Origin of the sequence: Flavobacterium omnivorum, assembly GCF_900099915.1 — a bacterium.
In the GTDB taxonomy this organism is placed as follows: domain Bacteria; phylum Bacteroidota; class Bacteroidia; order Flavobacteriales; family Flavobacteriaceae; genus Flavobacterium; species Flavobacterium omnivorum.
Genome location: NZ_FNDB01000016.1, coordinates 1 through 85,226, shown reverse-complemented (window position 1 = coordinate 85,226; position 85,226 = coordinate 1). Strand labels below are relative to the sequence as shown.

The following is an 85,226-nucleotide window of genomic DNA, read 5'->3' as shown; positions in this document are numbered from 1 at the left end:
CATATGAAAATGCAGTAGCAGAAAGAATAAATGGAATATTAAAACAGGAATTCATGATTGATAAATACAACCTAGATTTAAAAATCATGAAACAAATTGTAAAAGAATCAATCAGTATATACAATGAATTAAGACCTCATTATTCTAATTTCATGCTGACTCCAAACAAAATGCATATACAAAGTCAAATTAAAATGAGGACATATAAAACAAAAAACACTTGCAAAAAAGTTTTTGCAAGTGTTTAATTAAATATTTTTATCTAATAATCTGTATCGGTTATTCAGGACAAGACATCTCTATTTTTTAAATCTAATGTTATTCTGGTATTTGTTGACTCAAACAATGCAATGTTCCAAAACCCCAAATGAAATCGGTACAGCTAATTCCGATGATTTCTCGATCCGGAAAACATTCTGAAAGGATGTTCAATGCTTTTCGGTCATTACTGTCGTTAAAAGTTGGGACTAAAACGCAATTGTTCAAAATCAGGAAATTAGCGTAACTCGCAGGCAAACGCAATCCGTCAAACTCCAAACGTTTTGGCATTGGTAAAGCTACAATTATAGGCGGTTTACCATTTTCCAATTTGGCGTTTTGCAAGCGTTTTAAATTGTCTTGCAATGGTTTGTAATTATTATCCGCTGGATCTGTTTCTACAATTGTCACAATAGTATCCTCGTTTACAAATCGGCATAAATCATCGATATGTCCATGCGTATCATCGCCTTCAATTCCGTCACCTAACCAAATCACATTGGTAATTCCAAGGTATTCCTTGAAAACCGCTTCGTAATCCGCTTTGGTGAAATTTGGATTCCGAACCTGAATATCAGGATGCATTAAGCATTCTTCCGAAGTTAATAAGGTACCGCGTCCATTGGTGTCAATCGCACCACCTTCAACAATCACCGGTTTACCTTTGTACATGACTTGAGTCACAGGAATATTCAGAAATTCGCCCACTTTTGCAGGAACAAATTTGTCTAATTGTATGTTTTTATATTTCGCCCACCCATTAAAATTAAAGTTTAAAGCTTCTCTTTCGGTTCCGTTTTTAATGATTATCGGACCTGAATCACGCATCCAACTTCTATTGGTTTTATGTATGATGTAGGAAATATTTGCCAGCGCAACATGAGCCGTTTCCAGCATCGTATTTACTTTTTCTTTTTGGTTTTCATCGGCAACCACTAAAAAGACTTGTTCGAAAGTCGCTACCTTTTTAATGAATTCTACAAAAGCCCATTGAACCGCTTCATATTTTCCCGGCCAGTCTTTTCCATTATGAGGAAAACAAAGTAAAATTCCTTGTTGCTTTTCCCATTCTGCAGGGAATCTTCTATTATTTGTAGTCATACAGCGTTTCTAATTTTAAAGACTGCAAATATAAACATTCAGTAGGATTTTAAAATAGTTCGCAACCATTCATTTCGGACATTACATAAATTTATAAGAATAGTTTTGGTAATGATTATATAATATTGAGTTAATTTTTGTTGAGCTTCAGCTAGTTATTTTTGAATAAATTTAAAAATATACTTATGAGAAAATACGGTATTACACTATTAGCGGCAATTTTGGTATTGTCAAGTTGCGAAAATGACTCTAATAAAGAGGAATCTCCTGAGTTGGTTGTCAATGAAAATGCTGCCACTTTTAAAGAAATTGGTTCGATAACAATTGGTGGCGCCGGAGCTGCTGAAATTAGTGCGTATGATGATGTTTCTAAAAAATTATTTACCGTAAACAACAGTAATACGAATAGAATTGATGTTATAGATTTGTCTAATCCATCCAGTCCGGTTTTTGTAACAAGTATCGATTTAACACCATTTAATGGAACTTCAAATAGTGTGGCTACCTATAATGGAAAGTTAGCAGTAGCATTAGAAGCAAAACCAAATAAGCAAGATGCAGGAAAAGTGGTCGTTTTTAATACGGCTAATTACAGTGTCATTAAAGAAATTACGGTTGGCGCTTTGCCAGATATGATTACTTTCTCTCCTGACGGAAATTGTATCATGACTGCTAATGAAGGAGAACCAAATGATTCTTATTCGATAGATCCGGACGGTTCTGTTTCTATTATTGCGATCAACAATAATTATGCGGTTACGACTTTAAATTTCGGAAGTTTTAGCAGTCAATTGAGTACGTTGAAAACAAAAGGATTCAGAATAGCAAGTCCAACAAATAATTTTGCTTCTGATATTGAACCGGAATACATCACGATTTCTGCAGATTCTAAAACTGCTTGGGTGACTTTACAAGAAAATAACGGAGTGGCTAAAATTGATTTGGCAACCAAAACGATCACGAATATTTTTCCGTTAGGGTATAAAGACTATAATCTTGCCGAAAATGCTATCGATATCAGCGATAAAGACGGTGGCGTTTTGGCAAATGTATGGAAAGTCAAAGGAATGTTTCAACCGGACGCTATCACTAATTTTGAAATCAATAAAATTCCTTATTTTGTTACTGCAAATGAAGGTGATGCTAGAGAATATTCAGCTTTTGTAGATGTAAAAAGAATCAGCAGTTCGTCTGTTATTTTAGATCCAATTGTATTTCCTAATGCTGCAACTTTAAAAGCTGAAACAAGTATGGGAAGATTGAATATCAATACCAAAATGGGTGATACAGACGGCGATGGTGATTTTGACGAATTGGTTTCTTTTGGAGCACGTTCTTTTTCCATTTGGAATGGAAATACAGGAGAATTAGTATTCGACAGTAAAAATGAATTAGACAAAATAGCACAAGAATTAGGTATTTATGATGATGCCAGAAGTGATGATAAATCAGTAGAGCCAGAATCCGTTGTGGTGACTAAAATGGGCGATAAAACGATTCTTTTTGTGGGATTGGAACGAGTAGACGCCGTTATGGTCTATGATGTTTCGAATCCAGTTGCACCAAAATTTTTACAGACTTTTAAAACAGGTGATGCTCCAGAAGGATTGCTATTTATTCCAGCTTCAAAAAGTCCTACCAAAAGAAGTTTAGTCGCGGTCAGTAGTGAAGGCGACGGTGTCGTTAAAATATTTCAACCCGATTTGAATTAGATTTAGAAGTTTACTTTAAATAAAAATCCCTGCTAAGAATTATTTCTAAGCAGGGATTTTTAATTGTCGAAAGATACGTTAGTCAATCGCTCTTTTAGTAATATCTCCAAAAGCGTCAATTCTTCGATCTCTAAAAAATGGCCAGTTCTGACGTACATTTTCTTGTAAGTCTAAATCTACTTCGGCAATCAGGATTTCCTCTTTGTCGTGTGAGGCTTGCGCCAAAATTTCGCCTTGTGGTCCCGCAATAAACGAAGATCCCCAAAACTGGATTCCCGCCGTATCAGGTAAGTATTGCTCTAAACCAATTCTGTTTGCTGCTGCAACATAAACGCCATTCGCAACGGCGTGGCCTTTCATTACACTCATCCAAGCACCATGTTGGTTTACTCCATATTCCTCTTTTTCTTGTGGATGCCATCCAATTGCTGTTGGGTAAAACAACACTTCTGCACCTTGTAAAGCCGTCAAACGAGCAGCTTCCGGATACCATTGATCCCAACAAATTAAAGTTCCAACTTTTCCTTTTTTAGTTGGAATCGTTTTGAACCCTAAATCACCAGGTGTGAAATAGAATTTTTCGTAAAAATGAGGATCATCTGGAATGTGCATTTTTCGGTACAATCCCGCTTCTGATCCATCAGTATCTATGATGTATGCGCTGTTATGGTAGATTCCAGCCATTCTTTTTTCAAAGAAAGGAACAATGATTACAACTCCTAATTCTTTTGCCAAAGCGCTAAAAGCAATAAAAGAAGTACTGTACAATGGTTCTGCCAAAGCAAAATTATCTACATCTTCACTTTGACAAAAATAATGACTGCTATACAATTCCGGTAAAGAGATTACTTCCGCACCTTGACTCGCAGCATCACGCACCCAACTAATACACTTTTTCAAGTTATTTTCGGCGACATCGTTAAGGTTCAATTGAATAACTGCGATCTTATATTTTTTATTTGGCATACTCTAATTTTTAGACTGCAAAAATAGTGAATTTTATAAAGAGTAGAAAATGGTAAAATTGAAAATGAATTGAAAAATAAGTAGTTGTTATTTTACGATGGTAATTTCAAGTTTTATCTTTCTCAAAAGAATGTTAATAAGTACTAATCTAAAGTTAAACAGTAAATTAGTTTCGGGTAAGCTACTTGATTTGCGTACTTTTAGGTATGGAAAATATATTAGTAGTAGGTGCAAATGGCACCACAGGAAAAAAGATAGTGGCTATTTTAAATGTATCCAACAATTTTCACCCCATAGCCATGGTCAGAAAAGAAGAGCAACAAGCTTATTTTAAAGCTCAAAACATTGAAACTGTTCTGGGTGACTTAAAAGGAGATATTTCTTCTGTTTTTAATCGACCGATTGATAAAGTAGTGTTCGCTGCTGGCTCTGCCGGGAAAAATGTCCTTGGAGTAGATCAAGAAGGAGCAAAAAAACTAATTGATGCCTCCAAAAAAGCAAATATTAAGAAGTTTGTGATGTTGAGTTCGATGGGAGCTGACAAACCGGAAGCAGCGACTCAATTGCAAGAATATTTAAAAGCAAAGCACAACGCCGATGAATATTTAAAAACAAGTGGTTTAGATTTTAGTATTGTTAGACCTGGTTCTCTAACTAATGAAGCTGCTTTAAATACCATTGAGCTGCAAGAAAAGTTAAATAAACGAGGCGAAATTAGTCGGGATGATGTGGCGCAAACTTTGGTACAAACATTAGATGATACCGTAGCTAGCAACGCGACTTTTGAAATTATTAAAGGAGAAACTTCAATAGGCAAAGCACTTGAGAAAGTGAGTTAGATTATCTAATCTTGAGTAAATATTTATACCATTATAGTTACAAGTGGTTATTCAATTTGGACAAGTATTTGGTGTTTAACGCATGCTGTGACAACTTATTTTTTATTACTTTTTAGTACTTCTTTCATAATATAAATTTTGGATTTGGAGAAGCGCTAAATCACGAATAGTTCGTTATCAAATGGTTATGACAAATTTATTTAAAAGAGAAGGCGATTTAGTTTAAGGAATCAAATCAGAAAAAGTGCTACTTTATCTTATAGTCGTTGATGATTATTTTAATTCCTTCCGCGTATGTTGTTACTTTAAAATCGGGAAATGTCGTTTTAAATTTTGAAGACTCAAAGATGTTATCAATCGCATAACGAGGTAGTAATTCCTGTGTTTCTTTAAGGTTTTTGTCAAAAAATGAACCAATTTTTAAGACGAGCCAAGGCAACACCTTGTATTTTACTTGTCGTCCTAATTGATGTTCTATTTCGGCAATAAATTGCTTGTAGGTTAGCCTATTGTCATCGCAAGGTAAGTGCCAGGTTTGCCCGTAAGCAGTAGTCGTATTACCAATTAGTGCCATGGCTTTGCTTGCATCTGGAGTAAAGATAAGAGTTCGTAAGACATTCTCTTTTAAGAACACTTTGGGCTCTTTGCCTTTTTTGAGATTTTCGAAAATTAAACTGTTGGTCAGTCCCTTGGTTTTATTGGGACCATAAAACTCCGGAGCTCTACAAATTACGGCCTCAATTTCCTTGTTTGCAATGGCCTTCAAAAGCAGTTCAACTGCTATTTTCTTTCCCTTTCCTTTTTCTCCATTTGAGATTAAAGGAGTATTTTCTGTTTGGATTTTGCTGTCTTGCGGATAGGCATAGGTGTTGTCAAAATAGACAAGTTTGCAATGATTCTTTCTACAGGCGTTGATTACATTTTGCATTACGATAACCCAATCTCGAAGCCAAATCTGGGAATCGTACGGCAGCCCCACGGTAAGGTATGCTATTTCAGTATTTTCAAGCGCTTTTACAACACTTTCTGAATCCATTAGGTCTGCCCTAAAAAGTTCATCTTTTGGATCTACTTTTTGGGGATTGCGACCCACTAATTTAATGTGAGGCGTATAATTTTTTCGGAGCTCACGGGCCAATCCTTCTCCTATTATTCCGTTTGCTCCTAATATGGTTTGCATTTTATATTTATTTCTTGTGTCTTGTTTGCACGCTAAGATAAGAATAATAGTTTGGGAATATTTTAAAAAAAGCAGCAGCAATAACTACATATAATGAAGTGATAAGTTTAAATAATGGGAATTCAATTCAAAAGAGAAACAAAAGTCACTATTTTTGTTTCTTAGAATCATTTAAATACAGGATTATGAAAACTATTTATAAAGCAGCTGTACTTATTTTTACAGTCCTTTTTAGCAGCACTGCCGTATTTGCTCAGACAAAGGATGAAAAGGCAAATTTAATTGTGCAAGAAATGCTTACGGCGATGGGCGGTATCAAAAACTACAATGCGACCCATTTCATTCAATGGGATTTTGTGAACAGAAAAATATTTTGGGACAAATGGACGGGAGATGTTCGCATCGAGAACCCAGCAGCAAAGCAAGTGGTTTTACTAAACATAAACACCTTAAAAGGCAAGGCCTATGAGAATGGACTACTAGTGAATGATGATACCAAGACCCAAGAGCTACTAGTAAAAGCTAAAAACTGGTGGATCAATGATTCGTATTGGTTGGTGATGCCTTGGAAATTACAAGATCCAGGAGTACAACTAAAGTATATAAAAACTGACCAATTACCAGATGGTAAAACGATAGATATTTTGCAACTTACTTTTAATGCAGTTGGTGTAACCCCTGAAAATAAATACTGGCTGTATGTAGATAAAAAAGAGCATTTAATTACGCAATGGGCCTACTATAAAAACTTTAATGATACCGAACCAAAGTTCTTAAAACCTTGGAATAATTATCAAAAAACGGGTACTATTTTACTGTCTTTTGACAGGCCTAATGAAGATGTAGGACCAAAAAATGTAATTGTTAAATCAAATTTTGATGCCTCTATTTTTACAGAACTATAAAAAAGACCTTTTGTAATTAATTTTTGCAAATACACAAAAAAACCAGTCTATATCAGGCTGGTTTTTTTGTGTTATTGATTATTGATATTCCTATCTAACTCCTACAGGTCTTAATTCAAGAATATTTTTAGTGTTTCAATAAAGATATATAAGTTTAGCCCAAAATAAAATAAAGCAGGAGATGAAGCCCATAAACCGTCTTTAATTTTTAGTCTTACAATTACACCTAAAAACATCAATAAAGCTAGACCTCCGGAGGAGAGCAGTAAAATAGAGTCGTACAGCAAGCCAATTAGTAAACCTAAAGCTCCCACAATCTCTAAAACTGCAGTAAGCGTTCCAAATTTACTCAATCCAAAGCGGACAAATTCACTTTTCATTTTTGGATTTGTAAAATAAGCGATTCCATAGACTAAGAAAGAGAGACTCGAAAAAAGAATTAAAACTACTAGTAAACGCATTAGGCAATTAAATTAAGGGTTACGGCAGCAATATACAGACTTAGTAGCATCAGAAACAAAGATGGTATGCGCTTTTGCCAAGGATTATTCACTTTAAAGTGAAAATATTGTGCGCTCAACATCAAGAAAGCCATTAAAAGTGCTGGAATTAGCACGAGCGAAGGATACCAGATACCAGTTATAAGTAATGTTGCCAGTGCTATTTTCGTCGCTCCAACAAATGTTCGTGTAAAATCACTTAATCCATATTGCTTAAATTCTTTTACAATATTATCAAAACGGAATACCCATACAATAATAACAGAAATAGCAACAATGAGTTGTGCAATCACGGATAAATTTATCATTTTAGTTTTTTTTAATTTTCTTACTCTTTTGGCTTTTCAGTTACTGCCCCGTTATTTTATAGTGAGTTCTGGTCTTCACTTGTATACTTCTTGTTTAATTCGGTTTCAAAATTAATTTATAATTTTATGTTGGCTTTAAACTATTGTAACGGCTACGAAATTAGGATAAACTAGTACTTAAATCCGAACACTGTGAGATGGTCTGTGCTTGGTAATCGCTAATTTTAGTTAATCGAAAAACAGGATTCGGAATGGTAATGTTTCTGAGTCACAACTTAAACCAAAACGACGGTTGCCTATTCATCTTTGCTATTTAATTAGTTTTAATTTTTTTAATGCTTCTTTGGTCGAATTTAAGCGAATAATTGAAAATTCTTCCATATCTGTTTCTTGCTTTTCCACATTTGTAGCGAAAAAATAAACAGAATTATTCGTTTCTAAATACCCAACCAACCAGCCATTATTCATTTCATTTCTCATTCCCCAGCCCGTTTTTCCGCTTAAAATATAATTTTCCGTTTTCTCAAGCTGCATTATGTCTCTCATTATATTTTCGGTTCTTTTTGAAATCGGTAATTGGGAGAAATATAATCTTTCTAAAAAGTCAATTTGTTGCATCTGAGAAAATTTCGATTTTCCTTCTAGCCAAAAATTATCAATTGTTAAAGTATCGAAAATCATTCCATCATAATTTAATTTTTTCAAGTACGATTTCATTCTTTTTACACCTATCTTTCTCGCGATTTCTTGATAACAAGGAACACAAGAAACTTGAAATGCTTTTTTGAAATTCAAATCTTCTTCCCATTTTTTAAATCTACGCTTATCTCCGTTCCATTTAAAAATTGTAGAATCGTTTTTAATTATTCCAGATTCTAAAGCAATAATTGAATTTGGAATTTTGAAAGTTGATGCTGGAATTACTCCTGTTTTTGACCATTCAAAGTCGTTAGAATAATACGTTTTATTTTTTACATCATAAATTAAAATGGAACCTTTTACTTTTAAACTATCTAAAATATTTCCAAATTCGGACTTTACGATTTCTTTTGGTTTTAAATTTTTAGTTTGGCAATTTCCAATAAAGTTTCCAAATAATATTAGATTAAAAAGGACGAATAGCTTTCTCATTTTAGTTTATTTTTCCTTAGGTTGTCTGTTATGCTAAAATAACAAACAACTTATTTACAGCTATAAAGTATCAGACTTATCTGCCTTATTATGTTTGTAAAAGTCGGATTAATTTCAGACTAAATTCTTGAACGAATATATAAATAATTCTTTATAAATCATTAAATGAATTTAATTTAATGAAGAGTTTTGGTATACTTTGTAGTTTGAATCAGTTGTTTTAAATCTGTTATTTTTTTAATATTCTATTTAGCTAGGAGGTAGCGTTCACACTTAAATGTAAGGCGTAATTGAAATGGGCAACAAAGCGTTAATCTAGTTAGGTTTTAAAATACGGATGCAATTGTTCTAATGAAAATTTGATGGTATTGATAGACCTGATAGTAACGGCATCCTTTATGTCCTTTCTTTAAGGATATAAAGATAGAGTGAATAGCAGGAGCGGTATTGTTCTGGAAAGATAGCTTTCTGCTCCAAAAACACAGAGCAATATTATCTTTAATTAATTGGTTGTTAATAGTTAATGTATTTAATTTATAGTGTGTAGTTTGATTTTTTGTTGGGTTTTACAGACCCACAATTAAAGGCAAATCCTCTTAAAAAAATACCGTATTTAGAATAATTTTTTTGATTGTATTGTGTTCACTGATTTAATTTTTATAAAGTATTGAAAGTATTGTCAATTGAAAATAGTGATAAAGTCTTAGGCTATTCATAAAAATAGAATTTAGATTGAAACAAGTGTGTTGTAATGGGTTTATTGTAACGTAATATGGACAATTGCGTGTGTATTGCTATCTTTTTTACTTATAAGATATGGATTATGAAATAAAACAAAATAATATGAATTGAAATCCTTACATGTTCCAAAAAAAATAGATACTTTTGCCCAATAATTAACGAATTTTATTACATGAGGAATCTTTATCTTCTAACACATATCTTTTTTTTATTAGTGGCTGTTTCGGTTTTTGCAAATAGTAAAACAGGTTATAAAAGCCATGACAAAAAAATAGACTCTCCAAATCATAAAATTGAATTAGTAGCGCCTGTTGTTACTTTTGTTTATAATAACGATAGCAGTTGTTCTGGTACTCCAATAACATTTACTTCGAGTATAAGTGGAGATGCTCCTTATACTTACCAATGGGATTTTGGAGATGGAGGTGTATCTGCTGTTGCTAATCCCACTCATGCTTTCACAGCTGTTGGTTGTGGAACTCAAAATTTCAATGTAAAACTAATTGTTACTGATCGCAACGGAGTAAGCACGTCTCTTACAAAAGTTGTTTTGGTAAAGCAAAAGCCAGATTTGAAATTTGTAAATTTAAATCCGTCCTCCGGTACAGGTGCTCCTTTCGAAAAATGTGGGGATAATAATTCGGATCCTAGATATACAATTAATGTAGGTAATTCTTCTAGTTCATTTTCATGTATTGCCTCCTATAATATAGAATGGGGAGATGGGACTGTTGAAACAAATGTAACCTTTCCCAGAATGCATACCTATATGCGTTTAGGATCATTTAATATGGTTATAACAGCTATAGGTGCTAACGGCTGTACTAATGCAATCACGTATGTAGTTAAAAACTCAAATAATCCAATAGGAGCACTCATAGCTCCTGGAAATACGACTAATTTTTGTATTCCAGTTGCTCCAATGGATTTTGCTATAGGTTCGTGGGCACTCAATCCTTCAGATACGAATTATTCCGTTAATTATGGAGATGGCACCACTCGAAATTATACTCAAGCCCAACTGGAAGCCTCTGTTTATTATAATAGTATTAATCCGTCTGCCTCCCAAAACTTCCCTATTCCGCATACTTTTACACGCTTCAACTGTCCATCTGGCAACACCGTTGGACTAACCATAACAACTTCCTGCGGCAGTACTTTCCTAACTGCTGGTCCTATTGTTATTTTAGATGTTCCTGTTGTAGATTTTAGCGTTACTAGTATTGCTTGTGCCAATACGTCAGTTTTTTTTAATAATAATACGATTGCAGGATATACTAATGACTGTAGCACTTTTAATGTGTACACTTGGAATTTTGGTGATGGAACTCCAGTTTCAAGACAGGTCAATCCTAGTCATGTATACACAACACCGGGGATTTACACGATTTCATTGTTTGCAGAAACACCTTGTGGTATAGGAAGAACAGTTACCAGAACAATTTGTGTAGAACCTATTTTACAACCGACTTTTACTTTTGCAAGAGCGTGTGCAGGAACAGATGTACAAATCACCAATACCACAGATACGCGACAAAGTTGTGGAACAGAAAGTTATTATTGGGAAATCACTAATTATTTTGAAGGCTTTTGTGGTAAAAGACCTGAGCAATGGTTTTTTACAAATGGTACCGGTTCCTTTTCAAAAAATCCAGTAATTAATTTTGTTACGCCTGGGACGTATTATCTTAGATTAAGAAGCCGAAATTCCTGTGGAATCGACCAATATAAAACGGAAATAATTGAGGTTAAGAAAAAGCCAGTTACTACCTTAAATCCCATATCAGATTTTTGTAATTCGGCAACAATTAATCCAGTAGGTACAGTTGAAGAAAGTTGTGCTCCAACTTCTGAACTGACCTATCTATGGAGTTTTCCTGGTGGAACGCCATCGTCCTCGACCTTGCTCAATCCAGGATCAATTAATTATGCTGTAAGTGGAAATTATCAAGCTATTTTTAGTGTTTCTAATAGCTGTGGTACGACAACTCAAACGAGAAATTTCTCCGTAAACACGGTATTGTCTCCTATCATATCAGCAAAATCAGCCGAAATTTGTAGCAGTGGATCATTTCTGATTCGGCCTACTACTAATAGCACTGATAATGTTCCATCCAACACTACCTATACTTGGTCAAACCCTATTGTTAATCCTTCAGGTTCAGTTAGTGGTGTATTTTCACAATCATCACCTACAACGAGCATTGGTCAAACTTTAATCAACAGTACGAATAATCCAGCAACAGTAACGTATACCGTTTCACCGATAGCAGGGAGCTGTTCTGGGCCTAATTTTACGGTTACAGTAACGGTCAATCCATTGATAAATGTGGCTGAAACTATTAAAAACGCAACTTGTTTTGGATCTGATGATGGCGCTATCAATATTGCTGTAGCTGGCGGTATCCCTTTTGTAACAGGGCCATCCTATCTTTTTTCATGGACTGGGCCTAATGGCTTTACTAGCACGAATCAAGCTATTTCTGGTCTGAAACCAGGTATTTATAATTTAAGAGTTATTGACAATGGTACTTGTCCTTTTACAAGAAGTTATACGGTTAGAGAACCAGATAAATTTAGTTTTTCTGGATTTAAAAATGATATATCTTGTTTTGGATTAAATGATGGAAAGGTTTCATTAACAACTACAGGTGGAACTATGCCTTATGCTTTTGTATGGACTAGAAATGGAAACCCGCTTGCCACAACTGAGGATCTTACTAATTTGTCTCCAGGAACGTACAAAGTAACCATTACGGAAGCGAACAATTGTGACACCTTGTCCGAAATTTTTACAATTATTGAGCCACCTTTGTTAGAGGTAAAACTTGCTAGTCAAATGAATATTTTGTGCTATGGTGATTTTACTGGTGAAATTAATATAGTTACAACAGGCGGTAGAGCAACAGAAGTTTCACCTGGTGATTTTAATTATAGATACAATTGGTCGGGACCAAACGGATACAGCAGTATAAATCAGAATTTACGCAATCTAGCAGCCGGAACTTATAATTTAACAGTTACAGATAATTCTGGCTGTACAGATAACTTGCAAGTGATTTTACTTCAAAATAATGAAATACGGTTAGAGTTTTCAAAAACAGAGATAGCTTGTTATAACGATGCAAATGCTTCGATTACGATTACCAATATTACAGGAGGAATTCCATTTACAACAGGCAATCCATACCAAATAAAATGGAGTAATTTAGGTACAGGACTTGTTCAAAATAATTTATCGGCGGGTACATATACCATCACAATTACTGACGCATTAAACTGTGAAAAAGATTTTAATATAACCATTGACAATGCGCCGGTTTTTACGATAAATCCAATTGTAAAGCAGATTTCATGTTTTGGAGCAAAAGACGCTTACATTCGATTGAATCTCATGGGAGGGAAAGCGCCTGTTACTTTAGTTTGGGAGGATGATCCGAACGCTGGTATAGATCGAAATAACATAGGACCCGGAAAATATACCGTAACCATTACAGATGGTAAATTTTGCAAAATTAAAGAAACTTTCCTCATTGTAGAACCGTTACTACTAGAATTACGAGCTGATGTTTCGAATCCTTTAAGTTGTTTGGACGCGAATACTGGAGCAATCAATTTGGTTGTAACTGGCGGTGCGCCTCCATTTACATATTCTTGGTCCAATGGCGCTGCAACCGAGGATTTACAGAATCTCCCACCCGAAAATTACACCGTAACGGTAACGGATGCCAATGGTTGTAAAAAATCGGAATCTTGGAAGATAATTCGATTCGAACAATTGACACCTACCATTGAAGTGCGTACTGATTTTGATTGCGCTACAAAATATGTGAAAGAAACATTTATAGGAAATGTCAAAGGCGGTGTTCCTCCTTACCAATTAAGCTGGTCTGACGGTGTAGTTACCGGAGTGAACAATGAAATAATGAACACAAATAATAATGGCTTGATTATTTTCACTGTCACGGATAGCTTTGGTTGCACTGCAAATAGTACCTATAATGTAGCTACACCAGTTCTAGGGATAGCTAATTTCGAAACTAGTTCGTACGGAAATGATGTTTATAGTTTGTATTCAATTTTTGATCCGATACTATTCACCAACCTAGCCACGGGAGATTTTACAAAAATTTCATGGGATTTTGGTGATGGTAATTTTTCCGACGAGGAAAATCCTAAACATATTTATACTAGAGTAGGAACTTACACTATTAAGCAAACGGTTACGTATCCTTTTGGCTGTCAATACATGCATACTGCTACAGTGAATGTTGAAAAGGGGTACAGCCTAATAATGCCAAATGCATTTACGCCTAATAATGACGGCACAAACGATTCATTTGCTCCTGTATTCTTGGGTTTTATAGAAATGACTTTAGAGGTATATGACTCTTGGGGAAGTGTCATATATAGCGAAACTGGGCAAACTATAAAAGGATGGAACGGGAAGGTTAATGATTTAGATGCCGAAAATGGGAATTACTTTTTTAAGCTTAGCGCCAAAACATTTTACAACCACACCATAATCGAAGATGGTGCTTTCACATTAATTAAATAAAAGTAACGAATCCACTAATGAAAATTAAACTATTTATTATACTTATTTCGTGTTTCTTTTACTCCACATTAAGAGCGCAAGATCCCGTTTTTACGCAATATTTTCTAATTCCTGAAACCTTAAATCCAGGTTTTTCAGGCTTCATGGAAACCACCTACACCGGTATAATCCATCGAGAACAGTGGCCGGATTTAGATTTAAAAATTACTACAGACTATGCTTTTATCAATACTTGGAACGAAAGTATGAATAGTGGTTTTGGTATCAGTGTTTTAAATCAAAGAGAAAATGTTACTAATTATAATTTTTCGCAAGTCAATGCGAATTATGCATACCGAGTAAGAATTAGTGATGATTGGGAATTTAGACCTGCCATAGAAGTTGGGTTTGGACTTAAATCATTTGCATTTCAAAATTTACTATTGGAAGATCAGATAAATATTAGATCAGGGATTATAAATACCAGCTCTATCGATCCACTTTTGTTAAACGATAAAGTTAGCTTTTTTGATGCTACAGCAGGGATGGTTTTTAATACCGAAAACATGTGGATTGGCTTGTCTATGAAGCACTTGAATAAACCAAATATCTCCTTCACTCAAGATGGAAATATTCCTTTGAACACCTTTTTCTCTTTAAGCACTGGATATGAATTTTTATTGGCTAATTATATCGATGTGCAATTCTTTCCGTATGCAACTAAAATGTTTGTAACTGCTAATTATATGCAACAAGCTCGTTATAATCGTTTGGATATAGGAACATCTATCTTATTCGAGAAAATGTTTTTTGGCGCTACTGCTGTAACGAACCCTGCTAAAAATGGAATCAATAGCCATTTGCTAACATCGGTTAACCTTTTTACTGGCTTGCAATACGATCATCTGCGATTAGGAATCTCCTATGATTTAAATACTTCTAAAATTGGAAAAACGGGTGGTATTTATGAATTATCGTTAACATATCAGTTTAACCTAGATAAAAAATGTTTTGGCTGTCCCAACTATACAGGCAGGTAAAGTAAAAGCGAATTAAAGTATTTCTTAAAAAAAAAACACCAGCTGTTAGACTGATGTTTAGATACTGTTTACAAAGTACTGCGCTTCGCAAAACGGGTTTGTTTTGTGTGACTTACTTTTTACTAAAAATCTTTTTGAACAAGTTTACGAACCCCAAAACAAGGAGTCCAATTACGAGCCCGATTATAAATTCAGTTATAATAGAAGGTATTTGAGGTAAAATATGATGTAAAAAATCGATGTTATGTATAAATATACCTCCTGCTACTAATAATAGGGCAATAGTACCTATAACCGATAAACTTTTGATCACTTTAGGTAACGCTTGAACCATTAAATTTCCTATCGTTTTAGTAAAACTGTTCTCCTTGGAGCTAACTTGCATTAGTTTTAAACCGACTTCATCCATTCGTACAATAAGCGCTACAATTCCATAAACTCCTACAGTTGCTATTATCGCAATGATGGAAACTACCACTATTTGAGATGAAATGGGTTTGCCAATGACAGTTCCTAACGCTATAATTACTATTTCTACGGACAAAATAAAATCAGTTACGATGGCTGACTTTATTTTTTCTTTTTCGAATGCTAAAATTTGCTCTTCTGTTAATGGCTCTAATGAAATTTCAGGTTTCAAATGGGCATTTGGAAAGAAGAATTCGTATATTTTTTCAGCGCCTTCATAAGCTAAATAAAGTCCGCCAAGGACTAAGATTATAATTACGGCAATAGGTAAAAATGCACTTAGAAGAAAGGCAATGGGCAAAATGATTACTTTATTAAGAAATGAGCCTTTCGCTATTGCCCAAAGAACGGGTAGTTCTCTAGAGGAGATGAATCCCGAAGCTTTCTCTGCATTTACTGCTAAATCATCTCCTAGAATTCCAGCTGTTTTTTTTGCTGCGATCTTACTCATAACTGCAACATCATCCATCATTGCAGCGATATCATCTAATAATGCGAAAAAACCTGATGCCATGTTGATTGTTTTAGTAACTGCGGTGAACTATTTTTTTATGGAAAAAATTTTGTTCTAGCGCTTTGCTTGTTTATTCCTGCGAATCTAAAACTTTTTTTAATTACTCTATTTATAAAATGGAGAAATTTTAGTTTCGGTTCACTGAAAACCTTTCTTTTTGAATCGTTCTGTTTTTAGTTCTTTTGAAATAAAAATAATTATGTAGTTCAAACACATTTTTAAAGCCAAATTAAACTGGATTTTTCTAAAAATCATGAGTCGACCTATTCTAAAAGTCATTCCATATCAATTGCTAGCGAGGCTGTTTCTATGTTTCGGCTTGTAAAGCTTTCAAAGGCGATCCTAATTTGTACGATCCTGAAGATCTTTTATTAATTAGTGTAGTTTCCTGTCACATGAGGTCTTACTTATATGTTTGCGGCCAAAACGGTATTGATGTCGTTTCCTACACAGACGAAGCGGAGGCGACGCAGGAGGTTTCCGCTGATGGTAGCGGACGGTTTATTGCCATTCAACTGAATCCGAAAGTTTGTATCAGCAACGAAGAAAAAATGGAAGAGGCTCTTAAGTTGCACAAAAAAGCAAACCAACTCTGTTTTGTAACCAATTCTTGTAATTTTCCAATTCTGCATTTTCCAACTTTTGAATTTATCCATTAATTGTAACGCGTTTTTTTGAAGTTTTTTGGGCTTATTAAAAAATAGTAATTGAATTAGTCGGTTTTTTCCAAAAGAAGTTGGCCATAAAAAAAACCAGTATTTCGACTGGTTTTAATAAGCTTAAATGTTTCTAGATTTTTAAGAAACTAATTCCGTTTGATTTCTAAATACTAATTTTCCATCAAAGGCATCAATCAAAACGATGCTTTCCGTGGTTATTTTACCGGACAGAATTTCCTTTGATAATTCATTGAGCACCTCTCTTTGAATGACTCTTTTCACTGGTCTGGCGCCAAATTGCGGATCATATCCTTTCTCTGATAAATAAGCAATAGCTTCTGGAGTGGCGTCCATAGTAATGCCTTGAAGGGCGAGCATTTTAGTAACACTTTTTAGTTGTAAGCCTACAATTTGGGCAATGTTTTCTGTGGTCAATGGCGTGAACATCACAATTTCGTCAATACGATTGATGAATTCCGGTCGCACCGTTTGTTTCAATAATGCCAGAACTTCTATTTTTGCAACTTCGGTTGCGGCTTCGACACTTCCTTTTAGGTTTTCGAATTTTTCCTGAATAATTTGACTTCCCATATTCGAGGTCATGATGATAATCGTGTTTTTAAAATCAGCTAAACGCCCTTTGTTATCTGTCAAACGTCCTTCATCCAAAACTTGCAACAAGATGTTGAACGTGTCCGGATGCGCTTTTTCAATTTCATCCAATAAAATTACGGAATACGGTTTTCTTCGAACGGCTTCGGTCAATTGTCCGCCTTCATCATAACCTACATATCCAGGAGGCGCACCAACCAAGCGGCTTACGCTGTGGCGTTCTTGGTATTCACTCATGTCAATACGGGTCATCGCATTTTCATCATCAAATAAATATTCGGCTAATGCTTTTGCTAATTCGGTTTTTCCGACACCTGTTGTTCCGAGGAATAGGAAAGTTCCAACTGGTTTCTTCATATCTTGTAAACCGGCACGGCTTCTACGTACGGCGTCACTCACTGCCTCAATCGCTTCTTCCTGCCCTACGACTCTATGATGCAGTTCGTCTTCCAGTTTTAATAATTTTTCTCGTTCGCCCTGAAGCATTTTCATCACTGGAATTCCAGTCCATTTGGCTACAACTTCAGCAATATCCTCGCGGGTCACTTCTTCTTTTATCAACGAAGTTCCCGATTGGTTTTCTTGTAATTCCTTGAGCAAAATAGCTAAACGTTCTTGGGCTTCTTTGATTTTACCGTAACGAATTTCGGCTACTTTTCCATAATCGCCTTCACGTTCGGCACGTTCGGCTTCGTATTTGAAGTCTTCAATCTCCGTTTTTACGGCTTGAATATTGTCGACAACATCTTTCTCTGATTTCCATTTGGCGTAGATTTCATTTCGGTCTTCTTTAAGGTTGGCCAAATCCATTCCTAAAATTTTGAGTTTGCTTTCGTCTTTTTCTCGTTTAATGGCTTCAATTTCAATTTCCAATTGCATGATTTTTCGATCCAAAACATCTAATTCTTCGGGTTTTGAATTGATTTCCATACGTAGTTTTGAAGCAGCTTCATCCATCAAATCGATGGCTTTGTCCGGAAGAAAGCGGTTCGTAATATACCGTTGCGATAATTCGACAGCCGCAATAATAGCATCGTCTTTGATTTGGACTTTATGATGCGTTTCGTATTTTTCTTTGATTCCACGCAAAATCGAAATCGCACTTTCGGTATCCGGTTCTTCAACCATTATTTTCTGGAAACGTCTTTCAAGTGCTTTGTCTTTTTCAAAATATTTTTGATACTCGTCCAAAGTGGTTGCTCCAATGGCGCGAAGTTCTCCACGAGCCAACGCTGGTTTCAGAATATTAGCCGCATCCATTGCGCCTTCGCCACCTCCGGCACCCACAAGCGTGTGAATTTCGTCAATAAATAAAACAATATCACCTTCGGCAGAAGTCACTTCTTTTACCACAGATTTCAAGCGCTCTTCAAATTCTCCTTTGTATTTTGCACCGGCAATCAATGCTCCCATATCAAGAGAATACACGATTTTATCTTTCAGATTGTCTGGAACATCTCCATCTACAATTCGGTGTGCTAATCCTTCAGCTATAGCAGTTTTTCCCACGCCGGGTTCTCCAACAAGCATTGGGTTGTTTTTAGTTCTGCGCGTTAGAATTTGCAACACTCTGCGAATTTCCTCGTCACGACCAATAACTGGATCCAGTTTTCCAGATCGTGCCAGTTCGTTTAGATTTTTTGCGTATTTATTTAATGAATTATAGGTTTCCTCGGCAGATGCCGAAGTTACTCTTTCGCCTTTTCGCAATTCCTCTATGGCGGCTTTCAATCCTTTTCCGGTTATGCCTTGATCTTTTAATATTTGGGCTGCTTTGGTTTTAGAATCAAAAATGGCCAAAATCAAATGCTCCACAGAAACGAATTCGTCATTCATTTTTTTAGCGATAATTTCGGCTTCGTTTAGTGTCGTGTTTGCGGTTCGGGAAAGCATTATTTCGCCACCGGAAACTTTCGGGAAACTCTGAATTGTGCTATCCAATATTTGAAGAAACAATGGCACATTTACGTTCAATTTTTTCAAAATAAAAGGTGCCACATTTTCATCCACTTCAAAAATGGCCTTGAAAATATGCTCGTTTTCTATTTGTTGTTGCCCGTGGCTTTGCGCCAATTGTTGTGAAAGCTGGATCGCTTCCTGCGATTTGATAGTGAATTTATTTATGTTCATGATGTTATATTGTTTTGTGGTTATTTGACTAACTTTGCGAATCAATATTCAATTTATATTCCAATACAATAATAAAGACAAATTGACAGAAATTTCATGATTTTTATCATGTTTGAAAGTCAAAATGTCTTAAAACAAGACAATTATGAGTTTTTTTAAAAATATGTTCAATAGTTCAGAAGAAAAAGATTCAAACGAGAGCAAAATCAACTGGAATGAACTAACCGATTTAGGGCAACTAAATGAAATTATAGCTGCGTCGAATGAAAAACCGGTAGCCATTTTTAAACACAGTACCCGATGCAGCGTAAGTAGGATGGCGCTGAAACAGTTTGAAAATGAGTTTAATAGCTCAGATAAAGTTACACCTTATTTTTTAGATTTAATAGTGCATCGTGATATTTCTAATGAAATTGCAACTCGTTTTGGAGTGACGCATCAATCGCCACAATTGATATTAATTAAAGAAGGCAATGCTATTTATAATGTTTCGCACAGTGATATTGATGCGGAGGAGTTAGGGACGAAAGTCTAGTAAAAAGTTTTTTTTTAAAATAATTCACCGCAAATTCACTAATTTAATGTAGCCATTAGTTAGCGAATTTGCGGTTTTATTTTGTGGACAAACCGATGAGATCATTAGTAAGCGTTGATCATTTTTTCTTTTATTTCGGCCAAACAAAGGTTGTTGATACTTCCTTCGTGTGTGTGTTTGGTTTCTTTTGGGGATTGAAAAGTACCATTTTCCAGTTGTTCTGCAACGGCTTTATACGCATCTCTAAAGGGCATTCCTGCAACTACCATTTCGTTTAAGGTATCAACCGTAAACAAATAATTGTATTTTGGATCCGCAAGAATATTGTCTTTTACCTTAATATCTTTAATCGCAAAAATAGCAATGTCTAAACAGGCTTTCAGGTTTTGAATTGCTGGAAACAATCCTTCTTTCAACAATTGCAAATCCCTGTGGTATCCACTTGGAAGATTGTTGGTGATTAAAGTGATTTCGTAAGGCAGCGCTTGGATTTTGTTACATTTCGCGCGAATCAACTCAAAAACGTCTGGGTTTTTTTTGTGCGGCATGATGCTCGAACCAGTTGTAAGATGCGAAGGCAAAGTGATGAAATCAAAATTCTGACTCATGTATAAACAAACATCCATCGAGAATTTCGCCAAAGTTGCTGCCACGCTGCTCATAGCAAAAGCGACTGTCTTTTCTGATTTTCCACGGCTCATTTGAGCGGCAACCGAATTGAATTTTAAAGTTTCAAAACCTAATTCCTGTGTGGTGAATGTTCTGTTGATAGGAAATGAACTTCCGTAACCTGCGGCTGATCCTAATGGGTTTTGGTCTACAATTTTTAAGGCTGCATTTAACATCGTTATATCATCAATCAAGGTTTCAGCGTAAGCCGAAAACCACATTCCGAAAGAAGACGGCATTGCAATTTGAAGATGGGTATATCCTGGTAACAATACATTCTGGTGCTTTTCTGCTGATTCCATTAGTAAATCAAAAAGGCTTTTTACTTGCTCTTTCAGCTCTTTAACGACATCTTTCAGATATAAATTAACGTCTACCAAAATTTGGTCGTTACGAGAACGGGCGGTATGGATTTTTTTTCCGGCATCTCCCAATTTTACGGTCAGTAAATATTCAATTTTGGAATGCACGTCTTCAAAGCTGTCTTCGATTTCGAAATTACCGTTTTCAGCATCTTTTATTATTTCTTCCAAAGCCAAAACCAAAGAAACGGTTTCGGAGTCTGTTAAAAGACCAATTTGTCCCAACATTTTTGCATGTGCAATAGAACCTAATGCATCATATTTTGCCAGAACTAAATCCAGTTCTCTGTCGTTTCCAACGGTGAAATGTTCGATTTGCTTATCGGTTGGTATTCCTTTTTCCCAAAGTTTCATATATGGATTATTAGATTTTTAGACTGTTAGATTTTTAGCCCCGATAGCAGTGGAAATCCTTTTATTTTTTTCTTTAAAAAATAAAAGATTGCAACGTATAGCGGGATTAACTCCTGAAAATAATCAGGATAAATCCAAATTATTTTATTGTTTGAAAAAATCAGTTAGTATTTTGATATACAATTGAATTCCTTCTTCTATTTCTTTTATAAATATAAATTCATCTGCTGAGTGTGACCGCAGGGTTTCGCCAGGTCCTAATTTCAAGGATTGACAACTTAAAACTGATTGATCCGAAAGGGTAGGCGAGCCATACGTGGTTCTTCCCAGTGCGATTCCCGCTTGTATCAATCCGTGAGCAACCGGAATCGATGATGCGTTTAAATGCATCGAACGCGGATTGACTTCTGCAGTCAAATGTTTTCTTACGGTATCTAAAATTTCCTGATTGTTATAGCAATCATTCACTCTGATGTCGACAACCAAATGACATTCTGCAGGAACTACGTTGTGTTGTTTTCCGGCTGTGACTTGTGTTACGGTCATTTTTACGGGACCTAAAACCTCCGATGTTTTTTCGAATTGATAGCTGTTAAACCATTCGATCACGGGTATCGCATTATAAATAGGATTGTCCGGATTGTTGTGTGCGGCGTGACTGGCTGTGCCTTTTACGATGACATCGAGTACTAATAAACCTTTTTCGGCTACAGCCAGTTGCATTAATGTTGGTTCTCCCACAATGGCACATTCCAGTTCCGGTAAATGTTTCAATACGCTGTTTAATCCATTTTTTCCGCTGCTTTCTTCTTCGGCTGAAGCGACCATAACAATATTATAAAGTAGATTTTCATTCGAATAAAAATGTACAAAAGTGGCTAAAAGCGAAACCAGACAACCTCCTGCATCATTGCTTCCCAATCCAAATAATTTACCATCTTTTACGATAGCTTCAAATGGATCATTGGTATAGCCTTGGTTTGGTTTTACGGTATCGTGGTGCGAATTCAGTAAAAGCGTTGGTTTGGACTTATCAAAATGTTTATTGAAAGCCCAAATATTATTATTCTCTCTTTCGAAAGGGATACTATTTTGTTTAAACCAATTTTCGATTAAAAGAGCTGTTTGGTCTTCTTCACTTGAAAATGAAGGCGTTTCAATCAGTTTTTTTAATAGCGCAATGGCTTCTTGTGTAAGGATTTCTATACTCTTCATAGTGTAATTGTAGTGTACAATGCGGTCTTGTCTTGCAACATGCGGTGATGACCAATTTTTATTTTTTGAACTCCTTTAGATAAACTATTGAAACAGTTGTCTAATTTAGGAATCATGCCCGAATGTATCGATTTTTCGGCTTTTAATTTGGAATATAATTCTTGACTGATGTTCTCAATTACGGAAGAATCGTCTTCGGCATCGAATAAAACGCCCGGCTTTTCGAAACAATAATTCAAAGTGACATCGAAAACTTCCGATAAAGCAATTGCTAATTCACTAGCAATTGTATCTGCATTCGTGTTTAATAATTGTCCCTTTCCATCGTGTGTGATAGCGCAAAAGACGGGAACAATACCATTTGAAAGCAACGTTTCCAATAATTGCGTGTTCACTTTTTTCACATCGCCCACAAAGCCATAATTGATGGTTGGGTGGTTTCTTTTATCGGATTGAATTAAATTTCCATCAGCACCGGAAAAACCCATTGCATTGGTATTTTTAGCTTGTAATTGGGCAACAATATTTTTATTGATTTGACCTGCATAAATCATCACAACTACATCAAGCATAGCGGCATCGGTGATGCGTCTTCCATCAATCATTTGAGGTGCTAAACCTATGCTTTCAGCCATTTTAGTAGCTGATTTTCCGCCACCATGAACGAGTACTTTATTTCCTTCAATCTTAGAAAAATCAGATAAAAATTGTGATAATTCTGTTGGATTATCAATAATGTTTCCTCCGATTTTTATTAGCGTTACTGGTTTTTTATTTTCCATTTTCCAATATTTTTTGCAACACTAATTGTGCGGCATAAGTTCTATTGTTGGCTTGTTCGATAACAATTGAATTTTCGCTGTCAATCACTTCATCAGTAACAATTACATTACGTCTTACCGGTAAGCAGTGCATGAATTTAGCATTGTTTGTTAGTTTCATTTTATCGGCAGTTACAGTCCAATTTGGGTCGGAATTTGTAATCTGACCATATTCCTTGTAATTACTCCAGTTTTTGGCGTAGATAAAATCAGCATTTTCGAAAGCTTTATTCTGGTCGTATTCAATCTTAGAATCTTTCGTGATTTCAGGATTCAATTCGTAGCCCTCAGGATGCGTAATAACAAAATCAGCATCTTGTAACTGCATCATTTCCACAAAGGAATTTGGAACTGCTTGAGGTAACGCTTTAGGGTGTGGTGCCCAAGTCAAAACCACTTTGGGTCTGTGCTTTGTTTTGTGTTCCGCCATAGTTATTGCATCGGCTAGTGATTGTAATGGATGCCCTGTAGCACTTTCCATATTCACGACTGGAACAGTGGCGTATTTCAAAAATCCGGAAAGTACGATTTCGGCATTGTCTTTTTCTTTATCTACCAATCCGGCAAAAGCCCTGATAGCAACAATATCGCAATATTGGGAAACTACCGCAGCGGCTTCTTTGATATGTTCCGAAGCACCCGAGTTCATGATGGCTCCATCTTCAAATTCAAGTGTCCAACCTTCACTGGTAAAATTCATTACCATGACGTTCAGTCCTAAATTAAGAGCTGCTTTTTGCGTACTCAAACGCGTTCTCAAACTCGAATTGAAAAACAACATTCCTAAGGTTTTGTTTTTACCCAGTTTTTTGTTTTTAAGTGGTTTTTTCTTGATTTTTAAGGCTTGTTTCACCCATTTGTCTAGCGAATCTATGTTTTGTATGGAGATGTAGTTCATTGTAGTTATGAATTATGAATTAGGAATTGTCCAAAAATCTAACAATCCACTATTCGAATTAAATTATTTTAGTAAAAGGTATTTCGTTTTTTAGAGCTTTCAAAATAAAATTGTCTTCCAATCCATTGACAATCCAAGTTTCAATATTGGCTGCTTTGGCTATTGCCGAGGCTTCTATTTTAGATTGCATTCCGCCGGTTCCGTGCGAGGATTTCGAATCGCCAATCTCTTTTTCTAACACTTTTAAATCGGTTACCAAAGAAATGGTTTTAGGAACGGCATCATGGATGGATGCTTTGGTGTAAATCCCGTTTGTATTGGTAGCAATAATAAGAATGTCAACATTTAATAAAACGGCAGTTAAAGCAGCTAATTTATCATTATCACCAAACCGAATCTCATCCGTTGCCACAGTATCATTTTCATTGATAATTGGAATATAGCTGTTTTTGACCAACACATTGATGGTGTTCACGATATTTACTTTGGATTGTTCTTTTTCGAAATCAGAATACGAAAGCAAACATTGTGAAATCAGCAATCCTAAATCACTGAAGTTTTCATGATAAATCCGCATTAAATGGGGTTGACCAATAGAAGCCAATGCTTGTTTTACAAAAACATCTTTGTCTTGATTTTCCAGTTTTACAAATTGTTTGGCAGCAGCAATAGCACCGGAGCTTACAATAATAAACTCGTAATCGTCTTGTAAAGCGGCTATTTGCATGCCAATGTCTTCAATCTTTCCTCTCGAAATGTGATTGGTTTCTTTGGTTAATGTATTACTTCCTAACTTTAATAAAATTCTTTTTTTACCTGATTTGTCCATTTCCGTAAATATACCACTTATTAGTAACTAAATGTTGCAAACCAATTGGTCCGCGTTGGTGTAATTTGTCTGTGCTAATCGCCAATTCTCCTCCTAAACCAAATTGTCCTCCATCAGTAAATCGCGTAGAGGCGTTTTGGTAAACGGCTGCCGTATCTACATTTTCCATGAATTCCTGAGCAATTGCATCATTTTTTGTGATTATCGAAGCCGAATGTCCGCCACAATATTTATTTATTTTGTCAATCGCTTCTTGGTCTGAATTGGTTGTTCCTATGACAATTTTATAATCTAAAAACTCTTCGTACCAAATTAAATCGGATTCAATCTGAGGAACGTTTGCTACTTTTGAAATACTTTCATCTCCCAAAACAGTAACGTTTCTTTGTTGCAGTTCGGCAATTATTGTCTTTGCAAAAGCTTCCCAATTTTCAATATTTGTATCAATTAATACTTTATCTAAAGCATTGCAAACAGATATGTTTGAGGTCTTTCCATTTATTATGATGGCAAGTGCTTGGTCTAAATTAGCTTCAGCGTTTACGTAAACAAAATTATTTCCTCGACCACTTATAATGACTGGGCAGGTCGCGTGTTTTTTTACAAAAGCAATTAGGTTTTCACCACCACGAGGAACGATTAAATCTACTTTTTGTGTTGGTTTTTCTAAGAAAGCCTGAGTTTCTTCTCGATTGTAATTCAAGTATTCTACCCATTCTGTCGCAACATTGTTTGCTGCTAAGGCTTGGTGCCACAATTCAACAATTTTTAAGTTGGATTGCAAGGATTCTTTTCCGCCTTTCAATAAAATTTTATTTCCGGATTTAAAAGCGATTCCACCAGCTTCAACTGTAACGTCAGGTCTGGATTCATAAATAATCATTATGGTTCCAAAAGCTGCTGTTTTATTGATGATTTTCATTCCATTTTCGTGATCGAAATTAAAACGCTCCACACCAATAGGATCTTCTTGACTTGCTAATTGTTGCAGGGATAAAATCATCCCGTCAATTTTGGCATCATCAACCAATAAACGTTTTTCCGTTGCTAAATCATCTCCAGAATAATTATTGATATCCTGTTGATTCACCGTTTTAAGGTTAGCTCTTTCTTCTTCAAGAAGTTCGGCCATGTGACTTAAAACTGCGTTTCGCTTTTCTATTGGTAATAGGTGGTTCATTGCTTTTGGTTTATTGTTTTAGTAGAAAAATCTAAACATGTAAGTCATGTAAGTTTTTAGTTCTTGGTCAATTTTAATGTATTGGAAATAAACTTTGAAAAGAATACTTAAGTGCTATTGACTCATTTTTTCTTAAACTTAAATGACTTATATGTTAAAAAATTATTTCAATTCTGCCAATGCTTCTTTTAAAGCTATAATAAAGGTGTCAATCGCTTCCTTCTTGATTGTCAAAGGAGGAAGAATTCTTAATAAGTTTTTATTATTAGCATTTCCTGTGAAAATATGTTTGTCAATAATCATTTTTTTACGAAGTGTACTTACGTCAAAATCAAATTCTACACCCAGCATTAATCCTCTTCCTTTTACTTTAATAACTTCAGGAACTTGTTTGATTGCTTCTAAAAAATAGGCGTAAACGTCATTTACGTTATCCATTAATTTTTCGCTTTCAATCACATCCAAAACAGCAATTCCGGCAGCACAAGCCAAATGGTTTCCACCAAAAGTAGTTCCCAATAATCCGTAACTCGCTGTAAATATTGGAGAAATCAAGATTCCGCCAATAGGAAATCCGTTACCCATTCCTTTCGCCAGACAAATAATATCTGCTTTGATGTTATGGTGTTGGTGTGCAAAAAACTTTCCGCTTCTTCCGTATCCGGATTGCACTTCGTCCAAAATCAATACAACATCATAAGCGGCACATAGTTTTTCTAATGCCTGAAAAAATTCAGTTGTTCCTTGGTCTAAGCCCCCAACTCCTTGAATTCCTTCAATTATAACAGAAGAAACATCTCCTTTTTTTAGTTCGTTTTCTACCAACTCGATATTATTTAATGGCAAAAAAGTAACAATTTGCTGCGCATTAATTGGCGCAACAATTTTTTTGTTATCTGTAACCGCAACTGCCGCCGAGGTTCTTCCGTGAAAGGAATTATCAAAAGCAATGACACGCGATTTATTGTTGTGAAATGAAGCCAGTTTCAAAGCATTTTCATTTGCTTCAGCTCCAGAACTGCACAAGAATAAAGTATAGTCTTCCAATCCGGATAATTTTCCTAATTTTTCTGCTAATTCTACTTGTAATGGATTCTGAATCGCATTCGAATAAAAACCAATGTTATCCAATTGATTTTTTAATTTGGCAACATAATCCGGTTGTGTGTGTCCAATGGAAATTACTCCATGACCACCATATAAATCTAAATATTCCACTCCTTTTTCATCTGTAATAGTACAATCTAGTGCTTTTACAGGAGTGATGTTGTATAATGGGTAAACGTCAAATAAGTTCATTTTCTTTTTTTGTTTAAATGGTTTAAGGTTTAAAGTTTCAAGTTACGAGTGCAACCTTAAACTTTAAACTTGAAACAAATTTTTAAAATCCGGATGGTTTCAAATGCAATCCTGTGGTTTCATCCAATCCAAACATTAAATTCATGTTTTGAATGGCTTGTCCTGAGGCTCCTTTTGTTAAATTATCAATTACTGAAGTAATCAATAACCGGTTTCCTTTTTTCATTAAACTAATAATACACTTGTTCGTTTGAATCACTTGTTTCATGTTGATTCCGGTAGTCGTGACCGTTACGAAAGGTTGGTCTTTGTAAAAAGCCTCATATTTCGCGACAATATCTTCCAGACTTTCTTCGATTGTTGTGTATAATGTGGCGAAAATTCCTCTGGCAAAATCACCTCTGTTGGGTAAAAAAATCAATTCATTTGTATAATCCGCTTGCAATTGGTTTACACTTTGGTTTATTTCGCCCAAATGTTGGTGTTCGAAAGCTTTGTAATGCGACATGTTGTTTGATCTCCAACTGAAATGTGTCGTTTCCGAAGGTGTAACTCCAGCTCCTGTGCTTCCGGTTGTGGCATTGATATGAACGTCAGTTGTAAGTATTCTGGCTTTCGCCAAAGGCAATAAAGCTAGTTGGATCGCTGTCGCAAAACAACCTGGATTTGCTATGAATTGAGCGTTTTTAATTGCTGCTTTATTCAATTCGGGCAAACCGTAAACGAAAATTTTGCTGTCAAAATCGTTGTCTTTTGTCAATCTGAAATCATTTCCTAAATCGATGATTTTGGTATGACCTGCAAATTGATTTTGCTCTAAAAACGATTTTGATTTTCCATGACCTAAGCACAAGAAAACAACATTCACATTTGGATTTACAGTGTTGGTAAAATTCATTTCGATATCGCCCATCAAATCATGATGTGCAACATGAAGTGGTTTTCCGGCGTTTGTAGTGCTGTAAACAAAATCAAGCGTTGCATGGGGATGAAACATCAATATTCTGATCAGTTCCCCAGCGGTATAACCGGAGCCGCCAATTATTCCAACATTAATCATGTGTCAATTTATTTACAGATGAGAATATGTTTTGGGCATTTCCCAAAATCTTGATAAATCCTTTGGCATCGTCAGATGTCCAAGCGTTGTTCATTTCTCCATATTGTCCAAAACTGGTGTTCATTAAATCATTTTCAGATTCAATTCCGTCCAATGTAAAGTGATATGGTTTTAAAGAAACGATAACGGTTCCATTTACAGTTGTTTGAGTGTCTTCTAGAAAAGCCTCGATGTTTCTCATTACAGGATCCAAGAATTGTCCTTCATGAAACAACATTCCGTACCAGTTTCCTAGTTGTTCTTTCCAGTATTGCTGCCATTTACCCAGCGTATGTTTCTCTAATAAATGGTGTGCTTTGATGATGATTATAGGCGCAGCAGCTTCAAAACCAACTCTTCCTTTAATTCCGATTATAGTATCACCTACGTGCGTGTCTCTGCCTATAGCATATGCGCTGGCTAACTTTTCTAATGCTACGATATTTTTTGTTGGTGCATCTATTGTGCCGTTGATGCCAACTAATTGTCCTTTTTCAAATTGCAGTGTGACTTTCTCTTCTCCTGTCTTTTGCAATTGAGAAGGGTAGGCTTCACTTGGCAATGATTGGTTTGAGGTCAATGTTTCTTTACCACCCACACTAGTTCCCCACAATCCTTTATTAATGGAATATTGTGCTTTTTCCCATGAATAATGAACTCCGTGTTTAGCTAGATAGTCCACTTCTTCTTGTCTTGATAATTTTAAATCACGAATAGGAGTGATGATTTCAATTTCGGGAGCAATGGTTTGAAAAATTAAATCAAAACGGATTTGGTCATTTCCTGCACCCGTGCTTCCGTGAGCAATTGCATCAGCACCAACAGATTTTGCATATTTAATCGCTTCGATAGCTTGAAAAGCACGCTCTGCACTTACGGATAACGGATAGGTATTGTTTTTTAATACATTTCCGTAAATCAAATATTTAATGGCTTTGTCATAATATTTATCTACAATGGTAAGATTTGCATGTTGAGCACTTCCTAATTCGTAGGCTCTTTCTTCGATAGCGGCTAGTTCAGCTTCATCAAATCCGCCTGTATTTATAAGAACAGTATGAACTTGGTATCCTTTTTCATTCTTCAAATATTTCAGGCAATAAGAGGTATCTAATCCTCCACTATAAGCTAATACTACTTTTTTCATGATTATTGGTTTTTCCTCCCCCCAGCCCCCTCCGAAGGAGGGGGAGCCATTACGCAATGGGAGTGTTTTAATTTATATTTTTTTGTTTTTTATTTTTTTCTCCTTGGCTCCCTCCCCTTTGGGGAGGGCCGGGGAGGGGATTACTTTTCTAAGAAAATAGCTTGTTTAATTTTTTTCAAACGATTCCAAATCCGCACATTAAACGGATGTTTGGGAGGGTCTTTCTGTTTTTCTTTGGGATCATATAACATGCCGGTACACAAACACATTTTGTTTTCTTTGCTTTTTAGGATTTCATAATTGGTGCAGGTTTGACAACCTTTCCAAAAACTTGGATCATTCGTCAATTCTGAAAAAGGGACGGGCTTATAGCCTAAATCAGAATTGATTTTCATTACCGCTAAACCAGTTGTGATTCCAAATACTTTAGCTTCTGGATATTTCTCTAAGGAATAATCAAAAACAAAGGATTTTATTTTTTTGGCTAAACCTAAATTTCGGTAATCTGGATGCACAATCAGTCCTGAATGGGCCACAAATTTGCCGTGTTGCCAACTTTCGATATAACAAAAACCGGCAAATTTTCCATTATCTAAGGCGATAACAGCATCTTTGGTTTCCATCTTTTTTTTGATGTATTCTGGAGTTCTTTTAGCAATTCCAGTACCTCTTAAAAGAGCGGATAATTCTATAGTTTCGCATATTTCCTGCGAATATTTATAATGTTCTTCCTGAGTTGTTGTGATAGAAATATTCATTTCAAGAGCTGAATTTTGAGTTAAACAAAGAGTAATAGGTTTGTTTTTGAAATAAATTTTCAGCAAAAGTTAGTACAATAGACCTACAATCTATTGCAGAACAACGAATTGAATAACAATACGATGGTGAAAAAATAATAGTATTTTTTGGATGGATAGCTCCAATAATAAATAGGGATGATTTCAAAACAAGAAAAAATAAAAAATGAATAAAAATATATCAGAACACTTGAGGAAACTATACTAATAGCATCCGTACTTCGGGAGAAGTACTAGGTCTGTTTGTCCGTGAGATAGGAGTTATATTTAAATTGTTGTTATTCATTGTGCCAAAAGTACACTATTTTTTATAACTCAAGACCTATTTTTCTTTTTCTAACAAAATTTTAATGGATTGTTGATTTAATGTAGAACAAAAAACTCCTTGATCAATTGATTTATCAAGGAGTTAGTTAAAAGGATATTTATTTTTGGAGACTAATTTCTAAACTGGTTTTGACTTATAATGTCTTTAATTTTAGCTTTCAAGTCTTCTCCTGTATCATAAACCATCTGTTCGCTATTAGGAAAGGGAACTCGATTTCTGTCAAAATAAGAGTAGTAATTGTCGTCAGAAGCGCGTCGGTCTCCTTTGTAAGTTGCGTAAATATTCTCAAAAATGAACTCGCTAATGATTGGAAAAGAGTGTAACAATTGATTGCTTCTTAAATTCAAATAGTCAATCTTAGCGGTAATTTGGCACAATTTAAATTGTCTGTATTCATAAATTCTGGCCGTTACGGTTTTAAGATTATCCACCATAACTACTTTTCCTTTTTCGTCAACGACTTCTTTTCCATTCGCGTCAATCAGTTTTTTGACACCATCTTTCATGATGCGTTCTTTCACAAATTCCCTTTCTTTAATTTGCTCTGGGGAAATATAAATTTGTCTAAAATTGATTACCATTCCATAATCATAGCTGATTCCTTTTTGTTTGTTGCTGTGGTAAACAGTCCATTTGTCATTTAATCCTAAGGTGCTAAAATCCAATAAGTCATTTTTAAGTCGAACCGGAATAATCATGTTGGTTTCATTTTTGGTATAGACCGAAACATAATCAGAACCTTTAAATTGTGCTTCCTGCAGTAGTTGTATTACGTTTTTGAAATTTGGATTTATTTGGTTCAAATACTCCAGGTCATTATACGCCTTTCTGAAATTCATCTTGTCCGTAGTTGCCATTAATTTTTTAGCATTGGCATATAAATACCCTGATAATGCATTTTTGCTATCTATAATTTGATCGTTGTAATTGTCAAACGGAAAAATAGCGTTTCTGCCTTCTCTAAATAGCTTTAGCGGAAGCAACGGTTTGATGGTTTCCTGCCGTTGATTCAATTGTAAATACGTAGTATACATTTTCTCCAATTGCGCAGGATTGGCATCTTTAGCAAGTAAATTTATGGAATTCAAATCCCGTTCTTTTGCTTTGGCGAAAGCCTCTTCTAGCAAATAGACATAGTCTTGTTTGCCTTTTTTATCTTTATTAGTACGCAAATTAGAAACTGCATTTTCGATGGCCTGATCATAATTTCCAGAACTTAATAAGTTTTGGACTTGCTTGACACCGCATGCTGAAACAAAGATAAACAAGAATAATAACAGCGTAATTTTTTTCATGAGCAATCCTTTTAGCAAGTTTGTACCAATTTGTATCTATCAAAAGTGGTTCAAAAATAAGAAAATTATTAGAGGTTCATAATTTTAATAGTCAAAATATAATGAGAAGGATTCTAATTTTAATGGAGCTAATTCCAGCTATTCGTTGCAAGTTTATTGGCATCAGGCTGTTTTTGTAAGCCCTAAAAGGAGCTTCCTTTGGTCGCTCTTTTAGAACAACAAAAAACTAGCCTTCGGCTGCATAAATCTTTTCACTGCTATCTGGGCTCTGGGGTTATGTATTATGTACTACATTTGGATTGTTGCAAGCGAATTATCGAGAAATACAAAATAAATACTGCATGTTTGAAAACCCTTTATTTTTAATTCCATTTATGACGGGACTGATTTTTACAGTAGTGGGTTTTATTATGCTGAAATTGCCACCAAAGAAAATAAATTTTCTGTATGGTTACCGATCGGCAAACGCAATGAAAAGTCAAGAAAGATGGGATTTTGCTCAAAATTATTCCTCAAAAGAAATGATTAAGTTGGGTTTACTATTGATTGCTTGCTGCATTTTTAGTTTCGTAACAAACTTTAATCCTACTACAAATAGGAATAGTGGTTTTAGTCTTTTGACTGTAATGGTAATTGCGCTTTTGTTGCGAGTGGAAAGAGCGATCAAGAACAAATTTGGCACCCAATAATGACCAGATTCAATTGATTTTAGCAGGTTGTTTTGGCGTATCGTTTAAAATATAAAACTCCAAAAGTGTAAGCTTTTGGAGTTTTATTTATAGTTTATTAGCATTTCATTTTCTAACGAATGGAGGCAGTAGTTTGCTGGAAACTTCTCCAAAACCAATTCTTACGTGTCCGTTTTGACAAAAACCTTTCATAATAACAGTGTCATTGTCATTGATAAACTTACGTTCTGTCCCATCATTTAATTTTATTGGGTTTTTTCCGCCCCATGTAAGTTCTAGCATGGAGCCAAAACTATCTGCAGTAGGTCCTGAAATAGTGCCTGAACCCATCATATCACCTGAATTTACACGACAACCATTAGAAGTATGATGTGCTAATTGCTGGCTCATTGTCCAGTACATGTATTTAAAATTTGAACGTGAAATCACTGTCGGTTCTGCTTTTTCAGGTTGAATGGCTACTTCTAAATTAATATCAAAAGAATGCTTTCCTTTTTGTTGCAAATAGGGCAGTGGAGTTGGTTCTTGTTTTGGTCCTTTAGTTCTAAAAGGTTCCAAGGCATCCATTGTCACAATCCAGGGAGAAATTGAACTTGCAAAACTCTTAGCTAAGAACGGTCCTAGTGGCACATATTCCCATTTTTGAATATCGCGCGCACTCCAGTCATTCAGTAACACCATTCCAAAAATATAATCTTCCGCTTCTGTAACGGCTATATTTTCGCCCATTATATTGACATCAGTAGTTATAAAAGCGGTTTCCAATTCGAAATCCACTAAACGAGAAGAGCCAAAAACTGGTGTAGTTTCGCCATTTGGTAAGGTTTGTCCCATGGGGCGGTGAACCGGAATACCAGATGGAACTATAGTAGAACTTCTACCGTGGTATCCCACAGGAATGTGAAGCCAGTTAGGTAGCAATGCATTTTCTGGATCACGAAACATTTTCCCTACATTAGTTGCGTGTTCTTTACTGGAGTAAAAGTCAGTGTAATCGCCTATCAATACAGGCAACTGCATTTCAACATCCTCTAAATTGAAAATGATAATGTCTTTGTCTTTTGTATTACCTTGTAATTTAGGATTGGTTACATCAAAAATTTCTGCAATTCGGTTTCGAACCAAACGCCATGTTTTTTGACCATCAGAAATAAAGTCATTCAAAGTGTCTTGCATGAACATATCATCGGTCAGTTCAATACCTTCAAAATAATGTAATTGTTGCAAAGCGCCTAAATCAATGGCGAAATCTCCTATTCTAGTTCCTACGGTTACGACGTTTTCTTTTGTAAGAAAAACACCAAACGGAATGTTTTGAATGGGAAAATCACTGTTCGGATCTACTTCAAGCCATGATTTTCTATTGGTATCGTTAGCTGTTATCGGCATATTTTGTTAATTAATTTGTTAAAAAATTACTCGTCAAATATATTATAATCTAACTATTAACCAAACGTTTTTTTGTATTTTTGCATCAAATTAACGAAAATCAAAAAAATGCAACGCGACGAACAAATTTTTGACCTTATCCTGGAAGAACAAGAAAGACAAATTCACGGATTAGAACTTATTGCCTCAGAAAACTTCGTAAGTGACGAAGTAATGGAAGCGGCAGGTTCAGTTTTAACGAACAAATATGCTGAAGGATATCCTGGCAAAAGATACTACGGCGGTTGCGAAGTAGTTGACGTTGTGGAGCAAATTGCAATTGACAGAGCCAAAGAATTATTTGGAGCTGCTTATGCTAATGTGCAGCCTCACTCTGGTTCTCAAGCTAACACAGCGGTTTACCACGCGTGTATTAAACCGGGAGACAAAATTTTAGGTTTTGATTTGTCTCATGGCGGACACTTAACTCACGGTTCTCCAGTGAACTTTTCAGGCCGTTTGTACACTCCTACTTTTTACGGAGTAGACAAGGAAACGGGAAGATTAAATTATGATAAAATTCAAGAAATAGCAACAAAAGAACAACCAAAATTGATTATTGCAGGTGCTTCGGCATACTCTCGTGATATGGATTTTGAGCGCTTCAGAGTAATTGCTGATAGTGTAGGTGCCATTTTATTGGCTGATATTTCACATCCAGCGGGACTAATTGCCAAAGGTTTGATGAATGATCCATTGCCTCATTGCCACATTGTAACTACTACAACACACAAAACATTACGTGGACCTCGTGGAGGTTTAATCTTGATGGGTAAAGATTTTGAAAATCCATTTGGTTTAACAACTCCAAAAGGAGAAATCAGAATGATGTCTTCTTTATTGGATTTAGCTGTTTTCCCTGGAAATCAAGGAGGTCCTTTGATGCACATTATTGCTGCAAAAGCGGTAGCTTTTGGTGAAGCATTGAAAGACGAATTTTTTACGTATGCTTTACAATTACAAAAAAATGCTAACGCTATGGCGGATGCTTTTGTAAAAAGAGGATACGAAATCATTTCTGGTGGAACTGATAATCACATGATGCTGATTGACTTGAGAAACAAAAATATTTCTGGAAAAGATGCTGAAAATGCATTAGTAAGAGCAGAAATTACCGTTAATAAAAATATGGTTCCCTTTGATGATAAATCTCCATTTGTGACTTCAGGAATTCGTGTAGGAACAGCAGCGATTACCACTCGAGGTCTAGTTGAAGAGGATATGGAAACTATTGTTGCTCTTATCGACAGAGTATTATTGGACCACACTAACGAAGAGGTTATCGAAGCAGTAGCCAATGAAGTAAACGAAATGATGAGCGAAAGAGCTATTTTCGTATATTAATTTTTTTAGTTTCAAGTTTAAGGTTTAAGGTTTAAAGTTTTGGAATCAACAGTTATTAAATACTAATGGGTATTTAAATAATGTAATGGTTTCTAAATTTTAATTTTAAACCTTTTTCTTTAAACCTTAAACTTTTTCAAACTTTAAACAAATTTTGTAATGTCTGTATTAAGATTAAAATTACCTACGGATCCTAGATGGGTTAATATTGTAGAAAAAAATATCGAAGAGATCTTAACAGATCACGCTTGGTGTGAACAGAAAGCTGCTACAAATGCCATAACGATTATAACAAACAATTCAGAGCATCAAGATTTAGTAAAAGATTTATTGGCTTTAGCCAAAGAAGAAATTGATCATTTTGAGCAAGTACACAACATAATCATCAAACGTGGATTGAAATTAGGACGCGAGCGCAAAGACGATTATGTGAATGAATTGTATTTGTACATGAAAAAAAGTGGTACAGGAAGTAGAGTTTCGGCCTTAGTGGAACGGTTATTGTTTTCAGCGATGATAGAAGCTAGAAGTTGTGAACGCTTTAAAGTGCTTTCAGAAAATATTCAAGATGAGGAATTAGCTGTATTTTATAGAGATTTAATGGAAAGTGAAGCAGGACATTATACCACTTTTATTACTTATGCTCGGAAATATGGAGTAGGAATTGATGTAGAAAAACGCTGGAGAGAGTGGCTGGAATTTGAGGAATCGGTTATTGAAAATTATGGTAAAAATGAAACGATTCATGGGTAAGTAAGATAAGTTTAATTTTTATTAGTCAATTTATAATACTCCTAATCTTAAATTGTGCTTCACTTGCTGGCTTAATTGTGACTTTCTTTTACTAATATATATTAATAGGTATAGATTCGTGATTTTTGGTCTACTTTTATAAAATTTAATTAATGTTCAATAACTTATTCACTTAATGAGGCTCAATTATAATTATGATGGAAATATTGCTTGCAAAAGAATATTAGAAGATCACTTAGATAAATTAAAGATAGAATACCATATTTTAGGCTTAAGTCAAATTGAGATTAATGATGATGTATCGTTAGAGACTTTCGAAAAACTACAGCTGGAACTCGATCAATATGCCATTCATATTATAAATAATCCAAAAGCACAATTGATACAAACCATTAAAGATATCATTGTCGAAATTATTTATGAAAAAGATAAATTTCCAAGTACGACGATTTCGCAGTATTTATCTGAAAAGCTAGATTTACGATACGGATACATCACCACTGTTTTTTCGGACTATACTTACACATCAGTCGAGAATTTCATTATAATTCAAAAGATTGAAAGAGCCAAAAAATTAATTTTAGCTGAGAAATTAAGTTTAACAGAGATTTCTTATGAATTGAATTATAGTAGCGTCGCCTATTTATCAACACAATTCAAAAAAGTAACTGGATTAACGCCTTCCATGTTTAAAAGAATAGTGGATAAAAAAAGACTTTTATCAAAGAAAAAGATTAAATAGAATATTCCAAACCCATAATTTTATGATTAATAAAATAGATAGAATTCATATTTTGATTGCAGATGATGACGATGAGGATATTCAACTTTTTAATGAAGCTTTAGACGAACTAAAAATGGACTCTAAACTGACTTCGTTTAAAGATGGTAAAGTTTTAATGGATTATCTAGAAAATCTTGAAAATAAGTTACCTAATATTTTATTCTTGGATTTGAACATGCCTTGTAAAACAGGACATGAATGTCTTAGAGAAATAAGATCTAATTCGCGGTTTATAGATGTTTCGATTGCTATCTATTCTACTTCTTCATCAGATAAAGATATTGAAGACAGTTTTGTACAAGGTGCTAATATTTATATTAAAAAACCTAACGATTTTTCGAAACTCAAAAAGGTAATCAAAGACGTGGTAAATATGGATTGGCAGTATCAGTCTTCAGGTTTAAGCAAAGAAACCTTTTTTTATAGTTTGTAAATACCAACAAATCAAAATTTTAGATTATTTTAAAATTGGCAATGATTCAAAATGGGCTAGACTATGCAGAAACTTCATAAAATATTTTTATAGATAGTAAATTTTATCAAATTCCACTTAATTCTTATAACTGTTTTTGGTTCATATTATTTATAAAACTAATTGGAGTAGTTCTCTATTTTTAGAAGAGAATTAGCGTCAAAAACGAGCACTTTTTTAAAATAAGTGTAAAAACTGAAACGCAAGGATTATATAATAAGCAGCAACGTCATCTTTGTGGCGTGTAAATTCAACGATTGAAATGTGATTTTTAAATGGTTAAATTTAAAATTGAACTAGCAACTTGTAGTCGAATTGTCGACCATCACTTATGTTTTTAAAAACCAAAGGAAAACCAAATGCAGTTGCAAAATTTTATACTTTTACAATAAAAGCAAAGCTGCTTTAAACTTAATTAATTCGTTACTTCTATTACAATGTTATCACTATCTGAAGCTACTTTTACTGATTTTAAAACGATTCAAGACATCGCAACTAAAACTTGGCCTGTCACCTATGGTAGTATTTTATCAAAGGAACAGATTCATTATATGCTTGATTTATTCTATTCTGAAAAAACTTTGCTCGAAAATTTAAATCAAAAAGGACATCATTTTCTCTTGGTGAAAGAAGCTGGAATTTGTCTTGGATTTGCATCTTATGAGCACCGTTATTTAAATCAAGAAGTAACAAGGCTCCATAAAATTTACTTGCTTCCAGAAGCTCAAGGAAAAGGAGCAGGGAAGTTCTTGCTTGATGCAACCGAAAATCTAGCAAGACAAAATCATTCGGTTGCTATTTCGTTAAACGTCAATAAATTCAATACAGCACTCTCTTTTTATAAAAAAATGGGATTTGAGATTGTAGGCGAGGAAGATATTGAGTTAGGGTATGGCGGCTATAAAATGGAAGACTATAAAATGGGAAAAGTGCTGTAGATTAACGTTTTCTTACTCCTACGCATTTATTTTTTGGATGTAATTAAGTACCTAAAAAATCCACTTAAAAATAGATAATTTCGTATATTTATAGCAATCATAGGTCATAATCTATCAAGTTAAATTAGAAACGAAATGAGTTTTAAATTACGACTACTATTTTACGTACTAGCTTTCAGTTTTGTTTCTTGTTCCAATGAAGATACAGGAAAAATTAAGCCAACTATTGGAGAAGTGACTGAAAGTGTTTATGCATCCGGCGTTATTAAAGCGGATGGTCAGTATATCGTTTATTCTACTGTAAACGGAACATTATTAAAAGTAAATGTTGTTGCCGGTCAATCTATTAGCAAAGGACAACGACTATTTGAGTTGGAAAATGATAAAGCGGAATTGAACACTGAAAATGCACGACTGGCTTACCAATTAAGCTTGGAAACCAGCCGCTACATTCAGGACAAAATTGCTGAAATGGAAATGAAAGTTCAGTCTGCTAAAGACAAATTAACCTTAGACGAATCCATTTACCGCCGAAATAAAAATGTCATAAACCAAGGTGGGATTTCAGAAGTTGATTTTGAAAGAATCGAATTAGCGTTTAAAAGTTCGAAAATCAATTATGAATCGACTAAAAAACAATTGACGCAACTTAGAGCTCAATTGAAAAATGATCAAAGTAAAAATGCGATTAACTTACAACTCAATCAAAAATCTCAAAATGATTTCAGTATAAAGAGTGCGTTCTCTGGACAGTTATTTGATGTTTTGGTAAAAGAAGGGTCTTTAGTTACACCTCAAATTGCCTTAGCAATAATAGGTCAAGCCAATTCTTTTTTGTTGGAGTTAGAAGTTGACGAAAATGATATGGTTCGCATACAAACAGGTCAGAAAGTTCTTGTAACGATGGACAGTTACAAAGGAAAAGTTTTTGATGCAATTATTGGTAAAATTTATCCCATCATGGATGAGCGTTCCCGTACTTTTAAAATCGAAGCCCATTTCATGAAACCACCTTTAAAACTCTATCCAAATCTTACAGCAGAAGCTAATATTATTATTCAAACCAAGAAAAATACCATTACCATTCCAAAACTGTTCTTAATTGAAGGTAAATATGTTTTAGTAAATAAAGATGAAAAAAGAGTAGTAAAAACAGGCTTGAGCGATTATCAGAAAGTAGAAATAGTATCGGGATTAAATGCGGATGAAATCATTTACAAACCTCAATAATGAACTTTAAACTTATTTTAAATATTGCATTTCATTTGCTTCAAGCTCGTTTAAAGCAAACCATTGTTGCAGCAGTTGGAGTAACTTTTAGCATTGCTATGTTTATCGCTTTAGTAAGTTTTATGAATGGGCTCAATGATTTATTAGATGGATTAATGCTCAACAGAACGCCACATGTGCTGTTGTACAATGAAATAAAGCCTTCTGAAAATCAACCTATTTTTTTGTCAAAAGAATTCAAGAACAATACCAATTTTATCCGTTCTATAAAGCCAAAAGATATTGGTAAGTCGATCTACAACAGCAAAACAATTATATCTGTTTTAAAAAAAGATATCCGGGTTATCGATGTTGCTCCAAAAGTGACTTCGCCTGTTTTTTTTAATTCTGGAACAATTGAAATCAGTGGTGTAATTAACGGCATTGATGTGCTTTCTGAAGAAAAATTATTTAAAATAAGTGATTATATAGTAGACGGCAATGTGACTGATTTGCTTCAGAACAATAGTATTATTATCGGAAAGGGTTTGTCTGATAAAATGTTACTTTCCAAGGGTGATATAATTAAAATTACCACCTCCAAAGGAAATCTAGCTTCGCTAAAAATCGTTGGTATTTCTGAAATTGGAATTGCGGAGATTGATAATGTAATGAGTTATACCTCATTGGCTACAGCTCAAAAAATAGTGGGAGAATCTACGAATTACATCACGGATATTCAGATAAATTTATACGATATGGCTTCTGCGCCTGCTGTCGCAAAAGAGTTTAGGAATACTTTCAATCTTGATACAATTGATTATCAAACAGCCAATTCTCAGTTTGAAACTGGAAGTACGGTGCGAAGTATTATTTCCTATGCCGTTGGTGTTGTTTTACTTATCGTTGCCGGTTTTGGAATTTATAATATTCTGAATATGATGATTTATGAAAAAATGGATAGTATTGCCATTTTAAAAGCTACAGGATTTTCTGGTAATGATGTGCAATGGATTTTTATTTCACTGTCTATAATTATTGGACTTGCTGGTGGCTTATTTGGTTTATTATTTGGCTATATTTTCTCTTCGATTATCGATATTATTCCATTTGAAACCGCTTCGCTACCTACCGTGAAAACATATCCTATTAATTACAATCCACTATATTATGGAATTGGGATTACTTTTGCTTTATTCACAACAACTATTGCTGGACTTTTTCCTGCGCTAAAAGCCAGTAAAATAGATCCAGTTGAAATTATCAGGGGAAAATAGAGATGGAAAATAATGTTATTTTAGAGACAAAAGGCTTGAGTAAATATTTTTACGATCCCGTAAAATTTCAGGTCTTAAAAGAAATTGAAATGCGCATCAATTATGGTGAATTTGTGTCGATAGTAGGCAAGTCTGGCTGTGGAAAATCGACTTTATTGTACTTGCTCTCCACAATGGATACAGCATACGAAGGTCAAATTTACATTCATAACGAACTTGTAACAGGAAAGACAGATAGAGCATTAGCCTTGATCCGAAATGAAAAAATAGGTTTTGTATTTCAGTTTCATTATTTATTGGCAGAATATAATGTTCTAAAAAATGTCATGCTTCCAGGGATGAAATTAGGTAAATATTCAGATCAAGAACTAGAAAATCGTGCAATGAAGCATTTAAAAACGCTCGATATGGAAGATCAAGCACTGAAAATGCCCATTCAGTTAAGCGGTGGTCAAAAGCAACGTGTGGCAATTGCTCGCGCATTGATTAATGATCCTTTGATAATAATGGGGGATGAGCCCACTGGGAATTTAGACAAGAAAAATAGTGACTTGGTTTTTGATATTTTTAATAGACTTACCCAGGAAGAAAAACAGACTTTATTAGTAGTTACCCATGACACTGATTTTGCTAATAGGACCACAAGAATTATTACCATGGAAGATGGAAAAATAATTTCTTAAACAGATTTATTTAACTATAATATCATGTTTGTATAACAATCCTTTCAGCCCTTCTATAGAAAAAATGGCTTTCTTTAACTTTGTTGTTTTGGGATTAATTGTATAATTATAGCTAGTTTTAAAATCAGCTTTGTTGGCAATTGCTTTTGCAAATTCGGAACGGTATAAATCGCAATTTTCAAAAAGAACTTCAGTTAAATCTGCTCCCATAAAATCCACCGCTATTAGACTACAATTGATAAAGGAGGTTCCTTTTAGTTTTAGCGTATAAAACTTGGAGAAATCCAAAGTACAATTGTTAAAGGCGATTTCAAAAATTAATTTATCGCACATCGAAAAATTAACGTCTTTGATTGTACAACGATTGAAAGTGACGGTTCTAAAAGCTACGTAATTAATTTTTGCATCGCTAAAAACACAGTCAGTAAAGGTGCAATCAATAAAAGTTACTGCTACGAAAACACAGTTGGAAAAATTACAATTGGTAAAGGTACAGCACTCAAATTCCTTAAAATTGACTTCTTCTTCGCTATAAGTAATCTTACTGTATTCAATATCTAGAAAATATGCTGGCATTTAGGAGTTTTAAATTCGAGTTTTTACGGAGAGAATTTGCAACAAAGTAACAAAATTCTAAATCGTCAATCTGGATAAATCTGCAGTATTATTTTAGGATATTAAACTCTCACGTAGTCTCCCTTCCAATGTTGAATCGCTTTTTTGATTTCTTTTCCGGAAAGGTTTTCATTGACTGCTCTTTGGATAAGTGCTATAAGCTCCTTGTCAGGAGCAAAACGTAAAGCAAATAAATGATCATCATTTAGTTGATGTTCAAAATCCTCTAATCTTTTGCCGGTTATAGAAAAATAACGGTACCTCATTTCCAAACGTACAATTCGATTTTGTAGCGTCAGTGCGTAATGTTGCCGTAGCATAAAGGCAAGGCAAAAAAGTACTACAAAAATAATGCTGATAAAAGCCCAGAGGAGTTGATCCTGAGTCGTAAAGGTAAAGTAGATGCTGGAAGCCAATAAAGTCATAATTATTGGATAATAGATAAAATGATGTGGTGGATAATACTTAATATGATTTTTATAGGATTGAGTTTCCATTTTATTTTTTTTTTAAAGGTACTCAAAACTAGCTATTTTTATAAACTTTAATGATTATAAACTAAAATTCGTTAGGATCATTAAGGACAAGTTCATTTGTGAAGGTATAGTTTTTAAGAGAATCCAAAGGGTCATTTACAAAGTACATTTTCATCATTCCTTTGTTTTTCACTTCAAATTCCCCTCTGTATTTGCAATCAAAATCATTTTTAATAATATTATATGTAAAAGCGGATATGTTTATTTTTCCTGCTTCTGAGTTAGATTCCATTCGGGAGGCGATATTCACAGTGTCACCCCAAATGTCATAGGAGAATTTTTTTATTCCGACCACTCCCGCTACTATTGGACCTGTATTGATTCCGATGCGAATTTCAAAACGAGTTTGGTTCTCTGAATTCACATTTTTTGAATCTTCTACAAATTGGACAATTTCCAGTGCTGCAAGTACTATTTTATAAGCATGATCTTTAGTAGGGAAGGGCAGTCCTCCGGCGCACATATAGGCATCACCAACGGTTTTAATCTTTTCTAGATTGTATTTTTCCATTATTGTGTCAAATTTTGAAAAATAAAAATCAATGCTTTCTACTAATTTCTCAGGAGCTAAATTTTCAGAGTACTTTGTAAAACCTTCAAAATCAGCAAATAAAACGGTAACAGAGTCAAACTTTTTAGCTTGAACTTTTCCGCTTCGTTTTAGTTCAAGCGCAGTTTCTTCCGGGAGAATATTCAAAAGTAATTGGTTAGAACGATTTTTTTCCTCTTCAATAATACCATTCGTTTTTTTGATAAATTTATATCGTCTATAAAAACCTATGGTAATAATTAAGATTAGCATTAAAGAGATTGCCGAAGCATAAATGATGTTTTGTTGTTTTTTGTCTTTTAATTTCTGAATTTGGGAATCTTTTTCGAGTAAGTCCACTTCAATTTGCTTTTGGGAAACCTCATAATTGGTCCTTATGTCCGCCATTTGCTGAACGGATTTTAAATTAGTGATACTATCCCGATAAGCAATATGATTTTTATAGAATTTAAGGGATTCTTTTGGGTTTTCGGCTTTTTGATAGAGTTCAGAAATTTTTAGATTCGAATTGCTAATTTGTTCCTTTAATCCATATTGTTCTGCCAGTTCCAGACTACGCTTCGCACTACGAAGCGCTGCAGGCCAATTATTCTGCATGAGGTAGATGTCAGACAGGTATAACAAATAGTCTGAAATGGCATAATAGTCTTTTAACTCTTCTAGCATATTCATGGCTTGTGTAATATAAGACTTAGCAAGCTCACTTTTGCCTATTTTGGCATATACCATTCCAATATTTCCCAAAGTGTATGCCGTGCCACTTGAATAATTAATCTTCTTAAAAATAACACCTGCCTCTTCAAAATAGGTTAAAGCTAAACCAAATTTATTGTTCTTCGAATATTCATCTCCAGCGTTCAATAATGCACTAGCTAGAGATATGGAATCATTGGACTTTCGTAGCAATTGTATGGACTTATTATAATAAATTTCGGCATTATTGGAGTTTCCCATTACGGAGTACACATCTGCTATTGCCATGTATGATATTCCTTCTCCATTGATCGACTTCGCTTTAATCGCTGCATTTCCCCCATTGAAAAAATCCTTTAAAGCTTCGTTTAAATTTCCTATTAGTCTATTTTTATTACCTTTTTGATAATATCCTCGATACAGATATAAGTTGTTTTTCTCTAATTTTGATAATGTAATTAATTCATCTGCGTACTGTATTGATAACTCTAAATTATTCACTTCATTAAATGATAAATTCCGAAGTAATTCTAATTTTTCCGTATTTACAAGTTCACTTGTTTGATAAATTTTCAAAAGGCTATCAGCCACTTTTTGATTCTGAGCCCGCATAATTAAGTTCAGAAAAAGTGAAAAAACAACCAGAAATAAGATTCTGACAAAAATTGAGAGATCTTTTGCAAGTATCATGGGTTTGCCGCTAATTTTGGATCGATTTGGAAAGATTTAAAGGTATTTCCATTGTCATAAATACTAAAATGAATACTGTATTTATCTATTTTGTTTAGCAAATTGGAATCATCTTTAACCTTAGCTGTTAAATTGCCTGACCTCCCGCCAGTCCCTTTAATTGTTGATGAATCAAAAAAATTGACATCACTAAAATTTGGTTCATAAACGATAGTGTCAATCGATACTGAAAAACCAGTATCGCTTGTCAAACCTATCCATCTCACCTCTTGGTTGATATATACATTAGACTTAAAGTCCTCTAAAGTCCCATTTGCAGAACTACCGGAGTTATCATCTGATAGCGAACATTTAGCATTTATATCAGCGGGAGAAGGGTTATTCATCGTGTAAAGACTATTCGCTTGAACAGTCAATGCAATTACTACTTTTTTGCCCATAATTAATATATTTATTAGTTAATAATATTAATTTAATTAGACCAATTTAGAATGAGGCAGAGCAGTTAAGATGTTGATTTTTAGTATTTTGGTCTATTTATTATATCAAATTTAGTTTATTTTTTGCAGATCTTAATCAATTTATTTTGTTATGATTTGCAGTGGAATGGAGAGAATGTAAAAAATATGAATCGAATTCTCACAGAAAGGAGTAGGATTAAATGGAATCAAAAGCAATACTATTTATTTAGAAAAGCTAAAAAACACAAATAATTAAATAAATATAAATTACAACTCTTTATTAACCAATTAATTAAGCTTATTTTGTAACTTTAGTAAAGCGAGTGGATTATAATTAAAATAAATCCTTATGATTACAGATCACAATTCAATCAACTGGAAAAAAATTTTTTATTTTAAAAATATTATTTTAAATTTAGTAGGAGTAGCCTTGATAACCCTAGCATTAAAGGGATTTATGATACCTAATAAATTTTTGGATGGCGGTATAATTGGTATTGCAATTTTAGTTCATGAAATTATCAAATGGCCTTTTGGGATTTTAGTATTAGTATTTAATATTCCTTTTTTATTTATCGGGAAGCAAATGCTGGGTAAAACTTTTGCTATTCAAAGTTTGCTTACTTTTTTATTGATTGCTTTAAGTATGACTTTTTTTAATGTTGCTCCTGTCACGTCAGACCCACTATTGATTGCTTTATTTGGTGGTTGTCTTATTGGTGTGGGCATGGGTTTGTGTATCCGTAGTGGTTCGACAGCCGATGGTGTAGAAATAATAGCATTACTGACAACTAAAAAAATTGGTCTTAATGTATCAGAGGTTATTTTCGCCATGAATACGTTATTGTTTCTCGCAGCTGCCTATTCTTTTGGTATTTCTACGGCACTGTATTCTATCGTAACTTATTTTTCAGCTGTAAAGTCTCTAGATTATATTTCTCACGGATTAGAGCAGTACACTTCATTACACATCATCTCTTCTAAAAGTGAATTAATAAAATCGTTAATCGTACAAAAGTTAGGGAAAGGAATTACTATTATCAAGGGCGAAAGAGGCTATTTACCCGATAATTTCGACATCAAAAAAGATTGTGATATCATTGTCACTGTAGTTACCCGACTCGAGCTTTTGCGAATCAAGGAGGAAATTAGTAAACTAGATCCCCATGCATTTATGTTTATTCAATATATTAAAGAGGCTAGCGGTGGAATTTTAAGGAACGGCAATAAACACAGCTAGTACTATAGTATGTTGTATCTGCAGCACTTGATCTCAAATTCAACAAAACGGATAGAAATTGGAATTATATAAAATCTTTAAATCGAGAGCTACAATATATTTCATAATTTTATAAAAAGTATTAAATATGATACCAACGAAAGGATACGCAGTAAAAGATTCTAAAACAGATTTAGCTCCTTGAAACTTTGAAAGACGTGAAGTAGGACCGCATGATGTTCAATTTGACATTCAATTTTGCGGTATTTGCCATAGTGATCTTCACCAAATAAAAGACGATTGGGGAGGGGCTATTTACCCGATGGTTAGTGGACATGAAATTGTAGGGAAAGTGATAAAAGTAGGCAGCCATGTCAAAAAGTTTAAAATTGGAGATTGGTCCGGAACAGGTTGCTTGGTAGATTCTTGTAGAGCATGTGAAAACTATCAGGAAGGATTAGAGCAGTTTTGTTTAAATGGAAGAACAGCAACCTATAATGCTTTAGGACAAGATGGAAAAACACCTACTTATGGTGGCTATTCAAACACGATTGTGGTACATGAGGATTTTGTGTTACGCGTTTCTGAAAAATTAGATTTAGCCGCTGTAGCACCGTTGCTTTGTGCTGGAATAACAACCTATTCTCCACTAAAGCATTGGAAAGTAGGAAAGGATCATAAATTAGCTTTTTTAGGACTAGGTGGGCTAGGACACATGGCTGGTAAATTTGGTGTGGCCTTCGGTGCTGAAGTTACCGTTTTGATTACGTCCCCCGAAAAAGAAGCAGATGCAAAAAAACTTGGTGCTCACAAGTTTATTGCGACCAAGGATGCAGAACAACTAAAAAGTGCCATTGGATATTTTGATTTTATTCTTGATACCGTTTCTGCACCACATGATTTGAATCTATATTTGTCGTTATTAAGAGTAAATGGTGTGCATATATGTGTGGGCGTATCACCAACACCTTATGAAATTCATGCTTTTAGCTTAATTGGTGGTAGAAAAAGTCTAGCTGGATCTTTGATTGGCGGTTAGCCTGAAACTCAGGAAATGCTTGATTACTGCGGTGAGAATGGAATTGTTTCAGAAATTGAAATGATTGATATCAAAAATATTAATGATGCTTACGATCGCATGATAAAAGGGGATTTGCGGTATCGCTTTGTAATTGATATGGCGACTTTATAATAGACAGTACTTATCTAACTAAATCCCTATCATTTTTAAATGATAGGGATTTTTTTATGCAGTATCCTTTAAATTCTTTAATACGAGTGAAAAGGTATAGAACTACTTAAACTGAATTTTTTTTTGCCAATATAGTAAAAAGTAATTTCCAAATCTGAAAGTGCATAATGGCTTAGTAATAACTGAATATTTATTTTTAAAAGGCATGCAGACAAGTAAGTTAGACAATAAAAGTCAGGGGCCAATTTTGATTAAGTAGTGCTATAAAAAAAACGCTGCAATTACTTGCAGCGTTTTAGTGGGGAGAGCAGGATTCGAACCTGCGAAGTTTACACAGCAGATTTACAGTCTGCCCTCGTTGGCCGCTTGAGTATCTCCCCAAGACTCAATAAGCATTGCTTATTGTGCTAACCGGGTGCAAATATAGAAACAGTTTTGAAGTTTCCAAACTAAATTTGCACTTAATTTCAGTATTATTTTTAATGTATTGGTATTGAATAAAATAAAAAAATCTCCACTAGGGAGATTTTTTTATTTTCTATCAAAGAAGTTGTTTATTTTGCTAAAAGTTCTACTATTTTAGCTCGAAGCGCATCACCTCTCAAATCTTTTGCGACTACATGTCCTGAAGCATCTAAAATAAAAGTAGCAGGAATAGATTCCACTTTGTATTGTGCTGCGATGGGTTCATCCCAAAATTTTAAATTTGAAACTTGGTTCCAAGTTAATTTATCTTTTGCAATGGCTTCTTTCCAAGCTTTGGCATCTTTATCTAAAGAAACACCAATAATGTTTAGCCCTTTGCTGTGTAATTCTTTATAAAGTGCTACAACATTTGGGTTTTCTTGACGGCATGGACCACACCAAGATGCCCAGAAATCAATTATTGTTACCTTACCTAAGCTTTCTTTTAAAGATATTATTTTTCCTTCCGGATTAGGAGCGGAAAAATCGGCTCTTCATTTACCGTCCGTTGTCGGGGCAGTTGCTCCAACAGCCGCAGGTGCTTTCATTTCAGCTAGTTTAGTTTTGATGGCTAAGCCTGGTTTTGTCTTTTTCAATGACTCCTCTAATCCGTTGTATAATTTTTCAGATTTTGCAACATCAGCCGTTGGGTCATTTAACATTCCTTGAATAATCAAAGCTGAAATAAATGATTTTGGATGCGTTTCAGCATAAGTAACATATTTTGCTTTTGAAGCTACGCCAACTTCTTCTTGAATCTTTGCAAATTCTTTCATCAAACCATTGATAACAACAGTATCTTTAGTTTGTTGTGCAGCATTCATAGCTTCCATGTTTTTATTTTGAAAATCCATTAGTTTCTTTTGAACTTTAGTGATTTCCTCATTGAAAGTAACATACTCATCATTATTGTAAGTTCCTGATACTTTCGATTTTTGAATACTATCTTTATTAATAGCAATAGTTACTTCGCCATTTTCTAAGATAAAAGGTATTTTAGCTTGTGCTCCTTCTAGTTGGATAGTGTAAAATGAAGGTTCAGTTATTGTTCCTTTCATTTCAAATTTCCCATTTTCAACTTTTACAGTATCTTTTGGTAACATCATTCCTGTTGCATCTTGTGTTTCTAAGATAATTGTTTTACCATTTTCAATTCCTGTTGCAGTTCCTGAAATGATGTACTCGTCTTTGCCAACTTTGCTACAAGAAATTAAAACAAAAGTTGCCGAAAGTAATAGAATTATTTTTTTCATTATTAATTAGTTAATTGAGTTAAGTCTGCAAAAGTATTTAAAAAATATAAAATATAATTCATTTTAGAACCTAAATTTTTGTTATAATTTATAATTAATTATGTATCATTTGAAATGAATTGAAAAGGTAGTTTTAGAAGCTATTAGTTGTTAGCTATAACTAATAGAACGGTTACCAATAATAGAAGTCATATCTTTTAATGCAGTTTTATAAAAAAATAATACCGAAAATTCGATCTGTTTTGGTATGATTTGTTCATTGTTAAATCGGTAAAAACAGCATTTTTTTAAAAGGATCATAAATAGTTATGCCTAAACATTTTAAAAGGAGTCCGTAGTATCAATCGAAGTAAAAATTCTTTAAAAAATTAATAGTAGAAAAAAAAGAAGTGCTTTGGAGTCAAAAAAAAAGCATCCTATTAAGGATGCTTTAAAATTTTATGTGGTAAAAAATTAATCTTGATTGATTGTTTTTCTCCAAGTAAACGAATTCAGAATGTGTCTTTTCGCAAATCTTCCAGGAGAATCAGCGTTGACCATTTTTACGTAAGTTGCTTTAGGAACACTTATGTATTCATAAACACTACCGTTTGAGAAATTGATGATTAATCTTCCTTCAACAAACTTATAGTCTGAAATTGTAGCTGTTGCTATTGTTTCAGTATATTCTGGTAAGTTTAATTTCAATGTTTCAGGATTGATGCTAACCAAAAAATGATAAGCTTCAATGATTTTTTTACTATTTTCTTCAGCAGCTTTCAATCCAGCTTCGTCGCCCTGAAATTTATCAGGATGTGCTTCTTTCATCGCATTACGATAAATCGTTTTCAAATCTTTTAGCTCTGCAGTTTTGTCTACATTTAGCAGTTTGCGGTATTCAACTATTTTTTTCATAAATAAGGTAACTACTTGTCTTTTACTATAAAATCAATATAATTTGATTTCAAAATCGACAAATTTTTTGCAAAGGTACACTTTTTTTTATTTTTTTGGTTTATGACCAACAAATTTTAAAAAAAAAGTCTTTTCTAAGGGTTGGATTTCAAAGCATTAAAACTCTAAAACAGGCTATTGTTGAGGCTTATTATTTGCTTTATCGAAATTTTTTGATTTTTTTGGATACTTATTGTGGCTGATATCGCTAGGATTTTCGATGATGGATTTTATAGTTATCCAATCTCCTACAGTATATTTTGTAGCCATTTGATAATCTAAAAGATATTGTCCACAAAAAAAGTTGTTATTTTCATCTTTTTCCATGATTCCGGTGTAAACCCCTTTTTGTAACATTCTTTCTTCAGAAGCTTTAGTCATAATAATTTTTTTAAAGTAAATCTTGTTGGCAAAGCTAATCAATTATACATTGTCTTGCTAGGATTTGCGCTTTCTGATTATCTTTGCTTGATGGAAAATTTTTTTCGCCCCAACCCAAATTCTTTTAAAAATACTTTTTGTGTATTTAGTGAAATGCCTAGAGAGACTGTCAATGGCATGAAACTGCAATTCGATAGTAAGTCGGGAAGTAAGTATTATTATACTAATTTAGGAATGTATCGTGTATCCAATCATTGGGGACGATTAGCAAATAGCAAATGGCGTTTAGAGCCACTAGACCCAGCAACTCCCTCTAAAATTAAATTGGGTTTCGCTCCTTGGGACCACTTTTATCCTGATAATGCTTTGGAAGAACTCTATTATCTAGAATTAAATTTCTCAAATATAACCGTTAATTATCAGCATAAAAACAATCCGGATTATGATAAAAAAGCAATTTTACGAACTAGTTATGAAACTTCCAAGCGGATCAAACAAGTTCGAAATTTACTTACTTTAACGTCATGGGCTCGATATTTTGATTGTGATGACATTGATCTTTTGAGACAACAAATTATCAATGAACTTATTTTTACTACTAAAACATTAGAAGAAATAAAAAAAGAATTTCACTGATGCTAGTTCTTACAGTATCATTTAATATTTTTCAGGAAGCATTATAACATGGTTTTTTTTAATCATTTGAAGCAATTAATACCAAATCATTTACAGTGATGGGTTTGGAGAGGTATCCTAAAATATTTTCATAAGATTTTGATTTGTTCTTATCTTCAATCGCAATCGAGGAACTGACAATATAGACGATGATTTCTTTATTCAAATTAGGCTTTACAAGTGCCATTGCTTCCATAAATTCCCATCCATCCATTATAGGCATATTGATATCCAATAAAATGATGTCCGGAAGATCACCATTAATTGCTGCAGCATGATGCAAGTTATCAATAGCATCTCTACCATTTTTGAAAGAGGAAATCGTCGAAAATAGCTCTGACCTTTGAATTATTTTGTTTACTATAATTTGGTAAATGGCATCATCGTCAACTATCCAGATTGCTTTTTTTGTCATTGAATAAAAATTTTAAAGGTAGTTCCAACATTGGGTTCGCTTTCCACAGTAATATTTCCTCCCATCGCATCAATTTGATTTTTGGTTATAAATAGTCCAATTCCTTTTGAATCAGAATTGTTCGTGAAGGTCTTGTACATTCCGAAAATTTTGTCAGCGTTTCTCACAAGATCAATACCTATGCCATTATCTGAAATTTGAAGGACTTTCATCTCGTTATCAACAGCTAAATTAATTTTTATACAAGGTTTACGGGAAGAATGTCTGTACCGAATTGAGTTTGAAATAATATTATACAGTATACTTTCCAGATAAGCGGGGTTATAATTAATAAAAGTATCCTGCGGTATATCAGATAAAATAGTTACTTCGTGACTGGTGATTTGTTCAGAAAGCACACTTTTAACATTTGTAATATAGTTTTCTAGATTCAAAGATTCAGATACTAATCCAATATTATTTCTAATATTTATGACTTCATTTAAGTGTTGCATGGTTTCGTTAAGAGAATCGGAAACAGTTTTTAATAGCTGTATCATTTGTTCTCTTTCTTCTTCAGATGAAGAGGATTCAATCAAAGAAACGATAGAGGCGATATTGCTGGTATGTGATCTTAAATTATGGGAAACAATATAGGAAAAATTCAATAATCTTTTATTTTGCTCGGTGAGCATAGTGTAGGAAGTGTTCAACTCTTTTTCCGCTTCTTTAGTTTTAGTTATATCAATCATAATACCACGTAAACTAACCGCTTTACCATTTTCTAAAACTACGTTTACGATGTCCCTGAGCCAAACAATAGAATGGTCTTTAGCGACCATTCGATATTCTAAATCATGGTTTAAATTTTTTTCCGTTTTCAATTTGCAATATTCCCGAACCTCTTCTTGGTCTTCCCAGTAGATATGATCCTGCCAAAATGTAGGTTCTGCAAGCCATTCGGCAGCAGTATATCCTAAAATATTTTCTACTTTTTTACTTATAAAATTAAACGAAAAGCTTTTAGCATCACATTCCCAAACTATTCCGTCTATCGTATTAATCAATGATTCTACTCTTTGTTTTGTGTCAAGGATAATTTTTTCAGTAGCCATTCTATCCGTAATGTCCTCTGTTGACACAATGATTCGTTCGAATGTTTTTGTGTAACTTCCAGCTAAATTCCATCTTAAATTGATGTTACGGAATTCTCCTTTGGCATTTTTTATTATCGTATCGATAATGAACTGCTTCTTGCCTTGAGTGATTGCGATTAAATTCTCAATAAAATCTTTTTTAGATCTTACGTTAAATAGTTCTGACTTCGCTTGAATTAAATCTTCTTTAGATTTGACCTTATATAATTTTAAACTGGCCTTATTTATATTAATTACTTTAATTAAGGAATGGCATTTCTCTACAACAAGTGGGTTAGCATAAAAAAAATCAGTTACTATATCTTTACTTTGATTTAATAATTTCAGTTCTTCTAAGTATTTTTTAACTTCAGAAAAATCTTCTTCTCTTAACGGCATAGGGGAGTCTTCAAACAAACTCTTAAATCGGGTTTCATTTTTTTTAATTAAATATTCAGCTTCTTTTTTTGTGGAAATATCCTCAACTATAGATATGTGTGTAGTTACTTTTTTATTTTTTTTTAATAGTGGAGAGACCGTTAAATTTATCCAAATAATAGTACCCTCCTTTGTAATGTACCGTTTTTCCATTGTGTACGATGCAATTTTTCCTTCTCGCAGTTTTTCAAGATTTAGTAAATCTTCTTCTAAATCTTTTGGATGGGTTACGGATTGAAAGTTATGCTCTTTCATTTCCTGCGGTGTGTATCCTAATAATTGGCAATATTGGTTGTTGATTTCAATAAAATTTCCTGTAAAGGAATCTATGTGCGCAATTCCTACCGCGGCTTGATCGAAAATAGCCCCGAATTTTATTTCAGAATTCAAAAGCTTAGTAGCCTGAATGCTCACTAATGATTGTAATTCTTCCGGTATTTTTAAAAGCGTAAAAATTAATAGCCCAAAAAGAGCCGCTATTATGATTCCAATGATTCCAGGAATTAAAATTTGAGAAGAAAGATAATTTTGATTTTTTGATATGATGTATAATTTCCAATCACCGTCCGGAATTTTTATTGAAACATTATAGTTTCTCGCAAAATCTCTTTTATTAGGTAAATAAAAAATTTCTTTCTGCTCTGTAGGGTCGTATTTTGAAAATTGAAAATAATATTTTGAATCATCTATATTGTTGATTCCCGATGATTTCAAAAGTGTTTCTAATTTGATAATTACCGCTGAAAACCCCCAAAATATATTATTTTCAAAAACTGGAAGCCTTCCGACTATTCCCATTCCGCCTTGCTTTAATTTTAAAGGCCCTGCAAAATACATTTTTTGAGTTGCAATTGATTTTAAAGCTTCCTCTTTAAGATAAGGATCTGCTAGAATATTCAAATTCATAGCTGCTTCATTCCCTTCCATGGGATAAATGTATTTAATAATTCCATTGGGAACTAACTGTACCGCATTAATATTAGCATTTGATGTCATTAGAGTTTTGCCAACACTGTCAAAGTTTTCAGGAATCCCTTTGCTATCGATAGTGAGTGCTAAAGTCAGTGTAGAGGTATAACAATTTTTAAGCGATTGTTCAATGTTTTGATGCACGACATGAACAATAGAATTCATTTCGCGTTGCTCATCTTCTTTAATGAGTTTATATTGCTGCCATAAAATAAAACCTGTAATATAACTCAAAAACAAGAATGTTAAAAAACCTGTTAATTTTGGTTTGCTAAAAAACCATCCGATGAATTTGCTGTGTTTTTTTCCAGACTTCATTTTTTATTAGGTTGGTTTTCTACTTGTTCATTATTCAAAAAATAAATATATAAAAAAATTTAACATGAGAATCTTATTTTGAAATTATATTTTACTACTTAAGAATCATATTCTTTAGCTAATAGTACCTTTTGGAGTATCATTATTACTAAAAAAACTAATTATTGCAAAGAAAGTAACTCTAGAAATAATAAATTTTAGGTTGGATTTAAAGAAATAAACCGAACTTTACAGCATTTACTGAATCAAACAACAAACTGATTACTTAAAAATATACGGATATGAGTAGAAATAACGACAGGAATATTAAAAAACACAACGATAAGTTGCACAAAGCGCAGGATAAAGTGAAACAAGCTGAAATAGTGCGCAAAGAAAAGTTAAAGCAAATTGTAAAGAAGTTTAATGAAAATAACGCTTCGGAAAATAACTAAAAAGACGCATCATGGAAATAAATAAATTTGACCAAGTAAAAAGTGGTGTTCAAGAAATAATTGATTTTATAGCTGAAAAAAATGCCAAAGAAGCCAGCAATAAATTAGTTGAAGTTAGCGAAGAGCTAGATGAATTACTCGATTTTGCAGAAGAAGATAATGACCTTATGGAAATAAGTCGCTATCAAGTCTTGTTGAACCAGTTGCATCAAAAAATAATTGGTCTTAATGGTCAGGCAACAACTTCTATTTAAAAGTAGCATGCTAAATAGCAACCAGAAAACTTGTTTTTGCGGTTTGGGTAAATCCTATCAGGAATGTTGTGAACCCATTATTAAAGGCGTTCAAAAAGCAGCAACAGCTGAATTGTTAATGCGTTCTCGTTATTCGGCTTATGTCACGCATCAAGCTGATTATTTGTTAGCAACAACTCATGTCTCCAAAAGAAGTTCCCATTCTAAATCAGAAATTCTTAATTGGGCGACCAATAATAAATGGCTTCAATTAGAAATTATGCACGTCACCGAATATAAGGTGGAGTTCAAAGCTTACTTTTTGGATACTAAAAACCTGCAGCAAATTCATCATGAACTTTCTTCTTTTATACTTGAAAATCAAAATTGGTTTTATGTGGATGGGGAATTCTTTTGATTTTTTTAGAAAGAGCATTCTTCGCTCCATTATTCCGTTGCTACTTTTGTTGAAACGCTTTTAACTAAAAATTAATAAACGTTTGTGCAGGGTCATTTGAAAATGATGTAATTTTAACAATTATGAAAAATGACAATAGAAAAGGTTTTTATTTCAAGCAATACGAAGCGCCAAATCAGTCTCCGTTTGATAAACTCTTTGGAATTTTCAAGGAATTAATCACACATACTTCTGGAGATTTTGATGAAGCAATCGACTGGTTGCGGGAATTAGACAAAGAATATAAATTGACGGATGAAAAATACACCATTGATAATTTTATCGAAGATTTAAAGAAAAAGGGGTACATCCGAGATGAACTTAAAGAAGATGGAAGTTCAGGAATTGGAATTACATCAAAAACGGAGCGAGCCATCCGCCAGCAGGCATTAGACAATATTTTTGGGAATTTAAAGCGTAGTGGCAGTGGAAATCACAAAACCAAACATTCTGGAAATGGTGACGAACATACCGGAGAATTTCGCGAATTTCATTTTGGTGATGGACTAGAGCGAATCTCATTGACAGAAAGTTTGCGAAACGCACAAATCAATAATGGAGTCGACAGTTTCATGCTGACTGAAAATGATTTGGTTGTTGAAGAAACACAATTTAAATCTCAGATGAGCACCGTCTTGATGATCGATATTAGTCACAGTATGATCTTGTATGGGGAAGATAGAATTACACCAGCTAAAAAAGTGGCTATGGCTCTAGCAGAACTAATTACAACACGTTATCCAAAAGATACTTTAGATATATTAGTTTTTGGAAATGATGCTTGGACGATTGCCATAAAAGATTTGCCTTATCTAAAAGTGGGTCCATTTCACACAAACACAGTCGCAGGATTGCAACTAGCAATGGACTTACTTCGTAGAAAACGAAATACCAATAAACAAATATTCATGATTACGGATGGGAAGCCAAGTTGTGTTCGGGAAAAGGACGGTTCGTATTATATGAATAGCAATGGTCTGGATGAATATATTGTAGATAAATGCTACAGTCAAGCGCAACAAGCCCGTAAATTACATATTCCGATTACTACTTTTATGATTGCTAATGATCCTTATCTACAGCAGTTTGTCAATAAATTTACCGAGGCCAATCAAGGAAAAGCGTTCTATACTGGATTGAAAGGTTTGGGCGAAATGATTTTTGAAGATTATGAAACAAATAGAAAGAAGAGAATTAAATAAAGCGATAGAAACGACTCTAGAGTAAAAAAGAATAAAGCGAATAGGATAATTAATCAAGATAATAGAAAGAAAGAGTAGGAAAAAAATTTTTAAAGTAGTTCCTTTTTCAATCATTAAATTTCAAACATGAAAATAGAAAATATAAAAACATTAGGTGAATTAAAAAAATCAGGATACGAAAGTAAAAGCATAAAAGATGAATTGCGTTTGAACCTGAGAGAAAAAATCAAATCAGGGAAACCAACATTCGAAGGTGTTCATGGATTTGAAAATACGGTAATTCCAGAGTTGGAGCGCGCCATTTTATCACGTCATAACATCAATTTATTAGGACTACGTGGTCAAGCCAAAACCAGGTTAGCACGTAAAATGATCGAATTGTTAGACGAATACATTCCGTTTGTAACGGGTTCAGAAATTAATGATGATCCTTTGAAACCAATTTCCCGTTTTGCTAAAGACTTAATTGCCGAAAAAGAGGATGAAACTCCCATTTCTTGGTTGCACAGAAGCGATCGTTTCTTTGAGAAGCTAGCCACGCCAGACGTAACCGTTGCCGATTTAATAGGAGATGTAGATCCGATAAAAGCCGCAAATCTGAAACTATCTTATGCTGACGATCGAGTGATTCATTTTGGGATGATACCAAGAGCGAATCGCTGTATTTTTGTAATTAATGAATTACCTGATTTACAAGCAAGAATTCAAGTTGCTTTGTTTAATATTTTGCAAGAAGGTGACATTCAAATCCGTGGTTTCAAATTAAGAATGCCCTTGGACATGCAATTTGTCTTTACGGCAAATCCAGAGGATTACACCAATCGTGGAAGTATTGTAACACCACTGAAAGACAGAATTGGTTCTCAAATTTTGACACATTATCCCGATACGATAAAAATTGCAAGAACAATTACAGAGCAAGAAGCTAAATTAGATAAAGTGCAGAACGAGATGGTCTATGTGCCTTCATTAGCGAGGGATTTATTGGAACAAATCAGTTTTGAGGCTCGTGAGAGTGAATACATAGACAATAAAAGTGGTGTAAGCGCCAGATTGAGTATTACCGCTTTTGAGAATTTATTAAGCACAGCGGAACGCAGAGCATTGAAATCAGGAGCAGATCACACTACTTTACGTTTATCTGATTTTATGGGAATTATTCCTGCGATTACCGGAAAAGTAGAATTAGTGTATGAAGGAGAGCAGGAGGGAGCAGCCGTTGTAGCGCAGCACTTATTAGGAGATGCAATTCATACTTTTTTTCCGGCTTATTTTCCAAAAATTGAAAAACTGGAAAAGCAAGATGAAAAAACGGCTTATACGGATATTATCGAATGGTTTTTTGCCGAAATTGGTTTCGAATTATTAGATGATTGTTCTGATGAAGAATATGAAAGAATTTTGGGAAGTATTGTCCCTCTTGAAGTTTTAATCAAGAAATATCAGCCTCAACTCGCCAAGGAAGATAAATTTTTCATGAAGGAATTTATACTTTGGGCTTTAGTCGAATACAAAAAACTAAGCAAAGATCGTTTTTCTGAAGGCTATCAGTTTAAAGATATTTACGGAAGTTATATCAGCAAATTATAAAAATAAGTAAGGGTTTAGATTCATTTCTAAACCCTTACTTATTTTTGGCAATCGCACAAAGCAAATGAAAATTAGAAGGAAATAATTTTATTTATTTCTATAAACGACGATGCCGGTTTTATTTAGTCTACCTTGTCCCGTTGGCGGTATATTCAGTCAATAAAAATGACATGGAAAATAGTTTTGAGGATTTGATTGCTACTTATATCGAAAATAAGGTAGGCATATCCGAACATTTTTTGAGTCCTACTTTAGCCAATAATTTAAAGCAGAACTTAATTACTTTAAATGAACAAAGTTTATTGCTGGAAGCCGGAGTTGGGAACTCAGAAAAGGTTTCGTATGACGGAGCTATTCGAAGCGATTCTATTTATTGGCTTGACAAAAAACACAATAATGCTTTCGAAAACGAATTCTTTACTCAAATAGAAGCTTTTATTATTTATTTGAACCAAAGTTGTTATGCTGGAATTACGGGTTACGAATTTCACTATTCACTTTATGAATCGGGTGATTTTTATTTGAAGCACTTAGATCAATTCAAAAATAATCCCAGTCGTAAATATTCTATGATTAGTTACCTGAATAGCAATTGGCAAGAAAGTGACGGTGGTGAGTTGCTGATTCATCAAGCAAATAACAATCAAAAAATTGCCCCTACGCAGGGTAAAACAGTTTTCTTTAAGAGTGACGAATTAGTTCATGAAGTTTTGGTGACTCAAAATACTAGAATGAGTATTACGGGATGGTTGAAGAGCGATTGATGTTTCTAAAAAATAACACTCAGTTTCCTTTTATCCGCGTAACTATTTTTTGAAGCAACCGCTTTCCGTCCCTTTTGTTTTTAGGAACTTCAACCGCTTTTAGTTCCGCTTTGTTTGCAATAAATTGATAGCTGAATGCAAATTGAGGATTTTTGGGATTGTCATTTAATAGTCCAAAGCGCAAATCATTGAAATATAAAGATTGATTTTTTTTAGAAATAATATACCAGCCCTCGCTGGATTTTTTTAGTTTTTCAAAATCTGAATTTCCTTTTAGCTGCGATTCTAGAACTTTATTTTTGCTGTAAACAGTAAACAAAATGGGTTGCGTGTCTAAAAGAGAGTAGTCGCTTAACAAGTAATCTTCAGAAGTAGCCACGTTAGCGTTCCACAAAATGAGATTGAAAGCTGTAGGTTTCACGATAATTTCAGTATACTGAATTCCTTGTTTTGTTAATGCTTTTTCAAATTGGTTCAAGGTATATACTTTTATAAAACAGGACAAAAGGAGATACGCACTACTGATGGATAGTCCTCTAGTTATGTATTTTTTGCGAAGTACTCCGTTTTTTGTTTTGCAAGTCATAATCAATGCAATAACTAGCGGAATGGTATGCAGCGGGTCAATAACGAAAATGGTTTTCAACGCAAATCGATAGTTTAAAGGCCATAAAATTTGTGTCCCCCAAGAAGTGAACATGTCCAGTAACACATGGGTAAACAAACACCAAAACGCCATACGAGTTGCCTGAACAAAGTTGAGTTTGTCTCTTTCTGTTTTTGAAATAATCCAACCCAAAACAGGCGATAAAAACAAAAATAGAAAAAGAGAATGACTGATGCCACGGTGAATCAGAATTGCATCTACAGGATTTAAAAATAATCCCACTACAACATCTAAATCAGGAATTGTGCCTAGAATTGCACCATATAAAACTGTTTTATTTTTTAGCTTTTTGCCTGCGCATACTTCGGCAATGGCAATTCCTAAAGCTATCTGAGTAAAAGAATCCATCCTGTAAAAGTAGCTGAAATCAATAGATATCTTGATGACCTGTAGTAAATTTTTGGCATGAATCACACTTTTTTACTATAATTGAAAACATATCATAAAATAAAACTATTGTGATCAGAAGAGATTTTAAAATAAATATGCACTATCTTGTTCCATCATAAATAAACCAAGCTATGTATAAAATCCATACTATTGATTTACACTTTCAATCTGAAAAACATTCTATTGGTGCTTTTTTAATTGAAACCGAAAAAGGCCCGATACTTATCGAAACCGGACCGGAATCAACATGGGAATATCTTGAAAAAGGAATCCAGAAGATCGGGTATGAGATCAAAGATATTCAGCATGTATTCCTGACGCACATTCATTTTGACCATGCTGGAGCAGCTTGGAAATTGGCACAAAATGGTGCTAAAATATACGTACACCCAATTGGAATTCCACATTTAGCTAATCCAGAGAAATTATGGAATTCAGCTAAAATGATCTATACAGATAAGATGGAGCTTCTTTGGGGGAAAATGGAATCTATTCCTGAGCAACAATTGATTGGAGTTACGGACGGTGATGTTGTAGACTTGGGGGATGTTCAAATAAAAGTATGGTATACACCGGGTCATGCTGTGCATCATAATGCATATCAAATTGAGGATGTGATATTTACTGGGGATGTGGCCGGAGTAAAAATAGGAGATGGTCCTGTTGTGCCTCCTTGTCCACCACCGGATATTAATATTGAATTATGGAAACAATCCCTTAAAAAACTAAAAGATTTAAAGCCCAGAGCATTGTATTTAACTCATTTTGATTTGCAAATAAACCCTGATGAATTATTATCAGGATTAGAAATAGTTCTAGATGATTGGGCTAATTTTATCAAACCTTTTTATGACAATCAAACTCCCCCAGAAAGTATAGTGCCTCAATTTATGGACTACACCAGAAAGCAGTTTTTAGATAAAGGACTGGATGCGGATGATATTCAAACCTATGAATTTGCTAATCCAAGCTGGATGTCTGTAAATGGTTTATTGCGGTACTGGAAACTCAAAGAACAAGGAAGGATCTAAGATTGCCATAATTTGAGGGGGTAGTTTCTCCTTTTGTACTACTGAAACCGTTTACGTACTATTCTTGTTCTGGAAATATTGGTTTCAATACTTTCATAAAAGAGCAAAAGGAATGACAATAAATGGTAATTTTTCCCTCTAAAAATTCGCTATGCTATTTCTTGTTTTAAGTATTATTTGCAGTGTCACTGTAGGAATACTGTTTAAATTTTCTCGCCATTACAACGTTAATAATGCACAAATTGTTGCTGCTAATTATCTGTTTGCTCTTGTTTTATGTTATTGTTTTTTCAGTCCAAATTTGAATGAGGTGAATACTTCGTCGCCATGGCATATTTATATAGCGCTTGGTATCTTATTGCCATCAGTATTTCTATTTTTGGCAATTTCCATTAAACACATGGGAATTGTAAAAACAGATGCTGCTCAGCGACTTTCATTATTCATTCCAATCTTGGCCGCATGGTTAATCTTCAAGGAGGATTTTAATGTATTTAAAGTTACGGCACTTGCAGTTGGGTTTCCAGCTCTAGTACTAATTTTGTCTAAACCCTCACAAAACACCAAAAATAAATGGATTTATCCTACTGTAGTTTTGCTGGGTTTTGGGATTATAGACATCCTTTTTAAACAAATTGCTTTGTTTACAACGCTGCCTTATACCACTTCTCTATTTATAGTTTTTAGCGTAGCACTGGTAATCATGTTTGCCGTTATAAGTTATGAAGTGCTAGCCAATAAGGTTCAACTAGCGCTTAAAAACATAATTTTGGGGGGGCTAGTGGGTATTTTTAACTTTGGTAATATTCTTTTTTATCTAAAGGCGCATCAAGTATTTGCTAAAAACCCGTCAACAGTTTTTGCAGGAATGAATATGGGCGTGATCATAATAGGGAGTCTTGTAGGTATTTTTGTTTTCAAAGAAAAACTAACCAAAATAAATTACGCGGGTCTTTTTATGGCTTTGCTAGCGATTATTTTAATAGTGTTTTCACAAACAAAATAGAAAAGTAAAATATATTTTTTAAGACAAATAATGGCACTAACATGGAATTGTAACTGGGTACGATTGCCATTTAAGTTCGTTTTTTAAGTTTTAATTTTTTCTAATTCTAAGTAGAGCTGATCCATTTCGATTTTTAAATTTTCAATCTCTGTACTTAAAATTTCAATTTCATTTTCGATTAAACTAATGTCTTCATTTCTCTCATTGTCTGTTCTTAAAAATTGAAAATCTTTAGCTTTTGCCAGGGTATCTTTAGCTTGATCTAAAGCACTGAAATTAAAAGCAAGTTTTTCCTTAATTTCAAAAAGCCTATTGTTTAGAGTTTGTTTTCTCTCTTTCAAAACTCTTTCAAATTCCTGTTTTTCTTGTTCAATTATGCGATTCTTTTGTTCTTCAATTTCTTTTTCCTGTAATTGAAATTGTAGATTATTCCTTTCCGTAATGCTGTTTTTTTGTTCAAGTTCAGCACTTCTGCCTTCTTCAAAATAATTAAATATAAGAGTTCCAACTACTAAAATCAAAATTCCGGAGAGCATGTAAAAAATCGACTTGTCAATCCCTATTATCTTAGTATTTGCCTCTTTGGTACTTTGTTTTGGAAGTGCTGTAGTGGTATTAATAGGCGGAGGCATCACTCTAAAAATAGATTGTAATTCCGCTATTTCACCTGCGGTTTTCCAATCTTGCATTCCTTCGCACCAAACCGGTGTTGTATTTAAAATTGATTTGGCTTTCAATTCGGTTATATTAAATGGACCGCTACTTTCCGTGCCGTTGTGTAAGTAATAGGAATTCATTGGGTGCTGCTTATTTATTGCGTTTCGATTGATTTTTTAACTTTCAAAAGTACAAAACAATTTGCTTTTTTCAGTAGTGTATTTTAACAGAAAACTACTTATCGAAATTATAAAATAAATGATTAATTTGGATTAAGAGGTTGTTTTTCCATAGACCTGGACGATATAATTTCCGTTTAAAAAGGATTTGGGATTAATTTGGCTTTGAAGAACAACACCACGTAGCGATGATTCTAACAATAGTTGCGCTGCTTGGGCTAATGGCGCCGCAGTGGTTGTTTGAATAGCTCTCAATTTGTGCTTTCCTACTATTTGGGGTGAAATGCGCTTTGCAATTTCACGTCTTCGCAAAATTCCAGAAGCATCTTTACCTTCGACCGCAGCATATAAGATAACTTGATCGTCCTCTACATGAGGAATTGCCGCCTCCATTTCTTGCTGTAATAATTTTATCGCTTCTTCTTTATTTTCCAAAATAGAAAGTTGCTCTTGAATCCATGCGTAGTGACCGGGATGGCGTAACGTTTTGTAATCTAGTGAACGCACTTTTCCAGATAGCGCTTCTGGTAAATCTGCTGCTCCACCAGAGGTAAGATCTTCTTCATATGTTATACCGTCAATAACAATAGAAGCTCTTTCTGATAATGGAGGGCGCGTAGTTTTTACGAAATCTCGAAGCACTATCGTATCTTTCAAATACTCTGTAGCTACTCCTATAGGACTCCAAGTAAATCCGTAGTAATGTGGGGCAACGGCATGATTGGTCAAGGCGCCAACTTTAAATTCTAATTTATCTACTTTGTCAACTTCAAAGTCCATGCAAAATTGTTGAAAAAGTCCATTTGCTAGTAAATCGATGTACCCTGGAGCCAATCCTGTTTGAAGGATAAAACCCGTTTCGGCATTTTTTGCCGACGCTACTATTTGGGAAGTTTCGGAGACATATTCGGTAAGATTGGCGTAATGCATGTTAAAATCTTTGGCAAATTGGGCCATACGTGGTGCTTGGCTACCAGGAAGGCAGTCGAGAATAATATCGCCTCGACGTAAGATTACCTCCATTTCATTTGTAAGTTCTTTTTCATCAAGATAAAAGTCTTCAATGGATCCCTTTTTCGTTGTTCCTTCTTGAATCCACTGCGCTACTTTTTTTGCTTTGGCGTGGTTTCTGTCACCAATAAATAAAGTAGGAGTCACGTCACTCCATTCCATTAACATTAAACCAACGGCTTCTGCAATTCCGCCGGCTCCAGCTATAATTATAGTATGATGCTTTTCCATATTTTAAAGACAGCCATTTTTCTTGTATTTATTTGTGTTTTAGAAGTGTAGTTTTTGATTTAAATCTAGTAGTAGTATGCTGCAAACTATTTTCTCAAAAGTAGATTCTTTATTTATAAAACCATTAGGATTACTAGTTCAAATTAAGTCTTACAGTTACTGGATTTTCTTAATGGTTAAAAAATAAAAGGAATGTATAATGGTAAGTGCATTTACTTTCCGATACAAAAGTTAGCAAAAATATTTCCTAACAGCTCGTCATTTGATACTTGTCCTGTAATAGTTCCAAACTGATACAGCGCCTCCTTAATATCGAGTGCCATAAGGTCACTAGAAAGATTTGTTTCTAGACCAAATTTCACTTTCATTATTTCATCTAAAGCTTTTAGTAGAGAGTCGTAATGTCTTGTGTTTGTTATAATTGTCTCATTGTTTCGCAAAGCACCGGTATTTACGAATGAAAGCAATTGATTCTTTAAATTCTCAACTCCAATATTCTCCTTAGCTGAAATTGTTTCCAGTTTAACGTTCAATGTTTCAAACTGTTTTCTGATGTTTAGTACTTCATTTTCAGAGAGCAAATCTATTTTGTTGATAACAACAACTAACGGTTTTAATGGAAATTGATTTTTGATTTTTTCAATTTCTATGATGTATTCCGAACTTTGAACTTTAAATTTTAAACTATCAAACAAATATAAAACTACCTGTGCTTGTTCTATTTTTTCAAATGTTTTACGAATCCCAATACTTTCCACAACATCTTCTGTCTCCCGTATTCCAGCGGTATCTATAAATCGAAATCCGATACCACCAATGACCAATTCATCTTCGATAGTATCACGGGTTGTTCCCGCAATTTCTGAAACTATGGCGCGCTCTTCGTTCAATAAAGCATTCAAAAGTGTCGATTTCCCAACGTTTGGTTCTCCAACAATAGCAACTGGTATTCCGTTTTTAATGACGTTTCCAACTGCAAACGAGTCGATTAATCGTTTCAATACAAATTCGATTCTGTATAGTAATTCATGGAATTGCGTTCGATCCGCAAATTCTACGTCTTCCTCGGCAAAGTCCAATTCGAGTTCAATCAACGAAGCAAAATTCAATAATTCTTCTCGCAGTTTAGCTATTTCATTCGAAAAACCACCACGCATTTGTTGCATAGCGATTTGATGCGACGCTTCATTGTCGGATGAAATTAAATCTGCAACGGCTTCGGCCTGCGATAAATCCAGTTTGCCGTTTAGGAAAGCTCTAAGCGTAAATTCGCCTGGATCTGCCATACGGCAGCCTTTCCTGAGAAGTAATTGTATGATTTGTTGCTGAATATAAGGAGAGCCGTGGCAGGAAATTTCGATTGTATTTTCGCCCGTATACGAATTTGGACCTTTAAAAATGGACACTAATACTTCATCTAAGGTTTTGGAAGCATCCATAATATGACCTAAATGCAGGGTGTGGGTTTTTTGAGTGGTTAAATCTTTATTTTTAATAGATTTAAAAACAGAATTTCCTATCGTGATGGCATCTTGGCCCGAAATTCGAATTACGGCTATAGCTCCCGCTCCCGATGGAGTTGCAAGTGCTACTATGGAATCGTGAGGTATCATATTTGTATTCAATTTTATGCAAAAGTAAGTAAAATTGATAAGGCAGCAAGTCTCGATTATCAAACCATTAACTTTATTTTTTTGTTAAAAAATTACTCAAATTGATATTTATCATACTATTTTGTTTTTAAGTTTCGTAAATTTATATAATTAATTGATTCGCAACAAAGTAACGGTATGTCCAAAAAAATTCTATTTCCTACCGACTTTTCAGACGCCTCTAAAAACGCGTTTATTTATGCCCTGCAATTAGCTGAATCTATTAAAGCCGAAGTAATTACCATTCATGTTTATCAATTACCGCAAGCAAATTACATTAACATTTCAGAGTATTTACATGAAATTTATGATGTTACTGAGCTTAGTAATTTTGAAAATTATAAAGATGAGGTGCCGAGTTTAAGAAGGATAGCAGAACAAAATAGTTTGGGACACATCAAGATAAGTAATGCTCTAATTTTAGGAAATTTAGTTCCTGAAATAAAAAAAATAACGGAGAATGAAAAAATTGATTTTGTGGTTATGGGTACCAAAGGGGCAACTGGACTAAAAGAAACTTTTTTTGGTACCGTGGCAACCAAAGTGATGAACGATGTAAAAGCATTAGTTTTAATTATACCTGAACATTGCCGGTATCAGCCAATAAAAAAAATGCTTTTCCTGACGCAGTATAAATCGGAGGATACCGCCGCTTTTAAAACCGTAATGTCGCTATCCGAGATCTTTCAAGCTCCTGTTGACTGTTTGCGTGTCGCGCACTCAAAAGTTGAAAGTCAACACGATTGCAGGGCAGATTGGAAGGTATTGATAGGGGATAAGGAAGTTGTTTTTCATTCAATTGAAGGGGACGATGTAGAGGGCATAATCTTAAATTTTATTGCCTTGTACAAAAATAATTTGATTGCAATGCATGTATACCATCGAACTTTCTTTGAAAAATTATTTGAAATTAGTCTTGCTAAAAAATTAGCATTTCATATTAATGTTCCTATTTTAGGCATCCACGAATAAAATTAGTGTTGCAGAATTGCGCTATTTGTTTTAGAAAAAAAACCAATAGCTTAGTAAAATTAACGAACTATTTTAAACTAAACGACAAATGAAAAAAATTTTATTTCCAACCGATTTTTCTGAAGTGGCAGCAAATGCTTTTATACATGCTTTGGAATTTGCAAAAATAGTTCATGGTGAAATCGTTTTATTGCACACCTTTGAACTACCTATTTATGACAATCAGTTTTTTCCTGAAAATTATGCTCTCATTTACAATTCAGTAGAATTAGCACAATTTGGCATGTTTAAGGATGAAATTCCAAAACTCCGTGCGTTGGCAGAAGAGCGTCATTTGGATAAAATTAAAATGACGCATCGACTTATGGATGGTGATTTACTTCATAATATTAAAAAATCGATTAAAGAGGATGCTATCGATTTTGTTATTATGGGTACGGCAGGAGTCACGGGATGGGATGCTTTTTTTGTGGGTTCCAATGCAGGATCTGTTATTTCTGGAATTGAAATTCCAATGCTGTGTATTCCAATTGCAGCCAAGTTCAAGAAAATAGAAATTATTGGCTTTACCACGCGCTTTAGAACGAAAGACAAAAAAGCCTTAAAAATGGTGCTAGATATTGCCATAAAAACAAAAGCAAAAGTCAAATGCTTGTATGTGAAAACGAGTGAATCGGATGTTTCAAAAGATACCGTGGCGCATTGGGAGGAAGAATTTATAAATGATCCCGTAGAGTTTTTTGTGATTTCGAGTGATGAAGTAAAGGAGACTATTTTAGATTTTATTTTATATAAGGAAATAGATATATTGACTATGCTTACCTATAAAAGAGGTTTTTTTGAAGGAATTTTTAAACCTAGTTTAACCAAAAAAATAGCGAATAATTTTGATATTCCTATTTTAGCAATACACATGGATTGATGCAGTCACAATTTTAGTTGAAGTTTCGAATACTATTTAGTTCGGCATTGCCATTGCCTTTTAATTTAGACTTCTCAGCAAATCTATTTCGTTATATTTGCAATTCATCAATTGAATTATGGAAATATACAAAGCAAAAAAGATTCGCTTTTCAACAGCGTTAACTGCAATCAATAAAAAGTACAATAGTATAAGTGTTTTAAGACTTCTTACGATTGTACTTTTTTTTATATCTAGTTATTATTACATTAAAACTAGTAATATTATTTTTGTAGTTGCCTCGATAGTTCTATTTGGTGCTTTCGTGATATTGATGCGTATTCATTCCAAGTTAGTTTTTGAAAAGCAAGTTCATCAAGCCTTATTTGATATTAATGAAAATGAAATTGAATACCTCGAAAGAAATAAAATTCCATTTGAAAACGGACAAGAATTTAACGATTTTAATCACCCTTATGCGTATGATTTAGATGTCTTTGGAGATCATTCCTTATTTCAAAACTTGAATAGAACGGCTACTTTTATTGGAAAAAAAACATTGGCAAACCAACTTTTAGCACTGGCACCAAATAACGAAATCACAAGAAATCAGCAAGCAGTAAAAGAATTATCTAACAAATTAGATTGGCGTCAGGAGTTCTTAGCTTTCGCCAAAATTGGAAATGACAGCCAATCGAATTATGAAACATTACTTAAATGGAGTACATTCAATAGCACGCCTTTATCTAAAATTAGTGTTTTTATTTCTTACTTTTCTCCACTTCTTTTTTTAGGATTTTTGATAGCTTATGCAGTCACATCTAATATTGTTTTTGTTTCTGTTTTGTCATATATGTTTGTGTTTCACTTAATCGTTTTAGGTCGGTTTATAAAACGTATTCAGAGTGAAATAGCAAATTCTACTAACATTGATAAAACCATTCACCAATACAGTTTGTTGTTGCAAAAGATTGAAGAAGAAACTTTTCAGTCGGAAAAATTAATCGGCTTGCAACAAAAATTAGTATTCAAAAAAGAAAAGGCTAGCGTTCATTTGAAACAATTAGCTGGTTTGTTTTCAAAAATGGACAGCATTTCTAATTTTGTGACAGCCATCGTTTTTAATGGTACATTTCTTTTTAATTTGCATGTGCTACAATCATTAATTCAATGGAAAAACGATCATGCCGAAGCACTAGAAGAGTGGCTCGAAGTAATTGGGGAATTGGAGCTGCTAAATAGTTTAGCAAATATGTCTTATAATAATCCAGAGTTCGTTTATCCAACCTTGAACACTAATTTTGAAATTGATTTCACGGATCTAAGCCATCCTTTATTAAATGAAAAAACAAGAATAGGGAATGATGTTCGTTTTCATCCAGAAAGCTTCATGATTTTGACGGGTTCTAATATGTCTGGCAAAAGTACTTTTCTACGCAGTTTGGGAATTAATATGGTTCTAACTGGTATGGGGTCTTCCGTTTGTGCAAGCCAAGCTAATGTGCATCCGTTGCCCGTTTTAGTTTCTATGCGATTATCCGATTCGTTGTCTGACAGTGAATCATACTTTTTTGCTGAAATTAAACGCTTAAAGCAAATTATGGACGAACTCGAAAACAGACCTGCATTTGTATTATTAGACGAAATATTACGAGGAACCAATTCAGATGATAAACGAAATGGGACAATAGAAGTGGTTAAAAAAGTGATTGGTAAAAAAGCCATTGGAGCCATAGCTACACATGACATTGAGGTATGCTTGACCACATATGACTATCCGAGTATACTAACCAATAAATGCTTTGAAGTAGAGATTGTCAATAATGATCTCCACTTTGATTATAAATTACGTGATGGAATTTGTAAAAATAGGAGCGCTACTTTCCTAATGAAAAAAATGGGAGTGATTTAGTTTGGAATTTTAGACTTCTTTGATTGTTAGACTAATTAAATTTTAAGGTTTAGTTTGTCTTTGCTAGGAACGAAGCAAACCCTCTAACAGGAGCGATTACAGCAGATTAGTGATACTGGAAATACTATATGAGATTCCTAATTAATCTGAATAAAATACGAGAAATGAATAAAAGTAAAAAACCGTCTTGTAATTAAACGAGACGGTTTTAAAATATAAAAATGGTTTGGTTAATAGCGTATTTTAAACTGAACTAGTTGTTTAGCATTACAGGCATAACTAGCATCGTAACAGTTTCACCTTCTTCTAATCCATCAACAGGAGTAAGAATTCCAGCTCTGTTTGGCAGTGACATTTCAAGCATAATCATATCCGATTGCAAGTTAGTCAACATCTCTGTCAAGAAACGAGAATTGTATCCTATTTGCATATCATCACCTTGATAATCACAGGTCAATCTTTCTTCCGCCTTGTTTGAATAGTCAATATCTTCAGCAGAAACATTCAACTCAGCTCCAGCAATTTTCAGACGAATTTGGTGTGTTGTTTTATTCGAAAAGATGGCAACACGACGCACAGAACTCAAAAATTGAGAACGATCTATCATCAATTTATTTGGATTTTCTTTTGGAATTACCGCTTCATAATTTGGATATTTTCCATCAATCAAACGACACATTAAAACATAATTGTCAAAAGAAAAAGTCGCATTGGAATCGTTATATTCAATTTTTACTTCTGCATCAGAAGTTCCAAGAATATTTTTTAAAATATTCAATGGTTTTTTTGGCATAATGAAATCAGCCACTTGCGAAGCTGTTACATCAGTACGTGCATATTTTACTAATTTGTGTGCATCCGTTGCTACAAAGGTTAATCCTTGTGGTGAAAACTGAAAGAATACACCAGACATAACTGGACGTAAATCATCGTTTCCGGCAGCAAATATGGTTTTGCTTATGGCTGTTGCCAAAACATCAGAAGGAACCAGTGTAACAGATGGATCGTCTAGGTTCACTGATTTTGGAAATTCATCTCCAGGAGCATAAGCTAATGCATATTTCCCCGAATTAGAACTGATTTCTATCGTACTATTATCCTCAACGGTGAAAGTTAAAGGTTGTTCCGGGAATGTTTTAAGGATTTCCAAAAGCAATTTTGCAGGGACTGCAACGCTTCCTTTACTTTCAGAATCAATTCCTAGAGTGGCAGACATTGTGGTCTCTAAATCAGAAGCAGAAACGGTCAATACACTATGGTCTAGATCAAATAAAAAGTTATCTAAAATAGGTAAAGTATTGCTACTGTTGATAACATTTCCTAAAACTTGTAATTGTTTCAATAAGTATGAACTCGATACTATAAATTTCATCTGTTTTGTTTTATTTTTTAAGGTATTTCTCTAAATCCGAAATACGATACATTTTACAAATATATCGTAAACTATTTTAGTTTGGAAACTTTTTTATTAACATCTTTACTTTAGTCTGAAAGTCAAAAGTCGAAAGTCTGAATGCAAATTCTATTTATTATATTATAAAAAATGGTTGTTTTATTTTGTTTCGAAAAGTTGGATGTTGACAACTTAAATAAAGTAAAAATTGATTTATACAGTATATTATAAACTTCACTTTTAGACATTAAGACATTAGACTTTAGGACTTATTTACTATATTTTCGTTTTCGAAGATAAGTAAATAGGATTCCAAAAAGGGCTAAAATAAGCAATGGAAGTCCAATCGTCAAGAGCTGTGTTCTAGTGTAGTTTTCATAAACTTTTTCTTTATCCAATAAAGGTAAATCAAGATCTTTGCTTCGAATGTTAATAAGTCCATTATCGTCTAGTAGATAATTGACGCAATTTATGAGGAAATCTTTGTTATCGTATAAATTGCCAGATCTTTGATCGTAGCCCAATTCTACTGGTTCAAAGTTTTTATCCAATTGGTTTTTGATCAAATCACCATCTGATATGACAATCATTTTGTTCTCTTTTCCCTTTCCTTGAAATGTTTTTTGTTCAAAGGGAAGCACTCTGTTTTCAAACATGGATTGGAAGGAACCTTCTAATAATACTGATAGAGGAATATTCCCTTTGTTTAGGTAATCATTTGGCGAAGTTTCTTCGGCTACGCTATTCAGGTTTATTTCTGCTGGTGTTCCTATTTTTGTCGAATATTGTGACGATTGTAACAGTATGGTTTTCTTGATACCGTTCTTCAAGGTGTCGATGGGATTCGCAAAATCAAATCTGATTCCACCCAAATTTTTCACAATGGGATGCGCACTATTTGGATACACTTGTGGCGCAAATTTCCAATTGAATTCTTGATATTGAGTAGCACTTCCTTGCTCTCCAGTAGCTAATTTAATAGGACTTCCTTGCTCGTCTTTTACTAAATCAGGATTAATACGGATACCATATTTAAAAAACAGATCATTCAAATTCAGATCTCTTGGATACGCTAGCGTGGCTCCAGACGCATTGTATAAACTATCCATTTCAACTAAAACTTGATCAAGCAACCACAATGTTTTTCCGCCATTCATAATATATTGATCCAAAACCTGTTTTTCTTCATCGGAAAACGTTTCAGTAGGTTTTGCAATAACAGCCAAGTCATATTTTTTTAAAGTTTCTAAACTTCCTATTGGATTTTTTGCCACTGAATCCAAAGTAAAAGGTCCAATAAAATAACTTTCGCGAACTTGTAAAAGGAATTTGGCCATCAAAACATCTTGCAATTCTCCGTTCCCTTTGATTACAGCAATTTTCTTTTGCTTGGCTTTGGTAATCTTATTCAAGCCTTCGGCAATGGAGTATTCAAGGTGTTGAACAGATCCAATTACTTTTTGAGTTGTGGAAGCGCCCATAATGTTTTTCAACAATGGAATATTCACTTCTTTATTATCGTAAACGGCAATTGCCCAAGGAAAAACCATCGCTTGAGATTGCTTTCCTTTGTCGTCTACGGTTATATTTATTGGCGTAAGCCCTTTTCGATACAATTCTTTAATATTGTTCATGCTGGCGTCTTCGTTTTCCAAAGGATCTACGAATTCAAAAACGATATTGTTATTGTAAGCCTGAAATTCTTCTAGTAATTGCTTTGTTTCCTGCTGTAATCTTTTAAATTCAGCCGGTAAATCGCCTTGCATGAATACCTTTATATACAACGGATTCTGAACTTGTTTAATAATATTTAAGGAAGTAGGGGAAAGCGTGTATCTTTTATCTTTTGTCAAATCAAAACGATGAAAAAACGAACTTCCCAATGTATTTAAAACCAATACAATTGCAACGATAATCAATACAGATTTTAGGTTATTTTTTTTAGAAGCTGTCATTACGATTTGAAAGATTTTAGATTAAAAACAGTAAAGGAGAGAAAGAGCACAGTTACGCTTGTAAAATAAAGAATATCTCTCGTATCTAATACCCCACGACTCATGCTTTTAAAATGATCCTGCATTCCTAAGTTTGCAATAATAGAAGATACATTTGGAACAACAGAAGCCAAACCTTCAAAACCAAAATAGAAGAAAAAACATAAAAATACGGCAACAATAAAAGCTACAATTTGGTTATCCGATAGTGTTGAAGTAAATATTCCGATGGCAGAATAGGCTGCAATTAAAAATAATAGTCCAAAATAAGAACCAATTGTGCTTCCCATATCGATATTGCCTTCCGGTATTCCTAAATTAGAAATAACGGCTACATAAATGAATGTTGGGATAATTGCCATTACAATTAAAAGCAAAGCGCCGAGAAATTTTCCGTTTACAATTTGCCAAATACTCAATGGTTTAGTCAGCAACAATTCTAGTGTTCCCTGTTTTTTCTCATCCGAAAAACTGCGCATGGTTACGGCAGGAATTAAGAAGATCAAAATCCAAGGCGCCAAGGTAAAAAAGGGAGTTAAATCAGCAAAGCTAGTATTCAAAATATTATAATCTCCCTCAAAAACCCAAAGAAATAATCCGTTGATAATTAAGAATATGGCAATAACTAAATAGCCAATCGGCGAACCAAAAAAGGATTTTATTTCTCGTAATACAATTGATTTCATGCTTTATGTTTAAGGTTTGAAATGTTTAATGTTTAAAGTTCCCAATCCAACAACTTTAAACCTTAAACTATTTTTTATTCTAAAGTAACTAATTTATCCACGCTCCAAGCTTCTGGCTTGTCATTAAATAATTTTTTAGTGAATGTCCAAACATCGTAAAAAAGTTCCGAATTTCGGTAATTCTCTAAATCGGCTTCGGTTTCCCAATAACTATAGGTAAAGAAAATACTTTTATTGTTTTTATCCTGATACAGTTCTAAGAAACGATTTCCGGGAGCATTTCGTATCTTCTCTTTTATTAACTCGAAATTTTCTAAAAAAGCAGGAATATTTTCCTCGTGAAAACTCAATTTTACTATGCGTACAAACATTAGATTTTAGATTTATGATTAACGATTTTTGATTTCAGATTTTGCAATTAGTTAAGAACAAATTTGACATTTTCTCTTAAAGAGAACTTTCCTTGAATTTTAAATGTAATTAAATCTCCCATTGTTAAATCAATTTTGTTTGATTTATGTTCTTTTATAAAAAAATTAAAATCATTAATTGTTTTTGAATGGCTTTTTGAGAATGGTTTGAATATAAGGAATAGAATAATTTTAATAAAATATAATGGGATTAGCAATATTGTTAAAAATACTGAGGCAGAACTAAAAAGTTCACCCTCACTTTCGAAATGTTCATCATATTTAAAATCTGAAAAATCTATATTGTATTTTGTAATAAAGTTTTTCAACATATCATAATTATCATCTCCCAAAAGACTTAAATCATTTGCTACTTTTGATTTGTTATTAATATTTTTTTCTCCAGATTTGTCTTCAAGAAATTGTTGCATTTCAATATAATTTTGCTTTAAATCTTTAAAACTGTTTTTTATAATTGTTTTCATTTTGTGTTGCTTTAAATCTACAATCATAAATCGTTAATCTTTTATCAAAAAAATTATCTAAAAACGATATTTATGACATCTCTATAATTCAGTCCCAGTAAACTATTGGCTGAGCCTACTTTAGATGGATTACTCCTAAAAATGGCAATTTCCAGAAAACCAGCTTCGTTGAAAATAGCTAATTTTTCTCCTTCATAAGACTTTATCGGATATTTATCGGAACTCGCAATAGCAGAATAGTTTGGCAATATGGTTTTGATGTTTTTGGTTTTTAAAACAATTTCATACGGCCTTCCTTTGGCAACTTCGATAAAATATTTTTTAGAAATATTAGTGACTACATTCCCAAAATGATCGATGTAAATGACGTGACCTTTCAATGAAGTACCATCAGCAGCCAGCGCAGCTTGTAAATCTGTCACTTGTTTTATGCTATTTATTTCTTTGCCAATGACATTCATTAAACCACCTTTGGCGAGATGGCAGGCTACTTTTACAAATACATCAAGATCAGCCGCATCACTGGCTAAACGATCGTGAATGTTAATTGCGACCATTTTTTGAGGAACAATTTTTTGTGAAAGCATGCTTAAAATACCATTATCAGCAGCAATAAAATAATGATCATTCCATTGCATCACAATGTGTTGATTTTCTTTGTTGGATTCCATATCTACTCCTATAAGGTGAACCGTACCTTTTGGAAAACTATCATATGATGCGCTAATTGTGTAACTTGCTTCTACTGTGTTGAATGGATCAATATCATGTGAAATATCAATAATCTTCGCCTCGGAATATTCAGATAAGATTTTCCCTTTCAACGCTCCTACAAAGTGATCTTTCAAGCCGTAATCAGTAGTTAGGGTAATTATTGACATAATTTTGTTTATAACTATTGGTGTTATGTAAACCTAATTTTATTAAATTTGAGAAGTGCAAAGCTAATAATAGTTAACACAAAAAACGAAAAAGAAAAAACAATTTCTAATTAAAAATCAGAAATACACCCGACAGCCAATTGATTCACAAAAAAATGAATTTTAATTAAAAACTACCTCATTTGAACGAAAGAATAATCGAGCTCATAGACATCGCTCCAAAAGACTTTTGGGGCGCTCAAGACACTCATCTTGAAACAATTAAAAAATACTATCCAAAATTAAAGATTGTCGCTCGGGGAACAACCCTGAAAGCTTTTGGAGAAAAAGAGGTTTTGGACGAGTTTGAAAAACGTTTTCAACGATTAATGCTACACTTTTCAAGATACAATAACATCGATAATAATGTAATTGAGCGCGTCATTCTAGGGGATATTCAGGAAGACAGGAAATTTCAGGGACACGACAAAATATTAGTGCATGGAGTAGGTGGAAAAATCATTAAAGCTATGACACCCAATCAGCAATTGTTGGTGGATACCATGGAAAAAAATGATATGGTTTTTGCCGTTGGACCTGCCGGTACCGGTAAAACCTACACTGGAGTTGCAATGGCTATTAAAGCACTCAAAGAAAAACAAGTCAAAAGGATTATTCTGACTCGTCCAGCAGTAGAAGCAGGGGAGAACCTAGGTTTTCTTCCAGGTGATATGAAAGAAAAATTAGATCCGTATATGCAACCTTTGTATGACGCTTTACGTGATATGTTACCGAATGAAAAACTAGAAGATTATATTCTAAAAGGAGTCATCCAAATCGCGCCTTTGGCATTCATGCGTGGAAGAACACTAGACAATGCTTTTGTTATTTTAGATGAAGCCCAAAACACCACACATTCCCAAATGAAAATGTTTTTGACACGAATGGGTAAAAGTGCTAAGTTCATGATTACAGGAGATCCTGGCCAGGTCGATTTACCACGACGAACCATTTCTGGACTCAAAGAAGCCTTATTGGTTTTGAAAGATATTGATGGAATTGGAATCATTTATCTTGATGACAAAGACATTGTACGACACCGATTAGTTAAAAAAGTGATTGATGCTTACAAGATGATTGAGAATAACGATTAAAACAAACGGAGGCTTTTATAAAGCCTCCGTTTGTAATTTTTTTTGATATTCTTAAAACATAGCACTCCAATTTTTGAATTCTATATCAGATAGTGTATACTGATTTAAACTTTCAATAAAAGTTTGATAAGCGGTATTGAACAATGATTTTAGTTTGCAATTGTGTGATTGAAAGATACAAGGTTTTGAATCACAATTGACGATAGGTGTATCATCTTGTTCTAATAAGTGAATCAAATCGCCTAATCGAATTTCTCTTGCTTTTTGAGAAATCACTATTCCGCCATTCTTTCCTCTTTTAGTGAGAATTAATTGGTTTGCAGATAAAAATTGAACCACTTTAATGAGATGGTTTCGCGAAATTTTAAAAGTATTGGCTAAATCATCTAAGGAACTTTGCGGAGTATCATTTTTTTGATTTAAATACATCAAAACGCGCATACTAAAATCGGTAAAGTGATTCAATTTCATATTAAAATTTGCTAATTAAGGCTTAATAATTGTGGGCCAAATTCTTCGTAAAGTATATTTTCTCTATTTACACCAAGTGCAACCAAAGATTGATATTGAACTTTTATAAAAATAGCCGGTCCGCAAATATAATATTTTGCATCTTCAATAAGGATTTCTTCTTTTATTTGATGCAAATCAATTCTTCCTTCGATAGCGTTTGTTTCTGATTCGGGTAAAGTTTCGTAAAAAACGAAAGAAGTTAACCACTCATTTTCGTTGTTTAATTCCTCGATAGTATCTTTGAACGCATGAACATTTTCATTACGACAACTGTGAATCCAAACTGTTCGATTTTTTTGAAGTGAATTTTTATTGGTTTCTACCATACTCATCATGGGAGTTAGTCCAACACCGCCACTTACTAACACCAAAGGATTATTAGCTTTTGGATCTGCAAAAAATACTCCCGCTGGTGCGCTAACTTCAATTATATCACCTTCTTTTTTGTTATGTAATGCATTGGAAACAATTCCATCAGTAGTTGTATTTTGACTGATTTCTTTTTTTACCGAGATTCTATAGTATTCACTATTAGAATAAGAGGACAGGCTATATTGTCTAGGCTGCTTATGACCTAATTCAGGAATAAATGCACTCACTGATATATATTGACCTGGATAGAAATCGGCAATTTCTTTGTTGTCTTCTGGCTTAAGGTAAAATGAATTTATTTCGTCGCTCTCCTTTACAATTTTGGAGATTTTGAAGCTTCTCCAGCCTTTCCAACCTCCTTTTTTATTAATTGTTTTTTGATACATTTCAGCCTCAATACTAATCATTATTAGAGCCAATTCATTGTAAGCACAGGTCCAGGCTTCAATTAATTCTACTGTTGCGAGATCACCCAATACTTCTTTTATCGATCCAATTAAATGGTTTCCAACAATATCATATTGCTCTGGTTGAATATTTAAACTCACATGTTTATTTCCAATAGATTTTAATGTATTGATCAAAACCGTAGGATTTTCTATGTTTTCAGCATATGCAAGAACAGCTCCGCTCAAAGCATTTTGTTGTTTTCCACTAGCTTGATTTGCCATATTAAAAATGTTTTTCAACTCGGGATTATTTGATAGCATTCTTTGGTAAAAATACGTTATCAAATCATTTCCATTTGTTCTTAAAATTGGTACAGTTGCTTTTATTAATTCTTTTTGACTTGTATTCATGACTTTATTATATTTTAATTTTTACAAATATAGCAATCATTTTATATATTGTTGTATTTAATATACAACAATTTGTTTTAAATTTATTTTTTTAAATATCGTCAATAAAGATTAACCTAAACTTTTTATAATTTTTTGCGTTTCTCTTAAAAATACAATAAATTTGGAATTAATAAAATCTCAGTTAAAAAGAAATGATTTTAAAAGAAAAAATTAAAGTAGTTATCAGCGATTTAGATGGAACCTTACTCAATTCAGATCACAAAATATCTCAATACACTAAAACTGTTTTTCAAGAACTTCACAATCAAAATTATTTAATTATTGTAGCAACTGGTCGCCACCACTTGGATGCAATGCCTATTGTAGCAGGTTTAGACATTCCTCTTTATTTAGTTACTTCAAATGGAGCGCGCATACATTCCCCTGAAAAAGAACTTTTATTTTCCTTTGATATGGAAAGCGATGCCATAAAATCTGTTTTATCTTTAGATATTGACTCTGAAATTACAACAGTTTTGTTTAGAGAAAATGTTTGGCAAACGAACAAGCATAATGAAAAATTAAACGAATTTCAACCCGAGGTAAATTATCATCCTCAACTGGTAGATTTTTCCAGCTTAGAAGATTTGAGTGCTATAAAAGTGTTTTTCACGCACCATAAACATTCGAAATTAATTGCATTAAGAGATCAGATTTTAGAAAATCATTCCGGTATTTTTAGTCATGCTTTTAGTCTTCCTTACTGTTTAGAATTTATGGATAAATCTGTAGATAAAAGTATTGCGATTGCCAAGATTTTAGAAAAAGAAAATTTTGCATTTCAGGAATCAATTTCCTTTGGTGATGGCTATAACGATGAAAACATGCTTAAATCTTCTGGAAAAGGTTTAATTATGGGAAATGCTCCTGATAGTTTGAAAAATAAATTATCTCATTTAGAAGTTATCTTACCGAATAATCATGATGGAGTAGCAAAATATATAGCCAAAGAATTACTGCAATAACCTAGTTTTACGGCTGTTTTAAACATAGCATAATTTTCAATTTTAATATTAAATTATAATCAACATGAATAAAAAGTTACTCCTTGGTATCTGTATTTTATTTTCCATTGCAATTCAAAGCCAAAACTTAAAATTGGAAGAAATAATGAAAGGAAATGCTTTCATTGGAGTTTCGCCAGAAAATGAAAGGTGGTCTTTGGATGGTAAGAAAGTATATTTTGATTGGAATCCAAATAATGAATTGGGTGCCAGTACTTATTTTTGGAAAAACGGATTGTCAAAACCAGAATTAGCTTCTCCAAATGAAGCCGCTTTTTCAAAATTAGATTTTAAAAAAACAGCCAATCCGGATTTGTATTATTACATTGATAAAGGAAGATTGTTTTCATATTCCTTGAAAAATAAAACCTCTAAAAAATTGTACCAACAAAGCAGTCCAATTGCTAATTTACAAATGGGCGCTGTTGCAGGAATATTGTATTTCAGACAAAATGAAAATCTTTTTCAGTTTAATACTAATGAAGGTTCTATTATTCAAATTACGAATTTTCGCAAAGGAAAATCGGATGAGAAAGCCAGTGACAAAGAATCTTTTTTGAAAAGCCAACAAGAAGAACTATTTCAATTTATTAGAGATCAGGAAGCACTGAAAAAATGGAACTTGGCCAAATCAAAAACTACAAAATCTGATTTTCCAAAACCATATTATTATGGGAAAAACACATTTGGAAGCTTGAAAGTCGATCCAAAAGGAAATTTCGCCACCTTCAGATTAATAGAAGATTCAGAACGAAAAAGTGAAAAAATGGAACTTTTCATAACTGCTGATGGTTACAACCAAATTGAAGACACGAAGGAAAAAGTATCTGTAGATAATTTATTAGCTACTAAATTCGGGATTTATAACATCGCCAAAGATTCTGTTTATTTTGTGGATTTTTCATCGTTGAGTCACATTATGGATGTTCCTAAATATTTAGAGAGCTATGAAAAATCAAAAACTGCAGCAAAAAAGAATAAACTAATCGTAGTTCAAGAACCTATCTATAATGAAAATGGTTCATATGCAATTAGTGAAATAAGAAGTCAGGACAACAAAGACCGATGGATTGTCAGTTTGAATTTAGAAAATGGAACTTTTCGAGAATTAGATCATCAACACGATGAAGCTTGGATTGGCGGCCCAGGAATACCATCTAATTCGTATGGAAGAGGAACGCTTGGGTTTTTGGGAGACAATGAAACGGTTTATTTTCAGTCCGAAGAAACGGGTTATTCTCATTTATATACTTATAATTTTAAGTCAAAAAAGAACATCCAACTCACTAAAGGAAATTGGGAAGTGCGCAACGTAAGTTTGGCAAAAGACAAAAAATCTTTTTATTTGACCACAACGACTACGCATCCTGGTAACAGAAACTTTTATAAATTAGAAGTTACAAATCCTGTTTTACAACCTATTTTAATTAAAGATGGCGCTCATGAAGTGAGCTTATCTCCCGACGAGAGTACTTTATTGGTACGCTATTCTTATAAAAATAAACCTTGGGAATTGTATGTAGCGCCTAATAAAAAGAATACGAACTTAAATCAGATAACGTCATCAACATCTGAAAGTTTCAAAGGGTATTCTTGGCGGGAACCGGAAGTCATTACTTTCAAAGCGCAGGATGGAACTCTTGTAAATGCCAGATTGTATAAGCCACAAACGGCCAATGCGAATAAAGCAGCTATTTTGTTTGTTCATGGTGCCGGTTATTTGCAAAACGCACACAATTACTGGAGTACATATCACAGAGAGTACATGTTTCATAATTTATTGGTCGATTTAGGCTATACCGTTTTAGATATTGATTATAGAGGTAGCGATGGTTACGGACGTGATTTTAGAACAGGAATTTATCGTTTTATGGGTGGGAAAGATTTAACAGATCAAATTGACGGAAAGAAATATCTAGTTGAAAATCATGGAATCGATGCGACAAGTGTCGGGATTTATGGCGGTTCTTACGGCGGATTCATCACGTTGATGGGAATGTTGACGACGCCCAATGAGTTTGCAGCAGGTGCAGCCTTACGATCTGTAACGGATTGGGCACATTACAATCATGGGTACACCGGAAATATTCTTAATTTCCCAGAAACAGATCCCGATGCTTACAAAAAAAGTTCTCCAATCTATTTTGCAGATAATTTAAAAGGCGATTTATTAATGTTGCACGGAATGGTAGATGATAATGTAGAATACAAAGATATTGTTCGTTTGTCTCAGCGTTTTATCGAATTAGGGAAGAAAAAATGGAGTTTATCCAGTTTTCCAGTGGAAGCACATGGATTTAAAGAAACCTATTCTTGGGTGGATGAATACAGCCGAATCCTAAATTTATTCAAAGAAACGTTACTTGAAAAATAATTGTAGATATAAAAATAAAATATGACTATCCGATACTAATACCATTGCGTTTTATTTTGTCATTTCGACGGAGGAGAAATCACATCAGTTGCTCTCGTTATGCGATTTCTCCAGTTGGTCGAAATGACAAAAGAGCTAAATTTCATTTGTAAAATGTAGTTTGGTACAAGTAATGGACAACCATAAAATAAAATGAAAGAGTTCCATTCTTTTCTTTGCGAAACTCTATGAAATAGTTTTAAATTTGCAGCAACAAAAATAAACACACACACAACTAGTATAATGAGCAACACCATCACAACTACTGATTTTAATTTTCCAAACCAGAAATCTGTTTACCGCGGTAAAGTAAGAGAAGTGTATAATATCGATGATGAACTTTTGGTAATGGTAGCTACTGACAGGCTTTCGGCTTTTGATGTAGTTTTGCCAAAAGGTATTCCATATAAAGGTCAAATTCTAAACCAGATTGCTACTAAATTCATGGAATTAACACAGGATATTGTTCCAAACTGGTTGATTGCAACTCCTGATCCCAATGTGGCTGTGGGTCATTTATGTGAGCCTTTCAAAGTAGAAATGGTAATCCGTGGCTATCTTTCGGGTCATGCTGCTCGTGAATATGCTCTTGGCAAAAGAGAAATATGCGGCGTGAAAATGCCTGACTATTTGAAAGAAAATGACAAATTCCCGGAACCTATCATTACGCCGACAACCAAAGCGGATAACGGAGAACACGATGCGGATATTTCTCGTGAAGATATTTTATCGAAAGGAATTGTTTCTGAAGAAGATTATATAGTTTTAGAAAAATACACAAGAGATTTGTTTCAAAGAGGAACTGAAATTGCTGCTAGTCGTGGTTTGATTTTGGTGGACACCAAATATGAATTTGGTAAAACTAAAGAAGGTGTAATTGTCTTGATTGACGAAATTCACACACCGGATTCTTCTCGTTATTTTTACGAAGAAGGATACCAAGAACGTCAAAACAGAGGAGAAGAACAAAAACAATTATCGAAAGAGTTTGTTCGTCGTTGGTTAATCGAAAATGGTTTTCAAGGTTTGGAAGGGCAATCCATTCCTACTATGACTGATGAATACATTGAAACAGTTTCTGAAAGGTACATCGAATTGTATGAAAACATTCTTGGAGAGAAATTTGTTAAAGCAGATATCACTAATATTAATGAAAGAATAGAGAAAAATGTTTTGGAATATCTGGCTAACATATAAAAACATTAGCTTTTATTTAAAACATATAGTTATCTTTAGTTGATAAAAAAAACATAAACTATGAAAAATTCAATTTACAATATTAGTCTTGTTATGATATCGATTTCCATTTATCTACTTATTGAGTATCCAAACTCTGGAAGAGCAGGTCTAATTGCTGGAGGATTAATTTTTATTGGGTTTGTACTTAATATTGTTGGATTTTGTTTAAATGCTAAAGCAACACTTGAAAAATAAATAATTATACAACACAGTTTATTAAAAACCGCAATTCACTTTAGAATTGCGGTTTTCTTTTGTTAAAAGCGAATTATTTTTCTAAAATTGCTTTTAAATTATTTAATCCATCTTGTAAATCCTTTCCCAGCATTTCTTCCATATTTATTATTGGTAACATCAAACTCATTGGATAAGGCATTTTTCCGTTAAAACGCCATTTTACTTTAGTTTGATTTGGCGAAATAGCTTCAGTTGACATAAAAGCAAAAGCGGTTGATTCAATGGGAACTTTGAAGCGCAACTCAGAATCGATTCGTTCGCCTTTAACTATTTTCTTAATTTCCTGTTCACCTACGCCAACATTTTGATCTTTACTGTCCCAACCTGCAACTGCTCCAACGGTTCCATCAGTTCCCGAAAATGTTTTTTTTATCGCTGGATCTTTGGAAAACCAAACGCTAAAATTATCTTGGTTTTTCAATAATTTCACATAATTAAATACAATGTCTTTGGGTTGGTTGATTATAATTTCTCTTTCAATAGCATATTCTTTTGGCAGAAATAAAGCAATTAGCAATGCCAAAACAATGATTCCAAATATTCCTAAAACAATTTTTTTGATAATATTCATGATTTTAATTTTAAATTAATGATTATTTCGATTGTTTAAATTGAGTTTCATATGTTTTTATCCATTCGTCAACAGATATTTTTTGGACGAGTTCAGTAATTAAGTCAAACGGAATTTGGTCTATCTTCTTAAACCGGATGCAACTTTTTCCCATGTCTAATTTTTGTTTGCTTTGTTTTGGGTATTCGAACACAAACCAATTCAGTAATTCCGGCATGGCATAAATTCCTATGTGGTAAAGGGCGAGGAAATTTTTCTGCGAAGCAATACTTATGAAAGGTAACGGTAATTTTGGATCACAATGATAGCCGTTTGGATAAATGGAATGTGGCACAACATAACCAATCATGCCGTAGGACATTTGTTCAACAAATCCTTTTGGAATATTTTTAAGAATAGTTTCCCTAAGTTTTGTAAAAGCTATTTTTCTTTCCTCTGGAATTTCTTCTAAATACGCTTCTATCGATGTGGCGGTTGATGGCATTTTTATGAATTGTTTGAGTAAATGTCTTGTCCTGAATAACCGATACAGATTATTAGATAAAAATATTTAATTAAACACTTGCAAAAACTTTTTTGCAAGTGTTTTTTGTTTTATATGTCCTCATTTTAATTTGACTTTGTATATGCATTTTGTTTGGAGTCAGCATGAAATTAGAATAATGAGGTCTTAATTCATTGTATATACTGATTGATTCTTTTACAATTTGTTTCATGATTTTTAAATCTAGGTTGTATTTATCAATCATGAATTCCTGTTTTAATATTCCATTTATTCTTTCCGCTACTGCATTTTCATATGGGTCAGAGTTTTGTGTCATACTTGGTAGTATTCCGTTT

General features: G+C 33.8%; 79 protein-coding genes, 1 tRNA gene and 2 pseudogenes. 36 read left to right on the top strand and 46 right to left on the bottom strand.

What is annotated here, in order from left to right:
* A partial coding sequence (locus BLS90_RS13430) for an integrase core domain-containing protein (protein ID WP_139171429.1) occupies positions 1 to 248 on the top strand: 248 nt, incomplete at its 5' end.
* 70 nt (positions 249 to 318) lie between these two features.
* Here BLS90_RS13430 and BLS90_RS13425 read toward each other — a convergent pair.
* Positions 319 to 1,359, bottom strand: a complete 1,041-nt coding sequence (locus BLS90_RS13425; protein WP_091258521.1) for an agmatine deiminase family protein — start codon at positions 1,357 to 1,359, stop codon at positions 319 to 321.
* A gap of 185 nt (positions 1,360 to 1,544) precedes the next feature.
* On the opposite strand from BLS90_RS13425, the gene BLS90_RS13420 reads away from it, so the two are divergent.
* Entirely contained in the window at positions 1,545 to 3,071 is a 1,527-nt protein-coding gene (locus BLS90_RS13420; protein ID WP_091258519.1) for a choice-of-anchor I family protein, read from the top strand.
* 78 nt (positions 3,072 to 3,149) lie between these two features.
* Here BLS90_RS13420 and BLS90_RS13415 read toward each other — a convergent pair whose 3' ends face one another.
* Positions 3,150 to 4,037, bottom strand: coding sequence for a carbon-nitrogen hydrolase (locus BLS90_RS13415; RefSeq protein ID WP_091258517.1), 888 nt, complete (start codon positions 4,035 to 4,037; stop codon positions 3,150 to 3,152).
* Positions 4,038 to 4,243: 206 nt separating this feature from the next.
* Between BLS90_RS13415 and BLS90_RS13410 the strand changes: the two genes are divergently transcribed.
* Positions 4,244 to 4,876: an SDR family oxidoreductase gene (locus BLS90_RS13410; protein ID WP_091258514.1), complete on the top strand. Its 633-nt coding sequence runs from the start codon at positions 4,244 to 4,246 to the stop codon at positions 4,874 to 4,876.
* 247 nt (positions 4,877 to 5,123) lie between these two features.
* Here BLS90_RS13410 and BLS90_RS13405 read toward each other — a convergent pair whose 3' ends face one another.
* Positions 5,124 to 6,056, bottom strand: coding sequence for an NAD-dependent epimerase/dehydratase family protein (locus BLS90_RS13405; protein WP_091258513.1), 933 nt, complete (start codon positions 6,054 to 6,056; stop codon positions 5,124 to 5,126).
* A gap of 185 nt (positions 6,057 to 6,241) precedes the next feature.
* Between BLS90_RS13405 and BLS90_RS13400 the strand changes: the two genes are divergently transcribed.
* Positions 6,242 to 6,961, top strand: a complete 720-nt coding sequence (locus BLS90_RS13400; RefSeq protein WP_091258511.1) for a hypothetical protein — start codon at positions 6,242 to 6,244, stop codon at positions 6,959 to 6,961.
* Between the two features lie 110 nt (positions 6,962 to 7,071).
* On the opposite strand, the gene BLS90_RS13395 is transcribed toward BLS90_RS13400, so the two are convergent.
* From BLS90_RS13395 to blaOXA, 3 genes are all read right to left on the bottom strand, one after another.
* Entirely contained in the window at positions 7,072 to 7,422 is a 351-nt protein-coding gene (locus tag BLS90_RS13395) for a DoxX family protein (RefSeq protein ID WP_091258509.1), read from the bottom strand.
* Positions 7,422 to 7,769, bottom strand: a complete 348-nt coding sequence (locus BLS90_RS13390; RefSeq protein WP_091258507.1) for a DoxX family protein — start codon at positions 7,767 to 7,769, stop codon at positions 7,422 to 7,424. The genes BLS90_RS13395 and BLS90_RS13390 overlap by 1 nt, the downstream gene beginning before the upstream one ends.
* A 309-nt stretch (positions 7,770 to 8,078) precedes the next feature.
* On the bottom strand, positions 8,079 to 8,900 hold the full coding sequence (gene blaOXA / locus BLS90_RS13385) for a class D beta-lactamase (protein WP_091258506.1): 822 nt from the start codon (positions 8,898 to 8,900) through the stop codon (positions 8,079 to 8,081).
* 913 nt (positions 8,901 to 9,813) lie between these two features.
* On the opposite strand from blaOXA, the gene BLS90_RS17155 reads away from it, so the two are divergent.
* Both BLS90_RS17155 and BLS90_RS13375 read left to right on the top strand, forming a co-directional pair.
* Positions 9,814 to 14,199 carry a PKD domain-containing protein gene (locus BLS90_RS17155; protein WP_091258504.1) on the top strand — a complete coding sequence of 1,462 codons (4,386 nt, stop codon included), beginning with the start codon at positions 9,814 to 9,816 and terminating at the stop codon, positions 14,197 to 14,199.
* Positions 14,200 to 14,216: 17 nt separating this feature from the next.
* The gene (locus BLS90_RS13375; RefSeq protein ID WP_091258501.1) at positions 14,217 to 15,218 is read left to right on the top strand and encodes a PorP/SprF family type IX secretion system membrane protein; all 1,002 of its coding nucleotides are present in this window, start codon (positions 14,217 to 14,219) and stop codon (positions 15,216 to 15,218) included.
* Positions 15,219 to 15,330: 112 nt separating this feature from the next.
* On the opposite strand, the gene BLS90_RS13370 is transcribed toward BLS90_RS13375, so the two are convergent.
* Positions 15,331 to 16,200, bottom strand: a complete 870-nt coding sequence (locus BLS90_RS13370; protein WP_091258500.1) for a DUF808 domain-containing protein — start codon at positions 16,198 to 16,200, stop codon at positions 15,331 to 15,333.
* Between the two features lie 347 nt (positions 16,201 to 16,547).
* On the opposite strand from BLS90_RS13370, the gene BLS90_RS13365 reads away from it, so the two are divergent.
* Positions 16,548 to 16,859, top strand: a complete 312-nt coding sequence (locus BLS90_RS13365; RefSeq protein ID WP_317039417.1) for an OsmC family protein — start codon at positions 16,548 to 16,550, stop codon at positions 16,857 to 16,859.
* A 138-nt stretch (positions 16,860 to 16,997) separates the two neighbouring features.
* Here the strand turns inward: BLS90_RS13365 and clpB are convergent, their stop codons facing one another.
* Positions 16,998 to 19,601, bottom strand: coding sequence for an ATP-dependent chaperone ClpB (gene clpB / locus BLS90_RS13360; RefSeq protein ID WP_091258526.1), 2,604 nt, complete (start codon positions 19,599 to 19,601; stop codon positions 16,998 to 17,000).
* A gap of 145 nt (positions 19,602 to 19,746) precedes the next feature.
* Here clpB and ytxJ point away from each other — a divergent pair, with 145 nt between their 5' ends.
* Complete coding sequence (gene ytxJ / locus BLS90_RS13355; RefSeq protein WP_091258498.1) at positions 19,747 to 20,136, top strand: bacillithiol system redox-active protein YtxJ; 390 nt, start codon at positions 19,747 to 19,749, stop codon at positions 20,134 to 20,136.
* A 104-nt stretch (positions 20,137 to 20,240) separates the two neighbouring features.
* Here the strand turns inward: ytxJ and argH are convergent, their stop codons facing one another.
* The 11 genes from argH to BLS90_RS13300 form a co-directional block, all read right to left on the bottom strand.
* Complete coding sequence (gene argH, locus BLS90_RS13350) at positions 20,241 to 21,521, bottom strand: argininosuccinate lyase (RefSeq protein WP_091258496.1); 1,281 nt, start codon at positions 21,519 to 21,521, stop codon at positions 20,241 to 20,243.
* A 144-nt stretch (positions 21,522 to 21,665) separates the two neighbouring features.
* Positions 21,666 to 22,736, bottom strand: coding sequence for a M20 family metallo-hydrolase (locus tag BLS90_RS13345; protein WP_091258494.1), 1,071 nt, complete (start codon positions 22,734 to 22,736; stop codon positions 21,666 to 21,668).
* Positions 22,733 to 23,518: an acetylglutamate kinase gene (gene argB, locus BLS90_RS13340; RefSeq protein ID WP_091258493.1), complete on the bottom strand. Its 786-nt coding sequence runs from the start codon at positions 23,516 to 23,518 to the stop codon at positions 22,733 to 22,735. The genes BLS90_RS13345 and argB overlap by 4 nt, the downstream gene beginning before the upstream one ends.
* On the bottom strand, positions 23,508 to 24,455 hold the full coding sequence (locus BLS90_RS13335) for an N-acetylornithine carbamoyltransferase (RefSeq protein ID WP_091258491.1): 948 nt from the start codon (positions 24,453 to 24,455) through the stop codon (positions 23,508 to 23,510). The genes argB and BLS90_RS13335 overlap by 11 nt, the downstream gene beginning before the upstream one ends.
* 58 nt (positions 24,456 to 24,513) lie before the next feature.
* Entirely contained in the window at positions 24,514 to 25,284 is a 771-nt protein-coding gene (gene proB, locus BLS90_RS13330) for a glutamate 5-kinase (RefSeq protein ID WP_091258490.1), read from the bottom strand.
* Entirely contained in the window at positions 25,268 to 26,464 is a 1,197-nt protein-coding gene (locus BLS90_RS13325; protein ID WP_091258488.1) for a glutamate-5-semialdehyde dehydrogenase, read from the bottom strand. The genes proB and BLS90_RS13325 overlap by 17 nt, the downstream gene beginning before the upstream one ends.
* Before the next feature lie 162 nt (positions 26,465 to 26,626).
* Positions 26,627 to 27,763, bottom strand: coding sequence for an aspartate aminotransferase family protein (locus tag BLS90_RS13320; RefSeq protein ID WP_091258486.1), 1,137 nt, complete (start codon positions 27,761 to 27,763; stop codon positions 26,627 to 26,629).
* 82 nt (positions 27,764 to 27,845) lie between these two features.
* Positions 27,846 to 28,823 (bottom strand): N-acetyl-gamma-glutamyl-phosphate reductase, encoded by a 978-nt coding sequence (gene argC, locus BLS90_RS13315; protein WP_091258484.1) that lies wholly within the window; start codon positions 28,821 to 28,823, stop codon positions 27,846 to 27,848.
* The gene (locus BLS90_RS13310) at positions 28,816 to 30,009 is read right to left on the bottom strand and encodes an argininosuccinate synthase (RefSeq protein ID WP_091258482.1); all 1,194 of its coding nucleotides are present in this window, start codon (positions 30,007 to 30,009) and stop codon (positions 28,816 to 28,818) included. The genes argC and BLS90_RS13310 overlap by 8 nt, the downstream gene beginning before the upstream one ends.
* Positions 30,010 to 30,149: 140 nt before the next feature.
* Positions 30,150 to 30,767, bottom strand: a complete 618-nt coding sequence (locus BLS90_RS13305; RefSeq protein WP_091258481.1) for a GNAT family N-acetyltransferase — start codon at positions 30,765 to 30,767, stop codon at positions 30,150 to 30,152.
* A gap of 477 nt (positions 30,768 to 31,244) precedes the next feature.
* Positions 31,245 to 32,429, bottom strand: a complete 1,185-nt coding sequence (locus BLS90_RS13300) for a hypothetical protein (RefSeq protein WP_091258525.1) — start codon at positions 32,427 to 32,429, stop codon at positions 31,245 to 31,247.
* Between the two features lie 341 nt (positions 32,430 to 32,770).
* Between BLS90_RS13300 and BLS90_RS13295 the strand changes: the two genes are divergently transcribed.
* Positions 32,771 to 33,118, top strand: coding sequence for an SdpI family protein (locus BLS90_RS13295; RefSeq protein ID WP_091258480.1), 348 nt, complete (start codon positions 32,771 to 32,773; stop codon positions 33,116 to 33,118).
* Between the two features lie 105 nt (positions 33,119 to 33,223).
* Here the strand turns inward: BLS90_RS13295 and fahA are convergent, their stop codons facing one another.
* A complete protein-coding gene (fahA, locus tag BLS90_RS13290; protein ID WP_091258478.1) occupies positions 33,224 to 34,507 on the bottom strand; it encodes a fumarylacetoacetase in 1,284 nt (427 codons plus the stop codon).
* A gap of 108 nt (positions 34,508 to 34,615) precedes the next feature.
* Between fahA and glyA the strand changes: the two genes are divergently transcribed.
* The 8 genes from glyA (at position 34,616) to BLS90_RS13250 (ending at position 42,006) form a co-directional block, all read left to right on the top strand.
* Positions 34,616 to 35,890 carry a serine hydroxymethyltransferase gene (gene glyA / locus BLS90_RS13285; RefSeq protein ID WP_091258476.1) on the top strand — a complete coding sequence of 425 codons (1,275 nt, stop codon included), beginning with the start codon at positions 34,616 to 34,618 and terminating at the stop codon, positions 35,888 to 35,890.
* A gap of 159 nt (positions 35,891 to 36,049) precedes the next feature.
* The gene (miaE, locus tag BLS90_RS13280) at positions 36,050 to 36,643 is read left to right on the top strand and encodes a tRNA-(ms[2]io[6]A)-hydroxylase (RefSeq protein ID WP_091258474.1); all 594 of its coding nucleotides are present in this window, start codon (positions 36,050 to 36,052) and stop codon (positions 36,641 to 36,643) included.
* Positions 36,644 to 36,818: 175 nt separating this feature from the next.
* Positions 36,819 to 37,385, top strand: a complete 567-nt coding sequence (locus tag BLS90_RS13275) for a helix-turn-helix domain-containing protein (protein ID WP_091258472.1) — start codon at positions 36,819 to 36,821, stop codon at positions 37,383 to 37,385.
* A gap of 22 nt (positions 37,386 to 37,407) precedes the next feature.
* Complete coding sequence (locus BLS90_RS13270; protein ID WP_175455487.1) at positions 37,408 to 37,860, top strand: response regulator; 453 nt, start codon at positions 37,408 to 37,410, stop codon at positions 37,858 to 37,860.
* Positions 37,861 to 38,336: 476 nt separating this feature from the next.
* Positions 38,337 to 38,837: a GNAT family N-acetyltransferase gene (locus BLS90_RS13265; RefSeq protein WP_091258470.1), complete on the top strand. Its 501-nt coding sequence runs from the start codon at positions 38,337 to 38,339 to the stop codon at positions 38,835 to 38,837.
* A gap of 135 nt (positions 38,838 to 38,972) precedes the next feature.
* Complete coding sequence (locus BLS90_RS13260) at positions 38,973 to 40,067, top strand: efflux RND transporter periplasmic adaptor subunit (protein WP_091258468.1); 1,095 nt, start codon at positions 38,973 to 38,975, stop codon at positions 40,065 to 40,067.
* Entirely contained in the window at positions 40,067 to 41,323 is a 1,257-nt protein-coding gene (locus BLS90_RS13255; RefSeq protein ID WP_091258466.1) for an ABC transporter permease, read from the top strand. Before BLS90_RS13260 ends, BLS90_RS13255 begins: the two co-directional genes overlap by 1 nt.
* Before the next feature lie 2 nt (positions 41,324 to 41,325).
* The gene (locus BLS90_RS13250) at positions 41,326 to 42,006 is read left to right on the top strand and encodes an ABC transporter ATP-binding protein (protein WP_091258464.1); all 681 of its coding nucleotides are present in this window, start codon (positions 41,326 to 41,328) and stop codon (positions 42,004 to 42,006) included.
* Positions 42,007 to 42,012: 6 nt separating this feature from the next.
* On the opposite strand, the gene BLS90_RS13245 is transcribed toward BLS90_RS13250, so the two are convergent.
* The 4 genes from BLS90_RS13245 to BLS90_RS13230 all read right to left on the bottom strand — a co-directional run bounded on the left by BLS90_RS13245 (position 42,013) and on the right by BLS90_RS13230 (position 45,530).
* Positions 42,013 to 42,582: a pentapeptide repeat-containing protein gene (locus BLS90_RS13245; RefSeq protein WP_091258462.1), complete on the bottom strand. Its 570-nt coding sequence runs from the start codon at positions 42,580 to 42,582 to the stop codon at positions 42,013 to 42,015.
* 101 nt (positions 42,583 to 42,683) lie between these two features.
* Positions 42,684 to 43,118 carry a DUF6526 family protein gene (locus BLS90_RS13240; protein ID WP_091258460.1) on the bottom strand — a complete coding sequence of 145 codons (435 nt, stop codon included), beginning with the start codon at positions 43,116 to 43,118 and terminating at the stop codon, positions 42,684 to 42,686.
* Between the two features lie 61 nt (positions 43,119 to 43,179).
* On the bottom strand, positions 43,180 to 45,012 hold the full coding sequence (locus BLS90_RS13235; protein ID WP_245705111.1) for an adenylate/guanylate cyclase domain-containing protein: 1,833 nt from the start codon (positions 45,010 to 45,012) through the stop codon (positions 43,180 to 43,182).
* Positions 45,013 to 45,086: 74 nt separating this feature from the next.
* Positions 45,087 to 45,530, bottom strand: a complete 444-nt coding sequence (locus tag BLS90_RS13230; RefSeq protein WP_091258458.1) for a hypothetical protein — start codon at positions 45,528 to 45,530, stop codon at positions 45,087 to 45,089.
* Between the two features lie 370 nt (positions 45,531 to 45,900).
* Here BLS90_RS13230 and BLS90_RS13225 point away from each other — a divergent pair, with 370 nt between their 5' ends.
* Positions 45,901 to 46,791: a YitT family protein gene (locus BLS90_RS13225; RefSeq protein ID WP_091258456.1), complete on the top strand. Its 891-nt coding sequence runs from the start codon at positions 45,901 to 45,903 to the stop codon at positions 46,789 to 46,791.
* 127 nt (positions 46,792 to 46,918) lie between these two features.
* A pseudogene (locus BLS90_RS17370) lies at positions 46,919 to 47,962 on the top strand (NAD(P)-dependent alcohol dehydrogenase).
* A gap of 299 nt (positions 47,963 to 48,261) precedes the next feature.
* Here the strand turns inward: BLS90_RS17370 and BLS90_RS13215 are convergent.
* The 5 genes and pseudogenes from BLS90_RS13215 to BLS90_RS13195 all read right to left on the bottom strand — a co-directional run bounded on the left by BLS90_RS13215 (position 48,262) and on the right by BLS90_RS13195 (position 50,994).
* A tRNA-Tyr gene (locus tag BLS90_RS13215) sits at positions 48,262 to 48,342 on the bottom strand.
* 174 nt (positions 48,343 to 48,516) lie between these two features.
* A pseudogene (locus BLS90_RS13210) lies at positions 48,517 to 48,903 on the bottom strand (TlpA family protein disulfide reductase); the annotation flags it as partial.
* Positions 48,904 to 48,921: 18 nt separating this feature from the next.
* Positions 48,922 to 49,680: a DUF4369 domain-containing protein gene (locus BLS90_RS13205; RefSeq protein WP_091258454.1), complete on the bottom strand. Its 759-nt coding sequence runs from the start codon at positions 49,678 to 49,680 to the stop codon at positions 48,922 to 48,924.
* 453 nt (positions 49,681 to 50,133) lie between these two features.
* Positions 50,134 to 50,574 (bottom strand): KTSC domain-containing protein, encoded by a 441-nt coding sequence (locus tag BLS90_RS13200; protein ID WP_073354133.1) that lies wholly within the window; start codon positions 50,572 to 50,574, stop codon positions 50,134 to 50,136.
* 174 nt (positions 50,575 to 50,748) lie between these two features.
* Positions 50,749 to 50,994 carry a hypothetical protein gene (locus BLS90_RS13195; RefSeq protein WP_073354131.1) on the bottom strand — a complete coding sequence of 82 codons (246 nt, stop codon included), beginning with the start codon at positions 50,992 to 50,994 and terminating at the stop codon, positions 50,749 to 50,751.
* A gap of 90 nt (positions 50,995 to 51,084) precedes the next feature.
* Between BLS90_RS13195 and BLS90_RS13190 the strand changes: the two genes are divergently transcribed.
* Positions 51,085 to 51,630: a hypothetical protein gene (locus tag BLS90_RS13190; protein WP_091258452.1), complete on the top strand. Its 546-nt coding sequence runs from the start codon at positions 51,085 to 51,087 to the stop codon at positions 51,628 to 51,630.
* A 58-nt stretch (positions 51,631 to 51,688) separates the two neighbouring features.
* Here the strand turns inward: BLS90_RS13190 and BLS90_RS13185 are convergent, their stop codons facing one another.
* Entirely contained in the window at positions 51,689 to 52,084 is a 396-nt protein-coding gene (locus BLS90_RS13185) for a response regulator (protein ID WP_091258450.1), read from the bottom strand.
* On the bottom strand, positions 52,081 to 54,924 hold the full coding sequence (locus tag BLS90_RS13180) for a PAS domain S-box protein (protein WP_091258448.1): 2,844 nt from the start codon (positions 54,922 to 54,924) through the stop codon (positions 52,081 to 52,083). Before BLS90_RS13180 ends, BLS90_RS13185 begins: the two co-directional genes overlap by 4 nt.
* A gap of 281 nt (positions 54,925 to 55,205) precedes the next feature.
* Between BLS90_RS13180 and BLS90_RS16920 the strand changes: the two genes are divergently transcribed.
* The 6 genes from BLS90_RS16920 (at position 55,206) to BLS90_RS13150 (ending at position 59,604) form a co-directional block, all read left to right on the top strand.
* Positions 55,206 to 55,358, top strand: a complete 153-nt coding sequence (locus tag BLS90_RS16920) for a hypothetical protein (protein ID WP_091258446.1) — start codon at positions 55,206 to 55,208, stop codon at positions 55,356 to 55,358.
* Between the two features lie 11 nt (positions 55,359 to 55,369).
* Positions 55,370 to 55,612: a hypothetical protein gene (locus BLS90_RS13170; protein ID WP_091258444.1), complete on the top strand. Its 243-nt coding sequence runs from the start codon at positions 55,370 to 55,372 to the stop codon at positions 55,610 to 55,612.
* 7 nt (positions 55,613 to 55,619) lie between these two features.
* Positions 55,620 to 56,009 (top strand): YchJ family protein, encoded by a 390-nt coding sequence (locus BLS90_RS13165; protein WP_091258443.1) that lies wholly within the window; start codon positions 55,620 to 55,622, stop codon positions 56,007 to 56,009.
* 122 nt (positions 56,010 to 56,131) lie between these two features.
* On the top strand, positions 56,132 to 57,250 hold the full coding sequence (locus BLS90_RS13160) for a vWA domain-containing protein (RefSeq protein ID WP_091258441.1): 1,119 nt from the start codon (positions 56,132 to 56,134) through the stop codon (positions 57,248 to 57,250).
* 126 nt (positions 57,251 to 57,376) lie between these two features.
* A complete protein-coding gene (locus BLS90_RS13155; RefSeq protein WP_091258439.1) occupies positions 57,377 to 58,840 on the top strand; it encodes an AAA family ATPase in 1,464 nt (487 codons plus the stop codon).
* A gap of 170 nt (positions 58,841 to 59,010) precedes the next feature.
* Positions 59,011 to 59,604 (top strand): 2OG-Fe(II) oxygenase, encoded by a 594-nt coding sequence (locus BLS90_RS13150; RefSeq protein WP_091258437.1) that lies wholly within the window; start codon positions 59,011 to 59,013, stop codon positions 59,602 to 59,604.
* 19 nt (positions 59,605 to 59,623) lie between these two features.
* Here the strand turns inward: BLS90_RS13150 and BLS90_RS13145 are convergent, their stop codons facing one another.
* Positions 59,624 to 60,619, bottom strand: a complete 996-nt coding sequence (locus BLS90_RS13145; RefSeq protein ID WP_091258435.1) for a metal-dependent hydrolase — start codon at positions 60,617 to 60,619, stop codon at positions 59,624 to 59,626.
* Between the two features lie 173 nt (positions 60,620 to 60,792).
* Between BLS90_RS13145 and BLS90_RS13140 the strand changes: the two genes are divergently transcribed.
* Positions 60,793 to 61,692 (top strand): MBL fold metallo-hydrolase, encoded by a 900-nt coding sequence (locus BLS90_RS13140; RefSeq protein WP_091258433.1) that lies wholly within the window; start codon positions 60,793 to 60,795, stop codon positions 61,690 to 61,692.
* A gap of 151 nt (positions 61,693 to 61,843) precedes the next feature.
* Positions 61,844 to 62,698, top strand: a complete 855-nt coding sequence (locus tag BLS90_RS13135; RefSeq protein WP_091258431.1) for an EamA family transporter — start codon at positions 61,844 to 61,846, stop codon at positions 62,696 to 62,698.
* A gap of 83 nt (positions 62,699 to 62,781) precedes the next feature.
* Here the strand turns inward: BLS90_RS13135 and BLS90_RS13130 are convergent, their stop codons facing one another.
* From BLS90_RS13130 to mnmE, 3 genes are all read right to left on the bottom strand, one after another.
* Positions 62,782 to 63,495, bottom strand: coding sequence for a GYF domain-containing protein (locus BLS90_RS13130; protein ID WP_091258429.1), 714 nt, complete (start codon positions 63,493 to 63,495; stop codon positions 62,782 to 62,784).
* A gap of 132 nt (positions 63,496 to 63,627) precedes the next feature.
* Complete coding sequence (locus BLS90_RS13125) at positions 63,628 to 64,776, bottom strand: saccharopine dehydrogenase family protein (protein ID WP_091258427.1); 1,149 nt, start codon at positions 64,774 to 64,776, stop codon at positions 63,628 to 63,630.
* Positions 64,777 to 64,988: 212 nt separating this feature from the next.
* On the bottom strand, positions 64,989 to 66,389 hold the full coding sequence (gene mnmE / locus BLS90_RS13120; protein WP_091258424.1) for a tRNA uridine-5-carboxymethylaminomethyl(34) synthesis GTPase MnmE: 1,401 nt from the start codon (positions 66,387 to 66,389) through the stop codon (positions 64,989 to 64,991).
* Between the two features lie 177 nt (positions 66,390 to 66,566).
* Here mnmE and BLS90_RS13115 point away from each other — a divergent pair, with 177 nt between their 5' ends.
* From BLS90_RS13115 to BLS90_RS13105, 3 genes are all read left to right on the top strand, one after another.
* A complete protein-coding gene (locus tag BLS90_RS13115) occupies positions 66,567 to 67,400 on the top strand; it encodes a universal stress protein (protein WP_091258423.1) in 834 nt (277 codons plus the stop codon).
* 88 nt (positions 67,401 to 67,488) lie between these two features.
* Positions 67,489 to 68,322 (top strand): universal stress protein, encoded by an 834-nt coding sequence (locus BLS90_RS13110; RefSeq protein ID WP_091258420.1) that lies wholly within the window; start codon positions 67,489 to 67,491, stop codon positions 68,320 to 68,322.
* A 118-nt stretch (positions 68,323 to 68,440) separates the two neighbouring features.
* Complete coding sequence (locus tag BLS90_RS13105) at positions 68,441 to 70,213, top strand: MutS-related protein (protein ID WP_091258418.1); 1,773 nt, start codon at positions 68,441 to 68,443, stop codon at positions 70,211 to 70,213.
* 253 nt (positions 70,214 to 70,466) lie between these two features.
* Here the strand turns inward: BLS90_RS13105 and dnaN are convergent, their stop codons facing one another.
* From dnaN to BLS90_RS13075, 6 genes are all read right to left on the bottom strand, one after another.
* On the bottom strand, positions 70,467 to 71,585 hold the full coding sequence (gene dnaN / locus BLS90_RS13100; protein ID WP_091258416.1) for a DNA polymerase III subunit beta: 1,119 nt from the start codon (positions 71,583 to 71,585) through the stop codon (positions 70,467 to 70,469).
* 290 nt (positions 71,586 to 71,875) lie between these two features.
* Positions 71,876 to 73,561, bottom strand: coding sequence for a gliding motility-associated ABC transporter substrate-binding protein GldG (gene gldG / locus BLS90_RS13095; protein ID WP_091258414.1), 1,686 nt, complete (start codon positions 73,559 to 73,561; stop codon positions 71,876 to 71,878).
* Complete coding sequence (gene gldF / locus BLS90_RS13090; RefSeq protein ID WP_091258412.1) at positions 73,561 to 74,286, bottom strand: gliding motility-associated ABC transporter permease subunit GldF; 726 nt, start codon at positions 74,284 to 74,286, stop codon at positions 73,561 to 73,563. The genes gldG and gldF overlap by 1 nt, the downstream gene beginning before the upstream one ends.
* Before the next feature lie 74 nt (positions 74,287 to 74,360).
* Positions 74,361 to 74,657: a putative quinol monooxygenase gene (locus BLS90_RS13085; RefSeq protein WP_091258410.1), complete on the bottom strand. Its 297-nt coding sequence runs from the start codon at positions 74,655 to 74,657 to the stop codon at positions 74,361 to 74,363.
* Between the two features lie 47 nt (positions 74,658 to 74,704).
* Positions 74,705 to 75,181, bottom strand: coding sequence for a DUF1493 family protein (locus BLS90_RS13080; RefSeq protein WP_175455486.1), 477 nt, complete (start codon positions 75,179 to 75,181; stop codon positions 74,705 to 74,707).
* Between the two features lie 53 nt (positions 75,182 to 75,234).
* The gene (locus BLS90_RS13075) at positions 75,235 to 76,062 is read right to left on the bottom strand and encodes an SAM hydrolase/SAM-dependent halogenase family protein (RefSeq protein WP_091258407.1); all 828 of its coding nucleotides are present in this window, start codon (positions 76,060 to 76,062) and stop codon (positions 75,235 to 75,237) included.
* 182 nt (positions 76,063 to 76,244) lie between these two features.
* Between BLS90_RS13075 and BLS90_RS13070 the strand changes: the two genes are divergently transcribed.
* Positions 76,245 to 77,195, top strand: coding sequence for a PhoH family protein (locus tag BLS90_RS13070; protein WP_091258405.1), 951 nt, complete (start codon positions 76,245 to 76,247; stop codon positions 77,193 to 77,195).
* A 51-nt stretch (positions 77,196 to 77,246) separates the two neighbouring features.
* Here the strand turns inward: BLS90_RS13070 and BLS90_RS13065 are convergent, their stop codons facing one another.
* Positions 77,247 to 77,666: an Rrf2 family transcriptional regulator gene (locus tag BLS90_RS13065; protein WP_091258403.1), complete on the bottom strand. Its 420-nt coding sequence runs from the start codon at positions 77,664 to 77,666 to the stop codon at positions 77,247 to 77,249.
* A gap of 11 nt (positions 77,667 to 77,677) precedes the next feature.
* Positions 77,678 to 78,880, bottom strand: a complete 1,203-nt coding sequence (hmpA, locus tag BLS90_RS13060) for an NO-inducible flavohemoprotein (protein WP_091258401.1) — start codon at positions 78,878 to 78,880, stop codon at positions 77,678 to 77,680.
* Between the two features lie 194 nt (positions 78,881 to 79,074).
* Between hmpA and BLS90_RS13055 the strand changes: the two genes are divergently transcribed.
* The 4 genes from BLS90_RS13055 (at position 79,075) to BLS90_RS16915 (ending at position 83,773) form a co-directional block, all read left to right on the top strand.
* On the top strand, positions 79,075 to 79,887 hold the full coding sequence (locus BLS90_RS13055; protein ID WP_091258399.1) for a Cof-type HAD-IIB family hydrolase: 813 nt from the start codon (positions 79,075 to 79,077) through the stop codon (positions 79,885 to 79,887).
* 64 nt (positions 79,888 to 79,951) lie between these two features.
* Complete coding sequence (locus BLS90_RS13050) at positions 79,952 to 82,300, top strand: S9 family peptidase (RefSeq protein WP_091258397.1); 2,349 nt, start codon at positions 79,952 to 79,954, stop codon at positions 82,298 to 82,300.
* Between the two features lie 282 nt (positions 82,301 to 82,582).
* Entirely contained in the window at positions 82,583 to 83,536 is a 954-nt protein-coding gene (locus BLS90_RS13045) for a phosphoribosylaminoimidazolesuccinocarboxamide synthase (protein ID WP_091258395.1), read from the top strand.
* A 60-nt stretch (positions 83,537 to 83,596) separates the two neighbouring features.
* Entirely contained in the window at positions 83,597 to 83,773 is a 177-nt protein-coding gene (locus BLS90_RS16915; protein WP_175455485.1) for a hypothetical protein, read from the top strand.
* A gap of 73 nt (positions 83,774 to 83,846) precedes the next feature.
* On the opposite strand, the gene BLS90_RS13040 is transcribed toward BLS90_RS16915, so the two are convergent.
* The 3 genes from BLS90_RS13040 to BLS90_RS13030 all read right to left on the bottom strand — a co-directional run.
* Positions 83,847 to 84,386, bottom strand: coding sequence for an SRPBCC family protein (locus tag BLS90_RS13040; RefSeq protein ID WP_091258392.1), 540 nt, complete (start codon positions 84,384 to 84,386; stop codon positions 83,847 to 83,849).
* Positions 84,387 to 84,408: 22 nt separating this feature from the next.
* Positions 84,409 to 84,870: a DUF1801 domain-containing protein gene (locus tag BLS90_RS13035; protein ID WP_091258389.1), complete on the bottom strand. Its 462-nt coding sequence runs from the start codon at positions 84,868 to 84,870 to the stop codon at positions 84,409 to 84,411.
* A 70-nt stretch (positions 84,871 to 84,940) separates the two neighbouring features.
* Positions 84,941 to 85,226: integrase core domain-containing protein (locus tag BLS90_RS13030; RefSeq protein ID WP_139171427.1), on the bottom strand; the 286-nt coding region annotated here is incomplete at its 5' end.

What these genes read in the sequence shown, in the direction of transcription:
- BLS90_RS13310 (WP_091258482.1), bottom strand. Translation starts at nt 30,009, where the DNA reads ATGAAAAAAGTAGTATTAGCTTATAGTGGAGGATTAGATACCTCTTAT.
- fahA (WP_091258478.1), bottom strand. Translation starts at nt 34,507, where the DNA reads ATGCCGATAACAGCTAACGATACCAATAGAAAATCATGGCTTGAAGTA.
- BLS90_RS13130 (WP_091258429.1), bottom strand. Translation starts at nt 63,495, where the DNA reads ATGAATTCCTATTACTTACACAACGGCACGGAAAGTAGCGGTCCATTT.
- argC (WP_091258484.1), bottom strand. Translation starts at nt 28,823, where the DNA reads ATGATTAATGTTGGAATAATTGGCGGCTCCGGTTATACCGCTGGGGAA.
- miaE (WP_091258474.1), top strand. Translation starts at nt 36,050, where the DNA reads ATGTCTGTATTAAGATTAAAATTACCTACGGATCCTAGATGGGTTAAT.
- BLS90_RS13185 (WP_091258450.1), bottom strand. Translation starts at nt 52,084, where the DNA reads ATGACAAAAAAAGCAATCTGGATAGTTGACGATGATGCCATTTACCAA.
- BLS90_RS13140 (WP_091258433.1), top strand. Translation starts at nt 60,793, where the DNA reads ATGTATAAAATCCATACTATTGATTTACACTTTCAATCTGAAAAACAT.
- dnaN (WP_091258416.1), bottom strand. Translation starts at nt 71,585, where the DNA reads ATGAAATTTATAGTATCGAGTTCATACTTATTGAAACAATTACAAGTT.
- BLS90_RS13240 (WP_091258460.1), bottom strand. Translation starts at nt 43,118, where the DNA reads ATGGAAACTCAATCCTATAAAAATCATATTAAGTATTATCCACCACAT.
- ytxJ (WP_091258498.1), top strand. Translation starts at nt 19,747, where the DNA reads ATGAGTTTTTTTAAAAATATGTTCAATAGTTCAGAAGAAAAAGATTCA.
- BLS90_RS13155 (WP_091258439.1), top strand. Translation starts at nt 57,377, where the DNA reads ATGAAAATAGAAAATATAAAAACATTAGGTGAATTAAAAAAATCAGGA.
- BLS90_RS13250 (WP_091258464.1), top strand. Translation starts at nt 41,326, where the DNA reads ATGGAAAATAATGTTATTTTAGAGACAAAAGGCTTGAGTAAATATTTT.
- BLS90_RS13080 (WP_175455486.1), bottom strand. Translation starts at nt 75,181, where the DNA reads ATGAAAACAATTATAAAAAACAGTTTTAAAGATTTAAAGCAAAATTAT.
- BLS90_RS13125 (WP_091258427.1), bottom strand. Translation starts at nt 64,776, where the DNA reads ATGGAAAAGCATCATACTATAATTATAGCTGGAGCCGGCGGAATTGCA.
- argH (WP_091258496.1), bottom strand. Translation starts at nt 21,521, where the DNA reads ATGAAACTTTGGGAAAAAGGAATACCAACCGATAAGCAAATCGAACAT.
- clpB (WP_091258526.1), bottom strand. Translation starts at nt 19,601, where the DNA reads ATGAACATAAATAAATTCACTATCAAATCGCAGGAAGCGATCCAGCTT.
- BLS90_RS13165 (WP_091258443.1), top strand. Translation starts at nt 55,620, where the DNA reads ATGCTAAATAGCAACCAGAAAACTTGTTTTTGCGGTTTGGGTAAATCC.
- BLS90_RS13370 (WP_091258500.1), bottom strand. Translation starts at nt 16,200, where the DNA reads ATGGCATCAGGTTTTTTCGCATTATTAGATGATATCGCTGCAATGATG.
- BLS90_RS13115 (WP_091258423.1), top strand. Translation starts at nt 66,567, where the DNA reads ATGTCCAAAAAAATTCTATTTCCTACCGACTTTTCAGACGCCTCTAAA.
- BLS90_RS13270 (WP_175455487.1), top strand. Translation starts at nt 37,408, where the DNA reads ATGATTAATAAAATAGATAGAATTCATATTTTGATTGCAGATGATGAC.
- BLS90_RS13345 (WP_091258494.1), bottom strand. Translation starts at nt 22,736, where the DNA reads ATGAAGAGTATAGAAATCCTTACACAAGAAGCCATTGCGCTATTAAAA.
- BLS90_RS13050 (WP_091258397.1), top strand. Translation starts at nt 79,952, where the DNA reads ATGAATAAAAAGTTACTCCTTGGTATCTGTATTTTATTTTCCATTGCA.
- BLS90_RS13195 (WP_073354131.1), bottom strand. Translation starts at nt 50,994, where the DNA reads ATGACTAAAGCTTCTGAAGAAAGAATGTTACAAAAAGGGGTTTACACC.
- BLS90_RS13335 (WP_091258491.1), bottom strand. Translation starts at nt 24,455, where the DNA reads ATGAACTACATCTCCATACAAAACATAGATTCGCTAGACAAATGGGTG.
- BLS90_RS13425 (WP_091258521.1), bottom strand. Translation starts at nt 1,359, where the DNA reads ATGACTACAAATAATAGAAGATTCCCTGCAGAATGGGAAAAGCAACAA.
- BLS90_RS13400 (WP_091258511.1), top strand. Translation starts at nt 6,242, where the DNA reads ATGAAAACTATTTATAAAGCAGCTGTACTTATTTTTACAGTCCTTTTT.
- BLS90_RS13260 (WP_091258468.1), top strand. Translation starts at nt 38,973, where the DNA reads ATGAGTTTTAAATTACGACTACTATTTTACGTACTAGCTTTCAGTTTT.
- BLS90_RS13420 (WP_091258519.1), top strand. Translation starts at nt 1,545, where the DNA reads ATGAGAAAATACGGTATTACACTATTAGCGGCAATTTTGGTATTGTCA.
- BLS90_RS13170 (WP_091258444.1), top strand. Translation starts at nt 55,370, where the DNA reads ATGGAAATAAATAAATTTGACCAAGTAAAAAGTGGTGTTCAAGAAATA.
- BLS90_RS13160 (WP_091258441.1), top strand. Translation starts at nt 56,132, where the DNA reads ATGAAAAATGACAATAGAAAAGGTTTTTATTTCAAGCAATACGAAGCG.
- BLS90_RS13225 (WP_091258456.1), top strand. Translation starts at nt 45,901, where the DNA reads ATGATTACAGATCACAATTCAATCAACTGGAAAAAAATTTTTTATTTT.
- BLS90_RS13040 (WP_091258392.1), bottom strand. Translation starts at nt 84,386, where the DNA reads ATGAATATTATCAAAAAAATTGTTTTAGGAATATTTGGAATCATTGTT.
- BLS90_RS13085 (WP_091258410.1), bottom strand. Translation starts at nt 74,657, where the DNA reads ATGTTTGTACGCATAGTAAAATTGAGTTTTCACGAGGAAAATATTCCT.
- blaOXA (WP_091258506.1), bottom strand. Translation starts at nt 8,900, where the DNA reads ATGAGAAAGCTATTCGTCCTTTTTAATCTAATATTATTTGGAAACTTT.
- BLS90_RS13145 (WP_091258435.1), bottom strand. Translation starts at nt 60,619, where the DNA reads ATGGATTCTTTTACTCAGATAGCTTTAGGAATTGCCATTGCCGAAGTA.
- BLS90_RS13375 (WP_091258501.1), top strand. Translation starts at nt 14,217, where the DNA reads ATGAAAATTAAACTATTTATTATACTTATTTCGTGTTTCTTTTACTCC.
- BLS90_RS13390 (WP_091258507.1), bottom strand. Translation starts at nt 7,769, where the DNA reads ATGATAAATTTATCCGTGATTGCACAACTCATTGTTGCTATTTCTGTT.
- BLS90_RS13305 (WP_091258481.1), bottom strand. Translation starts at nt 30,767, where the DNA reads ATGAATATTTCTATCACAACAACTCAGGAAGAACATTATAAATATTCG.
- BLS90_RS13110 (WP_091258420.1), top strand. Translation starts at nt 67,489, where the DNA reads ATGAAAAAAATTTTATTTCCAACCGATTTTTCTGAAGTGGCAGCAAAT.
- BLS90_RS16915 (WP_175455485.1), top strand. Translation starts at nt 83,597, where the DNA reads ATGAAAAATTCAATTTACAATATTAGTCTTGTTATGATATCGATTTCC.
- BLS90_RS13045 (WP_091258395.1), top strand. Translation starts at nt 82,583, where the DNA reads ATGAGCAACACCATCACAACTACTGATTTTAATTTTCCAAACCAGAAA.
- BLS90_RS13200 (WP_073354133.1), bottom strand. Translation starts at nt 50,574, where the DNA reads ATGAAAAAAATAGTTGAATACCGCAAACTGCTAAATGTAGACAAAACT.
- BLS90_RS13245 (WP_091258462.1), bottom strand. Translation starts at nt 42,582, where the DNA reads ATGCCAGCATATTTTCTAGATATTGAATACAGTAAGATTACTTATAGC.
- BLS90_RS13150 (WP_091258437.1), top strand. Translation starts at nt 59,011, where the DNA reads ATGGAAAATAGTTTTGAGGATTTGATTGCTACTTATATCGAAAATAAG.
- BLS90_RS13230 (WP_091258458.1), bottom strand. Translation starts at nt 45,530, where the DNA reads ATGGGCAAAAAAGTAGTAATTGCATTGACTGTTCAAGCGAATAGTCTT.
- BLS90_RS13055 (WP_091258399.1), top strand. Translation starts at nt 79,075, where the DNA reads ATGATTTTAAAAGAAAAAATTAAAGTAGTTATCAGCGATTTAGATGGA.
- BLS90_RS13415 (WP_091258517.1), bottom strand. Translation starts at nt 4,037, where the DNA reads ATGCCAAATAAAAAATATAAGATCGCAGTTATTCAATTGAACCTTAAC.
- BLS90_RS13065 (WP_091258403.1), bottom strand. Translation starts at nt 77,666, where the DNA reads ATGAAATTGAATCACTTTACCGATTTTAGTATGCGCGTTTTGATGTAT.
- BLS90_RS13255 (WP_091258466.1), top strand. Translation starts at nt 40,067, where the DNA reads ATGAACTTTAAACTTATTTTAAATATTGCATTTCATTTGCTTCAAGCT.
- proB (WP_091258490.1), bottom strand. Translation starts at nt 25,284, where the DNA reads ATGGACAAATCAGGTAAAAAAAGAATTTTATTAAAGTTAGGAAGTAAT.
- BLS90_RS13275 (WP_091258472.1), top strand. Translation starts at nt 36,819, where the DNA reads ATGAGGCTCAATTATAATTATGATGGAAATATTGCTTGCAAAAGAATA.
- BLS90_RS13205 (WP_091258454.1), bottom strand. Translation starts at nt 49,680, where the DNA reads ATGAAAAAAATAATTCTATTACTTTCGGCAACTTTTGTTTTAATTTCT.
- BLS90_RS13035 (WP_091258389.1), bottom strand. Translation starts at nt 84,870, where the DNA reads ATGCCATCAACCGCCACATCGATAGAAGCGTATTTAGAAGAAATTCCA.
- BLS90_RS13395 (WP_091258509.1), bottom strand. Translation starts at nt 7,422, where the DNA reads ATGCGTTTACTAGTAGTTTTAATTCTTTTTTCGAGTCTCTCTTTCTTA.
- BLS90_RS13325 (WP_091258488.1), bottom strand. Translation starts at nt 26,464, where the DNA reads ATGAACCACCTATTACCAATAGAAAAGCGAAACGCAGTTTTAAGTCAC.
- BLS90_RS13405 (WP_091258513.1), bottom strand. Translation starts at nt 6,056, where the DNA reads ATGCAAACCATATTAGGAGCAAACGGAATAATAGGAGAAGGATTGGCC.
- argB (WP_091258493.1), bottom strand. Translation starts at nt 23,518, where the DNA reads ATGGAAAATAAAAAACCAGTAACGCTAATAAAAATCGGAGGAAACATT.
- BLS90_RS13300 (WP_091258525.1), bottom strand. Translation starts at nt 32,429, where the DNA reads ATGAAAAAAATTACGCTGTTATTATTCTTGTTTATCTTTGTTTCAGCA.
- BLS90_RS13295 (WP_091258480.1), top strand. Translation starts at nt 32,771, where the DNA reads ATGTTTGAAAACCCTTTATTTTTAATTCCATTTATGACGGGACTGATT.
- BLS90_RS16920 (WP_091258446.1), top strand. Translation starts at nt 55,206, where the DNA reads ATGAGTAGAAATAACGACAGGAATATTAAAAAACACAACGATAAGTTG.
- gldG (WP_091258414.1), bottom strand. Translation starts at nt 73,561, where the DNA reads ATGACAGCTTCTAAAAAAAATAACCTAAAATCTGTATTGATTATCGTT.
- gldF (WP_091258412.1), bottom strand. Translation starts at nt 74,286, where the DNA reads ATGAAATCAATTGTATTACGAGAAATAAAATCCTTTTTTGGTTCGCCG.
- BLS90_RS13235 (WP_245705111.1), bottom strand. Translation starts at nt 45,012, where the DNA reads ATGCGGGCTCAGAATCAAAAAGTGGCTGATAGCCTTTTGAAAATTTAT.
- BLS90_RS13320 (WP_091258486.1), bottom strand. Translation starts at nt 27,763, where the DNA reads ATGAACTTATTTGACGTTTACCCATTATACAACATCACTCCTGTAAAA.
- BLS90_RS13190 (WP_091258452.1), top strand. Translation starts at nt 51,085, where the DNA reads ATGGAAAATTTTTTTCGCCCCAACCCAAATTCTTTTAAAAATACTTTT.
- BLS90_RS13265 (WP_091258470.1), top strand. Translation starts at nt 38,337, where the DNA reads ATGTTATCACTATCTGAAGCTACTTTTACTGATTTTAAAACGATTCAA.
- BLS90_RS13075 (WP_091258407.1), bottom strand. Translation starts at nt 76,062, where the DNA reads ATGTCAATAATTACCCTAACTACTGATTACGGCTTGAAAGATCACTTT.
- BLS90_RS13410 (WP_091258514.1), top strand. Translation starts at nt 4,244, where the DNA reads ATGGAAAATATATTAGTAGTAGGTGCAAATGGCACCACAGGAAAAAAG.
- BLS90_RS17155 (WP_091258504.1), top strand. Translation starts at nt 9,814, where the DNA reads ATGAGGAATCTTTATCTTCTAACACATATCTTTTTTTTATTAGTGGCT.
- hmpA (WP_091258401.1), bottom strand. Translation starts at nt 78,880, where the DNA reads ATGAATACAAGTCAAAAAGAATTAATAAAAGCAACTGTACCAATTTTA.
- glyA (WP_091258476.1), top strand. Translation starts at nt 34,616, where the DNA reads ATGCAACGCGACGAACAAATTTTTGACCTTATCCTGGAAGAACAAGAA.
- mnmE (WP_091258424.1), bottom strand. Translation starts at nt 66,389, where the DNA reads ATGATACCTCACGATTCCATAGTAGCACTTGCAACTCCATCGGGAGCG.
- BLS90_RS13180 (WP_091258448.1), bottom strand. Translation starts at nt 54,924, where the DNA reads ATGAAGTCTGGAAAAAAACACAGCAAATTCATCGGATGGTTTTTTAGC.
- BLS90_RS13105 (WP_091258418.1), top strand. Translation starts at nt 68,441, where the DNA reads ATGGAAATATACAAAGCAAAAAAGATTCGCTTTTCAACAGCGTTAACT.
- BLS90_RS13135 (WP_091258431.1), top strand. Translation starts at nt 61,844, where the DNA reads ATGCTATTTCTTGTTTTAAGTATTATTTGCAGTGTCACTGTAGGAATA.